The sequence below is a fragment of the Sphingomonas taxi genome (assembly GCF_000764535.1).
Taxonomy (GTDB): Bacteria; Pseudomonadota; Alphaproteobacteria; order Sphingomonadales; family Sphingomonadaceae; genus Sphingomonas; species Sphingomonas taxi.
On record NZ_CP009571.1, the window covers coordinates 3101198 to 3214751 of the forward strand.

At 65.9% G+C, this 113554-nt stretch carries 109 protein-coding genes, 1 tRNA gene and 1 pseudogene (2 of these 111 cut by a window edge); 62 read left to right on the plus strand and 49 right to left on the minus strand.

Translation table 11 applies throughout. The features are described 5' to 3' along the window. The 3 genes from MC45_RS14100 to tsaD all read right to left on the minus strand — a co-directional run. A protein-coding gene (locus tag MC45_RS14100) for a TonB-dependent receptor domain-containing protein (protein ID WP_052075681.1) crosses the window boundary here: on the minus strand, window positions 1-115 show its beginning. The gene continues 2936 nt to the left of window position 1, outside the view; the window shows 115 of its 3051 coding nt (coding positions 1-115); its start codon is at window positions 113-115; the stop codon falls past the left edge of the window. Window positions 116-273: 158 nt separating this feature from the next. Beyond that, complete coding sequence (locus MC45_RS14105; RefSeq protein WP_038667476.1) at window positions 274-1251, minus strand: NAD(P)H-dependent glycerol-3-phosphate dehydrogenase; 978 nt, start codon at window positions 1249-1251, stop codon at window positions 274-276. A gap of 29 nt (window positions 1252-1280) precedes the next feature. Continuing rightward, the gene (gene tsaD / locus MC45_RS14110) at window positions 1281-2309 is read right to left on the minus strand and encodes a tRNA (adenosine(37)-N6)-threonylcarbamoyltransferase complex transferase subunit TsaD (protein WP_038664424.1); all 1029 of its coding nucleotides are present in this window, start codon (window positions 2307-2309) and stop codon (window positions 1281-1283) included. A 142-nt stretch (window positions 2310-2451) separates the two neighbouring features. Here tsaD and hemC point away from each other — a divergent pair, with 142 nt between their 5' ends. From hemC to MC45_RS14125, 3 genes are read left to right on the plus strand one after another with little or no spacing between them, the layout of a single operon-like run. Further along, window positions 2452-3366: a hydroxymethylbilane synthase gene (gene hemC, locus MC45_RS14115; RefSeq protein WP_038664427.1), complete on the plus strand. Its 915-nt coding sequence runs from the start codon at window positions 2452-2454 to the stop codon at window positions 3364-3366. Next, window positions 3363-4052, plus strand: a complete 690-nt coding sequence (locus MC45_RS14120) for a uroporphyrinogen-III synthase (RefSeq protein WP_038664429.1) — start codon at window positions 3363-3365, stop codon at window positions 4050-4052. Before hemC ends, MC45_RS14120 begins: the two co-directional genes overlap by 4 nt. Continuing rightward, window positions 4049-5011, plus strand: a complete 963-nt coding sequence (locus MC45_RS14125; RefSeq protein WP_038664431.1) for a hypothetical protein — start codon at window positions 4049-4051, stop codon at window positions 5009-5011. The genes MC45_RS14120 and MC45_RS14125 overlap by 4 nt, the downstream gene beginning before the upstream one ends. A 69-nt stretch (window positions 5012-5080) precedes the next feature. Here MC45_RS14125 and MC45_RS14130 read toward each other — a convergent pair whose 3' ends face one another. Both MC45_RS14130 and MC45_RS14135 read right to left on the minus strand, forming a co-directional pair. Next, a complete protein-coding gene (locus tag MC45_RS14130; RefSeq protein ID WP_038664433.1) occupies window positions 5081-6088 on the minus strand; it encodes an alpha/beta hydrolase in 1008 nt (335 codons plus the stop codon). Window positions 6089-6241: 153 nt separating this feature from the next. Then, a complete protein-coding gene (locus MC45_RS14135) occupies window positions 6242-7033 on the minus strand; it encodes a DUF72 domain-containing protein (protein WP_038664435.1) in 792 nt (263 codons plus the stop codon). A gap of 34 nt (window positions 7034-7067) precedes the next feature. Here MC45_RS14135 and MC45_RS14140 point away from each other — a divergent pair, with 34 nt between their 5' ends. Further along, window positions 7068-8351: a glycosyltransferase gene (locus MC45_RS14140; RefSeq protein WP_038664437.1), complete on the plus strand. Its 1284-nt coding sequence runs from the start codon at window positions 7068-7070 to the stop codon at window positions 8349-8351. On the opposite strand, the gene MC45_RS14145 is transcribed toward MC45_RS14140, so the two are convergent. Both MC45_RS14145 and MC45_RS14150 read right to left on the minus strand, forming a co-directional pair. Beyond that, window positions 8314-9579 (minus strand): NAD(P)/FAD-dependent oxidoreductase, encoded by a 1266-nt coding sequence (locus MC45_RS14145; RefSeq protein WP_038664439.1) that lies wholly within the window; start codon window positions 9577-9579, stop codon window positions 8314-8316. The genes MC45_RS14140 and MC45_RS14145 overlap by 38 nt on opposite strands. A 153-nt stretch (window positions 9580-9732) precedes the next feature. Continuing rightward, complete coding sequence (locus MC45_RS14150; protein WP_038664442.1) at window positions 9733-11139, minus strand: helix-turn-helix domain-containing protein; 1407 nt, start codon at window positions 11137-11139, stop codon at window positions 9733-9735. Window positions 11140-11234: 95 nt separating this feature from the next. Between MC45_RS14150 and MC45_RS14155 the strand changes: the two genes are divergently transcribed. The 7 genes from MC45_RS14155 (at window position 11235) to MC45_RS14185 (ending at window position 19079) form a co-directional block, all read left to right on the plus strand. Then, window positions 11235-12761: an acyl-CoA carboxylase subunit beta gene (locus MC45_RS14155; RefSeq protein WP_038664446.1), complete on the plus strand. Its 1527-nt coding sequence runs from the start codon at window positions 11235-11237 to the stop codon at window positions 12759-12761. A gap of 44 nt (window positions 12762-12805) precedes the next feature. Then, the gene (locus MC45_RS14160) at window positions 12806-13096 is read left to right on the plus strand and encodes a hypothetical protein (protein ID WP_038664449.1); all 291 of its coding nucleotides are present in this window, start codon (window positions 12806-12808) and stop codon (window positions 13094-13096) included. Further along, complete coding sequence (locus MC45_RS14165; protein ID WP_038664452.1) at window positions 13093-13305, plus strand: hypothetical protein; 213 nt, start codon at window positions 13093-13095, stop codon at window positions 13303-13305. Before MC45_RS14160 ends, MC45_RS14165 begins: the two co-directional genes overlap by 4 nt. Continuing rightward, window positions 13302-13733, plus strand: coding sequence for a methylmalonyl-CoA epimerase (gene mce, locus MC45_RS14170; RefSeq protein ID WP_038664455.1), 432 nt, complete (start codon window positions 13302-13304; stop codon window positions 13731-13733). Before MC45_RS14165 ends, mce begins: the two co-directional genes overlap by 4 nt. Window positions 13734-13770: 37 nt before the next feature. Next, window positions 13771-16002 carry a methylmalonyl-CoA mutase gene (scpA, locus tag MC45_RS14175; protein ID WP_038667478.1) on the plus strand — a complete coding sequence of 744 codons (2232 nt, stop codon included), beginning with the start codon at window positions 13771-13773 and terminating at the stop codon, window positions 16000-16002. Further along, on the plus strand, window positions 15999-16988 hold the full coding sequence (gene bioB / locus MC45_RS14180) for a biotin synthase BioB (RefSeq protein ID WP_038664458.1): 990 nt from the start codon (window positions 15999-16001) through the stop codon (window positions 16986-16988). The genes scpA and bioB overlap by 4 nt, the downstream gene beginning before the upstream one ends. 93 nt (window positions 16989-17081) lie before the next feature. After that, entirely contained in the window at window positions 17082-19079 is a 1998-nt protein-coding gene (locus MC45_RS14185; protein WP_038664461.1) for an acetyl-CoA carboxylase biotin carboxylase subunit, read from the plus strand. Between the two features lie 106 nt (window positions 19080-19185). Here MC45_RS14185 and MC45_RS18975 read toward each other — a convergent pair whose 3' ends face one another. The 3 genes from MC45_RS18975 to MC45_RS14195 are packed head-to-tail and all read right to left on the minus strand — an operon-like array spanning window position 19186 to window position 20872. After that, a complete protein-coding gene (locus tag MC45_RS18975) occupies window positions 19186-19359 on the minus strand; it encodes a Trm112 family protein (RefSeq protein WP_081974448.1) in 174 nt (57 codons plus the stop codon). Then, window positions 19356-19982 (minus strand): LON peptidase substrate-binding domain-containing protein, encoded by a 627-nt coding sequence (locus MC45_RS14190; protein ID WP_038664463.1) that lies wholly within the window; start codon window positions 19980-19982, stop codon window positions 19356-19358. The genes MC45_RS18975 and MC45_RS14190 overlap by 4 nt, the downstream gene beginning before the upstream one ends. Next, window positions 19979-20872, minus strand: coding sequence for a tetratricopeptide repeat protein (locus MC45_RS14195; protein WP_038664466.1), 894 nt, complete (start codon window positions 20870-20872; stop codon window positions 19979-19981). Before MC45_RS14195 ends, MC45_RS14190 begins: the two co-directional genes overlap by 4 nt. Window positions 20873-21253: 381 nt before the next feature. Here MC45_RS14195 and MC45_RS14200 point away from each other — a divergent pair, with 381 nt between their 5' ends. Then, entirely contained in the window at window positions 21254-22540 is a 1287-nt protein-coding gene (locus tag MC45_RS14200; protein WP_081974449.1) for a pentapeptide repeat-containing protein, read from the plus strand. A 23-nt stretch (window positions 22541-22563) separates the two neighbouring features. After that, window positions 22564-23100 (plus strand): hypothetical protein, encoded by a 537-nt coding sequence (locus tag MC45_RS19350; protein WP_156143841.1) that lies wholly within the window; start codon window positions 22564-22566, stop codon window positions 23098-23100. Between the two features lie 34 nt (window positions 23101-23134). On the opposite strand, the gene MC45_RS14205 is transcribed toward MC45_RS19350, so the two are convergent. Continuing rightward, entirely contained in the window at window positions 23135-25237 is a 2103-nt protein-coding gene (locus MC45_RS14205) for a RelA/SpoT family protein (protein ID WP_038667481.1), read from the minus strand. A 153-nt stretch (window positions 25238-25390) separates the two neighbouring features. Here MC45_RS14205 and MC45_RS14210 point away from each other — a divergent pair, with 153 nt between their 5' ends. The 3 genes from MC45_RS14210 to MC45_RS14220 are packed head-to-tail and all read left to right on the plus strand — an operon-like array spanning window position 25391 to window position 27441. Then, complete coding sequence (locus MC45_RS14210) at window positions 25391-25876, plus strand: winged helix-turn-helix transcriptional regulator (protein ID WP_038664472.1); 486 nt, start codon at window positions 25391-25393, stop codon at window positions 25874-25876. Between the two features lie 43 nt (window positions 25877-25919). Next, window positions 25920-26501, plus strand: coding sequence for an LOG family protein (locus MC45_RS14215; RefSeq protein WP_038664475.1), 582 nt, complete (start codon window positions 25920-25922; stop codon window positions 26499-26501). After that, complete coding sequence (locus tag MC45_RS14220) at window positions 26491-27441, plus strand: phytoene/squalene synthase family protein (RefSeq protein WP_038664478.1); 951 nt, start codon at window positions 26491-26493, stop codon at window positions 27439-27441. Before MC45_RS14215 ends, MC45_RS14220 begins: the two co-directional genes overlap by 11 nt. Before the next feature lie 115 nt (window positions 27442-27556). On the opposite strand, the gene MC45_RS14225 is transcribed toward MC45_RS14220, so the two are convergent. Next, complete coding sequence (locus MC45_RS14225; protein WP_038664481.1) at window positions 27557-27787, minus strand: hypothetical protein; 231 nt, start codon at window positions 27785-27787, stop codon at window positions 27557-27559. A 96-nt stretch (window positions 27788-27883) separates the two neighbouring features. Between MC45_RS14225 and MC45_RS14230 the strand changes: the two genes are divergently transcribed. The 4 genes from MC45_RS14230 to MC45_RS14245 all read left to right on the plus strand — a co-directional run bounded on the left by MC45_RS14230 (window position 27884) and on the right by MC45_RS14245 (window position 32506). Continuing rightward, window positions 27884-29728, plus strand: a complete 1845-nt coding sequence (locus tag MC45_RS14230) for an ABCB family ABC transporter ATP-binding protein/permease (protein WP_038664484.1) — start codon at window positions 27884-27886, stop codon at window positions 29726-29728. Window positions 29729-29777: 49 nt separating this feature from the next. After that, a complete protein-coding gene (recQ, locus tag MC45_RS14235) occupies window positions 29778-31550 on the plus strand; it encodes a DNA helicase RecQ (RefSeq protein ID WP_038664487.1) in 1773 nt (590 codons plus the stop codon). 90 nt (window positions 31551-31640) lie between these two features. Continuing rightward, complete coding sequence (locus MC45_RS14240; RefSeq protein ID WP_038664491.1) at window positions 31641-32075, plus strand: protein tyrosine phosphatase family protein; 435 nt, start codon at window positions 31641-31643, stop codon at window positions 32073-32075. After that, a complete protein-coding gene (locus tag MC45_RS14245) occupies window positions 32072-32506 on the plus strand; it encodes a hypothetical protein (protein WP_245640733.1) in 435 nt (144 codons plus the stop codon). The genes MC45_RS14240 and MC45_RS14245 overlap by 4 nt, the downstream gene beginning before the upstream one ends. Window positions 32507-32739: 233 nt before the next feature. Here MC45_RS14245 and MC45_RS14250 read toward each other — a convergent pair whose 3' ends face one another. Then, window positions 32740-33813 carry an alkene reductase gene (locus tag MC45_RS14250; protein ID WP_038664494.1) on the minus strand — a complete coding sequence of 358 codons (1074 nt, stop codon included), beginning with the start codon at window positions 33811-33813 and terminating at the stop codon, window positions 32740-32742. 51 nt (window positions 33814-33864) lie between these two features. On the opposite strand from MC45_RS14250, the gene MC45_RS14255 reads away from it, so the two are divergent. The 6 genes from MC45_RS14255 (at window position 33865) to MC45_RS14280 (ending at window position 40007) form a co-directional block, all read left to right on the plus strand. Beyond that, window positions 33865-34815: a DMT family transporter gene (locus MC45_RS14255; RefSeq protein ID WP_052075683.1), complete on the plus strand. Its 951-nt coding sequence runs from the start codon at window positions 33865-33867 to the stop codon at window positions 34813-34815. Then, window positions 34812-35465 (plus strand): COQ9 family protein, encoded by a 654-nt coding sequence (locus MC45_RS14260; RefSeq protein ID WP_038664497.1) that lies wholly within the window; start codon window positions 34812-34814, stop codon window positions 35463-35465. Before MC45_RS14255 ends, MC45_RS14260 begins: the two co-directional genes overlap by 4 nt. Before the next feature lie 209 nt (window positions 35466-35674). Further along, on the plus strand, window positions 35675-35950 hold the full coding sequence (locus tag MC45_RS14265; protein ID WP_038664500.1) for a FeoA family protein: 276 nt from the start codon (window positions 35675-35677) through the stop codon (window positions 35948-35950). A 2-nt stretch (window positions 35951-35952) separates the two neighbouring features. Continuing rightward, entirely contained in the window at window positions 35953-37815 is a 1863-nt protein-coding gene (gene feoB, locus MC45_RS14270; RefSeq protein ID WP_038664504.1) for a ferrous iron transporter B, read from the plus strand. An 18-nt stretch (window positions 37816-37833) separates the two neighbouring features. Further along, window positions 37834-38418, plus strand: a complete 585-nt coding sequence (gene ssb, locus MC45_RS14275; RefSeq protein WP_038664507.1) for a single-stranded DNA-binding protein — start codon at window positions 37834-37836, stop codon at window positions 38416-38418. A 116-nt stretch (window positions 38419-38534) separates the two neighbouring features. Further along, on the plus strand, window positions 38535-40007 hold the full coding sequence (locus MC45_RS14280; RefSeq protein WP_052075826.1) for a PAS domain-containing protein: 1473 nt from the start codon (window positions 38535-38537) through the stop codon (window positions 40005-40007). Here MC45_RS14280 and MC45_RS14285 read toward each other — a convergent pair whose 3' ends face one another. The 3 genes from MC45_RS14285 to metX all read right to left on the minus strand — a co-directional run bounded on the left by MC45_RS14285 (window position 40008) and on the right by metX (window position 42196). After that, window positions 40008-40409 carry a response regulator gene (locus MC45_RS14285; protein WP_052075827.1) on the minus strand — a complete coding sequence of 134 codons (402 nt, stop codon included), beginning with the start codon at window positions 40407-40409 and terminating at the stop codon, window positions 40008-40010. 87 nt (window positions 40410-40496) lie between these two features. Next, on the minus strand, window positions 40497-41084 hold the full coding sequence (gene metW / locus MC45_RS14290) for a methionine biosynthesis protein MetW (protein ID WP_038664513.1): 588 nt from the start codon (window positions 41082-41084) through the stop codon (window positions 40497-40499). After that, window positions 41081-42196 (minus strand): homoserine O-acetyltransferase MetX, encoded by a 1116-nt coding sequence (metX, locus tag MC45_RS14295; protein WP_038664516.1) that lies wholly within the window; start codon window positions 42194-42196, stop codon window positions 41081-41083. The genes metW and metX overlap by 4 nt, the downstream gene beginning before the upstream one ends. Before the next feature lie 61 nt (window positions 42197-42257). Here metX and hisC point away from each other — a divergent pair, with 61 nt between their 5' ends. Together hisC and MC45_RS14305 are read left to right on the plus strand one after the other, a co-directional pair. After that, entirely contained in the window at window positions 42258-43352 is a 1095-nt protein-coding gene (hisC, locus tag MC45_RS14300; protein WP_038667493.1) for a histidinol-phosphate transaminase, read from the plus strand. Beyond that, window positions 43352-44257 (plus strand): prephenate/arogenate dehydrogenase family protein, encoded by a 906-nt coding sequence (locus MC45_RS14305; protein ID WP_038664519.1) that lies wholly within the window; start codon window positions 43352-43354, stop codon window positions 44255-44257. The genes hisC and MC45_RS14305 overlap by 1 nt, the downstream gene beginning before the upstream one ends. 111 nt (window positions 44258-44368) lie before the next feature. Here MC45_RS14305 and MC45_RS14310 read toward each other — a convergent pair whose 3' ends face one another. From MC45_RS14310 to MC45_RS14320, 3 genes are read right to left on the minus strand one after another with little or no spacing between them, the layout of a single operon-like run. Then, entirely contained in the window at window positions 44369-47698 is a 3330-nt protein-coding gene (locus MC45_RS14310; RefSeq protein WP_038664522.1) for an error-prone DNA polymerase, read from the minus strand. Window positions 47699-47720: 22 nt separating this feature from the next. Continuing rightward, window positions 47721-49274, minus strand: a complete 1554-nt coding sequence (locus tag MC45_RS14315) for a Y-family DNA polymerase (RefSeq protein ID WP_038664526.1) — start codon at window positions 49272-49274, stop codon at window positions 47721-47723. Beyond that, entirely contained in the window at window positions 49183-49956 is a 774-nt protein-coding gene (locus tag MC45_RS14320; RefSeq protein ID WP_038664528.1) for a hypothetical protein, read from the minus strand. The genes MC45_RS14315 and MC45_RS14320 overlap by 92 nt, the downstream gene beginning before the upstream one ends. A gap of 153 nt (window positions 49957-50109) precedes the next feature. Between MC45_RS14320 and MC45_RS14325 the strand changes: the two genes are divergently transcribed. Next, window positions 50110-50184, plus strand: a tRNA-Gly gene (locus MC45_RS14325). A gap of 138 nt (window positions 50185-50322) precedes the next feature. Here MC45_RS14325 and MC45_RS18980 read toward each other — a convergent pair. Together MC45_RS18980 and MC45_RS18985 are read right to left on the minus strand one after the other, a co-directional pair. Next, a complete protein-coding gene (locus MC45_RS18980) occupies window positions 50323-50685 on the minus strand; it encodes an ImmA/IrrE family metallo-endopeptidase (protein ID WP_342666986.1) in 363 nt (120 codons plus the stop codon). A gap of 202 nt (window positions 50686-50887) precedes the next feature. Continuing rightward, on the minus strand, window positions 50888-51241 hold the full coding sequence (locus MC45_RS18985) for a helix-turn-helix domain-containing protein (protein WP_081974451.1): 354 nt from the start codon (window positions 51239-51241) through the stop codon (window positions 50888-50890). 166 nt (window positions 51242-51407) lie between these two features. On the opposite strand from MC45_RS18985, the gene MC45_RS14335 reads away from it, so the two are divergent. The 6 genes from MC45_RS14335 (at window position 51408) to MC45_RS19000 (ending at window position 56477) form a co-directional block, all read left to right on the plus strand. Further along, window positions 51408-51632, plus strand: coding sequence for a DUF2188 domain-containing protein (locus MC45_RS14335; protein WP_038664534.1), 225 nt, complete (start codon window positions 51408-51410; stop codon window positions 51630-51632). Between the two features lie 431 nt (window positions 51633-52063). Continuing rightward, window positions 52064-52402, plus strand: coding sequence for a GrlR family regulatory protein (locus MC45_RS18630; protein WP_052075684.1), 339 nt, complete (start codon window positions 52064-52066; stop codon window positions 52400-52402). A 1143-nt stretch (window positions 52403-53545) separates the two neighbouring features. Further along, the gene (locus MC45_RS19355; RefSeq protein ID WP_156143842.1) at window positions 53546-54214 is read left to right on the plus strand and encodes a hypothetical protein; all 669 of its coding nucleotides are present in this window, start codon (window positions 53546-53548) and stop codon (window positions 54212-54214) included. Window positions 54215-54387: 173 nt separating this feature from the next. After that, the gene (locus MC45_RS14345; protein WP_156143843.1) at window positions 54388-55068 is read left to right on the plus strand and encodes a hypothetical protein; all 681 of its coding nucleotides are present in this window, start codon (window positions 54388-54390) and stop codon (window positions 55066-55068) included. Between the two features lie 5 nt (window positions 55069-55073). Then, the gene (locus MC45_RS18995) at window positions 55074-55775 is read left to right on the plus strand and encodes a recombinase family protein (RefSeq protein WP_081974453.1); all 702 of its coding nucleotides are present in this window, start codon (window positions 55074-55076) and stop codon (window positions 55773-55775) included. A 48-nt stretch (window positions 55776-55823) separates the two neighbouring features. Then, complete coding sequence (locus MC45_RS19000; protein ID WP_081974454.1) at window positions 55824-56477, plus strand: HNH endonuclease; 654 nt, start codon at window positions 55824-55826, stop codon at window positions 56475-56477. 604 nt (window positions 56478-57081) lie between these two features. On the opposite strand, the gene MC45_RS14355 is transcribed toward MC45_RS19000, so the two are convergent. Both MC45_RS14355 and MC45_RS19005 read right to left on the minus strand, forming a co-directional pair. Beyond that, window positions 57082-60036 (minus strand): restriction endonuclease, encoded by a 2955-nt coding sequence (locus tag MC45_RS14355; RefSeq protein WP_038664543.1) that lies wholly within the window; start codon window positions 60034-60036, stop codon window positions 57082-57084. Beyond that, window positions 60036-61979, minus strand: coding sequence for a site-specific DNA-methyltransferase (locus tag MC45_RS19005; RefSeq protein ID WP_081974455.1), 1944 nt, complete (start codon window positions 61977-61979; stop codon window positions 60036-60038). Before MC45_RS19005 ends, MC45_RS14355 begins: the two co-directional genes overlap by 1 nt. 1266 nt (window positions 61980-63245) lie before the next feature. Between MC45_RS19005 and MC45_RS14370 the strand changes: the two genes are divergently transcribed. Beyond that, a protein-coding gene (locus MC45_RS14370) for an IS3 family transposase (RefSeq protein ID WP_119083447.1) occupies window positions 63246-64375 on the plus strand; the annotation gives its coding sequence in 2 pieces (ribosomal slippage) (window positions 63246-63498 and window positions 63498-64375; 1131 coding nt in all). A gap of 81 nt (window positions 64376-64456) precedes the next feature. Here the strand turns inward: MC45_RS14370 and MC45_RS19360 are convergent. From MC45_RS19360 to MC45_RS14395, 8 genes and pseudogenes are all read right to left on the minus strand, one after another. Continuing rightward, window positions 64457-65473 carry an HNH endonuclease gene (locus MC45_RS19360; RefSeq protein ID WP_156143844.1) on the minus strand — a complete coding sequence of 339 codons (1017 nt, stop codon included), beginning with the start codon at window positions 65471-65473 and terminating at the stop codon, window positions 64457-64459. 218 nt (window positions 65474-65691) lie between these two features. Next, a complete protein-coding gene (locus MC45_RS19010) occupies window positions 65692-68229 on the minus strand; it encodes a DUF5906 domain-containing protein (RefSeq protein ID WP_081974456.1) in 2538 nt (845 codons plus the stop codon). 116 nt (window positions 68230-68345) lie between these two features. Beyond that, window positions 68346-68606 carry a hypothetical protein gene (locus tag MC45_RS19365; protein ID WP_156143845.1) on the minus strand — a complete coding sequence of 87 codons (261 nt, stop codon included), beginning with the start codon at window positions 68604-68606 and terminating at the stop codon, window positions 68346-68348. After that, the gene (locus tag MC45_RS19945; RefSeq protein ID WP_342666989.1) at window positions 68603-68851 is read right to left on the minus strand and encodes a helix-turn-helix transcriptional regulator; all 249 of its coding nucleotides are present in this window, start codon (window positions 68849-68851) and stop codon (window positions 68603-68605) included. The genes MC45_RS19365 and MC45_RS19945 overlap by 4 nt, the downstream gene beginning before the upstream one ends. A gap of 90 nt (window positions 68852-68941) precedes the next feature. Continuing rightward, a complete protein-coding gene (locus MC45_RS14385) occupies window positions 68942-69805 on the minus strand; it encodes a hypothetical protein (RefSeq protein WP_156143846.1) in 864 nt (287 codons plus the stop codon). Continuing rightward, window positions 69769-70680, minus strand: coding sequence for a tyrosine-type recombinase/integrase (locus tag MC45_RS19020; protein ID WP_245640735.1), 912 nt, complete (start codon window positions 70678-70680; stop codon window positions 69769-69771). The genes MC45_RS14385 and MC45_RS19020 overlap by 37 nt, the downstream gene beginning before the upstream one ends. Window positions 70681-70692: 12 nt before the next feature. After that, window positions 70693-71013, minus strand: a pseudogene (locus MC45_RS20065) (Arm DNA-binding domain-containing protein); the annotation flags it as partial. A gap of 518 nt (window positions 71014-71531) precedes the next feature. Further along, window positions 71532-72626, minus strand: coding sequence for an SGNH/GDSL hydrolase family protein (locus tag MC45_RS14395; protein ID WP_038664566.1), 1095 nt, complete (start codon window positions 72624-72626; stop codon window positions 71532-71534). Window positions 72627-72972: 346 nt separating this feature from the next. Here MC45_RS14395 and MC45_RS14400 point away from each other — a divergent pair, with 346 nt between their 5' ends. From MC45_RS14400 to MC45_RS14415, 4 genes are all read left to right on the plus strand, one after another. Next, the gene (locus MC45_RS14400) at window positions 72973-73791 is read left to right on the plus strand and encodes an alpha/beta hydrolase (protein WP_245640736.1); all 819 of its coding nucleotides are present in this window, start codon (window positions 72973-72975) and stop codon (window positions 73789-73791) included. A 421-nt stretch (window positions 73792-74212) separates the two neighbouring features. Then, window positions 74213-75799: a flavin monoamine oxidase family protein gene (locus tag MC45_RS14405; protein ID WP_218916671.1), complete on the plus strand. Its 1587-nt coding sequence runs from the start codon at window positions 74213-74215 to the stop codon at window positions 75797-75799. 408 nt (window positions 75800-76207) lie between these two features. Then, window positions 76208-78745: a TonB-dependent receptor plug domain-containing protein gene (locus MC45_RS14410; protein ID WP_081974560.1), complete on the plus strand. Its 2538-nt coding sequence runs from the start codon at window positions 76208-76210 to the stop codon at window positions 78743-78745. Between the two features lie 18 nt (window positions 78746-78763). Then, on the plus strand, window positions 78764-79273 hold the full coding sequence (locus MC45_RS14415) for a RidA family protein (RefSeq protein WP_038664573.1): 510 nt from the start codon (window positions 78764-78766) through the stop codon (window positions 79271-79273). Between the two features lie 71 nt (window positions 79274-79344). Here MC45_RS14415 and MC45_RS14420 read toward each other — a convergent pair whose 3' ends face one another. After that, entirely contained in the window at window positions 79345-80238 is an 894-nt protein-coding gene (locus MC45_RS14420) for a LysR family transcriptional regulator (protein ID WP_038667505.1), read from the minus strand. A 90-nt stretch (window positions 80239-80328) separates the two neighbouring features. Between MC45_RS14420 and MC45_RS14425 the strand changes: the two genes are divergently transcribed. Beyond that, a complete protein-coding gene (locus tag MC45_RS14425) occupies window positions 80329-81189 on the plus strand; it encodes an aldo/keto reductase family oxidoreductase (RefSeq protein ID WP_038664576.1) in 861 nt (286 codons plus the stop codon). Here the strand turns inward: MC45_RS14425 and MC45_RS14430 are convergent. Beyond that, window positions 81186-84440, minus strand: a complete 3255-nt coding sequence (locus MC45_RS14430) for a PAS domain S-box protein (protein ID WP_052075689.1) — start codon at window positions 84438-84440, stop codon at window positions 81186-81188. The genes MC45_RS14425 and MC45_RS14430 overlap by 4 nt on opposite strands. A 238-nt stretch (window positions 84441-84678) precedes the next feature. Between MC45_RS14430 and MC45_RS14435 the strand changes: the two genes are divergently transcribed. Together MC45_RS14435 and rpsU are read left to right on the plus strand one after the other, a co-directional pair. Then, entirely contained in the window at window positions 84679-85584 is a 906-nt protein-coding gene (locus MC45_RS14435) for an alpha/beta hydrolase (protein WP_245640737.1), read from the plus strand. 34 nt (window positions 85585-85618) lie between these two features. Continuing rightward, window positions 85619-85819: a 30S ribosomal protein S21 gene (rpsU, locus tag MC45_RS14440; protein ID WP_037535892.1), complete on the plus strand. Its 201-nt coding sequence runs from the start codon at window positions 85619-85621 to the stop codon at window positions 85817-85819. A gap of 54 nt (window positions 85820-85873) precedes the next feature. Here the strand turns inward: rpsU and MC45_RS14445 are convergent, their stop codons facing one another. Beyond that, window positions 85874-86242, minus strand: a complete 369-nt coding sequence (locus MC45_RS14445) for a nuclear transport factor 2 family protein (RefSeq protein ID WP_038664580.1) — start codon at window positions 86240-86242, stop codon at window positions 85874-85876. Between the two features lie 137 nt (window positions 86243-86379). On the opposite strand from MC45_RS14445, the gene MC45_RS14450 reads away from it, so the two are divergent. After that, entirely contained in the window at window positions 86380-86610 is a 231-nt protein-coding gene (locus MC45_RS14450) for a hypothetical protein (RefSeq protein ID WP_038664583.1), read from the plus strand. 10 nt (window positions 86611-86620) lie between these two features. On the opposite strand, the gene MC45_RS14455 is transcribed toward MC45_RS14450, so the two are convergent. Continuing rightward, window positions 86621-87079, minus strand: a complete 459-nt coding sequence (locus MC45_RS14455; RefSeq protein ID WP_038664586.1) for a MarR family winged helix-turn-helix transcriptional regulator — start codon at window positions 87077-87079, stop codon at window positions 86621-86623. Window positions 87080-87195: 116 nt separating this feature from the next. Between MC45_RS14455 and MC45_RS14460 the strand changes: the two genes are divergently transcribed. Next, window positions 87196-87621 (plus strand): organic hydroperoxide resistance protein, encoded by a 426-nt coding sequence (locus tag MC45_RS14460; RefSeq protein WP_038667513.1) that lies wholly within the window; start codon window positions 87196-87198, stop codon window positions 87619-87621. 122 nt (window positions 87622-87743) lie between these two features. Continuing rightward, the gene (locus MC45_RS14465) at window positions 87744-88208 is read left to right on the plus strand and encodes a hypothetical protein (RefSeq protein ID WP_038664589.1); all 465 of its coding nucleotides are present in this window, start codon (window positions 87744-87746) and stop codon (window positions 88206-88208) included. Between the two features lie 11 nt (window positions 88209-88219). Here MC45_RS14465 and MC45_RS14470 read toward each other — a convergent pair whose 3' ends face one another. Continuing rightward, window positions 88220-88744, minus strand: coding sequence for an MAPEG family protein (locus MC45_RS14470; protein ID WP_038664593.1), 525 nt, complete (start codon window positions 88742-88744; stop codon window positions 88220-88222). Then, window positions 88741-89955, minus strand: a complete 1215-nt coding sequence (locus MC45_RS14475; RefSeq protein WP_038664596.1) for a UbiH/UbiF/VisC/COQ6 family ubiquinone biosynthesis hydroxylase — start codon at window positions 89953-89955, stop codon at window positions 88741-88743. The genes MC45_RS14470 and MC45_RS14475 overlap by 4 nt, the downstream gene beginning before the upstream one ends. 132 nt (window positions 89956-90087) lie before the next feature. Here MC45_RS14475 and MC45_RS14480 point away from each other — a divergent pair, with 132 nt between their 5' ends. The 4 genes from MC45_RS14480 to ribA all read left to right on the plus strand — a co-directional run bounded on the left by MC45_RS14480 (window position 90088) and on the right by ribA (window position 95264). Continuing rightward, window positions 90088-92409, plus strand: a complete 2322-nt coding sequence (locus MC45_RS14480) for a DNA translocase FtsK (RefSeq protein ID WP_038664599.1) — start codon at window positions 90088-90090, stop codon at window positions 92407-92409. Window positions 92410-92522: 113 nt separating this feature from the next. Beyond that, entirely contained in the window at window positions 92523-93128 is a 606-nt protein-coding gene (locus tag MC45_RS14485; protein ID WP_038664602.1) for a LolA family protein, read from the plus strand. 286 nt (window positions 93129-93414) lie between these two features. Beyond that, window positions 93415-94206 (plus strand): exodeoxyribonuclease III, encoded by a 792-nt coding sequence (locus MC45_RS14490; RefSeq protein WP_038664605.1) that lies wholly within the window; start codon window positions 93415-93417, stop codon window positions 94204-94206. Further along, entirely contained in the window at window positions 94203-95264 is a 1062-nt protein-coding gene (gene ribA, locus MC45_RS14495; protein WP_038664609.1) for a GTP cyclohydrolase II, read from the plus strand. The genes MC45_RS14490 and ribA overlap by 4 nt, the downstream gene beginning before the upstream one ends. A 14-nt stretch (window positions 95265-95278) precedes the next feature. Here the strand turns inward: ribA and MC45_RS14500 are convergent, their stop codons facing one another. The 11 genes from MC45_RS14500 to MC45_RS14550 all read right to left on the minus strand — a co-directional run bounded on the left by MC45_RS14500 (window position 95279) and on the right by MC45_RS14550 (window position 102469). After that, entirely contained in the window at window positions 95279-95770 is a 492-nt protein-coding gene (locus MC45_RS14500) for an MmcB family DNA repair protein (RefSeq protein ID WP_038664611.1), read from the minus strand. A 50-nt stretch (window positions 95771-95820) separates the two neighbouring features. Continuing rightward, window positions 95821-96480 carry a cell wall hydrolase gene (locus MC45_RS14505; protein WP_038664614.1) on the minus strand — a complete coding sequence of 220 codons (660 nt, stop codon included), beginning with the start codon at window positions 96478-96480 and terminating at the stop codon, window positions 95821-95823. Between the two features lie 154 nt (window positions 96481-96634). Then, window positions 96635-96961 carry a DUF1491 family protein gene (locus tag MC45_RS14510; RefSeq protein WP_038664617.1) on the minus strand — a complete coding sequence of 109 codons (327 nt, stop codon included), beginning with the start codon at window positions 96959-96961 and terminating at the stop codon, window positions 96635-96637. After that, a complete protein-coding gene (locus MC45_RS14515; RefSeq protein WP_038664619.1) occupies window positions 96958-97413 on the minus strand; it encodes a PaaI family thioesterase in 456 nt (151 codons plus the stop codon). The genes MC45_RS14510 and MC45_RS14515 overlap by 4 nt, the downstream gene beginning before the upstream one ends. Continuing rightward, window positions 97403-97867 carry a PTS sugar transporter subunit IIA gene (locus MC45_RS14520; protein ID WP_038664622.1) on the minus strand — a complete coding sequence of 155 codons (465 nt, stop codon included), beginning with the start codon at window positions 97865-97867 and terminating at the stop codon, window positions 97403-97405. The genes MC45_RS14515 and MC45_RS14520 overlap by 11 nt, the downstream gene beginning before the upstream one ends. A 64-nt stretch (window positions 97868-97931) precedes the next feature. Continuing rightward, complete coding sequence (gene hpf, locus MC45_RS14525; protein ID WP_038664624.1) at window positions 97932-98540, minus strand: ribosome hibernation-promoting factor, HPF/YfiA family; 609 nt, start codon at window positions 98538-98540, stop codon at window positions 97932-97934. A gap of 50 nt (window positions 98541-98590) precedes the next feature. Next, window positions 98591-99283, minus strand: coding sequence for a DNA polymerase III subunit epsilon (gene dnaQ, locus MC45_RS14530; protein ID WP_038664627.1), 693 nt, complete (start codon window positions 99281-99283; stop codon window positions 98591-98593). 10 nt (window positions 99284-99293) lie between these two features. Continuing rightward, the gene (gene coaE / locus MC45_RS14535; RefSeq protein WP_081974460.1) at window positions 99294-99884 is read right to left on the minus strand and encodes a dephospho-CoA kinase; all 591 of its coding nucleotides are present in this window, start codon (window positions 99882-99884) and stop codon (window positions 99294-99296) included. After that, window positions 99881-100720, minus strand: coding sequence for a shikimate dehydrogenase (gene aroE, locus MC45_RS14540; RefSeq protein WP_052075690.1), 840 nt, complete (start codon window positions 100718-100720; stop codon window positions 99881-99883). The genes coaE and aroE overlap by 4 nt, the downstream gene beginning before the upstream one ends. Beyond that, window positions 100717-101304, minus strand: a complete 588-nt coding sequence (locus MC45_RS14545; protein WP_081974461.1) for a Maf family protein — start codon at window positions 101302-101304, stop codon at window positions 100717-100719. The genes aroE and MC45_RS14545 overlap by 4 nt, the downstream gene beginning before the upstream one ends. Before the next feature lie 346 nt (window positions 101305-101650). Next, window positions 101651-102469, minus strand: a complete 819-nt coding sequence (locus tag MC45_RS14550) for a pyruvate, water dikinase regulatory protein (protein ID WP_038664630.1) — start codon at window positions 102467-102469, stop codon at window positions 101651-101653. Between the two features lie 313 nt (window positions 102470-102782). Between MC45_RS14550 and hemE the strand changes: the two genes are divergently transcribed. The 6 genes from hemE (at window position 102783) to MC45_RS14580 (ending at window position 107083) form a co-directional block, all read left to right on the plus strand. Next, window positions 102783-103802 carry a uroporphyrinogen decarboxylase gene (hemE, locus tag MC45_RS14555; protein ID WP_038664633.1) on the plus strand — a complete coding sequence of 340 codons (1020 nt, stop codon included), beginning with the start codon at window positions 102783-102785 and terminating at the stop codon, window positions 103800-103802. Then, the gene (locus tag MC45_RS14560) at window positions 103802-104248 is read left to right on the plus strand and encodes a CopD family protein (protein WP_038664635.1); all 447 of its coding nucleotides are present in this window, start codon (window positions 103802-103804) and stop codon (window positions 104246-104248) included. Before hemE ends, MC45_RS14560 begins: the two co-directional genes overlap by 1 nt. A gap of 39 nt (window positions 104249-104287) precedes the next feature. Then, the gene (locus MC45_RS14565) at window positions 104288-104545 is read left to right on the plus strand and encodes a type II toxin-antitoxin system ParD family antitoxin (protein WP_038667525.1); all 258 of its coding nucleotides are present in this window, start codon (window positions 104288-104290) and stop codon (window positions 104543-104545) included. After that, the gene (locus MC45_RS14570) at window positions 104542-104829 is read left to right on the plus strand and encodes a type II toxin-antitoxin system RelE/ParE family toxin (RefSeq protein ID WP_038664637.1); all 288 of its coding nucleotides are present in this window, start codon (window positions 104542-104544) and stop codon (window positions 104827-104829) included. The genes MC45_RS14565 and MC45_RS14570 overlap by 4 nt, the downstream gene beginning before the upstream one ends. A gap of 148 nt (window positions 104830-104977) precedes the next feature. Continuing rightward, the gene (gene rho / locus MC45_RS14575; protein WP_038664639.1) at window positions 104978-106234 is read left to right on the plus strand and encodes a transcription termination factor Rho; all 1257 of its coding nucleotides are present in this window, start codon (window positions 104978-104980) and stop codon (window positions 106232-106234) included. 147 nt (window positions 106235-106381) lie between these two features. Continuing rightward, the gene (locus tag MC45_RS14580) at window positions 106382-107083 is read left to right on the plus strand and encodes a TerC family protein (protein ID WP_179944589.1); all 702 of its coding nucleotides are present in this window, start codon (window positions 106382-106384) and stop codon (window positions 107081-107083) included. A gap of 37 nt (window positions 107084-107120) precedes the next feature. On the opposite strand, the gene MC45_RS14585 is transcribed toward MC45_RS14580, so the two are convergent. Beyond that, window positions 107121-107843: a dienelactone hydrolase family protein gene (locus MC45_RS14585; protein WP_038664644.1), complete on the minus strand. Its 723-nt coding sequence runs from the start codon at window positions 107841-107843 to the stop codon at window positions 107121-107123. Window positions 107844-107915: 72 nt separating this feature from the next. Here MC45_RS14585 and MC45_RS14590 point away from each other — a divergent pair, with 72 nt between their 5' ends. From MC45_RS14590 to MC45_RS14615, 6 genes are all read left to right on the plus strand, one after another. Beyond that, the gene (locus tag MC45_RS14590) at window positions 107916-108158 is read left to right on the plus strand and encodes a DUF6489 family protein (RefSeq protein WP_038664647.1); all 243 of its coding nucleotides are present in this window, start codon (window positions 107916-107918) and stop codon (window positions 108156-108158) included. Beyond that, on the plus strand, window positions 108155-109426 hold the full coding sequence (gene mnmE / locus MC45_RS14595) for a tRNA uridine-5-carboxymethylaminomethyl(34) synthesis GTPase MnmE (protein WP_038664649.1): 1272 nt from the start codon (window positions 108155-108157) through the stop codon (window positions 109424-109426). The genes MC45_RS14590 and mnmE overlap by 4 nt, the downstream gene beginning before the upstream one ends. A 163-nt stretch (window positions 109427-109589) precedes the next feature. After that, a complete protein-coding gene (gene mnmG / locus MC45_RS14600; protein ID WP_038664652.1) occupies window positions 109590-111425 on the plus strand; it encodes a tRNA uridine-5-carboxymethylaminomethyl(34) synthesis enzyme MnmG in 1836 nt (611 codons plus the stop codon). Then, complete coding sequence (rsmG, locus tag MC45_RS14605) at window positions 111422-112039, plus strand: 16S rRNA (guanine(527)-N(7))-methyltransferase RsmG (RefSeq protein WP_038664655.1); 618 nt, start codon at window positions 111422-111424, stop codon at window positions 112037-112039. The genes mnmG and rsmG overlap by 4 nt, the downstream gene beginning before the upstream one ends. Continuing rightward, a complete protein-coding gene (locus MC45_RS14610) occupies window positions 112036-112824 on the plus strand; it encodes a ParA family protein (protein WP_038664658.1) in 789 nt (262 codons plus the stop codon). The genes rsmG and MC45_RS14610 overlap by 4 nt, the downstream gene beginning before the upstream one ends. Then, a protein-coding gene (locus MC45_RS14615) for a ParB/RepB/Spo0J family partition protein (protein ID WP_038664661.1) crosses the window boundary here: on the plus strand, window positions 112821-113554 show its 5' portion. 169 nt of this gene lie beyond the right edge of the window; the window shows 734 of its 903 coding nt (coding positions 1-734); the start codon lies at window positions 112821-112823; its stop codon lies off the right edge, out of view. The genes MC45_RS14610 and MC45_RS14615 overlap by 4 nt, the downstream gene beginning before the upstream one ends.

Genomic DNA, 113554 nt, shown 5'->3' on the forward strand with positions numbered 1-113554 from the left:
TGTCGGTCTGCGGTTGGATGCTATTGGTATCATTGGCGATCTGCGCCGTCGCCGGCGCGGCGAGCAGCAGCCCGCCCGCGAGGGCGAGCAGCGACACATGGGTATTCAGGTTCATGACAGCAGCCCCTTTGACGAGCCGCGATTATTCGCTGGCCCGATACGGCGAAGCTTCGTCAGACGCCCCGGTCAGTCAATACCGAAACATGACCTTTACAATACTTTGTTGCGGGAATGTGACCCGGTTGCATCACTTCTGTCGCTGCGAGGCAACGGTCAGCTCGCTTCTTGCCGCAACGGCCGCGCGAGCAGCGCGCCAATGACGTCGTCCACCGGCGCGCCCTCCAGCAGGCGGCAGACCGCGGCGGTGACCGGCATGTCGACGCCCGCCGCCGCCGCCGCCTCGCGCAGCACCGGGGCGGTGAAGGCGCCCTCGGCGACGGTGCGGCGGTCGGCGAGCAGGTCCGCGGCGGCCCTGCCCTGCCCCAGGCCGACGCCGAGCGAGAAATTGCGGCTGCTGGTCGAGGAACAGGTGAGGACGAGGTCGCCGAGCCCCGACAGGCCGGCGAGCGTCTCGGCGCGCGCGCCACGGGCGAGGCCGAAGCGCGTCATCTCGGCGAAGCCGCGTGCGATCAGCGCGGCGCGGGCGTTCTGGCCGAGGCCGGCGCCATCGACCACGCCGCAGGCGATGGCGAGCACGTTCTTGACCGCGCCGCCGATCTCCGCACCGACGACGTCGCGGCTGGCATAGGGGCGGAACTGCGGCGCGGCGAGGCGTTCGGACAGTGCGCGCCCGAGCGCCTCGTCCGCCGCCGCCAGCGTCACCGCGGTGGGCAGACCGGCGGCCACCTCGTGCGCGAAGGTCGGGCCGGACAGGACGGCGACGGGCGCCTGCGGATGGACCTGCCGCGCGACCTCGCCGACGAGTAGCCGGGTGCCCGCCTCGATCCCCTTCGCGCACAGCACCAGCGGGCGCGTGCCGACCGCGATCTGCGACAGCACGCCGCGGACGTGCTGCGCCGGCGCGACGACGAGCAAGGCGTCACAGGCGGCGAGATCGCCGACATCGGCGGTGGCGCGGATCGACGGCGACAGCGGCACGCCGGCAAGAAACAGGCGGTTCTCGTGACCGGCGTTGATCCCCTCGACCACCTCGGGCTCGCGCGCCCACAGCGTGACGGGCTCGCCGCGATGCGCGGCGACCTGCGCGAGCGCCGTCCCCCAGGCGCCGCCGCCGATGACGCCGATCTTCATGGCCTCGACCTCCCCCTGATGGATCCGGTTCATGCCTTCACACCGGCGCCGCGCACCGCCTCCGCATCCGGATCGAGCGGCCAGCGCGCGCGCGCCGGCGTGTCGAGCGGATCGGTGAGCCCGGCGGCGAACCGCTCTGCCCCCGCCCAGGCGATCATCGCGGCATTGTCGGTGCACAGCCACAACGGCGGCGCGACGAAGCGCAGGCCGTTGGCGGTGGCGAGCGCCTGCAGCGCGCCGCGCACCGCCGTGTTCGCGGCGACGCCGCCGGCGACGACCAGCGCGGTGGCGTCGATCCCGGCGATGCCGCGGCGGGTGCGATCGATCAGGCAATCGACCACCGCCGCCTGGAACGACGCGGCGATATCCTCCGGCGCATGCTGGCCGACCGCGCGCGCGACCGCGCTCTTGAGCCCGGCGAAGGAGAAATGCGGCTCGGCCGAGCCTTTCAGCGGGCGCGGCAGCGGCACGACCGGGCGGCCGAGCGCCGCCGCCTTCTCGACCATCGGCCCGCCGGGGAAGCCGAGGCCGAGCAATTTGGCGGTCTTGTCGAACGCCTCGCCCGCGGCATCGTCGATCGTCGTGGCGAGGCGGCTATAGCGCGCGACGCCCTTCACCAGCAGCAACTGGCAATGGCCGCCCGAGACGAGCAGCAACAGATAGGGGAAAGCGAGATCGGGATCGGACAGCCGCGGGCTGAGCGCATGGCCTTCGAGATGGTTGACCGCGATCAGCGGCTTGCCCGCGGCATGCGCGAGCGCCTTGCCGGTGACGAGCCCGACCATGACGCCGCCGATCAGCCCGGGACCCGCGGTGGCGGCGATCGCGTCGACCTGATCGAGCCGCAGTCCGGCGTCGGCGAGCGCGGCGCGGACGAGTGGTTCCAAGGCCTCGACATGCGCGCGCGCGGCGATTTCGGGGACGACGCCGCCGAACGGCGCATGCGCCGCTTCCTGGCCGAGCAGGCGGTGGCTGAGCACCTGCCGGTCGCTGGTAACGAGCGCGGCGGCGGTCTCATCGCAGGAGGATTCGAGGCCGAGGATGATCCGGGGAGACATGGCCAAGTCTTTACGCGCGTTGCCGGAGGTTGTCGAAGGGTGGGGATTTCGGCCATGGCGGCGGGAGATTGCCGTCCTCACCCTTCCCAACGGGAGACGCCCACGGCGGCGATGGGTGAGGCCGGATAACAGGAGCAGACGGGTGGCGATCAAATTCAGGCTGGGTACGCGGGGATCGCCGCTCGCGCTGACGCAGGCAGGGATGGTGCGCGACGCCTTGTGCGCCGCGCATGGCTGGACCGCGGACGAGGTCGCGCTGGTCGTCATCCGCACCACCGGCGACCGCGTGCAGGACCGACCCCTCGCCGAGATCGGCGGCAAGGCCCTGTGGACCAAGGAGCTCGACCGCGCCTTGCTCGACGACGAGATCGACGCGGCGGTCCATTCGATGAAGGACGTCGAGACGATCCGCCCGCCGGCGATCGCCATCGCCGCGATGCTGCCGCGCGCCGACGTGCGCGACCGGTTGATCGGTGCGGACAGCGTCGCCGATCTGGCCGCGGGCGCGGTGGTCGGCACCAGCTCGCCGCGGCGGCGCGCGCAATTGCTGCGGCTGCGCCCGGACCTGACGGTCGTGATGTTCCGCGGCAACGTCGACACGCGCCTCGCCAAGCTGGCGGCCGGCGAGGCGGACGCGACGCTGCTCGCCGCGGCGGGGCTCGACCGGCTCGGGCGCGACGGTGTCGGCCGCGCGATCCCGACCGACACGATGCTGCCCGCCCCGGCACAGGGCGCGGTCGGTATCGAGGTGCGCAGCGCCGACGCCGGTGCGGCGCGGATCGTCGCGGCGATCGACGATGCCGCGACCAGCGCCTGCGTGCTGGCGGAGCGGGCCCTGCTCGCCGGGCTCGGCGCCGACTGCCATTCGCCGGTTGCCGCGCTCGCCGCTTTGTCGGGCGAGATGCTGACGCTGCGCGCCGAGCTGATCGCCGAGGACGGCAGCGCCTTCGTCGAGGGCAGCGGCGAGGGCACCGACGGCAGCCTCGTCGCCGCGGAACTCGCCGCCGACCTGCTGGCGCGGGCGCCCGAGGTGGTGCGGCGGCTGTTCCAGCCGTGAGCCTCTCCGGCCTGCTCGTGGTGCGGCCCGAGCCCGGCAATGCGCGCACCACGGCGCGACTGCGCGCCGGCGGCGGCGCGGTGCTCGGCCGGCCGCTGTTCGCCGCCGCGCCGATCGCATGGACGCCGCCCGACCCCGCGGCGTTCGACGCCTTGCTGGTGACCAGCGCCAATGCGGTGCGCCTCGCGGGCGCCGGATTGGCGCGGCTCGCCGGGTTGCCGGTGATCGCGGTCGGAGCGGAAAGCGCGGCGGTGGCACGCGACGCCGGCTTGCGCGTCGCGGTCGTCGGCGACGGCGGCGTCGCCGACGCGCTGACGGCGTCGGCGGCGGCGGGACTGACGCGACCGCTGCATCTGGCGGGACGCGAGCATATCGACAGCGGCCACCCGACCGCGATCGTCTATGCCAGCGCCGAGCTGGACGTCGACGCGGCGGCGTTCGCCGCGGCGGCGGCGGGGCGGATCGTGCTGCTCCATTCGGTCCGCGCCGCGCACCGCGTCGCGGCGCTGATCGCCGGCCGGCACGCGACGGGCGTCGCAGCGCTGAGCCCCGCCGTCCTCGCCGCGGCGGGCGACGGCTGGGCGTTCGCCCGCGCCGCGGCGATGCCGACCGACGCCGCCTTGTGTGCGCTCGCGCTCGCACGGACGATTGACCGTGCGGCGGGGGGCGGGGATAAGAGGCCATGACCGACTATACGCCGATCGATCCCAGGCCCGCGGCAACGCCCGTGCGCGGGCCGCGGACGGGGGTGTTCCTGGCGATCATCGCCCTCGCCTTCGTCGCCGGGGCGCTGCTCACCGGCTATCTCATGAAACAGGTCGGCTGGCTGAGCACGACCTCCGCCGCCGAGCGTGCGCTTGCGGCGAAACGCACGCAGCCCGATCCGGCCAATTTCAACCCGGCGCAACCGCTCAACGCCAACGGCCAGACGACCAACGCGGCGCTCGAGCCGGCCGCGCTCGCCTCGCGCGAGGCGACGCTGGCGGGGCAATTGACCGCGCTGGAGGCGCGCACCGCAGCGGTGGCGAGCGATGCCGTGGTCGCGGGCGCGCAGGCGGGTCGCGCCGAGGGGCTGCTGGTCGCCTTCGCCGCCCGCCGCGCGCTCGATCGCGGCGTCGGCCTCGGCTATCTGGAGGAGCAGTTGCGCACCCGCTTCGGCACCGTCCAGCCGCGCGCGGTGGCGGCGGTTATCGAGGCGTCGCATCAACCGGTGACGCTGGAGGATCTGCGCCAGGGCCTCGACGCGATCGCGCCCGAGATCGCCACGGTGAGCAGCGACGGCTGGTGGGCGAGTCTGCGGCGCGAACTCGGCGGGCTGGTGGTGCTGCGCAAGGCGGGCACGCCGTCGCCGCGGCCCGCCGACCGGCTGGCGCGGGCCCGCCGGCTGCTCGAGGGCGGACAGGTCGAGGCGGCGCGCGCCGAGGTCGCGCGGCTGCCCGGCGCGCGCGATGCGGGCAATTGGATGCAGGCGGCCGACCGCTACGTCACCGCGCGCCACGCGCTCGACCAGATCGAAGGCGCGGCGATCATGGGCCAAGCGAGCAAGCCCACCGTCGCCGCCGCCGCCCCGGCCCCCGCGGCGGAACTGCCCGCGATGCCCGACACGCTGTCGAACGAGGAAGCGACGACCTCGGTCGGGATGTGAGCGGCGGCCTATGACGCCATGCTGGCAGGGCCTTGCCGCTGGTCGCTGGCGTTCGCCTGAGCAGGGGCATCAGAGCAATCCAAGGTTTTGAAGCCACTGCTTGAGCTGTGACGGCCATTCCCTGGTGATCGGATCGGCAGTGGGCCGCATTCCAAAGGCATGGCCACCGTTTGCGTAGAGACGCATGTCGACCGGCACGCCGACGTCGTTCAACGCCAACGCATAGGCCATCCCCTGACGGACATTATCCGTCGGATCGTTCATGGCGTGGATGATGAGCGTGGGTGGTGCGTTCGGGCTGATCTTCACCCACGGTTGCAGGTCGAGGCTGTTCTTCCCTTTGCTGTCATCGAGCATCCGCGCCGTATAGGCGACGACCGCAAAGTCCGGCCGCGGCGATTGCCGATCGGCCGCATCGGTCAGCGGGTAGGTGCGCTCTTCCGTATTGCTCATGTTCGCCACCAGATAGGCGCCCGCAGAGAAACCAATCACGCCGATCTTGTGGGGATCGATCCCATAAGTTGAGGCCCGCTGCCGCAACAATCCCATCGCGCGCTGAGCGTCTTCCAGCCCCAACAGCACCTTAAGTCGCTGCTGCTTTCCGTCCTCTTTCGGCCAAACCTGCGGTGTCCGATACTTCAGCATGACGCAGGTCATACCTTGCTGCACGACCCAGTCACAGATTTCTGTGCCTTCAAGGTCCGTCGCAACCGCGTAGAACCCTCCGCCGGGCAAGACCATCATCGTGGTGCCGGTGTTCCGCCCTTTCGGCCTGTAGATCGTCATGGTCGGCCGGGTGACATAGCTTGCCCAATGCCACATTTTCCCGCCGACCAGCGGTGAGCCGTTGCCGGTAGCTTCAGGATGATCGCCCGTATCCGGTTTCGTCAAAGCCACATTCGCAGGCCAGAGCGGCACTTGCGTTCCGCCCGGGGTTGGCTGCCATACGCCTGCCCGCTCGACTTTCGGCACCTCGATCTTCGCAGGCGATCTGTTCGGCCGGCTGGTTTGCCCACAGGCTGCCCCGGCAATGCAGATCACGAGTGCGAGACGCACGACGATCCGGAACCGCAACACAATTGTAACTCCTGTTTTGACGGTACAGCTGGTGCTTTAGGATCGGCGTGGTTGCAGGCACTCTTCTTCACAGAACTTTTGCCGAAGCGGTTGCACCGGAAGCGCAGGCCTCAGGTTAGGCGCCAAGGCTTCGTACAACGCCTAAAGCACGCGTTACGCCGAGACCCGCTCAATCAGCGCCATTGCACCCCGCGGCGCGCGAATCTTGGCGCCGTTGATGAAGAACACGAACGTGTCGCGCTGCGCCTTGGCCGGGGCGTCGGCGACCACATAGGGCAGCCCCTCCGGCCAGCCACCCGCCTGCCACGTCCGCGCCGCCCGTGCCCAATCGTCGAGTGCGGCATCGGTATAGCCCGCCGGGTTCTGCTCCTCGGCCGCTTCCAGCCGTGCATAGACGAAGTCGGCGGTGACGTCGGCGATCGCCGGATAGTCCGCCGAATCGGCATAGACGATCGCGACGTTCGCCGCCCGCGCCATCGCGACGAAGGCGGGGTCGGCGAAGCTCTCGTGCCGCACCTGTACCGCGTGGCGCAGCGGCACCCCGGCGTGGCTGCCGGGCAGTAGCTTGAGGAAGGCGCCCATGTCGTCGGCGTCGAACCTTTTGGTTGCCATGAACTGCCACAGGACCGGTCCGAGCTTGTCGCCGAGCTCGGTGATCCCCTGCCCAACGAAGCGCTCGACCGATTCGCCCGCCTCGGCGAGCACCTTGCGGTTGGTGGCGTAGCGCGACGCCTTCACCGCGAAGACGAAGCCGTCGGGCGCGGCGGCGGCCCAATTGGCGAAACTCGCCGGCTTGAAGCTCGAATAATAGGTGCCGTTGATCTCGATCGCGGTGACCTGCGAGGCGGCATAGTCCAGTTCGCGTTTCTGCGGCCATTTGGCAGGATAGAAGGTCCCGCGCCACGGCTCGTAGGTCCAGCCGCCGATACCGATTCGGATTGTCATGATGCCATCATATCACTGCGGCAGAGCCGTGACGATGAAGGCGATCTTGGTGACGATCGGGTCGCTCGGCGATCTCCATCCTTTTATCGCGATCGGGCGGGCGCTGGCGGCGCGCGGGGTCGACGTGGTGCTGGCGGTGCCAGCCGATCATATCGACAAGGTCCGCGCGGCGGGGCTCGCCGCCGAGCCGATCCTGCCGAGCTTCGCGGCGATCTGCGCACGGCTCGGCATCGATACGGCAACCGCGACGCGGCGTGCGATCACGCAGCGCCGCTTCGTGCTCGAAACCGTGATCCTGCCCTCGCTCGCCGACAGCACCGCCGCGCTCGACGCGCTGGCAGGCGGCGCCGATGTCATCGTCGGCTCGCTGTTCGCGCCGGCCGCCGGGATCGTCGCCGAAAAACGCGGGCTGCCGCTGGTCGCGATCAACCTTCAGCCGATGGCGCTGTTCTCCGCCTGGGACCCGCCGCTCACTCCGGACGGCGCGCTGATGATCGATCGGCCCCGCGGACGGCTGGGGCGAGGATGGAATCGCGCACTGCTCGGAACGGTCCGTGCCACGGTGCGCGCCCGTTATGGCGGCGCGGTCGCGTCCGTGCGGCAGGCGCATGGCCTCGCGGCAGCCAAATTGGCACCGGTGTTCGATCCGATGCCTACGCAATGCGCGACGTTATGCTGCTATTCGCCGCTGCTCGCACCGGTACAGCCGGATGCGCCGCCGGGCTGCGAAGCGATCGGCTTTCCAGTCTACGATCGTGGCGAACTCGCGCTCGATCCCGTCCTCGCGGCGTTTCTCGATGGCGGGCCGGCGCCGATCGTCTTCACGTTGGGATCGTTCGTCGTCCATGCGCCGGGGCGCTTCTACGACGTCGCCGCCGCGGCCGCCCGGGCGCTGGGGATGCGCGCGGTGCTGCTGACCGGCACCGCGGATACGCCCTCGGTGGACGGCGATCTGCTGCGGCTCGGCTATGCGCCGCATTCGCAGCTCTTCGGCCGTGCGGCGGCGGTCGTCCATCACGGCGGGATCGGCACGACCGGCCAGGCGATGCACGCCGGCGCGGCGCAACTGGTCCTGCCCTTCTTCGGCGATCAATTCGACAATGGCGCTCGGATCGCCCGGCTCGGTATCGGCCGGTCGCTACGCCCGGCGGCGTTCCATGGCGACGCAGCCAGCGGAACGCTACGCGCGTTGCTCGACGATCGCACAATCGCTGCCCGCGCCGCCGCCATCGCTACGCAGCTCCGTGCCGAACGGCCGACCGAAACGGCCGCCGATCGGATCATTGCGGCGGCGTTGCGATGGCGATCATCTCCTTGAGCGGTACGGCCGTATCCGCCAGCTGCGCGGGGTCGATGACCGCGCCGGCGAGTACCAGCGCGCGGCCTTGAACGTAATCGCGCGTCGCGTTGACGCAGTCGAGCGCGATCACCCGGCCCTCGCGCAGGTAGATTAGCGAGACGCTGCGGCTGGCCATGTCGCCACGCACGACGATACCGTCATAACCCGTCGACAGCCCCACCGTCTGCAGCCGCAGATCGTATTGGTTCGACCAGAACCATGGCACCGCACGATAGTCGACCGGCGTCCCGGCGATCGTTTTGGCGACCACCGTCGCCTGGTCGTTGGCATTCTGCACCGATTCGAGCCGGATGCGCGCGCCGTCGGCGAAGGCGTTGGCGTGCGTCGCGCAATCGCCGATCGCGAACACGTCCGCCAGACTGGTGCGGCACTGTGCATCGACGTCGACGCCGTTGCCGCCCGCCGCCCCCGCGTCGAGCAACGGCTCGACGGCGGGGACGATGCCGATGCCGACGATCACCATCTCTGCCGGCACCGTCTCGCCGTCGGCGAGCGTGACGCCGCACGTCCGGCCATCCGCCTCCTCGATACAGGCGACGGTGACGCCGAGCCGCACGTCGACGCCGTGCGCGCGATGCTCCGCCTCGTAGAAGCGCGACAAAGGTTCGCCGGCGACGCGCGCGAGGACGCGGGGCAGCGCTTCCAACACCGTGACCTGCTTGCCGAACTTGGCGAGCACCGCCGCCGCCTCAAGCCCGATATAGCCGCCGCCGATCACTGCGACGCGGGTGACGCCGGGCAGCTCGGCGATCATCCGGTCGACGTCGGCGCGGGTGCGCACGCCGTGGACGCCGGCGAGGTCGTGGCCCGGGCAGCTCAGCCGCCGCGGGCTGCCGCCGGTCGCCCAGATGAGCTGGCCGTAACCGATCGTCTCGCCGTCCCCGGTGGTGACGGTGTGCGCCTGCGGATCGACGCGCACGACGCGGCGGCCGAGCCGCATCACGACGTCGCGCTCGCCCCAGAAGGCGGGGGGGCGGATCAGGATGCGCTCGAACGGCTTATCGCCGGACAGATAGTCCTTCGACAGCGGCGGGCGCTCATAGGGCGGTTCGGGCTCGTCGCCGATCATCGCGATGCTGCCGGCGAATTTGGCGGTGCGCAGCGCGATCGCCGCCTGCGCGCCGCCATGGCCGGCACCGACGATGACGACGTCGTAATGGGACTGCACGCTCGTATTCTCCCGCATTGCCCTCTCCTGCCTTAGTCCCGGTGGCGGCGAAAGCCCGCTTGCCCTCCGTTCGGGTTGGGCCCGTCGAAGCCCGCCGCTCCTCAAACGCTACGTTTGCGGCAAGCAGCCCTTCGACAGGTTCGGGGCGAACGGTGTGAGTGGGTGCGCCGCTCAGTCGAAGCCATATGGCACGATCGAGCGCCGGTCGGGATCGACGAGCAACTCGCGTCCCGCGGGCGGGAAGGCGCGCTGGTCGCAATCGCGGCGCGGGCAGATGCGGCAGGACGGGCCGATCGGCGTCGCGCTGTCCGCGCCGGCGAGGTCGAGGCCGTCGCCATAGATGAACGCGCCGGCATGTTCGACCTCGCAGCCGAGCACCACCGCATAGCGACGGGCGACGCGGCGATAGCTCGACGTCGCCTTGACCAGCCCCTTGGCCATCGACACGTAGCGCGCGCCGTCGGGCATTTCGGCGACCTGGACGAGGATGCGGTCGGAGATCGCCACCGCCTCATGCGCCACCCACAGCGGGCAGGCGCCGCCATATTGCGCGAATTGCAGCCGCGTCGCCGAATGGCGCTTGGTGATGTTGCCCGCCATGTCGATGCGGCAGAAGAAGAACGGCACGCCGGGCAGCCCGGGCCGCTGCAACGTCGACAGGCGATGGCAGACCTGCTCGAAGCTCACCCCGAAGCGCTGGCGCAGCGCATCGACGTCGTGGCGTCGTGCCCGCGCCTCGGCGCGAAAGCGCGCATAGGGCATCAGCAGCGCGCCCGCACCGTAATTGGCGAGCCCAACGCGCAGCAGGTCGCGCGCCGCCTCCGAGCGCAGCGGCGCGTCGCCGACGATCCCCTCGATCAGCGCGTTCGCCTCGAGCCGGATGAGCTGGTGCGCGAGCTGGAAATGCCGCGTCTCGATCGGCTGCGCGCCGTCGATCGTCAGTGTCCCCGCCGCGGCGTCGTAGGCGCGCATCGGCGCGGCGATGCCGTCGTCGATCACCCGCACGTCGTGTGCCGCCTGCAACCGGTCGACCAGCGCCCGCCCCGGCGGCAGATCGTCCGCCAGCCCCTCGGCGAAGCGATCAAGCGGGTCGATGTAATTGCCCATGCCCTGAAACCAGTCGCGCACCTCCTCCCACGGCAGCAGATGCGGCTTGCTCCCCTGTGCGTCGACGCGGTCGTCGAGCACGCGCAACTGTTCCTGCGAACGGCGCAGCGCGGCGTGCAGCGCGATCATCCGCCGCGCCACCAGCGGCTGCTGCTTGAGGCCGCGCAGCACATCCGCCTCGTCGAGCAACGCCGCCGGCACCGACGGATCGGTCCCCGCCTCGAGCGCGCCAACCAGAGCGGCACTGTCGTCCTCGGGCGCGATCTCGACCCAGTCGAGCGGAAAGGCCCGCGCCAGTGCGCCGAGCACGCCGCCGGTGATCGGCCGGTCGCCGCTTTCGATCTGCGACAGATAGCTGGTCGAGATGCCGATCCGCCGGCTGAGCGCGATCTGGCTGAGCGACAGCCGCGCGCGCAACGCGCGCACCTGATCGCCGGCGAAGATGCGTGCACGGGGCGGTTGCTGGACCATGTGCCCCCATAGTTTGCAAACAGGTTCGTTGCAATTTTGCAAAACCACAGTTGCGGCGGCGGGCTAGGATCGGGGAAGAAGAGGCAGGAGAGAGTATGTCATCGACGCAGACCGAACTCGACCGCCGCCGATCCGCCGCCAGAGCGGGCGGCGGCGAAAAACGGGTCGCCGCGCAACATGCCAAGGGCAAGCTCACCGCCCGCGAACGGCTCGAGATCCTGCTCGACGAAGGATCGTTCGAAGAGATCGACATGTACGTCGAGCACAATTGCGTCGACTTCGGCATGGCGGACCAGGTGATCCCCGGCGACGGCGTCGTCACCGGATCGGGGACGATCAACGGCCGGCTCGTCTATGTCTTCAGCCAGGATTTCACGGTCTTCGGCGGCTCGCTGTCCGAACGCCACGCGCAGAAGATCTGCAAGGTGATGGACACCGCGCTCAAGGTCGGCGCGCCGGTGATCGGCCTCAACGATTCGGGCGGCGCGCGCATCCAGGAGGGCGTCGCCAGCCTCGGCGGCTATGCCGAGGTGTTCCAGCGCAACGTGCTCGCCAGCGGTGTGGTGCCGCAACTGAGCCTCATCATGGGTCCGTGCGCGGGCGGCGCGGTCTATTCGCCGGCGATGACCGACTTCATCTTCATGGTGAAGGATTCGAGCTATATGTTCGTCACCGGCCCCGACGTGGTCAAGACGGTGACCAACGAGGTGGTGACGCAGGAGGCTTTGGGCGGCGCGGTGACGCACACCACCAAGACCTCGGTCGCCGACAACGCCTTCGAGAACGATATCGAGGCGCTGCTCGCGGCGCGCGACTTCATCGACTTCCTGCCCGCGTCGAACCGCGAGAGCGTTCCCGAACGCCCGACCGCCGATGCCTGGGACCGGCTGGAGCCGAGCCTCGACACTTTGGTGCCGGCCTCGGCCAACCAGCCCTACGACATGCACGAGCTGATCCGCAAAGTCGTCGACGAGGGCGACTTCTTCGAGACGCAGCCGGCGCATGCCGCCAATATCATCACCGGCTTCGGCCGGATCGAGGGGCGCACGGTCGGCTTCGTCGCCAACCAGCCGATGGTGCTCGCCGGCGTGCTCGACATCAACAGCTCGAAGAAGGCGGCGCGCTTCGTCCGCTTCTGCGACGCGTTCGATATCCCGATCGTAACCTTCGTCGACGTGCCGGGCTTCCTGCCCGGCACGGCGCAGGAGCATAACGGCATCATCAAGCACGGCGCCAAATTGCTGTTCGCCTATGCCGAGGCGACCGTGCCGAAGATCACCGTCATCACGCGGAAAGCCTATGGCGGCGCCTATGACGTGATGGCGTCCAAGCATCTGCGCGGCGACCTCAATTACGCCTGGCCGACCGCCGAGATCGCGGTGATGGGCGCGAAGGGCGCAGTCGAGATCATCTTCCGCGGCCGCACTCCCGAGGAGATCGCCGAGCGCACCGCCGAGTACGAGGCGCGCTTCGCCAATCCCTTCGTCGCGGCGAGCAAGGGCTTCATCGACGAGGTGATCCAGCCGCATTCCACCCGCCGGCGCATCGCGCTGGGCCTGCGCAAGCTCAAGGGCAAGGCGCTGGAGAACCCGTGGAAGAAGCACGACAACATCCCGTTGTGAGCCCATCTCCTGAACATTATAAGCATATGTGAAGGAGACGACTCATGCAGACCGAACGCGTGACCTTTCTGACCACCCCCGATCACAAGGCGGCGCTCGATGCGTTCGCGGCCAGCAACGGCAAGTCCGTCGGCCATGTCGTGCGCGAGGCGTCGGCGATATATATCGCGCAAGCCGCGGTGGATGAAGACGAACAGCAGCTGGCGGCGCTGGTGCGTGAGGTAAACATGGCCGTTCCCCGGATGCGCGCCGACATCAAGGACGCGATCGCCAGCATCGACCATGCGAACGCCGTGGTCGATGCGGTTCTCGCCGGCGAAGGACCGAGGCCATGAGTTTCATCGGCGATACGATGAAGGCGCTTCGCAACGTCCTCCTGCTGCAAGAGGACGTACGCCAGCTCAAGGATATGGTCACCAGCCAGAGCGGGCGACTCGCGGCGCTGGCAGAAGCGCATGCCACGTTGCGCGAGCGCGTCAGCCGACTGGAAGGCGTGATCGAGGGCGCCGCGATGGCGACGCGGCAGCGGCGGATCGAGGAATGACCGACCACGCGCCGTTGGGCCGCCTCAACCATATCGGCGTCGCGACGCCATCGATCGCGCGGTCAGTCGAGACGTATCGCACCCTGCTCGGCGCGACCGCGATCGGCGAGCCGTTCGATCTGGCCGCGCAGGGGGTGAGGGTGTGCTTCATCGACACGCCCAATACGCAGATCGAGCTGATCGAGCCCTATGACGAGAGTTCGCCGATCGCCGGCTTCCTGCGCAGCAATCCTGCCGGCGGCCAGCATCACCTGTGTTTCGAGGTCGCCGACATCCATGCCGCGATCGCCGACCTCACCGCCAAGGGCGCGCGCGTGCTCGGCGAACCGCGGATTGGCGCGCACGGCACGCCGATCGTCTTCGTCCATCCGAAGGACATGGGCGGCGTGCTGGTCGAACTGATGGAGACGCCGCTTGCCGGACATTGAGGTCAACACCGGCGAGGACAGCGGCGCCGCGCCCGCCCTGCCGCCGGCCCCCGAACCGACGCCGCAGCCGGGCCTCGCCGACTGGCAGGCCGCCGCCGCGAAGGAGGTGAAGGGCAAGGACCTCATCTGGCAGACGCCCGAGGGCATCGCCGTCAAGCCGCTCTACACCGCCGCCGATGCGCCGGTCGATCCGGGCCTGCCCGGCTTTGCGCCCTTCACCCGCGGCGTGCGCGCGTCGATGTACGCCGGCCGGCCGTGGACCATCCGCCAATATGCCGGCTTCTCGACCGCCGAGGAGTCGAACGCTTTCTACCGTCGCAATCTCGCCGCCGGGCAGAAGGGGCTGTCGGTCGCCTTCGATCTCGCGACGCATCGCGGCTATGATAGCGACCATCCGCGCGTCACCGGCGACGTCGGCAAGGCGGGCGTCGCGATCGACACCGTCGAGGACATGAAGATCCTGTTCGACGGCATCCCGCTCGACCAGATGAGCGTCAGCATGACGATGAACGGCGCGGTGATCCCGATCCTCGCCTTCTTCATCGTCGCCGGCGAAGAACAGGGCGTCGACCGCAAATTGCTCGACGGGACCATCCAGAACGACATCCTCAAGGAGTTCATGGTCCGCAACACCTATATCTACCCGCCCGAACCGAGCATGCGGATCATCAGCGACATCTTCGGCTATACCAGCCGCGAGATGCCCAAGTTCAACAGCATCTCGATCAGCGGCTATCACATGCAGGAGGCGGGGGCGACGCAGCTGCACGAGCTCGCCTTCACCATCGCCGACGGCATGGAATATGTGAAATACGGCGTGGCATCGGGCCTCGACATCGACAAGTTCGCCGGGCGATTGAGCTTCTTCTTCGCGATCGGCATGAATTTCTTCATGGAGATCGCCAAGCTGCGCGCCGCGCGCGTGCTGTGGCATCGCGCGATGACGCAGCTCGGCGCGCAGGACGAGCGCAGCAAGATGCTGCGCACGCATTGCCAGACGAGCGGCGTGTCGCTGACCGAGCAGGACCCGTACAACAACGTCATGCGCACGACGATCGAGGCGATGGCGGCGATGCTCGGCGGCACCCAGTCGCTGCACACCAATGCGCTCGACGAGGCGATCGCGCTGCCCACCGATTTCTCCGCGCGGATCGCGCGCAACACGCAGATCGTCATCCAGGAAGAGACGGGGATGACCAAGGTCGTCGATCCGCTCGGCGGCAGCTATTATGTCGAAAGCCTGACGCAGAGCCTGGTCGACGGCGCGTGGGAGATCATCGAGCGGGTGCAGGCCGAGGGCGGCATGGCCAAGGCGGTCGCCGCCGGCTGGCCCAAGGCGATGATCGAGGAAGCCTCCGCCGCGCGCGCCGCACGCGTCGACCGCGGCGAGGACGTGATCGTCGGCGTCAACAAATACCGCAAGGATGGCGAGGACCCGATCGACATCCTCGACGTCGACAATGTCGCGGTCCGCGAAGCACAGATTCGCCGCATCGAACGCGTCAAGGCGAGCCGCGACGAGGCGGCATGCCGCGTGGCGCTCGATGCGCTGCGCGAGGCGGCACGTATGGCGCCGGCCGTTCGCCCTGAGCCTGTCGAAGGGCAGGCACAGGGGCTTCGACAGGCTCAGCCCGAACGGGACTGGGAACAGAGCAATCTGCTCGCGCGAGCGGTGGATTGCGCCCGCGCCCGGGCGACGCTGGGCGAGATCAGCAACGCGATGGAGGACGTGTTCGGCCGCTTCGGCACGCAGCCGACGCCGGTCAAGGGCATCTACGGCGGCGCCTATGCCGACGATGCACGCTGGCTGCGGCTCGAGGACGGCGTCGCCGCCACCGAACGGCGACTGGGGCGCAAACCGCGGATGCTCGTCGCCAAGATGGGGCAGGATGGCCACGACCGCGGCGCCAATCTGGTCAGCAGCATGTTCGGCGATCTCGGCTTCGAGGTCGTGCCCGGGCCGCTGTTCCAGACGCCCAGGGAAGCCGCGACGCTCGCGGTCGAGAAGGACGTCGACGTCGTCGGCGCCTCCAGCCTCGCCGCGGGCCACAAGACCCTGATCCCCGAGTTGATCGCCCATCTGCGCGATGCCGGACGCGCCGATATCAAGGTGATCGCCGGCGGCGTCATCCCGGCGCAGGATTATCAGGGCTTACGCGATGCCGGCGTGCAGGCGATCTTCGGCCCCGGCACCAATCTCATCACCGCCGCCGAGGATGTGCTACGGCTGCTCGGTCACAATATGCCGCCACAGGATTCCCCAGAATGACCCGTACCGACTGGACCCGCGCCGAGATCGCCGCGCTGTTCGACCTGCCGTTCGACGAACTGATGTATCAGGCGCAGACCGTCCACCGCACGCATCACGCGCCGTCGGAGGTGCAGCTTTGCACGCTCCTGTCGATCAAGACCGGCGGCTGCCCGGAGGATTGCGGCTATTGCTCGCAATCCGCCTCGTCGGACAGCGGGCTGAAGGCGGCGAAGCTGATGCAGGTCGACGCGGTGCTCGCCGATGCGGCGGCCGCCAAGGCGGCCGGGTCGCAGCGCTTCTGCATGGGCGCGGCGTGGCGCAATCCCAAGCCGCGTGACATGCCGGCGATCGTCGCGATGGTCGAAGGCGTGCGCGCTATGGGGATGGAGACGTGCATGACGCTCGGCATGCTCGAGCCGGAACAGGCGCAGCAGCTCGCCGCCGCCGGGCTCGACTATTACAACCACAATATCGATACCTCGCCCGAGAATTACGGCAACGTCATCACGACGCGCACCTTCCAGGACCGGCTCGATACGCTGGAGAACGTGCGGCAGGCGGGGATCAACGTCTGCTGCGGCGGGATCGTCGGCATGGGCGAGACGCGCGCCGATCGCGTCGGCTTCGTCCATGCGCTCGCCACCTTGCCGCGTCATCCCGAGAGCGTGCCGGTCAACGCGCTGGTGCCGGTGAAGGGCACGCCGCTCGGCGACATGCTGGCGGACACGCCGATGGCCCGGATCGACGAGATCGAGTTCGTCCGCACCGTCGCGGTCGCGCGGATCACCATGCCGATGTCGATGGTGCGCCTGTCCGCCGGTCGCGAGTCGATGTCGGAGGCGACGCAGGCGCTGTGCTTCATGGCGGGCGCCAATTCGATCTTCACCGGCGACAAATTGCTCACCACCGGCAACGCCGGCGACAGCGCCGACGCGGCATTGTTCGCCAAGCTCGGCCTGACGCCGATGGAGAGCGCCGAGCCGATGCGGGTGGCGGCCGAATAGCCTGCCGGGGAGGGTCTGCCCTTACCCCGAAAACCATCAAACCCGCAGGCGGACCGGCCCCCGGCCGGCTGCCAAGCGGGAGGAGAGTTGAGGATGTTCAATAAAATCCTGGTCGCCAATCGCGGCGAGATCGCCTGCCGCGTCATGCGCACCGCCAAGCGGATGGGGATCGCCACCGTCGCGGTCTATTCGGATGCCGATGCGCGCAGTCCCCATGTGCTGATGGCGGACGAGGCGGTGCGGTTGGGGCCGGCACCCGCCGCCGAAAGCTATCTCAAGGCCGAGCTGATCCTGCTCGCCGCGCGCGAGACCGGCGCCGATTGCATCCATCCCGGCTATGGCTTCCTCTCCGAACGCGAGAGTTTCGCGCGTGCCTGTGCCGAGGCGGGGATCGCCTTCGTCGGGCCGCCGCCCAATGCGATCGCGGCGATGGGCGACAAGATCGAATCGAAGAAGCTCGCCAAGGCGGCGGGGGTCAACGTCGTCCCCGGCTTCCTCGGCGAGATCGCCGATACCGACGAGGCGGTGCGGATCGCCTCCGACATCGGCTATCCGGTGATGATGAAGGCCTCGGCGGGCGGCGGCGGCAAGGGCATGCGGCTGGCGTATAGCGAGCAGGACGTCCGCGAAGGCTTCGAGGCGACCAAGCGCGAAGGGCTGGCGAGCTTCGGCGACGATCGCGTCTTCATCGAGAAGTTCATCGAATCGCCGCGCCACATCGAGATCCAGGTGCTCGGCGACCAGCACGGCAATATCCTCTACCTCAACGAGCGCGAATGCTCGATCCAGCGCCGCCACCAGAAGGTGGTCGAGGAGGCGCCCTCGCCCTTCGTCACGCCGGCGATGCGCAAGGCGATGGGCGAACAGGCGGTCGCGCTCGCCCGCGCGGTCGGCTATTACAGCGCCGGCACGGTCGAGCTGATCGTCTCGGGCGCGGACACCACCGGCCAGGGCTTCTACTTCCTGGAGATGAACACCCGGCTGCAGGTCGAGCATCCGGTGACCGAGGAGATCACCGGGCTCGACCTCGTCGAACAGATGATCCGCGTCGCCGCCGGCGAGCCGCTGACGATCACGCAGGATGAGGTCGGCATCACCGGCTGGTCGATCGAGAATCGCGTCTATGCCGAGGACCCCTATCGGGGCTTCCTGCCGAGCATCGGGCGGCTGGTACGCTACAATCCGCCCCAGCCCGGCGAGGAGCAGGACGCACGCATCCGCGTCGACGACGGCGTCGTCGAGGGCGGCGAGGTCAGCATGTTCTACGATCCGATGATCGCCAAGTTGATCACCTGGGCGCCGACGCGCGAGGCGGCGATCGATGCGCAGATCGCCGCGCTCGACGCATTCGAGATCGAGGGGCCGGGGACCAACATCGATTTCCTATCGGCGCTGATGCAGCATCCGCGCTTCCGCTCGGGCGCGATCACCACCGGCTTCATCGCCGAGGAATATCCCGACGGCTTCCACGGCGCCCCCGCCGACGGCGAGCTCACCCGCACGCTCGCCGCGGTCGCCGCCTTCGCCGCGACCGCGCAGGCGGATCGCGCGCGGCGGATCGACGGCCAGCTCGGCCGCCGCTTGCCGCCGCCCGCGGCCTGGACGGTGCGGATCGACGGTACGGACCATGACGTCACGGTGTCGACCGACGGCATCGGCGTCGACGGCGAACCGCTCGACATCGCGCTCGAATATACGCCGGGCGACCGGATGGTCGAGGCGGAGATCGGCGAGGACGTGCATCTCACTGTCCGCATCGCGCCGGTGCGCAGCGGCTTCCGCCTGACGACGCGCGGCGCCAGCCACGTCGCGCGGGTATTGCCCGCGCATGCCGCGCCCTTTGCCCGGCATCTGATCGAGAAGGTGCCGCCCGACCTGTCGCGCTTCCTGATCGCGCCGATGCCGGGGCTGCTCGTCCGGCTCGACGTCGGTGCCGGCGACGCGGTCGAGGCGGGGCAACCGCTGGCGGTGGTCGAGGCGATGAAGATGGAGAACATCCTGCGCGCCGAAAAATCGGGCCGGGTGAAGAGCGTGTCCGCCGCGACCGGCGACAGCCTCGCGGTCGATCAGGTGATCCTGGAGATGGAGTGAGCCCGGCATAGCGTTCGTGCCGAGCCTGTCGAAGCACGGGGTGCCGGTTCGCGCAGCCCTTCGACAGGCTCGGGACGAACGGGGAGGGATTTGGACCGTCTCCGGATCAGATCCGCCGCGCTTCCTCTTCCAGCATCACCGGCACGCCGTCGCGGATCGGATAGGCGAGCCCCGCCGCCTCCGACACCAGTTCCTGCGCGGCCGCGTCGTAGCGCAGCGGCTGGCGGGTCACCGGGCAGACCAAACGTTCGAGCAGCCAGGGATCGATCGACGCGGTCATTGCAGCGTCACCCGATCCTCGCCGTCGTGGCGGCCGAAGAATTGCATCAGCTGGATGATCAGCTCGGCGCGCGTCTCGATGTCGGGCGCTTCGAGCAGCGCCTGTTTGGCGGCGGTATCGAATGGCGCGATCTGCGCGATGCCGTTGACCAGGCTCTCGTCGTCGAGCCGGCCGACCGCCTCCCAATCGACGCTATAGCCCTGCGCGTCGGCGAAGCGGCGCGATTCGAGTTCGAGCGACGACCGCCGTCCCAGCGAAAGCGTGTCGTCCTCGACCGCGGGCAGCAGCTCCGCCTCGACCTGCCGGAACGGTGTCGTCACATCGAGCTCGCGCAGCACGCGGAACAACGCGACGCCCTCCAGCACCAGATTGTAGCGGCCGTCGTCGAGCGCCTCGACCTCGGCGATCTTGCCGACGCAGCCGATGTCGTACAGCGCGTCGTGGCCGCCGGTGCCGTGCATCGGCTGGATCATGCCGATCCGCTGGTCGCGCACCATCGCGTCGCCGATCATCGCGCGATAGCGCGGTTCAAAGATGTGCAGCGGCAGATGCATCCCGGGGAACAGCAACGCCCCCGGCAGCGGGAAGATCGACAGGCGCCCGAGGACGGTCGGCGAGGTCATCCGAACAGGATCGCGGACAGGCGGCGGCGCTGCGCCGAGACCCAGGGGTCCTCCAGCCCGACGACCTCGAACAGCTTGAGCAATTGCTGGCGGGCGGCACCCTCGTTCCAGCCACGGTCGGCGGCGACGATATGGAGCAGATTGTCCGCGGCGGCGTCGCGGTCGCCCGCCGCCATCTGGGCGTTGGCGAGCGCGAAGCGGCGTTCGTGATCGTCGGGATTGGCCGCGACCTCGGCGGCGAGGCCGGCGAAATCCTCGACCGGCGGCGCGCTCTGCGCCAGCGCGAGCGCCGCCTTGGCGCGGTCGATGCCGGCGTCCCTGACGTCGGCGGGCAGCGCGTCGATCGCCGCCTGCGCCTCGTCGGTCAGCCCCGCCGCGACGAGCGCGCGGATGCGGCCCGACAGCACGGCGGGATTGTCCGGCGCCATCTCGACCAATTGATCGAAGATCGACACGGCACGCTCGGCATCGCCGCTCGCCAGCACCTCCTCGCCCATCGCGATCAGCGGTTCGATCTCGGCGGCGGCCTCGTCGCCCGGCGCGGCAATCGGCAATTGCTTGAGCAACTGGTCGAGGATCACGCGCAATGCCGATTCGGTGCGCGCGCTGGTCAGATCGGCGACGAGCTGGCCCTGGAACATCGCATAGACGGTCGGGATCGACTTGATCTGGAATTGCGCGGCGATGAACTGGTTCTTGTCGGTATCGATCTTGGCGAGCACCACGCCCTTGTCGGCATAGGCGGCGGCGACCTTCTCCAGCGTCGGCCCCAGCGCCTTGCACGGCCCGCACCATTCCGCCCAGAAATCGATGATGACGAGGGAGGTCATCGACGGTTCGACGACGTCGCGGCGGAAATCCTCGATCGCCTGCTTTTCCGCGGGCGCCATTCCTAGCGTGGCCAAGTCATGCTCCTTCGTATTCGGTAGCCGCCCATGTGGGGCAGCGGCGCGCCCGCGCCAAGGTGTTAAGCGACCTCTACCCGAACGCGCCCGCGGTTACACCCGTGCGACCACCGGACTGCTCCACGCCATCGGCTGGACCGGTTTGCTTGCGGTCACACAGATGAAAGCCCGCTTCCATTTGTTACATTCACGAAAACCTGATTTCATCACAGAATCCGGTGGAGGCCGACACTATTGTCCGTGCCGGCAATAGCAAAAGAATCCCAGTCTTCGGGTCGTTTGCAATGGAGTCCTCCTCCGGTCGCGGTCGGCATCTTATCCGTCGTCTATAATGATACGTGATGCGATGCGTGAAGGGATCAGACGATGATCATCAGCAACAGTGCAACGACGACGGTGCAATCCGGCGAGGCTTCGAAACCGAACAGCACTTCCCCTGCCGATACGACCAGGACCCCGGTGGCCGATGTCAAACCCGGTACGCCGGGGATCAAGCGCCTCTCGGGCGACGCCGCAACCGTGGTGCTGACCGAACAGGGTAAGGACAAAACCAGTCCGGCTCCCGCAAAGGCGCCGCCGCCCCCGCCGAAGCTAGATCTGCACGGTCAGGATCTGCGCACGGCCGATCTGACCAAGCTCGATCTGCGCGGCGCCGATCTCACCGGGGCAGATTTCACCGGCAAGAACCTGTCGGGCATCGATCTCAGTGGCGCGACGCTGACCGGCGCGAAATTCGACGGCGCCACGTTCAGCCACACCAATCTCCACGGCGTTACCGCCACCGGCGCCAGCTTCACCAAGGCGAGCTTCGACGAGACCGATCTCGATAACGGCAATTTCACCGAAGCGAAGTTCACCGGCGCGACGTTCGGTGCGAACTTCCAGCTCCCGCCGACTGACGTTCAAACCTTCGAGAAATGCTACATTATCAAGGGCGTCAATCTGACGAAGGCGGACTTTTCCGGGACGAACTTCACCCATGAGATGTTCATCGATCAGTTCACCGCGGACGACGCGTCCTTTGCCCAAGCCAGCAGCAGTGCCAGGGTTGGATTGATCACATTTACGAAAGGTAGTCTTAAGCGCGCGAACTTCGAAGGGATAAAAGCCGGCTTGGACATCGGCGGTGTAGACGCATCAAACGCCGACTTCAGTCATATTAACGGCGGAGATGCTCGCTTTGGCGTTTGCAACGTGGATGGCGCAACATTCCACGATAGTGACACTAAGCTCTGGTTCGACCGTATGGACATCCGGAATGCGGATCTATCGACGAAAGATAAAAGCCTCAGGAAATCGTCGTTCGTAGATTGTAATATGAGCGGCATGGATTTCTCCGGATACGATTTTTCCGGTGCAAATTTCCTCAGTTATGGCCCCACTAGCGAAGGACTGTATGGAAAAGCATCGTCGATCGATACTGGAGAGTTGGTTACTGGTACCAACTTCCGCGGCGCAAAATTCACCGATGCCTATTTTTCCAACATGCAGATGACAAAATCTCTGATAGATTCCGGAGGCTTTCAGGGCGCGACCGTAACGAACAATATCGGTTATGTCATCCATATCGAAAACGAAAAGTACGACGTAGCGATGCTATTTCGCAATATCTGGCCACAATACAAGAGAAGACTTGCGGAAATGGGGAGGTAAATTCGTCAACGAGGAGAAATTATATGAAGCTGTCAAGAAAGATGACATTATGGGCTTCCGTTGCGCTGGCCGCGACATGCACGCCAACGATGGCCAGCAGCAAGGGTCGCGATGTGAACGGCATCTGGCAACTCTCCGATACGACAATCTCAGGGACGTTTTATAATCATACTCCTTTCGATGTAACTTTCTCTAACGTCCACTGGACCGGCCGTTATGGCACTGCGAACAGCAACGGGACAATTACCGATCGGATTGGAGGAACTGTAGCATCAGGTAATACGAAGCCTAGCTTCCATCGGATGGGTGATCTGGATATCGGAGAACGATATACAGAATTATCGTTTGATGCTACTTTCACAAGGCCAGACGGTTCAACCGGCACTTGCTATTTTTGGTATGCTTTCATGACGGATACCGAGCAACTTTCGGGCTCGGCTCAATCTCCAGGAGGAAGCGATAAAAATCGCCTTCCCCAATGCAAAATCAGCATCAACGACTTCGATAGTGCGGCTTTCAAGGTAACGTTCGATATGACCGAGGATGTCCGTTCGCATTAGCCTCATCCGGGTGGCACGCCGACCACGTGCCACCCTACACCCGCTCGACCGAATTCACCGCATCCGCCGCGCGTAGCGCTGCGATCAACCGCATTAGCTGGTGGATGTCGTGGACCTCGACGTCGATGACGTTGGTGTGGAACATGGAATCGCGCGTATCGAGCCGCAGCGCGATGATGTTCGCCCGATGCGCGCCGATGATCGTCGAGACGATGCCGAGCGCGCCGGGCTCGTTCTTCACCTGCACCGCGATCCGCGCCACCGCGCCGTCGCTCTTGTCGCCCCAGTCGACGTCGACCCAGTCGGTCTCGTCCGTCCCGCGTTCGGCGAGTTCGGCGAGCACCGGACAGTCGATCGCATGCACTTCGATCCCCGCATCGGGGCGGCGCAGCCCGACGATCCGGTCGCCCGGCACCGGATGGCAGCATTCGGCAAGGTCGAAGGCGACCCCCGGGGTCAGCCCCTTGATCGAGATGGCGGTCGATTGCGGCGCCAGCAATCCGACGTCGGCGCCCGCCGAGCCCGGCATCAGCGCCTCCATCACCGCATGGTCGGAGATCGTCCGCCGCGCGATCGCGGTCATCAGCGCCGCCTCGTCGCCGAGATTGAGCCGCGAAAGCGCATGATCGAGCGCATCGCCGCCGAGCTGCGCGGGCAGGCGGCGGACGATATCGTCGTACAGCTTGCGGCCCAGTGCGATCAGCTCGTCGCGCTCGCGGTTGCGCAGATGGCGGCGGATGCCGGCCAGCGCCTTGCCGGTGATCGCGAAATTGAGCCAGCCCGGCTGCGGCACCTGCCCCTTTGAGCGCAGCACCTGCACTTGGTCGCCATTCTCGATCACCGTCGACAGCGGCACGACACGGCCGTTGATCTTGGCGCCGACCGCCTGGTCGCCGAGATCAGTATGGACCGCATAAGCGAAATCGATCGGCGTCGCGCCCTTGGGCAACTGGATCAGCTCGCCCTTCGGGGTGAAGGCGAAGATGCGATCCTGATACATCGCCATGCGGGTATGTTCGAGCAGCTCTTCGGGGCTGCCCGCGGTGTCGAGGATCTCGACGAGGTCGGCGATCCAGCTGTGCTGGCTGTCGGCGCGGACCTTCTTTTCCTTATACGCCCAATGCGCGGCGAGGCCGAATTCGGCCTCGGCATGCATGTCCGCGGTGCGGATCTGGATCTCGATACGCGCATTGTCGGCATGGATCACGCTGGTGTGCAGCGAGCGATAGCCGTTGCGCTTGGGCGTCGAGATATAATCCTTGAACCGCCCCGGCACCATCGGCCAGCGGCGATGGATGATGCCGAGCGTGCGGTAGCAATCCTCGACCGTCGGCACGATCGCGCGGAACGCCATCACGTCGGAGAGCTGCTCGAAGCTGATGTGGCGCTCGCTCATCTTGCGCCAGATCGAATAGGGGTGTTTCTCGCGCCCGGTCACCTCGGCCTCGACGCCGGCGCGGCCGAGCAGCAGTTTCAGGCCCGAGGCGATCTTGGCGATCCGGTCGCCGCCGCCGGTCTTGAGCTGCTCGAGCCGCTTGCTGATCGACTCATAGGCTTCCGGCTCGAGCTGTTCGAAGGCGAGCGTCTGCATCTCCTTCATGAACTCGTACATCCCGATCCGCTCGGCGAGCGGCGCGTAGATGTCCATCGTCTCCTTCGCGATCCGCCGCCGCTTCTCGGGCTTGGCGATGTGATGGAGCGTGCGCATGTTGTGCAGCCGGTCGGCGAGCTTGACCAGCAGCACGCGGATGTCGTCCGACATGGCGAGCAGGAACTTGCGCAGATTCTCCGCGGCGCGCTCGTTCTCGGTCTGCGCCTCGATCTTGCTCAATTTGGTGACGCCGTCGACCAGCCGCGCGACGTTGCCGCCGAACAGCCGGGTGATCTCCTCGGGCGTCGCGACGGTATCCTCGATCGTGTCGTGGAGGATCGCGGTGGCGATCGTCTCGTCGTCGAGCCTCAGGTCGGTGAGGATGCCCGCCACCTCGATCGGATGGCTGAAATAGGGATCGCCGCTCGCCCGCTTCTGCGAGCCATGCGCCTGCATCGAAAAGACATAGGCGCGATTGAGCAGCGCCTCGTCCGCCTCCGGGTCATAGTCGAGCACGCGGTCGACCAGTTCATATTGCCGTAGCACGCGCACCACATGGGGTAGGGTCGTACCGCTTTGCAACATATTGTTGCGACCTTGCGGAGGAATTCGACAGGGTGACGGCATGCGCGGACGACGCACACGCCGGCGTCGCGATCCGCGCCGATATCGGCTAGATAGCCGGTCTGGGAGAGGATCATGATGGCGACACCGGCTCAGCCGCCCAAATTGCGCGAGACGCTGCGCGGATGCAGCCTGCCCGCGGCGCTGGAGGCGATGGGGGAACGCTGGTCGTTCCTGATCCTGCGCGCCGCGTTCAACGGCCTGCACCATTTCGAGGCGTTCCAGGCGGAGCTCGGCATCGCCCGCAACATCCTGTCGAACCGGCTCGCGCGGCTGGTCGATCACGGCATCCTGCAGCGCGAGCCGCTGCCCAAGGACCGCCGCAAGATCCGCTATACGCTCACCGAAAAGGGCCATGCGCTGCTGCCGACGATGGTCGCGCTGCGGCAATGGGGCGAGCGGTGGGAGCTCGGCGAGCCCGCCTTTCCGGTGCTCGTCGACACGCGCGACCGGCGGCCGATCGCGCCCGTGGCGGTCCATGCGGAGGACGGCCGGGTGCTCGGCCAGGGCGATCTGATCTGGGCGTTGCCCGAAGAGGTGCGGGCGGCGGCGGCGGAATGACGACGGCTTGTTCCCGCCCGCGCGCTGGCGTAGCGGCAGGCGTATGAAACGCCTCGCTATCTATTGCGGCTCGGCCACGCCGTCCGACCCCGTCTACATCGACTCCGCGCGCGCGATCGGCCGGACGCTCGCCGAGCGCGGCATCGGCGTCGTCTATGGCGGCGGCCGGCTCGGGCTGATGGGCGCGGTCGCCGATGGCGCGCTGGCGGCGGGCGGCGAGGTGATCGGCGTGATCCCGCAGGCGCTGGTCGATGCCGAGGTCGCGCATCGCGGCCTCACCGAGCTGCACGTCGTCGCCGGCATGCATGCGCGCAAGGCGGCGTTCACCGATCTCGCCGATGGATTCGTCACCATCCCCGGCGGCACCGGCACGATGGACGAATTGTGGGAGGCGCTGAGCTGGGCGCAGCTCGGCTATCACGCCGATCCGGTCGGATTGCTCAACGTCGCGGGCTATTACGATCACCTGATCGCCTTCTGGGAGAAATCGGCAGAGGTCGGGTTCCTGCGACCGCAGCATCGCAACCTGCTGATCGTCGACGACACGCTCGACGGCCTGCTGACCAAGATGGCCGCGCACGTGCCGACGCAGCCGATCGTGCGGATGAAGACGTCTGACCTCTAGCGCCGGCCCGACGCGCGACGCGATCGTCGCCACCGCGCACGAGTCCATCGCGCGCGGCTCGAAGAGCTTCGCTGCGGCAAGCCTGTTGTTCGATCGTGCGACGCGCGAGCGCGCGTGGCTGCTCTACGCCTGGTGCCGCGCCTGCGACGACATCGCCGACGGGCAGGATCACGGCCACACCATGTCGGTGGTCGAGGACGCACCCGAGCGCGTCGCGGCGATGGCGGCGCTGACCGACGCGGCGCTCGCCGGGCAGGTGATCGGCGTGCCGGCGTTCGACGCGCTGCGCATCGTTACCGCCGAGACGCGGCTGCCGGCGCGGTTCGCGCACGATCTGATCGAGGGATTCCGGCTCGACGGCGCGGGGTGGCGGCCGAAGACCGAGGATGACCTGCTGACCTATTGCTATCATGTCGCCGGTGTCGTCGGCTGCATGATGGCGATCATTATGGGGGTGGCACCCGACGACGAGGCGGTGCTCGACCGCGCCTGCGACCTCGGGCTGGCGTTCCAGCTCGCCAATATCGCGCGCGATCTCGACGAGGATGCGCAGGCGGGGCGCTGCTATCTGCCGACCGACTGGCTCGACGAGATGGGCATTCCGCCCGGTGCCGTGATGGCGGCCGAGCACCGGCCGGCGCTGGCGATCCTCGCGCGGCGGCTGACCGATCGCGCCGCGCAGTTCGAGGCGAGCGCGCGGATGGGGACGCGGGCGCTGTCGTTCCGTTCGGCCTGGGCGGTGCTGGCGGCGGCGCAGATCTATGGCGCGATCGGCCGCAAGGTCGCGGTGCGTGGCGAGCATGCGTGGGACGCGCGGGTGACGACGTCCAAGGGGGAGAAGCTGCGCTTCATCGCACGTGCGGCGGTCGAAGCGCGGGGGCGGATAAAGATGATCGAGGTGCCGCGCGATCCGGGATTGTGGCGGCGGCCGATCCGATAACGTCAGACCGAAATCAGCCATCCGTGCTGAGCTTGTCGAAGCACCGGGAGTCTCACGCCCTTTGACAGGCTCAGGGCAAACGGGGTTTCGAGTCCCGGCATTACCCAGACGAGCGTTACGACCGCTTCGCCTTGCTCTCGGCCTTAGCCACCTGCGCGCCTTCGGTCCGGCACGCCGCGCCGATCATTGGATAGGGCACGTCGGTGTTGCGCGCGAGCTGGTCGGGCAGCGCCGCACGGCATTGCGCCATCGAGCTATAATGCGTCGGCACGATCCGCGCCTCGGCGCACTGGACGTTGCCGTCCGCGCAGCCCATGATCGCCATGACGTAGAACAACGGTTCCATGATCGCCTCGCTTCCACGGGGTAAAATCCGTGGCGGGCGCATTATGTTCCGCCCGGTCGCTTTCGCGTGGAGGGCCGAGCACTTACATGAGGCGCAATGCCTCCCGTCGATCCGACCAGCCACACCCGCGCCGACCAGCCCCTGTTGCCGACGCTGCGCCGCTTCCTGCCCTATCTCTGGCCCGCGGGTCAGGCGGGGCTGAAGGCGCGGATCGTCGGGGCGATGACGCTCGTCGTGATGAGCAAGATCGTCCAGGTGTTCGGTGCCGCCTATACGCTCAAATATGCGGTCGACCGGATGGCGATCGGCGACCGCGGCGTCGCGACGATCGTGATCCTGCTGGTGGTCGGCTATGCCGCCTCGCGCTTCGCGACGACGCTGTTCGACAACCTCCGCAACGCGGTGTTCGAGCGCGTCGGGCAGGATGCGACGCGGCGGCTGGCGGCGAACGTCTTCCGCCACCTGCACGGCCTGTCGCTGCGCTTCCACCTCGAACGACGCACCGGCGCGGTCACCAAGGTGGTCGAGCGCGGCACCAAGAGCATCGACACGATGCTCTATTTCCTGCTGTTCAACATCGCGCCGACCGTGCTCGAACTGGCGATGGTGCTCGGCATCTTCTGGCACAGCTTCGGCTGGCCGCTGGTCGCCGCGACGGTGGCCATGGTCGCGATCTACATCCTGTTCACGCAGCGGGTGACTGACTGGCGCAACGCGTTGCGTGCGCAGATGAACGACCTCGACACCGGTGCGGTCGCGCATGCGGTCGATTCGCTGCTCAACTTCGAAACGGTCAAATATTTCGGCGCCGAGGAGCGCGAGGCACGGCGCTACGATTCGGCGATCTCGGCCTATGCCGCGGCGGCGACCAAGTCGGAGAACAGCCTCGCCTGGCTCAACGTCGGGCAGGCGCTGATCACCAATTTGATGCTCGGCGCCGGCATGGCCTATGTCGCCTGGGGCTGGAGCCGCGGCAGCTTCTCGGCGGGCGACGTTGTGTTCGTCTCGACCTTGCTGTCGCAGCTGTTCCGGCCGCTCGACCTGCTCGGCATGGTCTATCGCACGATCCGTCAGGGGGTGATCGACATGGCGAGCATGTTCGCGCTGATCGACACGCCCGCCGAGGTGGTCGACGCCCCCGGTGCGAAACCGCTGGCCATCGCCAAGGGCCATGTCCGCTTCGAGGGCGTGCGCTTCGGCTACGACCCCGGTCGCGAGATCCTGAAAGGGCTCGACCTCGACGTGCCGGCAGGCAGCACGCTGGCGGTGGTCGGGCCGTCGGGCGCGGGGAAGTCGACGCTGGCGCGGCTGATGTACCGTTTCTACGACGTCGCCGAGGGCCGGATCACGATCGACGGCCAGGATATCCGCGATGTCCAGCAGGCGAGTCTGCGCGCCGCGATCGGCATCGTCCCGCAGGACACCGTGCTGTTCAACGACACGATCGGCTATAATATCGCCTACGGCCGCGAGGGCGCGGGCCGCGCCGAGGTCGAGGCGGCGGCGGCGGGCGCGGCGATCGCCGGCTTCATCGAGCGCCAGCCCGAAGGCTATGACGCGCGTGTCGGCGAGCGCGGGCTCAAATTGTCGGGCGGCGAGAAGCAGCGCGTCGCGATCGCGCGCACCTTGCTCAAGAACCCGCCGATCCTGATCCTCGACGAGGCGACGAGCGCGCTCGACAGCCGCACCGAGGCGGAGATCCTCGACACGCTGGAAGCGATCGAGCGCGGCCGCACGACGATCGTCATCGCGCACCGCCTGTCGACGGTGATCCACGCCGACCAGATCGTCGTGCTCGACGGCGGCCATGTCGCCGAGCGCGGCACGCATGCCGAACTGCTGCGGCTGGGCGGCGTCTATGCCGAAATGTGGGCGCGTCAGGCGCAGGAGCAGGACGAGGACGTGCCGGGCGCCAGCGAGGGCGCGCTCGCGGCGGAATGAGGCGGGCGCGGGTCGACGCTGGCGGCCCCCGCGCCTACATGGCGCGGTGATGATCCCCGATCCCCTGCCCACCCTGTCGCGCGTCTTCGGCTTTCCTGCGTTCCGTGGCGTGCAGGAGGATGTCGTCACCCGCGTGCTGGCGGGGCAGCGGACGCTCGGCGTGATGCCGACGGGTGCGGGCAAGTCGCTCTGCTACCAATTGCCGTCGGTGATGATGGAGGGGACGTGCGTCGTCGTCTCGCCGCTGATCGCGCTGATGCACGATCAGCTCCGCGCCGCCGAGGCGGTGGGGATCCGCGCCGCGACGCTGACCAGCGCCGACCAGAATCGCGCCGAGTCGATCGCGCGCTTCCGCGCCGGCGAGCTCGACCTGCTCTATATCGCGCCCGAGCGCGCCTCGACCGGCCATTTCCGCGAGCTGCTGGCGAGCGCGAAGCTCAGCCTGTTCGCGATCGACGAGGCGCATTGCGTCAGCGAATGGGGCCACGATTTCCGCCCCGATTACCGGTTGCTCGCGCCGCTGATGGATGCGTTTCCGGAGGTGCCGCGGCTGGCGCTGACCGCGACCGCCGACGCGCATACCCGCAGCGACATCCTGCAGCAGCTCGGCATTCCGGCGGACGGGCTGATCGTCTCGGGGTTCGACCGGCCCAATATCCGCTATGCGATCACCCCCAAGGCGAACACCACCAAGCAGATCGCCGACGTCATCGCCGCCACCCCCGGCCCCGGCATCGTCTATGCGCAGACCCGCGCCGCGACCGAGAAGCTCGCCGAGGCCTTGGGCCGCACCGGGCGGCCGACGCGCGCCTATCATGCCGGGCTCGACGCGCATATCCGCCAGAAGAACCAGGCGGATTTCGTCGCGTCGGAGGATATGGTGATCTGCGCGACGGTGGCGTTCGGCATGGGGATCGACAAGCCCGACGTCCGCTTCGTCGCGCATGCCGGGCTGCCCAAGTCGATCGAGGCTTATTATCAGGAGACCGGTCGCGCCGGCCGCGACGGCGATCCGGCGGTGGCGCATCTGTTCTGGGGCGCCGAGGATTTCGCCCGCGCCCGCCAGCGGATCGGCGAGGTCGAGCCGGAGCGGCAGGCGGGCGAGCGCACGCGGCTGGCGGCGCTCGGCGCGCTGGTCGAGACGGCGGGTTGCCGCCGCCGCATCCTGCTCAAACATTTCGGCGAGGACCGGCAGGAGGATTGCGGCAATTGCGACAATTGCCTCGGGTCGCCCGATGCGGTCGACGCGACGCAGACCGCGATGAAATTCCTCTCCGCGGTGTTCCGTACCGGTCAGATGTTCGGCGTCGGCTATGTTGAACAGGTGCTGCTCGGCCAGTCGACCGAGCGCAGCGTCGATCGCGGGCATGAATCGCTGTCGGTCTGGGGCATCGTCGACGGCGAGGAAGCGGCGCTGATCAAGCCGGTGGCGCGCGCGCTGCTGCTGCGCGACGCGCTGCGCACCAATGCGCATGGCGGGCTGGAATTCGGCCCCGGCGCGCGGCCGATCCTCAAGGAGGGGCAGCAGGTGATGCTGGTGGTGCCGCCCAAGCGCGCGCGCGGTGGCCGCAAGCGCGATGCCGGCGTCGCGGCCAATCCGGCGGACAATCCGCTGTTCGAGGCGCTGCGGACCTGCCGCCGCGACCTCGCCAAGGAGGCGGGCGTGCCGCCCTATGTGATCTTCCACGATTCGGTGCTGCGCGAGATGGCGGCGCAGCGGCCGGGCAGCCGCGCCGAGCTGATGCATCTGTCGGGCATCGGCGCGCGCAAGCTGGAGGCCTATGGCGACGCCTTCCTCGACGTGATCCGGTCGCACGGCTGATCTGCCGTCGGTTAAGAAACCCCGTACAAAACCCGTGGAAACGCGACCAAAATAGCTGACGTATCTCGACCGATCGCGTAATGGGACCGGATGGCCGACATTCGCAGCATCAACGACCGGATCAGCGTCGCTCCGCAGATCGCTCCCGAGGATATCGCGGCGATCAAGGCGGCGGGTTTCGTCGCGATCGTCAACAACCGTCCGGATGACGAGGACAGCGGCCAGCCGAGCGGCGACACGATCCGCGCCGCGGCGGAGGCGGCGGGGCTCGCCTATAGCGCGATCCCCGTGACGCATGCCGGCTTCTCGCACCCGCAGATCGACGCGATGGCGGCGGCGCTGACCGCGGCGGACGGGCCGGTGCTCGCTTATTGCCGGTCGGGGACGCGGAGTTGCAACCTGTGGGCGCTCGCCGCGGCCAAGGCGGGGCGCGATCCCGAGTTGCTCGTCGCGCAGGCGCGCGGCGCGGGCTACGACCTTGCCGGTATGAAGCCGACGCTGGACGCGCTCGCCGGCGGCGCGTGACGGACGTGACCGATCGGGAGATCTGGATCGCGGTCGGCGCGGCCTTGGTCGCGATAGCGGTGACGCTCGGCGTCGTGCTGGCCTTACGCGGTCGCCGCAAGCCGCGGATCGCCAGCCCCGAGGAAGCGGCGGAGGCGGCCGAGCGCGCGCTGTCGGGTTTCGACACGCAAGGCGCGGTGGTCGGCGCCGATGGCGGCGGCGCGCTGGCGGTCGATCGCGGCGGGCGCGTCGCGGTGATGACGCGCGACGGCGCGCGGATCGCGGTACGCGAAGTGCCATGGGGGGCGCTGCGCTCGACCGCGGAGGGCATTTTGATCGACACCGGCGAGCGGAAACTGGGCGCGGTGCTGGTCGCGGGCGTGGATGCGCTCGACGTGCGGCGGCTGGCGCCGGCCGATCTCAAGCGGCTCGTGCCGCATCTGGGACGGTAGCGCGCTATCCCTCCCCCTTGCGGGCAGGGCTACGGACATGGCCGTCCGTGTGTTCGGACGACTTCCCAAGGCCACTTCGTCACCCCGGACTCGATCCGGGGCCCCGCTTCTTCGGACGGGGCGAAGAAGCGGGATGTCGGATCAAGTCCGGCATGACGGGGATATAAGTGCCGTCGCAACATACCAATCAATGATACGCGATAGCCCTCCCCCTTGCGGGGGAGGAATTGGGATCACGCCGCTTCGGTCTCGAGCGCCGGATAATCGATGTACCCTTCCGGCCCCTTCGAATACCAGGTCGCCTGATCGTCCTTGGCGAGCGGTGCGCCGCGGCGCAGGCGCTCGACCAGATCGGGGTTGGCGATGAACTTGCGGCCGAAAGCGATGCCGTCCGCCAGACCCGAGTCGAGATCGGCCTGCGCGCCCTCCGGCGTATAATCCTGGTTGAGGATCAGCGGCCGCTTGAACACCTCGCGGATCTGCGGGCTGAGCTTGGGCACGTCGGTGCTGCCGAAGGTGCCGTCGGGCGCCTGTTCGCGCAGTTCGAGGAAGCCGATGCCGAGCGCGTCGAGCGCCGCCGCGGCGGGGACGAAGACGCTGGCGGGATCGCTGTCGTCGGCGCCCTGCGTCTCGCCGTTCGGCGACAGGCGGATCGAGGTGCGGCCGGCGCCGATCGCGTCGATCACCCGCTCGACCACCTCGCGCATGAAGCGGATGCGGTTTTCCGGGCTGCCGCCGTATTCGTCGTCGCGCAAATTGGTGTTGTCGCGCAGGAACTGGTCGATCAGATAGCCATTCGCGCCATGGATCTGGACGCCGTCGAAGCCGGCGCGCAGCGCATTGGTCGCGGCATCGGCATATTCGTCCTGCGCGCGACGGATATCGTCGATCGTCGCCGCCTGCGCCTCGGCATAGGGGTTTTCGGGCTTGTGATAGGGCGCGCGCGTCGCCGAGGACGACAGCGGCGTCATGCCGATCACGTCCGGGCGGGCGAGCCGGCCCATATGCCAGATCTGCGCGACGATCTTGCCGCCGGCCTTGTGCACCGCGGCGGTCACCGGCTTCCACGCCTCGACCTGCGCGTCGGTCCACAGACCCGGCGCGTTCGGCCAGCCCAGCCCCTGACGGCTGACGCCGGTGCCTTCGGTGATGATCAGGCCGGCGCCGGCGCGCTGGCGGTAATAATCGACCATGATGTCGGTCGGCACGTGATCGTCGGTCGACCGGCCGCGGGTGAGCGGCGCCATGAGGACGCGGTTGGCGGCGTGAATATCGCCCAGCTGAATGGACTCGAAAAGGCTCGGCATAGATGCTCCCAAATGGCCTGACGGACGGGAGATAGGGCGCTACAGGGCGGCATGCATCAGGCTAGGCCCAGAAGAAAAACTGTCGCGGCGGCAACCTGGCAGGCGCCGGGCGCCGCATTCGTCGCGCTGGTCGTCGCCAATGTCGCGCTCGCCTTCGGGCCGTGGTTCGTCCGGCTCGCCGATGTCGGGCCGGTTGCCGCCGGCTTCTGGCGGATCGCGCTCGCCATCCCCTTCCTTGCCGGGCTCGCGCTGGCGAGCGGCGGCCGGCCGGCTCGGCTGGGCGCCGGCCTGTGGGTCATGCTGGCGATCGGCGGCGTCGCCTTCGCCGCCGATCTCGCCAGCTGGCATCTCGGCATCGTCCGCACGACGATGGCCAATGCGACGCTGTTCGGCAATTCGGCGATCCTGATCTACCCGCTCTACGGCTTCCTTGTCGCCAGGGCGTGGCCGACGCGGACGCAGGGGATCGCGCTGCTGCTCGCCGCGATCGGCGCGGGGCTGCTGATGGGGCGCTCCTACCAGCTCGATTCGCGCAACCTCGCCGGCGACCTGCTCTGCATCCTCGCCGGCATCCTCTATACGCTCTATATCGTGCTGATGGCGCGGGTCCGGCTGGCGATGCGGCCGCTGCCGGCGCTGGCGCTGGCGAGTGCGGCGACCGCGCTGCCGATGCTCGCTTTCGCGCTGCTGCTGCGCGAGACCGTGATGCCGCAGCATTGGTCGCCGCTCGTCGGCCTCGCCTTGGTCAGCCAGGTGATCGGCCAGGGCTGCATGATCTTCGCGCTCGGCCGCCTGTCGCCGCTGGTGATCGGCATCGGACTGCTGATCCAGCCGGTGGTGGCGGGCGCGATCGGCTGGGTCGAATATGGCGAGCGATTGCGGGGACCAGATTGGGTCGGGGTCGCGTTGGTCGCGCTGGCGTTGGTGCTGGTGCGCCGCGCCGAGGTTGCACCGTCGCGCCGGCGGGCGCAGGAGGCAGCCGTGCAGGAGATGGAAGCATGACGCAGGACCTGACGCTCGACGAGATCCGCGAGACGCTCGCGGAAGGCATCGCCGCCAATGCCGCGTTCGACGGCTGGGGCGACGCCGCGCGCGACATGGCGGCCGATGGCGCCGGGATCGACCGCGACGTCGCGCGGCTCGCCTTCTCGGGCGGCGCCATCGAAATGATCGACGCCTGGTTCGGGGCGATCGACCGGCGGATGGCGGCGACGCTGCCGCCCGAGACACTGGCGGCGATGAAGATCCGCGCGCGGATCACCGCACTTGTCGAGGCGCGACTGGCCATCGTCGCACCGGATCGCGAATCGCTGCGTCGCGCGCGCGCGATCCTCGCGCTGCCGCAAAACGTATCGCGCGCCGCCCGGCTCGGCTGGCGCAGCGTCGACCTGATGTGGCGGATGGCGGGCGACACCGCGACCGACTACAATCACTATACCAAGCGGACGATCCTGCTCGGCGTCTATGCCGCGACGATGACCGTCTTCCTCGACGACGACAGCGAGGGCCATGCCGACACACGCGCCTTCCTGGCGCGGCGGATCGACGGGATCATGCGCTTCGAGAAGACCAAGGCGGCGTTCACCAAACGCTACGAGCATCGGCCGAGCCTGTCGCGGTTCGTCGGCCGGCTGCGCTATCCGGCGGTGTGAATCCGGTCTCCCGCCCATTTTGCGGGTGATACTGTCTATAAAGCCGCCATGAGGTTCGATCGATTTCCGCGCGAGACGGAGCAAATGAGGAACGCGGCGCACTTGCCGAAAGGGCGAGTTGCGACCGGCAGGACTGGCCTCCGCCCCCATCGACATTTCCTTGCCCCGCCGCTTTACTCCCCCGTGGGTAAATGATAATCAGTCGCATCATGGATATGTCGCGTACCGTCGTTCCTGCCCTCGACCTCGTGTCGCTCCCGCGTCGCCAGCGCGCGACCGTGGCGGCGATCGACTGGACCCGCCTCGCGGTGCCCGAGGCGCGGCGGTTGCGCGAACTCGGCTTCGACGAGGGCGTCGCGGTTGAGGTGCTGCATCGCGCCTCGCTCGGTAGCGGTCCGATCGCCTGCCGGATCGGCCGGATGACCGTCGCGCTGCGTCGCGCCGTCGCCGGCGCGGTGCATGTGGCTCCCGCCACCGCCGAATAACCGTGCATGCAGCCCCGCTGGTCGCGCTGGTCGGCAATCCCAATGCCGGCAAAAGCGCGCTGTTCAACGCGCTGACCGGCGCGCGGCAGAAGGTCGGCAATTATCCCGGCGTCACGGTGGAGCGCCATTCGGGCCGGCTGGTGCTCGACGACGGCCGCCCGGTCGAGCTGATCGACCTGCCCGGCGCCTATAGTCTCGAACCCTCCAGCCCCGACGAACGCGTCACCCGCGACGTCGTCACCGGCGCGAGCAGCCTCGAACGGCTGCCCGACGCGCTGGTCGTAGTGGTCGACGCCGCCAATCTCGACAACCATCTGCGCTTCACGCTCCAGCTGATCGCGCTCGGCCTGCCCGTGGTGGTCGCGCTCAACATGGTCGATCTCGCCGAGCGCGACGGGCTGACGCTCGACGCCGCGGTGCTCGAGCGCGAACTCGGCGTGCCAGTGATCCCGACCGTCGCGGTGCGCCGGCGCGGCATCGACGCGTTGCGCGGTGCGATCGCCGATCTCGTCGGCGGCGGGGCCAAACCGCGTGCGCCCGACGTCTCGGCGGGAACGCAGGACGATATCGTCCAGCTGCAACGCCGCGCCCGCCGCATCGCCACCGCGGCCACCGTCTCGGAAACCGCGGGCCGGCGCTGGGCGCATATGCTCGACACGGTTGCGCTGCATCCGATCGTCGGGCCGCTGCTGCTCGTCACCATCCTGTTCGTGATGTTCCAGGCGGTGTTCACCTGGGCCGCGGTCCCCGCCGATGCGATCGACGCGGGCTTCGCCGCCTTGCAGGACGTGATCAAAAGCGCGATGCCGGACGGATTCGTCCGCTCGCTGCTCACCGACGGGCTGATCGCCGGCGTCGGCGCGGTGATCGTCTTCCTGCCGCAGATCCTGATCCTGTTCCTGTTCATCCTGATCCTCGAATCGTCGGGCTATATGGTGCGCGCGGCATTCCTGATGGACCGGCTGATGGCCACGGTCGGCCTGTCGGGGCGGGCGTTCATCCCGCTGCTGTCGAGCTTCGCCTGCGCCGTCCCCGGCATCATGGCGACGCGGGTGATCGAGGACGAGAAGGACCGGCTGACCACGATCCTGATCGCGCCGCTGATGACGTGCAGCGCGCGCTGGCCGGTCTACACGCTGATCATCGGCGCGATGATTCCCAATACGCAGCTCGCGCCGTTCATCCGGTTGCAGGGCGTCGTGATGTTCGGCCTGCTCGTGACCGGTATCGCCGGCGCCTATTTCGCCGCGCTGGCGCTGCGCCGGACGGTGACCAAGGGCGCCTCGTCGGGCTTCATGATGGAGATGCCGAAATACCAGGTGCCGTTGCTGCGCGACGTGGTCCTCGGGCTCTGGCAGCGCGCGGTAATCTTCCTCAAGCGCGCCGGCACGATCATCGCCGCGACCACCGTCATATTGTGGCTGCTGCTCAGCTTCCCCAAGCCACCCGAGGGCAGTGGCGTCAGCCCGGTCGACTATTCGATCGGCGGCCGGATCGGCCATGGCATCGAATATGTCGTCAAGCCGATCGGCTTCAACCGCGACATCGCGCTGGCGCTGCTGCCGGCGATGGCGGCGCGCGAGGTCGCGGTGTCGGCGATCGGCACCGTCTACGCGATCGACGACAAGGACGGCGGCGGCACCGACCGCATCACCGACCAGATCCGCGGCCGCTGGACGCTGCCGACCGCGCTCGCCTTTCTGATGTGGTTCGTCTTCGCGCCGCAATGCATCTCGACGATCGCGGTGACCCGGCGCGAGACCAACGGCTGGAAATGGCCGCTGTTCATGGTTGGCTATTTGTTCGCCGCCGCCTACATCATGGCCGGGATCACATACTGGCTGGCGGTGTTCGCCGGCCTCTAGGCATTTTCGGGGCATTTCATGGCGGGTAGCGTCAACAAGGTCATTCTCGTCGGCAACCTGGGGCGCGACCCCGAAAGCCGCAGCTTCCAGAACGGCGGCAAGGTGGTCAACCTGCGCATCGCCACCTCCGAATCCTGGAAGGACAAGAACAGCGGCGAGCGCAAGGAAAAGACCGAATGGCATTCGGTCGCGATCTTCAACGAAGGCCTCGCCAACGTCGCCGAGCGCTTCCTGCGCAAGGGCTCGAAAGTGTATATCGAGGGCGCGCTGCAGACCCGCAAATGGCAGGATCAGCAGGGTAACGACAAATATTCGACCGAGATCGTGCTGCAGGGCTTCAACAGCGTGCTGACGATGCTCGACGGTCCCGGCGGCGGCCAGGGTGGTGGCGGCGGCGGTGGTGGTCGCGGCGGCGCCGGCGGCGGTGACGACTGGGCCGGTGGCGGCGACGATTTCGGCGGCGGCTCGTCGAGCGGCGGCTATGGCGGCGGCAGCGGCGGTCGCGGCGGCAGTGCGCCTGCGGGCGGCGGCAATCGCGGTGGCGGCAGCTTCGGCCAGGGTGGAGGCTTCGCCGACGATCTCGACGACGACGTGCCGTTCTGAGCGATCCCGGCGCACCTGCGGGCCTGTCGTTACATTGCGGCGTGCCGCCGGTCGCACCGGCGCGCGCGCCCGTCGCCCCCGGCTGGCGCGTCGACGAGGCGACGCGCACGGCGGCGATGCAGGCCTATGATCTCGAATCGCTGCGCGACAGCGCATCGCTGAAGAAGATCACCGACTTCGCCGCAGCCTTGTGCGGCACGCCGATCGCACTGGTCAGCCTGGTCGAGGAGACGCAGCAGACCTTCCTGTCGCGAACCGGCCTCGACGTATCGGAAACGCCTCGCGAGATGTCGTTCTGCCAGCATGCGATGCTGGAGGACCGGATCATGGTGATCCCCGACGCGACGCAGGATCCGCGCTTCATCGACAATGCTTTGGTCACCGGCGATCTGCACCTGCGCTTCTACGCCGGTGCACCGCTGGTGTCCGACGACGGCATCGCGCTCGGCTCGCTGTGCGTCATCGACACCGTTCCCCGTCAGGGGCTGACCAAGCTGCAGATGCAGGGTCTGACGACGCTCGCCGACAATGTCATGGCGCGGTTGCGCGACAGCCGTGACGCGGCGGCGTGGCGCGCGACCGACCGGGCGACCCGCCGCCAATTGACCGACAGCGAGGACCGGTTCCGCACGCTCGCCGATACGATGCCACAGATGGTCTGGTCGACGCTCCCCGACGGCTATCACGATTATTACAACGCGCGCTGGTATGAATTCACCGGCACGCCGCTGGGATCGACCGACGGCGAGGGCTGGAACGACGTGTTCCACGCCGAGGATCAGGCGCGCGCCTGGGAGGTGTGGAGCCATTCGCTGGCGACCGGCGAGCCCTATCAGATCGAATATCGCCTGCGCCATTTCGACGGCACCTATCGCTGGGTGCTCGGTCGCGCGCTGCCGATCCGCGACGCCGACGGCCGGATTACGCGCTGGTTCGGCACCTGTACGGACATCCACGAACAGAAACTGGCGCTGCACGAGCGTGAGGTGATCAGCCAGGAACTGTCGCACCGGATCAAGAACATCTTCTCGGTCATCTCGGGGCTGATCTCGTTCGCGGCGCGCAGTCAGCCGGGCTTCGCCCCGATCGCCGCCGACCTGCGCCAGCGGATCACCGCGCTCGGCCGTGCGCACGATTTCGTCCGGCCGCACAGCCCGCAATCGCGCCCGGCGGTGCAGCAGGACAGTCTGCACGGCCTGCTCGGCGAATTGTTCGAACCCTATCAGCGCGGCGACCACCCGCCTATCATCGTCACCGGCGACGAGATCGCGATCGACGACCGGTCGGCGACGCCGCTGGCGTTGCTGTTCCACGAGCTTGCCACCAACGCGACCAAATATGGCGCGCTGTCGACCGACTCCGGCACGATCGCCGTCACCGTCGTGCGTGGCGACAATCAGGCGACGCTCTACTGGACCGAACGTGGTGGACCGCCGGTAATCGCGCCCGACGGACCGCAAGGCTTCGGCAGCCAGTTGATCGAATTGTCGGCGGTGCGTCAGCTCGGCGGCACGGTGACGCGCGACTGGCGTCCGGAGGGATTGGCGATGACGATCACCGTACCGCTGGCCGCATTCCGGCGGGGCTGATCAGGCGATATTCGAGCCGAGCATGACGATGTCGTCGTTGGCCGGCTTCTCGCCGTCGGTGGCGAACGCGGCGGCGGCGAGGATCGCGGCCTCGCTGAACGGCTTGCGGATGTAGCCGAGCGCGCAGTCCATGCCGCGGTCGATCTGCGCGGGATTGGCGGTGACGAACACGACCTTGACCCCGTAATCGCGCGCCATCCGCTCGGCGATGCCCGGGCCGGTCGGGCCATCGCGCAGGTTGACGTCGACGAAGGCGAAGCCGCAACCGGGTGCCGCCTCGATCGCGCTGGCGCTGTCCGCGGCGATCGCCGCGACGGTATAGCCGGCGTCCATCAGGATGCGCTCCAGATCGAGGGCCACGAAAATCTCGTCTTCGACAATCAGAGCGGTCTTGGTCATCATATGTCCCGGCTTGACGATGGCGAACCAGCGTTTGGGCAAATAGTTCCGCTCTTTACCACATTCATGTCGGAATCGAACATTATTCGCTCAGCGCCGCAGCAGGAAAACGGCGTGCTGGGCGAGCAGATTGGCCGCCGCCGAACTGCGCTGCCGGTCGCCGGACAGAAACCAGGCGCCCTCGACGACGACCTGTCGCGCCTTCAGGAACGCCCGGAAATCGTCGATCGTGACGTGATGGATATTGGGCGTGTCATACCATTGTTCGGGCAATTGGTGCGTCACGGGCATCCGCCCGCCCCAAAGCAGCGAGAGCCGCACCCGCCATTGCGCGAAATTGGGGAAACTGACGAACGCCCGCCGGCCGATGCGCAGCAGATGGTCAAGCACCACGTCGGGCGCGCGCGCGGTCTGCAACGTCTGGCTGAGGATCGCATAATCGAAGCTCTGGTCGGGATAGCCGGCGAGATCGACATCGGCATCGCCCTGGATCACCGACAGGCCGCGCGCCACCGCCGCGGCGACGTTGCCCGCGTCGATCTCCAGTCCGCGCGCGTCGCAGCCGCGGTCGTCGCGCAACGCCGCCATCAGCGCGCCGTCGCCGCAACCGATGTCGAGCACGCGGCTGCCGGGCGCGACATGATCGGCGATCACCGCGAGGTCGGGCCGGAGCGTCATCGTCCGCCCCGCAGAAAACCGTCGACGACGCGGTTCATTTCGGGCGCGTCGAGCAGGAAGGCGTCGTGGCCATAGGGGCTCGACAGTTCGACGAAGCTGACCGGCGCGCCGGCGGCGTTGAGCGCTTGCACGATGCTACGCGATTCGCTGGTCGGATAGAGCCAGTCGGTGTCGAAACTGACGAGGCAGAAGCGCGCGCGGCTGGCGCGGAAGGCATTGGCGAGCAGCCCGCCATGTTCCTCGGCGAGATCGAAATAGTCCATTGCGCGGGTGATGTAGAGATAGCTGTTGGCGTCGAACCGGTCGACGAAGCTCAGGCCCTGGTGGCGCAGATAGCTCTCCACCTGAAAATCGGCGTCGAAGCCGAAGCTCTTCGCCTCACGCGCCTGCAAGCGACGGCCGAACTTCTCGGTCAGCCCCGCCTCGGACAGATAGGTGATGTGCGCCGCCATCCGCGCCACCGCGAGTCCCGCCGCGGGCGGTTCGCCGCCGTAATAGTCGCCGCTTTGCCAATTGGGATCGGCCATGATCGCCTGCCGCCCGACCTCGTGGAAGGCGATGTTCTGCGCGGTGTGGCGCGCAGTCGAGGCGATGATCACCGCCGCGTCGATCCGCTCCGGGAAGGTCGCGGTCCAGCTCAGCGCCTGCATGCCGCCCATCGAGCCGCCGACGATCGCCTTCAGCCGGCCGACGCCGAGATGATCGAGCAGCATCGCCTGCGCACGGACCATGTCGCGGATCGTGATGACGGGGAAGGCCATCCCCCACGGCCGCCCGGTCGCCGGATTGACGCTCGCCGGGCCGGACGAGCCCATGCAACTGCCCAGGACATTGGCGCAGATGACGAAGTCGCGCGCCGGATCGATCGGCTTGCCCGGCCCGATCATCCGCGTCCACCAGCCCGGCTTGCCGGTACGCGGATGCGTCGAGGCGACGTGCTGGTCGCCGGTCAGCGCATGGCAGACGAGGATCGCATTGCCGCCGTCGGCCGCGAGGCTGCCATAGGTTTCATAGGCGATCTCGACCGGCGACAGCAGCACGCCGCCGTCGAGGCGCAGCGGCCCCGGCAGCGTGACATGGCGGTTGCATCCGAAACGGTCGTCCCCGGTCATCACCGGGTCGCTACGGCGCTCTTCTTGTCAACGCAAGCACGCGCCCGCTAAGGCCATGCGCATGACCGCACCCGCCCCCAAATCCTGGATCCTGGGCATCGCGCCCTATGTCCCCGGCCGCGCCACCAGCGAGGATGGCCGCAAAGTCGTCAAACTGTCGTCGAACGAGAATCCGTTCGGCACGCCCGAGCCGGCCCGCGCCGCCTATCGTGACGCCGCCGACCATCTCGAACGCTATCCGGACGCCGCCGCGATCGACCTGCGCGCGGCGCTCGCCGCGCATTACGGCGTCGAGGCGGAGCGGCTGATCTACGGCACCGGCTCGGACGAGGTGCTCCACCTCGCCGCCGGCACCTTCGCCGGGCCGGGCGACGAGATCATCCATGTCCGCTACGGCTTCGCGGTCTACGAGATCGCAACGCGGCGGGTCGGCGCGACCCCGGTCGTGGTGCCCGACCGCGACTATGCGACCGACGTCGACGCGATCCTCGCCGCGGTGACCGACAAGACCAAGATCGTGTTCGTCGCCAATCCCAACAACCCGACCGGCACCTACAGCACGAAGGACGAGATCGCGCGGCTGCACGCCGGCCTGCCGGAGTCGGTGCTGCTGGTGCTCGATCAGGCCTATACCGAATATCTCGACCCCGAGGACGACGACGGCGGGCTGGAGCTGGCACGCACCGCCTCCAACGTACTGGTGACGCGCACCTTCTCAAAGATCTTCGGCCTCGCCTCGGAACGGGTCGGCTGGGGCTATGCATCGCCCGAGATCATCAACGCGATGCACCGCATCCGCGCGCCCTTCGCGTTCAGCATCGGCGCGCAGGCGGCGGCGATCGCGGCGCTGGGCGATGCCGGCTTCGTCGAGCGCAGCCGCAGCCACAATCGCGAATGGCGCGGCTGGTTCAGCGAACAGGTCGATGCGTTGCCGGGCCTGCGCGCGGTGCCGAGCAAGGCCAATTTCGTACTTGTGCTGTTCGAGGGGCTGCTGACCGCCGAGGATGCGTACAAGGCGCTGATGGCGGCGGGCTATGCGACGCGCTGGCTGCCCGGTCAGGGCCTGCCGCAGGCGTTGCGGATCACGATCGGCACCGAGGCGGAGATGCGCGACGTCGTCGCGGTGCTGCGCGCCGAGACCGGGCGCGCCGGCTGATGCTGCCGTTCGCGCGCGTCACGATCGTCGGGCTCGGGCTGATCGGCTCGTCGGTCGCGCGCGCGGTGCGGCAGGCGATGCCGACGGTGCGGATCACCGGCTATGACGCCGATCCCGAGGTGCGCGCGATCGCGACGCGGATCGAGCTCGCCGACGATATCGCCGACAGCGCGGGTGCGGCAGTGATCGATGCCGATCTCGTCATGCTGTGCGTGCCGGTCGGCGCGATGGGCGCGGTGGCGGCGGAGTTCGCCGACGATCTGCCCGCCGAGGCGATCGTCAGCGACGTCGGCGGCTCGAAGGCGAGCGTCCTCGCGGCATTGCGCGCGGTGCTGCCCGAGGCGACGATCGTCCCCGGCCATCCCGTCGCCGGCACCGAACATAGCGGCCCCGAGGCGGGCTTCGCGACGCTGTTCCGCGGCCGCTGGTGCATCCTGACCCCCGAGGAAGGCACGGCCGAGGCGCCCGTCGCGCGGCTACGCGCCTTCTGGGAGGCGCTCGGCGCGCAGGTCGAGATCATGACGCCGCGCCACCACGATCTCGTGCTCGCGGTGACCAGCCATGTACCGCATCTCATCGCTTATTCGATCGTCGGCACAGCCAGCGATCTCGAAGAGGTGACGCAGAGCGAGGTGATCAAATTCTCGGCGGGCGGCTTCCGCGACTTCACCCGCATCGCCGCCTCCGATCCGGTGATGTGGCGCGACGTCTTCCTCAACAATCGCGAGGCGGTGCTGGAGATCCTCCAGCGGCTGACCGAGGACGTGACAATGCTCCAGCGGGCGATTCGCTGGGGCGACGGCGACCAGTTGTTCGACCTGTTCACGCGCACCCGCGCGATCCGCCGCTCGATCATCGAACAGGGCCAGGACGACGCCAAGCCGGACTTCGGCCGGAGTCATTAGGATCGTACACCAATCCCCCGACCGTTCGTGCTGAGCCTGTCGAAGGGCAGGTGAGACCCACTGCCCTTCGACAGGCTCAGGGCGAACGAGGGGACCGATGGCCCCGCCCCCTCAATGGAAATCGCGTGACGGGGGCATGATGCGCACATCGCGCGGATGCTGGCCACGCGGGTCGCGGCTGCTGATGGGCTTGGGACGGATCACCTCGTCGACCGGCAGCAGCGGCGTCTCGGCGTTGTAGTCCGAGGACAGCCGCCGCAGCTCCACGCTGCGATCATAGGCCTTGACCGTCATCAGGTGGATCACGCCTTCCTCGCTGCGCTGGATCACGCCTTCCAGCACCAGCAGCCGCGCCGCCATCACCGCGCGCCGGTTCGCCTCGAAATCGCGCGCCCACATCAGCGCGTTGGTGACGCCGGTCTCGTCCTCGATCGTCACGAAGATCGCATTGCCCTTGCCCGGCCGCTGGCGGACCAGCACGACGCCGGCGATCCGCGCGCGCCGCCCGTCCCGGAGCCGCCCCGCCTGCGCGCTGGAGACGATCCCCTCGGCGGCGAACAGCGGCCGCAGGAAGCGCATCGGATGGTCCTTCAGCGACAGCCGCGTCGTCTGGTAATCCGCCGCGACCTCCTCGCTCGCCGGCATCGCGGGAAGCTGCGCATCGACCTCGCGGCCGAGTTCGGGCGCGTCCGCCGCGGCGAACAATGCGAGCTGCTTGGGCGGGGTGCGCCGCACCTCCCACAAGGCATCGCGCCGGCCGAGCGCGATCGAACCGAAGGCATCGGCATCGGCGAGCAGGTCGAGGCCGCGCTTGGGCAGTCCGGCGCGCGCCGCCACCGCCTCGATATCGGCGAACGCCCCCGCCGCGCGCGCCGCGACCAGATCCGTCGCCCACGTCTCGCGAAAGCCGTCGATCTGCCGAAAGCCGAGCCGGATCGCGAGCCCGCCATCGTCGAGCGGTTCGAGCGCATTGTCCCAGCCGCTGGCGTTGACGTCGATCGGCCGCACGACGACGTCATGCGCGCGCGCATCCTGCACCAATTGCGCCGGCGCATAGAAACCCATCGGTTGCGAATTGAGGATCGCGCAGCCGAACACCGCCGGGTGGAAGCATTTGATCCACGACGACACGTAGACCAGCCGCGCAAACGACAGCGCATGGCTTTCGGGAAAGCCGTAGCTGCCGAAGCCCTCGATCTGCTTGTAGCAGCGCATCGCGAAGTCGCGTTCGTAGCCGCGGCGGACCATCCCCTCGACCAATTTGGCCTGGAAATCCTCCATGCCGCCGACGTTGCGGAACGTCGCCATCGCGCGACGCAGCTGGTTCGCCTCGCCCGGCGTGAATTCCGCCGCGACGATCGCGAGTTTCATCGCCTGTTCCTGGAACAGCGGCACGCCATAGGTCTCGCGGAGCAGATTGCGCAGCTCGTCGGGATCGTGCGGCGGATGCGGCGCGGGAAATTCGGGGATCTCCTTGCCCGCCCGGCGACGCAGATAGGGATGGACCATATCGCCCTCGATCGGCCCCGGCCGGACGATCGCCACCTGCACCACCAGATCGTACAATTTGCGCGGGCGCAGCCGCGGCAGCATGTTGATCTGCGCGCGGCTCTCGACCTGGAACACGCCGATGCTGTCGCCCTTGCACAGCATGTCGTAGACCGGCGGATCGTCCGGCGGGATGCTGTCGAGATCGTGGCTCTCCAGCCCGTTGTCGCGCATCAGGTCGAACGCCTTGCGGATGCAGGTCAGCATGCCGAGCGCGAGGATGTCGACCTTCATGATCTTCAGTTCGTCGATATCGTCCTTGTCCCATTCGATGAAGGTCCGGTCCGCCATCGCGCCGTGATGGATCGGCACCGTCTCGTCCAATCGCCCCTGCGTCAGCACGTAGCCGCCGACGTGCTGCGAGAGATGGCGGGGGAATTTGATCAGCCGATCGACCGTGTCGCGCAGCCGCGCGATCTCGGGATTGTCGACGGTAAATCCGGTCTCGCCGAGGTGTTTGGATTCGAACCGGTCGGCGAAGCTGCCCCAGACGGTGCTGGTCAGCCGCTGCGTCACGTCCTCGCTCAGGCCCAGCACTTTGCCCGCCTCGCGCACCGCGCTGCGCGGGCGGTAATGGATGACGGTCGCCGCGATCGCCGCGCGATGCCGGCCATAGCGGCGATAGATATATTGCATCACCTCCTCGCGCCGCTCGTGCTCGAAGTCGATGTCGATATCGGGCGGCTCGTCGCGCTCGGCGGAGACGAAGCGCGAGAAGAGCAGGTCGTAGCGCATCGGATCGACCGAGGTGACGCCGAGCAGCCAGCAGACCGCGGAATTCGCCGCCGATCCGCGACCCTGGCAGAGAATCGGCGGATCGCATTCCTCGCGCGCGAAGCGGACGATGTCGTGCACCGTGAGGAAGTAGAAAGCATATTGGCGCTCGGCGATCAGCGGCAGTTCCTCGTCGAGCAGCTTTTGCAGACGCGCCGGTATCCCCTCGGGAAAGCGCTTGCGGGCCGCAGCATACGTGATGTGCTCCAGCCACGCCTGTGGCGCCCAGCCCGCCGGCACCGGCTCGTGCGGATATTCATAGGCGAGATCGGTCAGCGTGAAGGCGATGCGGTCGAGGATGCGCCCGCTCTCCGCGACCGCCTGCGGCAGATCGGCGAACAGCCGCGCCATTTCCTCGCCCGATTTCAGATGGCGTTCGCCGTTGGCGGCGAGCCGGCGCCCGGCCGCGCGGATCGTCGTGCCGAGGCGGATGCAGGTGAGCACGTCGTGCAGCGGTCGATCGGCCGGTTCGGCGTACAGCGCGTCGCCGGTGGCGAGCAGCGGCACGCCCATCGCCTGCGCGAGCCGGGCATGCTGCGCCAACCGACGACGGTCGCGCCCGGCGCGTGGCATCGTCACGCCCAACCAGACCCGATCCGGCGCGGCGCCGGCGAGGCGTCGGATCGTCTCGCCGAGCCCCGCATCGCTGCGTGGCGGCGGCAGCATCGCCCCGTCGCGCGCCTCGTGCGGACGGGCGCTCGATGCGGGAAGCACGATCAGCAGCAGGTCGTCGAGATGCCGCAGCAGGTCGCCGAAGCCGAGGATGCAATCGCCCTTCACCGCACGCAAATTGCCCATCGTCAGCAGGCGCGTCAGCCGCCCCCAGCCGTGCCGCGTCGTCGGATAGGCGACGATATCGGGCGTACCGTCGGCGAACACCAGCCGCGCGCCGACCACCAGTTTGAAGTCGATATCGGCGAAGCCGCCCTCGATCGCCCGTGCACGGATCAGCCGCAGCGCCTTGTGCGCCCGTACCACCCCGGCGACGGTGTTGCGGTCGGCGATGCCGATGCCGGCATGGCCCAGCGCCACCGCCTGCGCGATCATGTCCTCGCCATGGCTCGCGCCCTCGAGGAACGAGAAATTGGTCGCCGCGACGAGTTCGGCGAATGCGGTCATCGGCGATCGCCGTCCGCCACGCTCACGCGAACAACCCGTGCAGATACCAGCGCGGATGCGCCTGTTCGTCGTGCAGGCCGTGGCGGAAGATCCAGAAGCGGCGGCCGCGGCGATCCTCGACGCGATAGTAATCGCGCGTCGGGATCGCGGCGTCGTGGCGGCGCCACCATTCGCCGGCGATCCGCTCCGGCCCTTCCGACCGCGCCACCTCATGCACCCGCCGCCGCCAGCGGAAGCGATGCGGCGGACCGTCCGGCACTTCGGCCATCACGCTCTCGATCAATTGCGGCGGGTCGAACAGATAGATCGGGCGCAGCGGCGGCTCGCCGTCCTCGGTCGCCGGCCACGCGCTCGCCGGCGTGTCCGCGGTGGCGGGCAGCATCAATTCGGCCTGTTCGGGGATATGACTGTCGCGCGATCCGAAGCGCCGCACCCGGCCGCGGCCGAGCCGGGTCGAGAGCTGGTCGACGAGCTGTGCGACCTGCCCCGCCCCGGCGCCGGTCTCGCGCGCGCTGGCACCGCCCTCCAGCCGCAATTGCGCCGCGTCGAGCCGCTCGGCGAGCGCGACGTCGAGCCGCACGAGGTCGTAACCGAACCCCGGATCGAGCGGATCGGCGAGACTGTCGATCCGCTCGGCGAACAGCCGCATCAGCAAGGCCACGTCGCGCGTCGGCTGACCGGTCTCGACGCGCAGCGACTGGATATGGCCATCGGCACGGAACAGCCGCGCCTCCCAGCGCCGGCCGCCCTGCTGCCGCTCCGCCAGCGTCCCGGCAGCGTCCGCGGCGAGATCCTCGAGCACCTCCAGAGCGTATTCGGTACGCGCGATCGGCTCGGCGAAGCGGCGCTCGACCGCGACCGGTGCGACGCGCACCCGCGGCTTGACCGGCGCCTTGTGATCGCCCGCCAGCCGACGCACCGCGGTCGCCGCCTCCTCGCCGAAGCGTGCGGCGATCCCCGCCAGCGGCCGCGCCATCACGTCGCCGACCGTCTTGAGCCCGGCCCGGGTCAGCGCCACCGTCGCATCCGCATCCAGCTCCAGCGCCGCCACCGGCAGCCGCTTGACCGCGCGGGTCTCGTCGGGCGCCGGCGCGCCGGCATAACGGGCGAGCGCCCGCGCGATCTCGGGCGTGTCGCCGAAGGCATGGCGGGCGAGGATGCCACGCCGCGCCATCCGCGCCTCGGCATCCGCCGCCAGCGCACGCTCGCCGTCAAAGGCATGCGCGCAGCCGGCGATGTCGATCACCAGCGCGTCGGGCGGCATCAGCGCCACCGTCGGACTGTAACGCGTGCAGCCGTCCGCCAGCCGTTCCAGCCAGTCCATATCGGCATGCGGATCGGCGGGGAACACCTCGAGCTCGGGCACCCGCGCCCGCGCATCCGCGAGGGTCAGCCCCGGCTCCAGCCCGATCCGCGCCGCGGCGAGATCGGTCGCGGTCAGCCGCACGGCATTGCCGACGGTCTCGACGAAGGCGACCGGCGTCTCACCCCGTCCGGCGAACAGGTGCGGCCGGGTGGCGCGCAGCCGCTCGACCGGGAGCCACGGAAAAACCAGCGCCAGATAGCGACGCTCCACGGAAACTCTTGGCATCACGATCCCACTCCACGCGCCAGCGCTGCCCCGCGGGGCCGCCGCGCCGGCGCAGACATTCCACATCGAAGGCGGCGAAGCCCGGCGCGCCCGCGCCCGTGCCCTGGTCGAGCGCGATCGACGGCACCGCCGCCACGCCCCAGCGCGTCGCCGCCGCACTTGCGGTCGGCGCGGCACCGATACGCAGCGACAGGACGGTGACGCCCGACGATTCGGCGGCGAGCATCAACCGCCGCGTCGCGGTGAGATCGAAGCCCGGCGCGCGGCCGACGCTTTCGACCAGCACCGTCCCTAGCCCCGGACAGCGCGCCGCATCCGCCGCAGCGCGCAGCAGCGCCGCCTCGTCCGCGACGATTCCCAGCACCAGCGACTCGGCGGACAGGCCGAGTTCGATCAGCCCGCTGGCATGCAGCCGCCCCTGCGTCCGCTCGCACGCCTCGGTACGCAGCCACAGCAGCGGCATGGCCCGCGCCGCCAGCGCGACGGCGATGCCGAAGCCCGCGCCGCTCGGCCCATCGCCCTCTTCGACCGCATAGATTTCATGCAGTTGCGCACCCGTCAGCCCGTGCGCCAGCCAAGCGTCGACCGGCGCCGCGGCACCTTGCGCAGCGCCGTCACCGGCGGCAAGGCGCCGCAAACGGGCGATCAGGGCGGACGAGTCGCTCATAAATGTTCTTGTAATGTTCTTATGACTGAGTCGCCAAGCCGAAATCGTGTTGCTGATTTTGTACGATTGCTGTTGCAGCCCCGGAAAAGCGCTGCTAGTGGCGCGCCTCACCCAAACGGTGGCTAGCATGAGCAGCCGTTTCAAGGCGCCAGAGCGGGCGTAGCTCAGGGGTAGAGCACAACCTTGCCAAGGTTGGGGTCGAGGGTTCGAATCCCTTCGCCCGCTCCAGTTTTCTACAGTGTTTGCAGCCACTTAGAGGCTGGCCGCCGAGGCCAAGGGTAGCAGCTTACGGCTATGGGGTAACGGTGGGGTACCTCGCAGGGGTTAGCTTGCATAAGCTGATCGGAAGATGCTGCCGAGCGCCGGCTACGCTCTTCGTTTGAACGCCATACGCTTTTCGACGCCCGTCATCCGACACCGCCACGTGCACAATGGCTCGCTAACGCCATACTCGGCGGCGATCCATTCAATGGACGCGCCGCGGCTGCGATGATGTAGCAGCGCCGACTCTGGCAGGAGTAAAGCGCCTCCTAACCAGTCCGCTTCATCTTCTTGATCCGCAGAATAGTCAGACAGCAGGACAAGACCGCTTGGGGAGACGCTCACCTCGGACGGAGCATGGTCCAGGTCGATATGCGCAATCTCATGCATAAGCGTGGCCGCTCTGCGAGCGCGGCTCTGCGCCGAATTGAGCACGACCAAATGAACACCGTCTTCGACGAGGCTCATGCCGGACCAGCTATCTGGATCATGCACGAGCAGCTGCCTCATGTGCACATCGGGCAACGCAAGATCCTTGGCTTCAAATACTAGAATGTCCCGATGGGCAGCATAAGCCCATGGGCAAAGCGGACCAAGCGCCGGTAAGCCAAGTTCCGTACGCGCGCTAAGCGCCCGACGCTCAGCGTCAGCTTTGAAGCCCCTGCGCACGCTAGTCTCCGCTCGTCAATTCTGATCGGGCACGCCGGGCGTTTTGCGCTGCCAGTATTAATGCGCCCAGCGAGGTTGCCGTCTCGGCGGAGACGGTGGGCTTCTTCCTGAAATGGGCGACGGCTCGTTTTGTCGCCGCTTGCCCCGCAGGACGTTCGACTCCTAGAAACTTCGCCGGGTCTACCTCCAGCCAGCGACAAATCTTCGCGAAGGTTCCAAGGTCAGGAAGGTTGCCGTTCTCCACGCGAGACAGGGTCGCAGGGCTAACGTCAGCCTCGGCGGCCGCAGCGCGTATCCCGCGCCCACCCCGCTTGCGCGCGATTAATCGCCCTAGCTCCTCGATAGGCAGCGTCATAATGTCTCCAACCGTCCTTGACGCACGTGCAACACAGCGATAGTGTCTCACACGTAAGACAAGTCGCCTCTCGGACGAAACTGCCTTACATCTGAAACGGACGAATCACTTCCGCCTCTTTGTGTCAAGCGAAAGTGTCGGCCACCAAGGTGAAGGAACTGCAAGAATGAGTGGTAAGAATCAGTATGTCGTTCGGAACGGCGGCGGTTGGGGCGTGCGCGGCGAGGGCAATAGCCGTCTCACCGGCTCATATGACACCCAGGCTGCCGCGATCGCCCGCGGCCGCGAAATTGCCCAGAATCAGGGTGCCGAGCTTCGCATCCAGGGCCGCGATGGCCAGTTCCGCGAGTCGTGGTCCTATGGGCACGACCCGTTCCCGCCCGAGGGCTAACAAGACTTGAGGGGTCGCGAGAGCGGCCCCTCTTTTACAATCGTCTGTTTACGACAGGAGTACTTCAATGGCTTGGTATGTTGCCGGCACAAACGTCTCGACCTGCGACGGTTCGGAAGCTGTCTGGAAGACTGAATACGGTCCGGCGCAGACCGTGCCGCTTTCAGGCATATACAAATGCCAGGGCTGCAAGAGAGAGGTCACCTCAAACGAAGGCGATCGATTCCCGCCCCAGAACCATCATCAGCACTCCGCTGCGCAAGGGTCGATCCGTTGGCGGCTGTTGGTCTGGACAAACACGAGTGGAAATTAGCGGATAGATCGAACTACCCGTCACTGGTCCACCCCCACCCGCAACATCAACCCAAGCACCAACTCAGCGGCTCGGAGCCGCCGCCGCTCCCCGCCGCCGCACGCGCCAGGGAACGAGAATGGCCGACCAGCTGCTCAACGGACTGTACAAGCTCGGCTTAGAGACGCGCTCCGGTGCCGAGCATGGCGTTGCCTACCTGCACGATGGCCGCCTGCGCGGCGGCGACAGCGGTATAGCCTACCTAGGCATCTACAGGCAGGACGAGCAAGAGTTCTCGGCCGACCTTTCGCTTATCCAGCACCGGCACGTACCGGGTGCAGTGCACGCCTTTAGGCTGAACGACGTCCGCGTAGAGCTGAACGGCGTAGTGGACGACGCCAATATGGTTAAGGTGCAGGGAGCAATTCTAAAGCAGCTGGTGCTGTTTACGATACGGCTTTCGCAAATGGCAGATTAGGGCTTTTAATCGCCGTGCCGGCAAGACATGCTCAAAGACTTAACGGCCTTGAGCGTTGAAGCGCTTTTGGAAGCGCAAAACGACTACAGCAATGTGAATTTATTGCTTGCCAAGCATTCCGATATCCTCTGCAATTCAACTGGCAACGTGCTTACTAAGCCGCGGCTGCGCTAGCTTTTTGATGCTGATGGCTCGTGACGCGACCACACAGATCTATGAATTGCGCGGGGGACATAAAGCTTTTTGCTGCGTTCGTCTCACGCGTGCACAGCTCGTACTTTGATCGCCCTACCCCTCTGACGTGATCGAACGACGGCATGCATCTGCGCAGCGTGAGGTGATGGCGATTCCCATTCAAGCTGGCCTGTGGATCAGTCCAACCAGCCCTTAGGTGATCAACGAAGAGCCTGTTGCCTGTATACGGATCGTGTCCATCACTCTTATGAGCAGCTTTATGCAGAGCCTGCTTCAGATCGGACGGTGTGGCGTGTGCACGCTTGCCACTACGTCGTTCGCGCTTCCAAATGGAACTGGTTTGACCGTTTAGCCAGCTCGCATACTCGGCATCAGTGACTTGCCGGACACGTAGCCAGTCGGGGGCAGGATATTCCTTCATTGCTATATGTTGGCGCTCGAGTGTTAAGACACAGCTAATAACCCGCCTACCGAATAACGTATTCACACCTATGCTCTCAGTAACCCATAAGGGTTGAAGGACAGGCTGCCCCTGATCTGGTCCAGGGCATGGCTGCACGCCGTCCCTGATTTAAAGCCGAAAGAAGCTGCGCAGCTGTTGTAGGCATCACTTGCCAATTCGCCGCCGCCGGCCGTACTATCACCCTTGCCCGTCGTGAAAGCCGGCGGGTGGGGCGTCAGAACCTCTCCGCAATGCAACCGGTCTGGAACCATACTTCTAGGCCGGGTGGCATGCGCGCATGTCCAGCCGGCAACGGTAAAGGCGCATGCGCCTTGTGCATTGCCAGGGTTCTGAACATCCGGCCGACAGGCCCGCCCCAAGAGGAACATAGGGGCGGTAGCATCAGCAGAGCTCAACGCCCCTACGGGAGAGCTTGAGATGACTGTTCGCTATACCCCATCTACAAAAGACGCCTTAAATATCTTCGATCGCACGGAATACGCCCAGTGAGCGCGCCCGTCTTAATCGCAGTTCTGCTGGCCTGCGTATTCGGATTGATTGTCATTCTCCGATTTAAAAGTCGCAGTGAATACAGAGACAATGCTCGACATCATGCAGCGGCACTGGCCCTAGAGATCGAGCGGGGGCAGCCCGCTGTTGCCGCATTTGAACGCGATATCCGGACCGAGTGGCCGATCTTTCATTGCACAGCACCCAATTGGCGTAACCGCCGATACTTGCTGATGAACAGCGATGAAGGCCGCATAGGACTCATGTGGGCGCGCTGGCGGGATGATCTTGAGGTCGAATGGGATGCCGTGATCGAACTAAAAGCCGTCGTGTCAGTTGAGCTGCAGCAGAACGAAACCACCATCATGAAGTTGGAAACAACAGGCACGACAAAGAAGGCCGGTGCATTAAGCAGAGCGGCGATCGGTGGTCTGTTGTTTGGGGGCGCTGGGGCGATCGTCGGCGCGGCATCCGCGGGTAGCAGGATCGAAGCTACGACAACAAGTACGAGCCAAACACTGAAAGGGACACCTTATCTTGTTATCGGTACCACTGACATGATGACCCCCATTCACAAGGTATCGATGAATTCTCGTAGCGATGGCGAGAAGTGGCTTCACAGAATACGTGGAGCGTTGTCGGCGCTAGCCTCACAGGGCGTTTGACGCGTCGAGAAATAAATTTTTCGAGAATGATTTTGCGGGCTCACCGAGCCCCAAACTGACCCCGCCCCCTATACCCTCCTTGGGACCCCTTCATCTTTTGATCGGCCGTCACTTTCAATCTCTGTTCGTCGTGGCATCGAAGAACGAACTGCGAACGATTGATGGAGACCATAGTGACCGAGAACAACGATAGCACTCAGGGGAAGCACATGACGGCCGCCCGTGCTGGCAGCAGCCGTAAGCTGCTGGCACGAAAGGCGATGGCGATTTCCGCAGAAGCCCTGCAAGGCTCCGAGGCGCTGGAAGACAGCTTCCCCGCCGCAGATGCCAAAGAGGTAGCAGCGCCGCCTCACGATCCGGGCAGCCTATCTGACGAACCCCACGTCGTCCAAACGCCGAACGTTGTGGTGGCGTCCGTCGGCGAGGTTCTAAACAAGCTGCGTGCGACTCCTGCAGACGGCTCACCAGCGCCCGTCGCGCCAAGTGCCACCGCCGTACCCACGCCAACTCCAGCGTGGTCTCCTGAGGACGAGAGCACGTTCCAGGCCCTTCTCACCAAACGGAAGGCTGCAGGCTTCCAGCGGCGCGGGCGTGACGTCGGCGGGCAGCTGATCACGGCGGGCAGCATCACGCCCAACCCGGGCACCGTGGTCGCGGTAATCGTCGGCATTGTCACTGAGCGTGGCGGCATCAACCGGGCTGACCTGATTGATGCGATGGCAGGCGCTATCTTCCCCCACCCCAAGGCACAGCCAGGCGACACAGGTTGGTGCCAAGGCTACATCGCCGGTGCGCTGCGTAACGGCTTCCTGACGTTAGCTGAGGTAAACTCAGCCGTTGCGGACGCAGCGTAACGCCCATGCAGATTGTTGCATACTTACGCGTGTCGACGGCCCGTCAGGGTGCCTCGGGTCTTGGCTTGGAGGCACAGCGCGCCGCCGTTCAGGGGTTCGCTGCCGCTGGCGGTCACACCATCGTGGCTGAACTTGTGGAGGTGGAGTCGGGCAGCAAGGCCGACCGACCGCAACTGGCGGCGGCGCTGGCCATGTGCCGCCTGCATCGTGCGACGTTGGTAATCGCGAAGCTTGATCGGCTGGCGCGCAATGTCGCCTTCATCGCGAACCTGATGGACGGCGGCGTGGAGTTCGTCGCCTGCGACATGCCGCATGCCAACCGGCTGACGCTGCACTTGCTGGCGGCGATTGCTGAGCACGAGCGAGAAATGATTAGTCAACGAACGAAGGCAGCGTTGGCAGCGGCGAAGGCTCGTGGGGTGAAGCTTGGGAATCCGATGGGCGCCGGGCATCTAAAAGCCGGTGCCAAGTACGCCGCTTCTCTGTCAGTGGCGCGGCGAGCGGACAAAGTGCGCAGCAACGATCTTGCCGTTGCAGGAATAATAGCTGAGCTGTCCGCGGCCGAGCACTCTAACGATGTCGCCATCGCTCGCGGGTTGAATGAACGCGGCGTGCCATCTCCCAGGGGTATGGTGTGGTCACGCGGACAGGTTGCGCGTACAATTACTCGGCTGGCTAGTTATGCCGAACCATGTACCGTGAGGTAACGAAACCACTCCTCCCACGTCGCGGAGGGCCAACAGTCTGGAGCGGCGATGGATTACCTGATCCGGTGGAAGAATGAGGATGCGCGCGGCTCGGCGGACCTGATTAGTGGCAGGTGGCTTACAGTTCGCCCAACCGGTCGTGACCTGACCCACGCGACCCTGATCGGCCGTAACGTTGCCACTTCCCATTTTCATATCGAGCGTGACGGAGATGCGCTGCTGTTTAGATATGGGGGCAGGCATGCAGCCGCGAACAAGGCCGAGGGAATTTACCGCGGCGATATGCTGATTGATCCCACGAAGCTTGCTGACACGACGACTATTTCTTGGCGCCAAGAGGGGAGTCACGAATTTGAACGTTTGCCTGTGGCGGTACGAGCTTTAGCAGTGAAGGAGGGATCACGCAGGGCGCGAACAGGAACCGCCCCATCGAGGAGTGGACTGCTTGCCCGGATGAAGAGAGCCGAGGCACAAGCCGGGGGAGCACTGAAATGTGACGCCTGCGGTTTCACCGGTCATGATGCGTATGGGGACGCGATCGGGAGCTGCTTCGACGTGCACCACCGCCATCACCTTGCTGACGGTGAGCGCACAAACGGATTAGACGATCTCGCCCTGCTATGTGCCTGTTGCCATCGTGCAGTGCACGCGCTGGGCGACATTCCGTTTTCCGAGTTTTCCTCATTGTTCAGCAAAACTTGACGCCGGAACCCAATCGCCCGTTTGGGCTGATGGGCTAGATTAGAGGCACTCGAAAAGAGCTACCCAAGCTACAATTCTGATAATCATCTCATTTCTCTTAGCATATGGGCGGATGAGTTTATGTGGTTCCGGAAATTCGTATCCCCCTCACTCAAACTGCATGGACATGGAGCTCAGCGCGGGTGCAGTCATTCCCGATCCGGCTATACATGACCGCTTGCGGACGCTAGAGTTGGTTTTTCTATCGCGAACCCGCATTTGTTCAGCGTCATAGAAATGGCAGCTATTGGCTTAGGCATCTCAAACCAAAGATATGGGCTTTGCGCCCAGCAACGACGAAGCTGGGGTTCGTCCTGTGGCGGCTCCTCTGCATCAAGCATTCCGAGCCGGTTTCGGCATCCTCTGGAATTCCAACAACAGGGGCACAGCGGGAGATCCCCGAACCAATTTGAAAGCCGGAGCCGTTTCAAAACAAGCAGCCTGGCCTCTTTAGAACGTAAACAGATCCAATTCGCCGACGGCAGGCAATCAAAACATGCTCTCCCTTCGCTTCGGTAATATACATTGCGATTCTTACTCTAACGAAGGTGCAGCACGCCAAAGCTTAGGATTTCTCCTGAGTGAATTTTGCAAGGATCTCCTCGGCGGAGACAGCCTTCACATATTCTACTCCAATCGCTTGAAAGTGGGCTACGCCGCACTGGATTTTAGCTTTCTCGTCGTCACGCAACGTGGTGAAATCGCTTTTCGACTCCGATACCAGGTGCATCGCTGGTCCTGCTGCCATACTCGTTACCGCCCAATCCGGATTATAAGTCCCCAAGGGCGTTTCGATCTTGAAGTCCGGCGGCAGCTTGGCGAATAGGCCAACCAGTTCAGCGTGATCCAGCGTGTCCGCGATCGGTCGTTCTATCGTATTAGAATCGACCCGGATGTACGTCATCGGAGAGTGCTCAACGGCGATCAGATCGTCGGCATCGGCTTCGAACTGCGCGAACAAAGACTGATCGTACTGATCGCCAGTTCGCTCGTAAGTGATGCCCTGCGTCAACACGTCGCGCCGAGCTAGCTTGATCGCCTTATGCGCCAATTCTACGAAGGCCGAAGGATTAGTCTTTGCCCAAAGGAGCCGATCGGACCTGACAAGGATTTGTGCCACAATCTTGCGGGGTAGGCCTACACGTGTCGATATTTCAGACAAAATATCAGGCAGCGGCCCAGCAAAATGCTCGATATGGCGGGGAGCTGCGACGGCCCCCTTTTTAGTGCCCACGCCGTCACGCGCAATTATCAATTCCGCACTTGCCCAGGTGACTCGCGCCGTTGCTGGATCGGGCATCTTCTGCAGATACTCGACCGCCTTCGCAGTTAAATCTTCATCAGTAAATTTGAGATGATACCGAGTCCGCGCCGACACCTTGGCCCATAGATTACGAAAAACCTCCGACGCGATTACGTCTTCACGTCGCTCGACCAGGATTTTGTTCTCAGTGTTGAAGATTAACTTGGCGCTGAGCCTATCAAGTAAAGCGGTAATTGCCAAACGTGCTTCGGGTCCAAGGCTCGCGGGCAAGGGCACCGTTTTCGCCGCCACTGCTTTGCGCATGGCGTCTGTAAGACGCCCTAGTGCATCAACCAGCCCCGCTTCCTCCCATCCAGTGAAGACTGCGCGCGCCTCTTTAACGCCGAGGACTTTGGGATCGTTTGATCCGGCAGTTGGGTAGTAGAGCCTCGCGAGCACTTCAATGCTGGCACGTCCAAACGGACGTTTTGTCTCCTTCTCCAGTTCAATCTGCAGCTCGTCGGCATAGGTGGCATAATCGGTGTCTGCAATCACCGTCAGGCGCGCGATACCTTCATCGCGACGACGCAGTCCATTGTTGTCGACCGGCAAGCGCAGGCCGCGACCGATAGACTGACGCCGCGAGCGTTCGCTGCCTATCTCGCGCAGCGCGCAGATTTGGAACACGTTTGGATTGTCCCAGCCCTCGCGTAGGGCAGAATGGCTAAAAATGAAGCGAAGGGGCACTGCTTCGTCGAGCAGCTTCTCTTTATCGCGCATGATGAGATCAAAAGTGCGCTCTTCGATCTTGTCGTCGCCCGTGCTCTTCGAAAATTCTCTGTCGTCGAACGGTGTCACCGAGTGCTTGTCTTGGCTAAAGTAGCCTCCATGCGCGGATTCCGGGTTGGCGGGAGTTGTTACGAACAGCGTCTTAAACTCTGGCCGGGCGGCCAACTTGCGGTATTCGCGCTCGAAAATCTTCACAAGTGGCCCCATCTTCGGCCCCTCGTCGGTGTATATGCGGTAATCCGCCACTGTCGGGACGAAGAAAAGCGAAAGCGTTTTAATACCGAGCGGACGATTACGCAACTCAGTCCTGAAGTGATGTTCGATCGTGCGCGCAACCATCGCTGCGGCCAGGCTGTCGCCGGTGCTATCGCCGTGGGCGTCACCGCATGACATAACGCGAATATCGCCCGGTAGCATCAGCTGCATCGTTTTTGTGCCCGCGTCGAGGTGACCGATCTCTAGCCCGTCATAAAGCGCGCGGCCTCCCGAAAGCTGTTTGAGCGCGTCGCCGTCATGCGCCCAAACCAGCTCTGACTTTGGACCGTTGGCGAACTGCTTGTGAATCTCGATGCGAGCCCGCGGCGCGTGACCTTTGCGCGCCTCAACGTCGACTAACCGAACGAAGGGGCTGTTCGTCGCATCCCTTATGCTTGCGCCATCGACCCAGATGCGTTTAACGAGGCCGAGTTGCAACGCATCGAACGCATCGAGTCGGTAAAGTGTATGGACGACATTCACTGGGGTTGCGGTATATTTGAACATCGCGAGGGGGTTCATTGCCGCTAGCGCTTTGCGACCAGCACCCTTTAAACCGCCCTCAACCGACTGCGGTTCGTCAACAATCAAAATAGGGCGAGTTTTCGCTACCCAGTCAGCCGCAGCCTGGTCGCCTAGCGCTTCTTGGTTTGGGTCGTAGAAGACGTTGTTGGCGCTATTAATCGACTGGATGGTGACGATCATCACTTGGATATCAGCGGCCGTTGCGAATGCGCGGACCCGTCCTAACTTCGTCCGATCATAGACAAAATCCTTCAACCGGATACCGTCAAATTGACTAGCAAAGTGTTCGCGAGTCTGCTGAATTGATTTTCTAACGCCTTCTCGGATTGCAACGGACGGCACGACGATGACGAATTTAGTAAAGCCGTGTCGACGGTTTAATTCAATAATCGTGCGTAAATAGACGTAGGTTTTGCCGGTGCCGGTCTCCATTTCTATCGTGAAGTCCGGGCTATCGAATGCGTCGTCCGGCTCCAACGCATTCGCCTGCTGCACTGCCTGTATGTGCGGCAGCCAGTCTTCACCCTCTAGAGAGCAAACGTTGCTAATGCCGACGCCTGTCTCGGCTAGCTCCATCTTCCCAACGATTTCGAGAGGCGCGACGGAGAAAGTTGCTTGTGACCCGGCGATCGTATCGCCAAATACCCCAATCGCCGCGTCGATCGCAGCGCGCTGGTGTGGCAAGTCGTTCTCGAAGATAAATTTCATTAGATCGCGCCCAGCTTCTCGATCGCATCATTACCGCGCCGATGCCGCAGAGTGGCAGCTAAGTTAGCGCGTGCTTCGGCAGCACGTTCGCCACCAGCGTCAAAGCCGCTGTCCTTGAAGAAGAAGGTGGTGGGTGCGGTTGGGGCCAGCTCGTCAAGCCAGTCGGCAATCCCGTCGCCGAGCGCCCGTGCCTGCGCCGCGGGCACGTCGGCCAAGCATACCAGCAGCGCGCCGCCTCCTAAGGAATGAACGGCGCAATCCGCGATTGTTCGTGTCTCGGCTGGCAGGGCAAGGTCGATCCCGGTCTTGAGCAACAGCTCTACCAAAAGGTCATCCTCACTCCGTCCAGGCAAGATGTTATTGGTCGCATCGAGCAGATCAGCGGCGAGGTCATCGCCAGGCTGCCATGGCTTAAGGTTCGAGGTAGCAAGTCGATAAACACGGAAACCAGAGTCGATATCGGTATCAGGATTTTTGATTTTGATCTTCTCACCGGCGCGTCGAAGTCGTTCCTCTGTCACCTCTGCAATCGTCGAGAATCGCGGATGACTTTTTATGGGTTCCGGAATCTGAACTAAAATGTATCGGTGATCGGTTCTTTGCTGAGAGTTTAACTCCATAACCGCATGCCCAGTTGTTCCTGAACCTCCGAAGAAGTCCAGAACGATCTCAGACGTCGAATCCCGCAAGACACTTTCAACAATGTCATAAACAGCCCAAAGGCTTTTAGGAAAATCAAAAGGCGAATCCGGAACAAGCTCTTTAAGTATAGCTGTCCCATAGCCATTCGAGTCATATCGAGTGTCTCGCCATACTGACTTCTGGAGACCAGATGTTTTCCCTAGTTCTATATCATATCCCGTTTTGGTGCGCTTCGCACGTAACATATGCTTGATTGAATCAACGGATTGACGAGCATACCGCCATTTTCGTTCTACACCATTGCGATCTATTGGATAAACATAAAAAACCGATCCGTCATTTTCCGTTTGGCTAGGATGAAAGTTATCCCTTGACACGTCACCGAAACCAACAACCTGACCATTTTGAACGATCACCGGATAGAAGCAGTTTTTTGCGTCCTTTCGTTCAGATTCTCCGCCCCAGTTTCTTAAGGGAGCCCAGTCCACCTCGTTTGGATCGATCTGTCGATCGGCAATTACCTTTGTGTCTTTACGGTATACTATCACGGCATATTCGTGAGTATAAGAAAAGTTTCTACCCTGGACTCCGCGAGGGTTATGTACAATGGCTATGACGTCAATGTCAAAAACGCCTTTTGGGTAAACATCTTCACAAATAGTTATTACGTTATGCAGCTCGTTCTCATCAATAGTAACAACGAGGACTCCATCTTCTTTCAGCAGGTCGCGCGTTAGCAAAATCTGAGGATAGAAAGCGTTGAGCCAATCAGTGTGGTAGCGGCCAGAGTCTCTTTTAATGGTACTGAATCGCTTACCCACTCCGTCTATTGCGCCGATGGCTTCCTCGTATGCACGAAGCGGTGCGACAAAATCGTTACGATAAATTAAATTGTTTCCAGTATTGTACGGGGGATCAATATATATAAGCTTTATTTTGTCTGCATAACTTTTGCGCAAGAGTTTAAGCACCTCGAGGTTGTCACCTTCGATCATGATGTTCTTGGTAGCGTCCCAATCCTTGCTGCGCGCCCTCGTCGGACGCAGAGTACCGAAGCTGGGTGTCAAAGCGAATGCGCGGGCGCGGGCCTTACCCTTCCAATTTAACCCATAGCGTTCAGGGCTTTCCTCGACTGCGTCGCCGAGTAACTGGCGCAACACGTCGAAATCGACCTTACCGTCAGTGACGATCGCAGGGAACAAAGCCTTAAGCGCGTCTACGTTCTCCGCAACCACGTCGCCGCTATGCGCTGCCGGATTGTCGCGCGTGATGCGGGGGACAGGATTCGTCTTGTCAGCCATTTTTCTTAATCGTCTTTCGATTGGTCTTGAGGCAAGCCGCTACCGGGGGAGGCCGATATTAATGACGCCGGCGGCCAACAAGACCCTTTTTGCAACTAGTCGTTTCCGCACCGCGCCCTACGACAAGTTTCTCGGCAGCTCCATGCTCAAGCCTATGGGACGAGGTCGCGATAGGCATTCTGCGCCTGAGCCAGCTCGTGCTCGTGCGAAACCAGCTGCCCGCCGAAATTTACCGTTATGGCCATCGAAGGCAACGCGCCAACGAGTCTTAGGCTTGACCGCAGCTCGAGGCTCAGCCGCTGGTTATCACAAACTGAAAAAGCATGGTTAAAGAGATTAATGTCGACTTAGACGGAGAGACGCCGAGGGGCGTTCATTATCGCCTCGTTCGACTATGCACCTACAGCCTTGTAATAGCCCAGCTGCAACGCAAGACCCTGGTTCGGCTTAGGCGGGATGCGCCGGCTCTTTAGCGGGATGCTAATGTCAAGAATGACCTAATCACAAAAACAATTTTGGGCGACTTGTTTGGGATTGCGGATTGGCGATTGAACTGGCAGCAACGATCCATGAGCTCGGTACCAGCAATTGGTACCTCGTCGTTCGCATTCCAAATAGGGGTTGACCTTTGGCAACCAAACCGATGGCTGGCATTGATGACAAGGCGAATTTTGTTTCTTGGCTGGGAGGCGTCGGGACGGTGGACTCATCGTACGTGCTAACTCGTCATTCGAACGGTTTGCTTACGTCTGGTAAACCTTCGAACATGTCTGGCCACTTCCACTCCGGGTTCTTTGGTATTCGGGATTTTCTACGGTCATCCCCTCAATACCAAGGAGCATTCCGGAACCTAGTGTGGTCGACTGGATTTTGGAAAAGTAACCAGCAGCTGGAGCACGATTTTGCGCTGTTTGTGCAAACGCACTGGGCTAAATTTCCTGGTCAAAAGGGGGGTGATTGGCGCAAAAAGCTGCCGTTAAGTCTCGGCGGATTGCCCGCGAAAGCAGGCGGCCGGGGAAGCGGCCTTATCTCAAGAATGTTCATTTTACTCGATCAGTATGGGCATCATGTTGGTTACTAAGCCGGCTAGACGAGCTCGAGCATGCTCGTAATTTGGTTTCAGTAACAGTCTCCAAATTCCAGATGAATTGGCGGACAACTGGCTCGTCGCTAGCTTGACGAAACATGGTACCGCGTGTGCCAACTGACGTGCTCCCCTGAAACTCTGCCAATTTGAGCTAGAGTCCGCTTCGTGAGGAGACGGACGTGAAGAAGACCAGGTTCAGCGAGGAGCAGATCATCGCGGTGTTGCGCGAGCAGGAGGCCGGGATGAAGACGGCCGATGTGTGTCGCAAGCACGGGATCAGCAGCGCGACGCTGTATGCGTGGAAGGCCAAGTACGGCGGTATGGACGTGTCGCAGGCGCGCAAGCTGAAGGTGCTCGAGGAGGAGAATGGCCGGCTCAAACGGCTGCTGGCGGACGCCATGCTCGACAATGCCGTGCTGAAGGAAGTCGCGGCAAAAAACTGGTGAAGCCCGCCGCTCAGCGGAAGGCTGTTGAGCATGCTCGGCAGCTGTTTGGCATCAGCGAGCGTCGGGCATGTACCATCTTCGGCGTGGACAGGACGTCGGTGCGCTACGCGCCCCGGCGTAGTGATGATGGCGACCTGCGGTCGCGGCTGCGTGAGATCGCGGCCGAACGTCGGCGCTTCGGCTACCGGCGGCTTGGCATCATGCTGGCCCGTGAAGGGCTGGTCATGAACCACAAGAAGCTGCTGCGGCTCTATCGCGAGGAGAACCTGCGGGTCAGGCGCCGGCGTGGCCGCAAGCGAGCGATGGGCACCCGAGCGCCGATGACGCTGCCGCAGGGTCCGAACCAGCGCTGGAGCCTCGACTTCGTCAGCGACACGCTGATCAGCGGCCGGCGCATCCGCATCCTGGCGGTGGTCGACGACTTCACGCGGGAGTGCCTAGCGCTGGTGGTCGATACCTCGCTGTCAGGCGCGCGTGTTGCTCGTGAGCTTGATGCCATTATCGCGGCTAGAGGCGTACCGCCGCTGATGATCGTGAGCGACAACGGCACCGAACTGACCAGCCTGGCGATCCTGAGATGGACGCAGGAGCGACCAATCGAGTGGCACTACATCGCGCCAGGCAAGCCGCAGCAGAACGGCTACGTCGAGAGCTTCAACGGCCGCCTACGTGACGAATGCCTCAACGAGACGCTGTTCGTGTCGCTCGGCCATGCCCGCTCGGTGCTGCGGCTCTGGCGCGACGACTACAACCATGTGCGCCCGCACAGCGGTGTTGGCGGGCTGACGCCCGCCGATGCTGCCAGGCGGGTTGTGCAACACCGCCCCGAGGGGCACCATACCAACCCCGGACTCCAGTTATGACTGGTAGAGCTTTGGGGAGCACGTCACAACCAGAAGTAGGCGGATTGGCTTCCATCAGCGCTGCTCACGACAGCAGCTTAATCATCCTGCTAGCTCACGATGCACAATGCGATGACAGTTGGCGCATAGGCACATCAGGTCTGACAGCCGCGTCACATGTCCTGACGCCATCTCTGCCAGCTGGATAGTCGCGTGATGCACCTCAATCACGGCATCACCGTTCGGGCCCAGGGCAGCGCTGGGCACTATCCCGCAGCGCTCGCAACGAAGGTACCCTAGCTGCTCTACCATCGCGCGGCGCTTCGCGGATGCCAGCGCCGGTTTCCGCTCACGCCGCAGGTGCGCCACTAGCCGGGGCCGCCCCTCCGCGATCGCGAGATCAGGGTCTACAGCCTCAACGCCGCGGCCAGGCACTACCTCATCCTTACGGACTATCGGGTATCCAGCGGCTTCCAGTATTTGGAAGCAGGGGGTGCCGATGCCGGCGGTAAAGTGTGTTGGTCGCGCTTCGATCCCAGTAGCCGCTTGCAAGGCGAGACCAAATACCTTCTTCGGGGCCAAGCGCGAGCCATTCGGGGCGACCAGATCGAAATCACGGGAAGGGGCAAAGTTGGGGACGTCGTGGCCATCGAGAAGATACTGGACAGCTTTGTCGACGTGCTCAGGCGTAACGAGTTTCAGCTGAACGATGGAGAGCCTTCCATCCTGGTCTTCAGGTCGACCTTCCACGACCGCGGCGAACGTACGAGGGCTGACGTTCGGCGCAGTAATCAACACCCGCCGCGACGCGCCATTGCTAGAGCTGCCGGCATTCATTGCTCTCACCAATTCGTTGAAGCGGTCGGCTACGAGCCCGGTCTCGGAGACGCTTAGCCGCCGGCGGGCAAGTGGCTGTTGCTGAGCGGGCCGGCTGTCTAGAAACACCTCGTAGGGGATCGCTGCTGCATCCAAGCGAGTTAGGATGATCTCCAACGCTTGCCGATAGTCCCGATTTCGACCTTTGCCGCTGCGACTGTGAAGGACAATGCCGCGATCATCCTGTTCAACGCGGGCATTCAAAACGGTGCCACTGACTGTCGCGAGAACCAGGTCAGGCATTTTCCCTAACTCCTTCGAACGCCTGTGGCGCATGGCTAACGCAAAAAATCTCGTGGCAGTCAGCGCGTCGGCGTAAATTCGCTTTTTGCTCAGCGTTACGCTGTTACACAACGGGGTGAGTAAATTACCCAACCAGCAAAGTGGCAAAATATTTTTCGTGCTATATAAGCTGGGGGTGCCATTGCGTAACAGCGTAACACATAGCGCCAAGTACGATTCTACCGATCTCGTGCAATGGTAAGGCCGGTGACCTCCTCAAACCTTGCACGCGCCACCTCTAGCTGAGGGAACGGGTACACCCGCACCGTTGAACTCGACGCGTCCCCGTTTGGCTCACGCCTCGTGACCGACTTAAATCCAGCCGGCATATAGCGAGGCAGCTGTATCGCCAATTGCCGTTCGCTGAATGCCATTCCCTGATGTGTGGCGAACAGCCGAAAATCCTCATTCAAGTCGCGAACGGGTACGATAACAGCGTCGGTTTCACTCCAACGGTGAACAGGTGCTCCAAGCGAGCCACCACCGGTCGTGATCGACACCCCATCAGTTAGCCGCTCATAAAGATAGGCTCGCACCGGATCGTTGACGAGGTTGAGCACCTTCTGCCGCTTAAGCGCTTCTGTCTCGGGGATCACCTCGGGGTTCCAACCGCGGATGTCACGGGCGAGCAGCTCGCCGAGCATGGCGGCATAGCCGCCCGCCTCCATCTGCTCGACCATTCGCCCAAAGTACGCCCGCCTGGCACTTGGTTCGGCTTGGTGCGGGTTGGTCACCTCAAACACGGCGTAACGTCGCTCCGATCCATCGGCGCGCACCACATGCTCGTTGTTCGACGTCACGATGATGCGCAGATGGTTCGGTGCAGTCCAAACCCCGAAGAACTTACCCTCCAGCCGCAACGTTGTGCGGGTTACTAAATCTTTTAACGTACCGTCGGCGGCCCGGTTCTGCGGAGCAATCGCCTCCTCCAACCCAAGTAGCACCGTCGTTTCCAATCGGTCGTTAAAGCGGCCAATAGCATCGTCCATCCTTGAAGTGACAAACGTGTGCTGCCCAAACAAGAAGCCGAACAACTCGATGATGATGCTCTTGCCGGCACCTTTCTTTCCAAGCAGGACCAACGCGGTTCCAATCGGCTTGTCGAGGTGCTGAACGGCAAACGCTAACCAGTTGAGTATATACTGGTAACCTGCCTCATCGCCGCCAGCGACGTGAACACGTAGGTGCTCGTTCAGGAGCGACCAGCCGCCAGGATTATCAACCGGCTCGACCGCAAAGCCTCGCCACAGATTCAGAAATTCCGGTGACAGGGGCTGCCCCGGCGCGAAAATGACGTTGTCGTATGATCGACGCTGGGGCGAACTGAACCATAGATCACCTTGGCTCATACGCTTGTCTTTCTTCTTAGTCTGTCGTTCGTCTTCATGTGGCAGCTCAATCGACCGCACAAAACGATCGACAAAATCGCGTTTTGATAGGTAGGTTTCGGTGTACCGACTGAAGCGCGGATCGAAGTTTTCCCAAAGAACACCAACCTTTCCCCCTCGTACAACGATCGCGTGGTCTTCGTTCAATTCCTCAACAGATGCGGTAGCGGTCGCAGCTTGATCGATTTCGACGTTCGGGATTGAGCCAACGCCATTTTTTGAACGCTCACGCATCACCGCCGCAGCTTTACGGAACAGCCACGCTAGCGCGTCAGCGCGAAATGCCTTTTCACGCCCGTATGCTGCCCAGAGTTTTGCCGGCTCACCCGCGCGATATTTGTCTTCACTTTCTTGCGACCAATCGTCGAAGATGGGCAGCCCTGCTTCCCCAAAGGCATAAAACAGGCATCTCGCAATACGCCGCCATTCGGTCGCATACATGTCAGCGTCGAGCACAGAGAGCGCGACCGCAGCGTGGGCTACCTCAACTTTCGTGTATCCCGGCTTGTAGCCGAGTAACCGGTGCTGCTCAGCCTCTTCCCGCGCGTCGTTGGTGATATGGGCGACACTTGAGGGGTCAATCCGTCGAGCTGATGCCAATAGGGTCTGTATAGTCTCGCTATCAGAGAAACCCTCAGGAACTGGATCAGCCAAATCCCATTTTTGGCCAAACTCCGGTGGAACGTCGACGATCTTCACCGAGGCTGCCCCTGCGGCGTAGGCATACGCCGCAAAGGTACGCATTGCGTTCCGCCCGGGCGGGTCGTTGTCCGGCCACAAAACCAGATCACGGCCAGCTATGTCCAGCATCTCGGTTTTTCGTACCCCTGAGGCGCCGTTCATCCATGTCACGGCGACATGATCAGGAAATAGGAGGCCAGCGGCATCAGCCGTCTTCTCACCTTCGACGACCAGGACAGGATTGTTTGGCCGCTTTGCTAGCAGGTCTAGCCCATACAGTGGCCGTGGTGCTTCGACGGCGGTCATCCAAAAGACGTGACCCTTACCGTCAAATCTACCACAATATCGAAGCTGTCGTATTTCCTTGCGCTCGCTTGAGTGGTCGAAACGAAGCACAGCTTGGATCAACTCGCCAGCGCTCGAGCGATACGAGAAGGCTGTGACCTGGTATCCAGCAGCTAGCCACCGTTCAACCCTCTTTCGCTCGCCGTCTTTTAAGGCGTTCATCGCTCCCCGGGCGCTCATTTCTGGCGGGAACGGTACTATCGCCCCGTCATAATGATGCCCACTTTCACGCCCCTTCTCGATCCGCTCAGCAATGGTAAGTGGCGCCGTATCAGCATTGTGCGATTCTTGTGTTTTAGACATGACTTTCCCCGCGCTGATGCTAAAGCAACAGCGGCTATACGATTGATGATTGTGGTGATGGGACGATCCCGGCGCGCTACATTCGCGTGGGATCGTCCCGTTACGACGCTGCTGCCCTACAGCAGGGCGGCGATCAGTTGGTCATCGCGCCATTGCTTCCATGCATCCAGCTCATGCGCTTTCCACCCGATCAACAGCGCACTCATTTCTACAGGAAGCGGAAAGCCATGGAGCTTGACCAGGAGGGGCAGTTGAGCCGCTGAGTATGCCACCCGCCGAATCGCTTGAGCCGTCGTGAGGATATCAAAATCGGCTGCAGCCCGGTCAACCGAATGGATGGCGTCGAGGCCTTGGAGGCGACGATATACGTCATTCATGCGGACCTCCCCTGCATATCACTTACCAACACCGTCGAAGCCAGCGGACGGGAATCTATCCACTCGGCGATGGCACTCGATCGCCAGCCAACTCGGGCCGGTCCAAGACGTACCCGATCAGGGAACGTACCGGCCGCGACCATGCGGTATATATGGCTTGCGCTATACCCGACGACCTCCTGCACCTTAGCCAAAGACAGGACTGGGTCGATGGATGGTGAGGGTGAGATTGCGTTCATGTGCATATCCTTTCTTGCTTGAACGCAATCCAGGTATGCCGAGCCGCCGCGGCAGTCCAAACAATGCGCGGCTAGAGAAAAGCCGCAGTAAGGCTTTTACTTTGGCGAAATGCGGCCGACTTGGCTGGCTCGTTGGGCGCTGTCGATCGTCTCCCACGCGCTGTGGAGTTCCGACAAGTTGAACTTGATGCCGGTTATGGTGAGCGCGTCGGCGACAAATTTCTCGCACTTGCCAGTCAGGTTGGCGACGACGTTCTCTTGCCGAACCGCCGCGGTCTTCAGCCCGGCCATCGACCATCGTTGATGAGCATCAACCCAATATGGCCGACATGCCGATACGGCGGCGCGCACAACCATGTTTGGCACCGGCCCTCGCGGAAGCCCTGCCCGAACGGGAAGGTTCGCCATCGCCGCGAGCCTTCGATCCACGGCTTCCCAAAATCCTGATGGACAGGGGGCGTCAGCCGAGAGCACTTCAAGATCTAGTGGCTTAATCGGCTCATCTCGGTACCCACCTGCGTCGTCGTCATGAGGGGTGCTGAATAGCACCTGGAGGATGTTGATGTCGGGCGGCAGGAGCATCTTTGCTGGGCCGCCGGTGTCCACGTAGAAAATTGCCTCCAGCAGGGCCGGCTCGAACTGCACCTGTTCGCCAAAAGCGTTCCAGGCACGATTTAGCCGTTCCAGGCCCGCCAGCATTGCAGCGGCCTCCTTTTGCATCGACTTAGCCAAGGCGTATCCTCGTCGACGCCGCTCCGCCATTCGCTCAGGGTCAAACGATTTTTCGCCTTGGTCACGACAGGACATACCAAACAATTCGTCTACGAGCTCTTCCAGCTCGGCGCTGGGTTCCAAGCCGTGACGCTTTGCCAGCGCCTCTGCCGTTTCGGCAATGTACGGCATGCCGACAACAATGTTGTCGCTCAGCGGCTCACGAGGAACAGCAGCCTCTTCTCCCATAGGGTCAACGCCTCTCGCTTCTCGTCCAGGTACTCATGGCGGTTATAGATGCGATCGACCTTGCCGTCCTCATGGTTCATGACCTTGCGGGCCACCTCACGAGCAACTCGGAGCTCGGCAAATTTGCTACGAACTGTGCGGCGGATGTCGTGAATGGTCCAACCGGAGGTGCCGGATAGCCGATCGATCTCCTGCTTCACCTTCGCGAAATTGCTGCTCGACGACACTCCGCCCGTGGTCGTGAATACGAAAGTGTCTGTTCCATAATTCGTCAAGCTGGCCAGCGTGTCGTGAGCGGTTTGCGTCAGCGGTACGGCGTGGGCACGATCTTTTTTTACTTTCTCGCGAGGAATGATCCACGTGTTGCCGGTTATTTCATTCCATCGCATCGTGGATACTTCGCTACGGCGTTGCCCAGTTAGCAAGAAAGTGCGGTACATTTGGCCATACGGGGTCATAAGCTGAAACGAAGCGTGCCATACGGCCGCAATCTCTAAGTCGCTAAGTATCCGATCACGTTCGCGAGTGCGTGCCGGTGGTCTGATTCGTTCGAACGGATTCGCGGACACAAGGTCCCGGTCGGCAGCCCAGTTGAACAGCATTTTGATGTAGCGGAGAAGGTTCACAGCCGATTGCGCTTTACCTTCCGCCATCACGGTGTCGATGACCTCCACAACATCGGCCTTACTGATTTCAGAAACCCGGCGCGGCAGCAGATGAGCAATGCGAGAAGCGCGGTTGCGCGAGCCTACGAAGTAGGCGTTTATGTTCTTCCAGCTGCGAGCGTTTGGCTTAAGATGACGGTCAACGTAAGCGCTGACGAGCTTCTGAAGCGTGAGATCATCCCGCAGAAGGCTTCGTGCGCCTTGCCCCACTATCCCCCGGTCTGCGTCCCTAAGGGTCTCTAGTGCCCGATCGCGAGCCTCTGCTAGCGTCACACGAGGGTAAGTGCCGATTGTCTGACGCTTCGCCCGCCCGCCCGGTCGCACAAGCACCGAGAACGTTCTGGTGCCCTTGATCGTAACCCGCAGCTGGAGACCTGGACATAGGGCATCGACAAACTGGTTCCGTCCTTCGGTCGGTATGATGTTAGGCGACTGGAGCCATTTGTCGGTGAACCGGTGAACTGCCATAATCAAAACCCTCCTGAGAAGGCGCCTAATACGGGCAGTGTTTTGTCGCAGGCAACAGCACCCATACTGTGACATGCAAGGGTATCACCGCGCATTGTTTCGCATGCTGATCCAAGTTTGGAGCATAATTTTTCTGAATACAACCTCATGGGGTCGAGGGGTGCGCATGGGGTACTAGAAGCGTGTTTAGTAGTGAGTTACTATGATATGACATGTTACGGAATTCGTATGTTTACGGTGGTCGTAATGCTTGTATGTCACTGTATGAGACGGTTTTTTACTTGGTTGCCAAGGTTGGGGTCGAGGGTTCGAATCCCTTCGCCCGCTCCAGTTTCTTCGCTGCACCGTCGTGCAGTCACCTGCTGCGCGGTGATTTGGCCATCCGGACGCGTGCTAGCTCCTCTTTAGCTACAGTTTTGTACGGCGTGTGCTGGCCATTCTGCGGGCACCTTCCGGCATGATCGCCGCCGTGTGCGACAACCCGCTGGCGTCCATACGGACGCGGTCCGCGTGATATCTCGCGGACTGTGTCGGAAGCCGGGATTCAAGCTTCGATCATCGTCGTGACCGGCATCGCAGCGCTACGCGCCACGTCAGCCGCCCCACGCGCCTATCTGCGTATCGATCGCTCCGGCGATCCGTTCAGCGATGACCTTCTGGTCCGCCAACGACGGGTGCGCGTTGCAACCGGTGAAGGACAGGCCATTCACAGGGACGTAGGCGAGCCGCTGCTCGCCGGATGAGCGCAATAGATGGACGACCTTCGCAACTTCCGTCTCGATCTCGCCGTCGGCGAGGTCCGTCGCCCACAGCACGATCAGCGCCTTTGGATTTCGCGCGCGAAGCGACTGCACAAAACTCACATATTTCGCCTCGTAATCCGCATGAAGCGTCGCGCGCGTGGCCCATGTCTCGCCGGTATGAAGCGGCGTGGTGAAGTCGTTGGTGCCCAGCGCAACGACGATCACTTGCGGGTGCCATTCGGGCTCGGCAGCGCGCGATCGGCGATCGAACACCGTATAGGGATAGGCGTCGGGCAGCGTATCCGCCGCAAAGCCGTTGTAATTGCGGACGACGCCCCGCCCGGAGATCGCGTTGATCTCGTAATCTGCTCCGTAGCGGCGTGCCAGGAGCGCGCCGAAGCCGCGCGACGTGTCGGTGGTTCTCCAGACGTCATCCTGCGTGCACTCGCGCGTGGCTGACGTCACCCCGTAGCCGACCGTATGGGAGTCGCCGATGAATTCGATCTGGCGGGCGCGGCGCCGCGGCGATGTCGCCACCGAGCGCTGGGCAGCGTAAAACGGTCCCAATGCCGTCGGCCCGGCCTGGCTTTCCGAAGCGACCTCGACACGCAGTTCATGCCGGCCGCGAGGAAGTCCGTCGATACGGTACAAACCCGGTGCGGGCCTCACAAGCGTATCGATCATCCGCCCGTCGACGAGGACGTGCAGCCCGACTTCGCCCGGACCGATCTTGAAGAAGGCTGCCGCCCCTTCGAAGACAGTCTCGAAATAGCTGCCCGGCCACTGCCGGACGAATTCGTCGCCCTTCCGCTCGACGCGTCCATGAACCTGTACCGGCAAGATCGACAGATGCGCCGGGAGCACCTCGACACGCTCGACCTGACGCGCCGCAGCAAATCCGACGGGCGCGATCGCCATCGTCAGCGCCGTCGCGATCCCGGTCACCAGCCTGTGCTTCCTCACCTTACTCTCCCGACGTGTCGCCGCTGCCTATCACGGCTTCCGGCCTGCGCCAGAACGCCCCCATGCGATAGGCGGTTCGATCGCCAGACATCGTTCGCGCGCTGCCGAACCGGAAACCGTCTGTCGAACATGCGGTGATCCCGTCACCGTTTCAGTCGAGACCAAGGTCGCAATGGCTACTTCGGGTCAGCGGCATCAGTGTCGGCCCGATGTGCCCGCCCAGAGCGGCTTCCCGTCTTTCGGGCGCGTGAGACGTTCACCAAGAGGACCCTGCCCAGTGCCATGCCCGCGCCACCTCCTTGTGCTCTTCCTCGCGCTGGCGTGTCCGGTGAGCGCCGCGCCGGATGCAGACACCGCCGCCATTCCGATATGGCCCAAGGCCGCGCCGGGTTCGGAGCGACGTGCCGCCGAACCCGAGCAACTGGAAGCCGGAGCCTATGTCCATAACGTCCACCTCCCGTCGCTGACGGTCTCCCGCCCCGATGCCCGGCGCGCCAACGGCGCCGCCATCATCGTCGTGCCCGGTGGCGGTCATCGGATGCTGGTCTTCCAGAACGAGGGCATGGTTCCAGCCCGGGCGCTGAACCGCTACGGTATCACGACCTTCGTCCTCAAATACCGGCTCGCGCGCGAAGCCGGCTCCACCTATACGATCGAGGGCGATGCCGTTGCGGATGCCAGGCGCGCGATCCGATGGGTCCGCGCCCACGCCAAAGATTATGGTGTCGACCCGCACAGGATTGGCATCATGGGCTTTTCCGCCGGCGGGGAACTGGTGTCACTGCTCGCCGACAATCCTCAGCCAGGCGCGCCGGCACCGGCCGATGCGGTCGACCGCCAGAGCGGCCGGCCCGATTTCCAGATCCTGATCTATCCCGGACCGCTCGGTATACCGGCACGATCCGCAGCAGGTGCGCCACCCGCCTTCATCGCTGCCGGTACCCTTGATCGCTGCTGCGCCCCGCCGGCGCTCACGCTCTACACCCAGCTTCGCGAGGCCGGCGTCTCCGCCGAACTCCACATGTTCGCCAGTACGGACCATGGTTTCAACGTCGCCGTGCACAACGATCGTATCTCGATACAGCATTGGCCCGATCGGCTCGCCGACTGGCTGGGCGACGAGGGGTGGTTGAGCGCAAGCCACTGATCGTTCGTGAGGCATCCCTGTCGGCGATCCGTGCCGGAGGGCAATGACGTATTCCCTCGGCGTTTCCGGACGGATCGGCGACCGCTCTCTGCGTGCGCGAAATTCCGCCCGAAAGGCCCGCATCATTCCGCGTAAGAGCCGCGGCCCGCGCCGAGCCGCCCTCCCCCGAGCGAGCACGATCCCACCGACGACGGTTTCGTGACACACGAGTGACAAACTTGTTGCAGCACAAGAAAATCTTTGGTTTACTCCGAATCGTACACAGCACCGGTAGCTAATAGCCTGATTGTTTCGCGTATCGCCGTGAACGCGCACAAGCGTTGCGAGCATTGGAGCGGGATGTCTGGGGTGTCTGCCGCCGACGGGGCGGGGTTCGCAGCATGCTGCGACCAGGGGGACGCTCTTCATGGTAACACGCAGAATGATTCTGACCCGGCTGGGTATGGCCGGGGGATTGGGCGCGACGTTCGGCGCGATGCAGGCATTGGGGCTCGCCGGCACCGCGCAGGCACAGGACATGAGCGACCTCGTACCGACGCTGGGACGCGGGCGGCACGTCGTGGTGCTGGGCGCCGGCATCGCCGGCCTGACCTCCGCCTACGAACTCGAACAGGCCGGTTTCCTCGTCACGTTGCTCGAAGCACGCAAACGGGTCGGCGGACGGGCGTGGACGGTGCGCGACGGCGACAAAATCGAGATGAACGGCGAGGAGACGCAAACCGCCAAATTCTCGGACGGCGTCTATTTCAACGCCGGACCGGCGCGTATCCCCAGTTTTCACCAGGGACTGCTCGGCTACGCCAAGAAGTTCGACGTGCCGCTCGAAGTCGAGGTCAATTCCAGCCGCTCCGCCTATGTCATGGCGGATGACGGATCCAAGATCCGCATGCGGACCGCGATCAACGATATGCGCGGCCGGATCGCCGAACTGCTCGCGAAGGCGATCCGCAAGGGGTCGCTCGACACCGAACTGACCGCGGTCGACCGCGAGAAGCTGCTGCCGTTCATCAAGGCCTATGGCGACCTCGGCGAGGATGGGTCGTTCGCGGGAACCGAACGCTCCGGCTTCGGTTCGGCGCCCGGCGCGGGCGTTACCTTCGCCTCGCCGTCGACGGCGATGCCGCTCGACCAGCTGCTGGCCAATCAGCGGCTGCCGATGACCCTGTTCGAAGACAATCTCTACATGCAGGCGACGATGTTCGAGCCGGTCGGCGGCATGGACCGGATCCATGCGGCGATGGACAATGCGCTGCGGCGTCCGGCGTTGCGCGGCGCCGAGGTCACGCGCATCCGCCAGCGCAGCGGCGATGTCGAGGTGGTCTATCGCGACACCGCGAGCGGCGCGGTCGAAACGGTCGTGGCGGACTATCTGATCTGCACCATCCCCTTCCCTGTGCTCGCCAAGATCGACACCAACTTCTCGACCAAGCTCAAGACGACGATCGCCAACGTCCAATATGATTATTCGAACAAGGTCGCGTTCGAAAGTCCGCGCTTCTGGGAGCGCGAGCAGATCTACGGCGGCATATCGTTCGTCGGCGGGCCGACGACGCTGATCTGGTATCCGTCCGCCGGGTTGCACAGCGAACGCGGCATGCTGCTCGGTTGCTATTCCTCCGGGCCGACCGCAGCGGAGTTCCAGAAGCGGCCGATCGCCGAACAGATCGCCTTCTCCCGCGGCGTCATCGACAAGCTCCATCCCGGGCATGGCGCCGATCTGGTCAACGGCCTCGCGGTCAATTGGCACAAGATTCCCTATAGTCTCGGGCCGTGGCCGGACTGGAATGCGGGCAGCGCCAACGGCCGACAGGAAGGCCATATCGACACCGCCGCATTCCGCCTGCTGCAGGCACCGGAGGGGCGGGTCTATTTCGCCAGCGCTGCGCTCAGCCAGACGCCGGGCTGGCAGGAGGGCGGCATCCAGTCGGCGCGGGCGCAGGTGCTTGCACTTGCCCGCCGCGTGACCGCGGAGGCGCTCGTCACCCCAGCCGGTCGGCGCGCGGCATGACGGTCGTCGCGCCGGCGCCGGCTTTTGCGGCGCTCCACTGTGCGGGCGAGCCCTTCGAGGGTGGACACGATTACCGCGCGACCGCCAGGTAGATGCCGATCCGCGGCATGACCGCGGCGTTTCCTGACCTCACGACCAAAGCTTTGTTGTGAAAATGCATCACATTCATCCTGTTGAACTATAGAATTAATCGAACATGACGAATCTGTTGCAAACAACAGATAAATGTAAAAACTGAACGAGTTAGCAAATCTATCGCTAAACATCCCGGAACAACGGTTCCGGGAGCGGGGTAACGCGTGCCTAGATCAAAGATTATCGGGATGAGGATGGCGAGGCTGACCTGAAAAAATTTGGGGGCTGACCATGAGTTTCTATATCGGAACGTCACGTGCCGCGATCGCGGCCATGCTCTTCATCGCTCACGCGACCGCGGCGAACGGTCAAACGCTGACCCCGATCGCGACGCCGGTCGAACCGACGCCGTCGCCGCTCGCCGACGGCGAACCGCAGCAGGACAATAGCGACATCATCGTCACCGGCACGCGCGCCGGCGGCATCACCGCCGCGGAAAGCGCCGCGCCGATCAAGGTGCTCGATGCCGACGCGCTGAGCCATGTCGGCCAGCCCAACCTCAACCAGGTGCTCACTCAGCTGGTGCCGTCGTTCACCGCGCAGGCGTTCGGCGGCGACACCGCCAATCTCACGCTGTCGGCACGGCTGCGCGGGCTCAGCCCCAACCACACGTTGGTGCTGGTCAACGGCAAGCGCCGACACGGCACGTCGAACCTCGCCGTGCTCGGCGGCCCGTATCAGGGCGCCGCGACCGCCGACCTCGACCTGATCAGCCCGTCATCGATCAAGCGGATCGAGGTGCTGGAGGACGGTGCCGCCGCGCAATATGGCTCGGACGCGATCGCCGGCGTCATCAACATCATCCTCAAGGACGACAAGGAAGGGGGCGACGGTTATGTCACCGCCGGCAAGAACTACGACGTCGGCGGCGAGACCTATGCCGGCACCTTGCACGTCGCCACCAAGATCGGCGACTCCGGCTACCTCAACATCACCGCCTTCCATCGCTTCCACGACTTCACCCAGATCGGCGGTCTCGATCGCCGCGTCACCGATCGCAACGGCAACCTGCTCACCAGCACCTCCAGCCCGTCGCTGAGCGCGATCCAGCAGCAGCTCTACCCGGGGATGGACCGCTTCCCTTATGTCAACCGCATCAACGGCGACGCCCAATCGCGGCTGACCAACCTGCAATACAACACCGCCTATGATTTCGGCGGCGGCGAGATCTACAGCTTCGGCACCTATTCGAAGCGGATCGCCAGCGCCTATGAGAACGTGCGCGTGCCGACCCGCGTGTCGCGCACCGTCGCCGGAGTGACGACCTATTTCGACCCCGAAGGCGACACGCCGGTCAACGGCTTCAGCCCGCGCGAGAAGATCCGCGAGGACGATATGGCGTTCACCGGCGGCATCCGCGGCATGGTGGACGGCTTCCATTATGATCTGTCGACGACCTTCGGCCAGGACAAGAACGCGATCTACACCGTCGATTCCGCCAATGCCTCGCTCTATGCCGACACCGGCTTCACGCCGACCAGCTTCTACGACGGCTTCTTCAAATCGACCGAATTCACCGTCAACGCCGACATCACGCACGAGATCGACGCCGGCCTCGCCACCCCGATCAACCTCGCCTTCGGCGGGGAATATCGCAAGAACGTCTACCAGATCGGCTCGGGCGATCCGGCGTCGATCTACAAGGAGGGCGGTCAATCCTATCCGGGCTTCCGCCCGTCGGACGCGGGCGTCAACGGACGGGAATCCGCTGCGGGCTATGTCGATATCGCCGCCAATCCGATCGACGGCCTCAAGCTCGACGTCGCCGGCCGCTACGAACATTATTCCGATTTCGGCAGCAAGTTCATCTACAAGGGCACCGGCCGCTACGACTTCTCGCCGGCCTTCGCGCTCCGCGGCACCTTCTCGACGGGGTTCCGCGCACCCACGCTCGCCGAATCCTATTATTCAGCGACCAACGTCTCGCCGACCGCCGCCTTCGTGCAACTGCCCGCCAATTCGGCGGCGGCCAAGCTGATCGGCTTCCAGAACCTCAAGCCGGAGAAATCGACCAATTATTCGCTCGGCACGGTCATCCGTCCCGTCGACCGGCTGACCATCACGCTCGACGCCTATCAGGTGAAGATCCGCGACCGCATCCTGGGTACCGGCTCGATCTACGGCAGCGGCGGTGCGGTCAACTTCCCGATCGTGACCCAGGCGATCATCGCCAACGGCAACGTGCTCGATCCGACCGTCAGCCAGACCGGCATCAACATCTTCACCAACGGCGCCAACACCCGCACCCGCGGCGTCGATCTGGTGGTGAGCTACGCCACCGATTTCGGGGATTACGGCAAGGCGAACTGGACGATCTCGGGCAATTACAACGAGACGAAGCTCACCAAGTTGATCGCCGCCCCCGCCGCGCTGACCAATCCCGCCACCGGCACGGCCATTCCGCTGTTCGACGCCGGCGCGCAGAGCAACATCGAAACCGCGTCGCCCAAGGTGAAGGTGATCACCTCGGTCCTCTACTCGATCGACAAATTCTCGGCGACGCTGCGCGGCACGGTCTACGGCAAGAGTTCGGCCAAACTGACCCCCGATGGCGGCACCTATTACGAACAGACGATCGGCACCGCGTTCATCGGCGATATCGAATTGAACTACGACATCACGCCCGATCTGGGCCTGGCGCTGGGTGCCAACAACGTCTTCAACAAGCGGCCGCCGACCGTGCCGCTGGTCCCCGGCACCACCAATGCGACGCTGGTGAACGGCGGCAACGTCCTCGACGCACCGCTGACCTTCAGCCCCTACGGCATCAACGGCGGCTATTATTACGCGCGCCTCAACGTATCGTTCTGACACGAGGATAATGGGAGAATGGCTTTGAAGACGCGCATCATGGGGGCCGCGCTCGCCGCGGCCGCCCTCCTGACCACGCCGGCGGCGGCGCAGACCGTCGTCAAACACGCCAGCACGCCGGCGGGGCTGATCCTGCAATCGGTGACGGTGAAGCCCGGCGCGACCACGCTGTACCTCAGCGGCCAGTTGGCCGCACCGCTCGACCCCACGAAGAAGGTGCCGCCCGCCCAACTCAGCATCGCCGACTTCGGCGACACCAGGACGCAGACGCTGAGCGTACTCGGCAAGATCAAGGCGATCCTGGCCGAACATGGCTTTGCGATGCGCGACATCGTCAAACTCACCGTCTTCGTCGCCGGCGATCCCAAATTGAGTGGCAAAATGGATTTCGCCGGCATGAACGATGGCTTCAAACAATATTTCGGGACCGCGGAGAACCCGACCACCGTTGCGCGCTCGACGATCCAGGTCGCGGCCTTGGCAGGGCCGGCCTATCTCGTCGAAATCGAAGCAACGGCGGCGAAGTGAACACTGCCGCACATGCCGATGCGTGACACGACAAAGCCGTCCCTCGGGCCGCTTTTTGCGGGTTCGTTCGCCTAGCGGATGAAGTCGAGGAACGCGCGCAGCGGCGGCGGGACGAGGCGGCGGCCGGAATAATAAAGGAAGGGGCCGGAGAAGGGCTGCCACCATTCCTCCAGCACGGGGACGAGCGTGCCCCGGTCGAGGTGCGGGCGCAGCCAGTCCTCGAAGAGATGGACGACACCGCTCCCCGCCGCCGCCATATCGACGATGAGGTCGATCGCGCCGCCGACGCTGGCGATCAGCGGTCCCTGCGGCTCGATCCGGACGATGTCGCCGGCGCGCTCGAACTCCCACGGGCTGGTCGTCGCACCGCTGCTGAAGCGGCCGCGCAGACAGGCATGGCCGAGCAGGTCACGCGGATGCGTCGGCCGACCGCGGGCGTCGAGATAGGCGGGGGCGGCGGCGGTCGCGAACCGCTGGATGCGCGGGCCGATCGGCACCGCGATCATATCCTGTTCGAGCCGCTCGTCGTAGCGGATGCCGGCGTCGCAGCCCGAGGCGACCATGTCGACGAAGCCGTCCTCGGCGACGATCTCGACGTGGATGTCGGGATAGGCGGCGAGGAAGGCGGGCAGGATCGCGGGCAGCACCAGCCGCGCCGCGCTGACCGGCACGTTGAGCCGCAGCGTACCGGCCGGACGGTCGCGGAGCAGATGGACCATGTCGAGCGCCGCCGCGACCTCGCCAAGCGCCGGCGTCAGCCGTTCGATCAGCCGCGACCCGGCCTCGGTCGGCGTGACGCTGCGCGTCGTACGGTGGAACAGGCGAACGCCGAGCCGCGCCTCGAGCCGCCGCACCGCCTCGCTCAGCGTCGATGCGCTGGATCCCGTCGCGCGCGCCGCATCGCGAAACCCGCGTGCGCGCGCGACGGCGAGGAACGCGTTGAGGTCGGCGAGATCTGCCATCATCGTTCGGTTTTCCGCACAGCCCGTCCCGATCATGCCGGCTTATCGCCGTGATCCGCAACGCTTAACTCGCGGCAGAGCAAGGAGACGGACATGACCAACCAGACCTATCCCCTCGGCCAGCGCAACGTGAAGCGGCTCGGCTATGGCGCAATGCAGCTCGCCGGCCCCGGCGTCTTCGGGCCGCCGCGCGATCGCGACGAGGCGCTCGCGGTGCTGCGCGCCGCGGTGGCGGCGGGCGTCGACCATATCGATACCAGCGACTTCTACGGCCCGCACGTCACCAACCAGCTCATCCGCGAGGCGCTGTCGCCCTATCCGCAGGATCTGGTGATCGTCACCAAGATCGGCGCGCGGCGCGGCGCGGACGGATCGTGGCTGCCGGCCTTCGCCCGCGACGAACTGGTCGCGGCGGTCGAGGACAATCTGCGCAACCTCGGACGCGAGACGCTCGACGTCGTCAACCTGCGGCTGATGTTCGATGCGCATGGCCCGGCGGAAGGCTCGCTCGCCGCGCCGCTCGCCGTCGTCGCCGATCTCCAGCGGCAGGGGCTGGTGCGACAGATCGGGATCAGCAACGTCACGCCGGCACAGATCGAGGAGGCGCGCGGCATCGCCGAGATCGTCTGCGTGCAGAATCAGTATAATCTCGCCCACCGCGACGACGATGCGGTGATCGATATGCTGGCGGCGGCGGGCATCGCTTACGTGCCGTTCTTCCCGCTCGGCGGCTTCAGCCCGCTCCAGTCCGCGGCCTTGTCGGCAGTGGCGACCGAGCTGTCGGCGACACCGATGCAGGTCGCGCTCGCCTGGCTGTTGCAGCGCTCGCCCAACATCCTGCTGATCCCCGGCACGTCGTCGCGCGCGCATCTGCACGAAAATCTGGCGGCGGCGGTGCTCGTCCTGCCCGAGGCGGCGATCGCCACGCTCGATGCGATTGGCCGACCCGCCTAATCGCCGGCGATCGGCGTGCCCTCGATCATCCCGCGGATGCGGGCGGTGAGCGCGTCGATCGCGAAGGGCTTGGTAATCATCTGCATGCCGGGTTCGAGGAAGCCGTTGGCGATCGTCGCATTTTCGGCATAGCCGGTCATGAACAGCACCTTCAGCTCGGGGCGCTGCTGGCGCGCGGCATCGGCGACCTGGCGGCCGTTGAGGCCGGGCAGGCCGATGTCGGTGACGAGCAGGTCGACGCGCATGCCGGACTGGAGCAGCTTCAGCCCGGCAGGGCCGTCCGCGGCCTCGACCGCGCGATAGCCGAGGTCGCGCAGAACCTCGACGACGAGGTCGCGCACCGCCGTCTCGTCCTCGACGACCAGCACCGTTTCGCCCGCGCCGCGATGCGCGTCATCCGGCACAGCGAGGATCGCGTCGGGGGCGTCCGCCTCACCATGGTGGCGCGGCAGATATACTTTGATCGCGGTGCCGCGGCCGAGCTCGGAATAGATGCGGACATGGCCCTCCGATTGACGGGCGAAACCGTAGATCATCGACAGCCCCAGGCCGGTGCCTTGGCCGATCGGCTTGGTGGTGAAGAAGGGTTCGAAGGCGCGTGCGATCGTCTCGGGCGCCATGCCGGCGCCGGTGTCGGTGACGCAGACGCAGACATAGTCGCCTGCGCCGACCTCGCGCTGCTGCGCGACATAGGCCGCGTCCAGCTGCGCGTTGCACGTCTCGATGGTCAGCGTGCCGCCGTCGGGCATCGCGTCGCGCGCGTTGATCGCGAGGTTGAGGATCGCGCTTTCGAGCTGGTGCGGATCGCAGCGCGTCCGCCACAGCCCGACCGCGCCGACCATCTCGAGCGCGATGCTCTCGCCGATCGTGCGGCGGAGCAGTTCCTCCATGCCGGCGACCAGCCGGTTGGCGTCGACCGCCTTGGGGTCGAGCGGCTGGCGGCGGGAGAAAGCGAGCAGCCGATGGGTCAGCGCCGCGGCGCGATTGGCGGAGGTGATCGCGGCGGTGGCATAGCGTTCGACCTTGTCGGTCTCGCCGCGCGCGAGGCGCCGCTGCAGCAGGTCGAGCGAGCCGATGACTCCGGTCAGCAGATTGTTGAAATCATGCGCGATCCCGCCGGTGAGCTGCCCGACCGCCTCCATCTTCTGCGCCTGACGCAACTGCTCCTCAGCCTGTGCCAACGCCGCCGCCTGTGCCTTTTCGGCGGTGACGTTGCGGCCGGAGGCATAGGTCATGTCGCCGGCCGGCGCCGCCACCCAGGCGATCCAGCGGATCGAGCCGTCCTTGTGGCGATAGCGGTTCTCGACATCCGCCTTGCCGCCCGCGGCGGCACGGCGATAGGCGCCGATCGTCTCGTCATGATCCTCGGCGACGATGAAGTCGCTGACGTGGTGGCCGACCAGCTCGTCGGCGGCATAGCCGAGCATCCGCGTCCACGCCGGATTGGCGCGGCGGATCACCCCGGCGGCATCCATCACCAGCATCAGGTCGGGCGACGTCTCCCACATCCGGTCACGCTCGGCGGTGCGTTCGGTGACCTCGTCGCCCAGCCGTTCGTTGAGCCGCTGCAACGCCTCCTCGGCGGCGCGACGGGCGGAGATGTCGTTGAACAGCACGGCGACGCGGCGATCGGCGGGGGCGCCGACGCGGAAGGCCGCGATGTCGAACCAGCGGCCGAGCGCCGCCGACCCCTGTTCGAACCGGATCGGTTCACCACTGACGGCGACGCGGCCGTAGATCTCATACCAATGCTCCTCGAGCTCGGGCATCGATTCGCGCAGCCAGCGGCCGTGGATCGCCGCGGTGAAACCGGTCTGGCGGTAGAAGGCGGGATTGGCTTCGACGACGCGATAGTCGGTCGGGGTGTCGGCGGTGCCCGGTGCGACCTCGACGACGCAGAAGCCCGATTCGATCGATTCGAACAGCGTGCGATAGCGCGCCTCGCTATCGGCGAGCCGCCGCTCCGCCTCGCGCCGATCGTGGATGTCGATCACCGAGCCGATATAGCCGAGAAAGACGCCATCCGGCCCGAAGCGCGGCGAGGCGGCGTCGATCGCCCAATGATAGCTGCCGTCGGCATGGCGCAGCCGATAGTCGAGGCGGAACGGCACGCGTGCCGCATGCGCCGCACGGAAGATACGCGCCGCCTCCGCCCGATCGTCGGGATGGGTGACGTCGAGCCAGCCGGCGCCCTGCGCCTCGGCGGGGGTCTGGCCGGTGAAATCGTACCAGCGGCGGTTGAGATAGGTGCAATGGCCGTCGTGATCGGTGACCCACATCATCACCGGCGCATGATCGGCCATGTTGCGGAAGCGCGCCTCGCTGTCGACCAGCTCGCTGCGGGTGCGCGCCAGTTCCTCCGCCTGGGTGCGGGCGCGCGTCTCGTCGCGCGCGATCTTGAGGAAGCCGCTGTGGCCGCCGTCGCGCTCGATGATCGGATGCGTCGAACCGGTCATGAACACGCGCGCGCCGTCGGCGCGCAGGTGCCAGCGCACGTCGGGCGCGCAGCCTTCGGCGGCGGCGGTGGCGCATTCGCGCGCGGGGACACCGGCGCGGCGATCCTCGGGCAGGAACAGATCGTCGATCGGCCGGCCGATCGCCTGCTGCTCGGTCCATTCGAACGATGCCTCCGCGCCGGCGGACCAGCCGGTGATGCGGCGATCGGTGTCGGTGGTGACGATCGCATAATCGCGGGCGCTGTCGAGGATCAGCCGCAGCCGCTCCTCGCTGGCGCGCAACTGGTCGTAGCGGCGATCGCGCGCCTCGACCGCACGGCGGAGATCGAGCTGCGCCATCACCTGCCGCGAGAGGACGCGCAGCGTTTCCTGATGGAGATCGGTGAACGGGCGGACGCGATGGTCGAGCACGCACAGGGTGCCGATCGCCAGCCCGTCCTCGGTCTTGAGCAGCGCACCGGCATAGGCACGGATATTCGGTTCGCCGACTACCAGCGGGTTGCAGTCGAAGCGGGCGTCGCGGGTGAGATCCGGCACGACGAGCAGATCGTCCTCCAGCAGCGCCCTGGCGCAGAACGAACTTTCCAGCGGCGTCGCGCGCACACCGAGACCCACCTCGGCCTTGAAGAACTGGCGGTCGGCGGCGATCAGGTTGATCACCGCGATCGGCGCATCGCACAACCGGGCGGTCAGCGCGGCGAGTTCGTCGAACGACGCCTCGCGCGGCGTATCCATCACCGCATAGCGCGCCAGCGCTGCCAGCCTCCGCGTCTCCCGCTCGTTGATGGCGTCCATATCGGTCGATGATCCAGCCATATGCGGGGGTGTGCGGTCGACGACCGCCCTCGATCATGTACCGAAATGGCCCGAAACCGGCAATGGCCGCGGCGCGGCGTTGGTCCCGCCGTCGGCAGTGGATAAAGCGCCAATGGTCTCAGCATCTTACCCTCGTCGCCAGGCGCATTTCCGCTGGTCAAGGTCGAGCGGGCGGGGCACCCTGCCCTCGCCTCCGCTCCAACCTTCGGTGTCGATCATGCGCTTTCCTCTCGCCGTCGCGCTGCTGGCAAGCGGTACCGTCGCCGCCCAGCCACCCGAACGGGGTACCGGCCGCTATCCCGCCTTATTCGAGGAGCGGGCCGACCTGCCCGACCATGTCGTCTATCGCCCGGCCGATCTGACACAGCTGAAGGGCGAGCGGCTCGGCATCTACGTCTGGGGAAACGGCGGGTGCAGCGCCGACGGGACGAGTTCGCGCAATCACCTGCTGGAGATCGCCTCGCACGGCTATCTGGTCATCGCCGCTGGCCGCATCCCCGGTGCGACGCCGGCGCCGCCACCCGCCACCGCATCCGCCGCCCCATCGACCACCACGCCCGCAGCCCGGCTGGCGGTGGCGACGCCGACGCGGCTGCTGGCCGACGCAATCGACTGGGCGCAGCGGGAGAACGGCCGCACCGGCAGTCCGCTGCGCGGCCATATCGCGGTCGATCAGGTGGCGGCGTCGGGCTGGAGCTGCGGCGGACTGCAGGCGCTGGCGACCGCGCAGGATCCGCGCGTCAGGACCGCGATCATCATGAACAGCGGCTTCTTCCCCGATGGCGCCAATCCGATCGCCGGGATCGTCTCGGATAAGGCGTTGCTCGCCGGGCTGCACGGCCCCGTCCTTTACGTGCTCGGCGGCCCGACCGACATCGCCGCCGCGAACGGCACCGACGATTTCCGGCGAATCGATCGCGTCCCCGCGGCGCTGGTCAACATCCCCGTCGGCCATGGCGGAACCTATATGCAACCGCATGGCGGAGTCGGCGCGATCGTCGCAACCAACTGGCTCGACTGGCAGTTGAAGGGCAAAACCGCCGCAAAAGCCGCTTTCGTGGGTCGGAATTGCCGATTCTGCCACGATCCGCGGTTGACGCTGGCGCGCAAGAACTTCAATTAGGCGCATTGGTGCCCACCGAAAGCAAAGACCTTCCATGCAGATCATCGTTCGCGACAATAATGTCGATCAAGCCCTCCGCGCCCTGAAGAAGAAGCTCCAGCGGGAGGGTGTCTACCGCGAGATGAAGCTCCGCCGGCATTACGAGAAGCCGTCGGAAAAGCGCGCCCGCGAGCATGCCGCCGCGGTGAGCCGTGCGCGCAAGGCCGATCGCAAGCGCGCCGAACGCGACCGCTGATCCCCGTCGGATGATGCCACCGCCGTCCGGCCCCGGCCGGACGGCGGTGGTGCGTCAGCCGTTCGCGACCGCCTTGGCGAGGACCGGACTCTGCTGATGCTGGACGACCCGCCACACCTCGTGCTCGAGTCGGCGGATCGTCGAGGTGCAATGCGCCTCATAGGCTTCGCCGTCGCGCTGCGCGTGGACGTGATAGCCGATGACGATCAGGCCCTCCTGCGGCCGTGAGACCTGACGCTCGCTGAGTTCCGCCTCGTTCCATACCGGTGTATCGGCGACCGCATCGATCGCCTCGCTGCCGCGCAGCACGAATGGCGGCCGCGGCAGCACCATGACGACCTCGGGGTCGACCTTCTCGCGGTAATTGTCGGGACCCTCGGTCCACAGGCTCTGCTCGAAGCTCCACAAACGGCTGTCGTCCATCGCATTCTCTCCCATGAGGTCAGGGAGGAAGCGGGGCGCGACCCCGAATGTTCCCGCCGCGCCCGACGCAAATGCCTGCCCCAACCGCGTCACCAACCGCGCCATGGTGCGTTGGCGCCTCTCTCACAGGAGGCATCATGACCGACGACATCGCCATTCGTACCCGCCAGCGCGAGATCGCCACCGAGCATCTGCTGTTCAAGCTGATGGAATATGTCGAGGCGCGCCATCCCGGGCTGCTCGACTATATGGAGCACAGCCTCGATCATCTCGGCGATCCCGCCGGTGACGGCAGCAAGGACGACGATGCGGTGCGCACGATCGCCCAGCGCATGATCGTCGGTGCCCGCGCCGAGCGCAAAGGCTGACGCTCGCCGGTCAGGCGGCGGCCGGTTCCGCCGCCGGATCGCGCGCCAGCGCCCGGCGCAGTTCGGTCACCTCCGCGTTGAGCGCCGCGAGCCGCTCGCGACTGATCCCGGTACGTTCGACGATCATCGGCGCGAGACAGCCGGTCTCTCGCCAGCGCTCGCGGCCCTCGGCGGTCAGGCGCACGCGGACCTGACGCTCGTCGGCGGGATTGCGCAGCCGCGTGACCAACCCCGCCGCCTCCATCCGCTTCGCCAGCGGCGTGATCGTGCTCGGCTCGAGCGCGAGCCGTTCGGCGATCGTGCCGACCGGCACGCCGTCCTCGGCGCCGCTCACCACCTGGAGCACCAGAAATTGCGGATAGGTGATGCCGAGGCGATCGAGCACCGGCTTGTAGGCGCGGTTGATCGCGATCGTCGCGGCGTACAGCGAGAAGCACAATTGTTCATCGAGCGGCAGCGGGCCGGGCATCGTCACTCTCCTTGCCAGCGGCTTAGCACGAAAATGGTTATCGCGACAAATAGTTCTGGACGATAGCGCGCACCCGTCCTAGATAGTTATCGCGATAACCAAACAGGAGATTGATCATGTCGGTCGACGTCAAATACAGCACCACGGCCACCGCAACCGGCGGTCGCGACGGTCATGCCCGCTCGGACGACGGCAGGATCGACGTCCAGCTCGCGACGCCCAAGGAACTCGGCGGCGCCGGCGGCGACGGCAGCAATCCCGAACAATTGTTCGCCGCGGGCTATTCGGCCTGTTTCATCGGCGCGCTGAAGGCGGCGGGCCGCGAGCTCAAGGTCAAGGTCCCCGACGACGTCACGGTCACCGCCAAGGTTGGCATCGGACCGCGCTCCGAGGGCGGCTTCGGCATCACCGCCGATCTGCAGGTGTCGCTGCCCGGCGTCGAGCGCGAGCAGGCACGGACGCTGGTCGACACCGCGCACCAGATCTGCCCCTATTCCAACGCCACCCGCGGCAACCTCGACGTCGGCCTGACGCTGGTCTGATCGTCGCCCATGTCCTCCCCGTCGGGGTGGGGAGGACATAATCGAGCTGCGCATCGGCCCGCCCGGGATACGGATGCGATCGTACGGATTGTAGCCTGCGAACCCGTTTCGGAGAGCATTGCATGATCCGCTCGTTTCTCATCGGCTTGGTCGCCGGCCAGCGCGGCATCACCCCGCTGGCGGTGATCGCCACCGCCACCCGCCGGGAGGAGATTCCGGCGACGCTGCCGTTGCAGACCTTGTTGCGCAATCCGGTGATCGCCGCCGGCACCGCGGCCTTCGCCGCGGCGGAGATGGCGGGTGACAAGATGAAGACCGCGCCCGACCGGATCGTGCCGATCGGCCTCGCCGTGCGCGGCGTCACCGCAGCCTACGCCGGTGCCGCGCTGGCACCGCGCGACAAGAAGGTGCTCGGCGCCGCGGTCGCGGTCGGCAGCGCGCTCGCCGCATCCTATTTCGGCTGGCGGCTGCGCTGTGCGGCGATGGCGCGCTACGGCCAGACCGCGACCGGCTTCGTCGAGGATGCGATCGTCTTCGGTGCCGGTCTGGCGATCGCCAATCCTAAATTGGTGTCCGGCAAGGCCTGACCCGGCGGCGTTTACTGCACCGTAGCGAGGGCTGCCATCAGCAGCGCAGCGACGCTGGGATAGAAGGTGAGCGCGAAGCCCAGCGCGCGCGCCTCGGCGCCGTCGCGATAGCCGGTCCAGAACAACAGCCGCCCGGCGGTGAAGCAGGCGGCGAACAGCGCCACCGGTACTCGCGCATGATCGCTCAGCAAGGTCAGCGCGCCATAAGCGACGAGGGCGAGCAGCACCTGTTCGGCGGTGTTGCGCAGGATCGCGTTGGCGGCATCGACCTGTGGATCCGCGCCGTTGCGGCCATCGATCGCCCCGTCGGAAACGAAGCGCCGCCGCGCCACGTCACCGATCGCCGCCGCCAGCCACAGGCCGAGCACCAGGGCGGCGATGCCGAGCGTGGTCAGCCGGCTTTCGAGGATCGCCGCCGCGCTGCGGCTATAGCCGAGGATCGCCGCGGCGATCGTCAGCCCCAGGCCGATGCCGATCCCGCGCGCGACGCCGGTCTGCGCCTTGCGTGCGCGCGAAGGGGGCACCGGCTCGGTCACACCAGCAATCCCTGCAGCAATTTGGGCAAAGTGCCGGTTTCACCCCGCGCCTCGGCCATGAAGCGGTTCTTGAGCGGCGGCACCTTGTCGACCGCACCGATGCCGAAGCGGCGGACCGCGCTGGCGGTCTTGCCGGGGATGCCGAACAAACGGGTCAGCGTGTCGGTGGCGGCGGCGACCATGAACGTATCGAGCCCGCGCCAGCGCTGATAGCGGTCGAGCAAGGCGGGGTCGCCGAGATCGAGGCCGAGCCGCTTGCCCTCGACGAGCACCTCGGCGAGCGTCGCGACGTCGCGCAGGCCGAGATTGAGCCCCTGCCCCGCGATCGGATGGATGCCGTGCGCCGCGTCGCCGACCAGCACCAGCCGTTCGGCGGTGACCCGCGCGGCATGGTGGAAGCCGAGCGGATAGCTCGCACGCGGACTCGGCGCGGTCAGTTCGCCGAGGAAGCCGCCCATCCGCTTGGTCGCCTCGGCGAGGAAGGCGCGGTCGCCGAGCTTCATCATCGCCGGGCCGTCCTCGCCCTTCACCGACCAGACGATCGCCGAGCGATGGCCGATCTCGTCGTCGGGCAGCGGCAGCAGCGCGAACGGCCCCGAGGGGTAGAAGATCTCGTAGGCGATATCCTCGTGTGGATATTCGTGGTGGAAGGCGCCGACGATTGCGGCGTGATCGTACTGCCAGCGCGCGACGGTGATCCCGGCCGCCTCGCGCGTCGGCGAGTTGCGCCCCTCCGCTGCGATCAGCAGCGGCGCGGTGACCGTCGCCCCCGAATCGAGCGTCGCGGTGACGCCCGCGGGTCCGCGCACGACGTCGACCGCGCGCGTTTGCATGCGGAGATCGACATGCTTCGCCGCGCTCGCGGCCTCGAACAAGGCGGTCCGCAACCGCTTGTTTTCGTACATCGTACCGAGCGCGCCGTCGCCCGCGTCGGGACGGAAATCGAGCTTGCCCGGCTCCAGCCCGTCGCTGACCCGGATGTGGCGGATCGCGCAGCCATGGCCGGCGAGCACCGCGCCGATGCCGATCGCATCGAGCATCCGCCCGCTCGCGCTGGCGATCGCCGAGGCGCGCCCGTCGAAGCCCGGCGCGAGCATCACCGCCGGATCGGCGGGATCGATGACGATGCTGGTCAGCCCATGCGCGTCGAGCGCGAGCGCGAGCGTCGCGCCGACCAGGCCACCGCCCAGGATGATGACGTCCGTGTCCATATCGTCTCCCTACGCCTGCCGCGCGCAGGTGCCAACGGTGGCATGCGTCGATCCATCGCAGCCAACCGCCTTGACGTAACGCGCGCGCAGCCCGATGATTCCCGTGCATTTCGCACATTGAAGGGATCGGGGATGGCGAGCCGTGCGCAGCCAGGGCTGTTGCGTGAGACGGTGAAGGCAGGGGCGGTACGCGGCGGTGCCTTGATCACCGCGATCGTGCTGTTCCTCGTCACCGCGCTGATGGTGCTGGCGCTGATCAGCTATCATGCCAGCGACGCGTCGCTCAACACCGCCTCGGGCGGGCCGATCCTCAACCTTGCGGGACCGCCGGGGGCGTGGTTCGCCGATCTCGCGCTGACGCTGTTCGGGCCGGCGGTGGCGCTGCTGCTGCCGATCGCGCCGATCGTCGCGATGCGGCTGTGGCGCGACCAGCCGCCGGGTCGCTGGCTGGCGATGCTGCGCAACGCCGCGATCGGCGTCGCGCTGATGGCCGCCGCGCTCGCTTTCGTGTCCGATTCGTCGGTGCTGGCGCTGCCCGCCGGCTGGGGCGGCGTGATCGGCCTGTCGGTCGCGCATCTCGTGCAATGGGGGCTGGGCTTCCTCGGCCAGCCCGGCGCCGAACGCTGGATCGCGCGCGGCGTCGGCCTGATCGCCGGCGTCGCCGGCATCGTCATCTGGGCGAAGAGCCTCGAGATCGACCTCGGCGAGCGCCGCTTCCGCCTGCGCCGGACGCGCGCTGCCGCCGATGGCGAGGATCTGCTCGACGCCTATGACGATAGCGACGACGAGGAAGACGAAGAGCCGCTGCAGCTCGCGCGCAAGGTGATCGAGCCACGCGCCGTCGCCGAACCCGATACCCGCCCCGCGCCGGTCATCGCCGACCGCGCGGTGGCGCCGTCGGCCGCCAAGCCCAAGCCGCGCCAGCAGAGCCTCGACCTCGGTCACACCTATACGCTGCCACAGCTCGACCTGCTCACCCCCGCGCCGCCGGCGCCCAAGGGGCAGATCGACAAGGCGGCGCTGGAACGCAACGCGCGGCTGCTCGAGAACGTGCTCGACGATTTCAAGGTGCACGGCGTCATCAACGAGGTGCGCCCCGGCCCGGTCGTGACGATGTACGAGCTGGAGCCCGCCCCCGGCATCAAGGCGAGCCGCGTCATCGCGCTCGCCGACGATATCGCGCGCAACATGTCGGCGGTATCGGCGCGCGTCGCGGTGATCCCGGGGCGCAACGTCATCGGCATCGAGCTGCCCAACCAGAAGCGCGAATCGGTGTCGCTGCACGAACTGGTCGGCAGCCAGACGTTCGAGGATCAGGCGGCGCAACTGCCGATCATCCTCGGCAAGAACATCGCCGGCGATCCGGTGATCGCCGATCTCGCACCGATGCCGCATTTGCTGGTTGCGGGTACCACCGGCTCGGGCAAGTCGGTCGGGCTCAACTGCATGATCCTGTCGCTGCTCTACCGGCTGACGCCGGAACAGTGCCGGATGATCATGATCGATCCCAAGATGCTCGAATTGAGCATGTACGACGACATTCCGCATCTGTTGTCGCCGGTCGTCACCGATCCGGCCAAGGCGGTGCGCGCGCTCAAATGGGCGGTCGAGACGATGGAGGACCGCTATCGCCAGATGTCGTCGGTCGGCGTGCGCAGCCTCGCCGGCTTCAACGACAAGGTCCGCGCCGCCAAGGCCAAGGGCCAGCGGCTCGGCCGCCGCGTGCAGACCGGCTATCATCCCGAGACCGGCCAGCCGGTCTATGAGGAAGAGCAGCTCGATTACGAACCGCTGCCGCAGATCGTCGTCATCGTCGACGAGCTCGCCGATCTGATGATGACCGCGGGCAAGGAGGTGGAATTCCTGATTCAGCGGCTCGCGCAGAAGGCACGCGCGGCGGGCATCCATCTCATCATGGCGACGCAGCGGCCGTCGGTCGACGTCATCACCGGCGTCATCAAGGCGAACCTGCCGACGCGGATCAGCTTCCACGTCACCAGCAAGATCGATTCGCGCACCATCCTCGGCGAACAGGGCGCCGAACAGCTGCTCGGCAAGGGCGACATGCTCTATATGCCCGGCGGCAAGGGCATCGTCCGCGTCCACGGCCCGTTCGTCAGCGACGACGAGGTGCGCGCCATCGCCGATCACTGGCGCAGCCAAGGCCAGCCCGACTATATCACCTCGGTCACGGAGGAGCCCGAGGACGGCTTCACGCTGGAAGGATCGCCGGAAGGCGAGGATTCGGCCGAGGACCAGCAATATCGCGCAGCGATCCAGCTGGTGTGCGAATCGCAGAAGGCGTCGACGAGCTGGCTGCAACGCCAGTTGCGCATCGGCTACAATTCGGCGGCACGACTGATCGAGAAGATGGAGAAGGACGGCATCGTCAGCCGCCCCGACCACGTCGGCCGTCGCGAGGTGCTGCGCGATACCGAAGGGCACGCGATCTGAGCGAAGCGTTCCCCGACCCTTCGTCCTGAGCCGGTCGAAGGCTGGGGTACGGACCCTCCCCGCCCCTTGCGCGGTTAAGCGGTCGTTCAATGCCACAGGACCACAGGACCCGCATGATCCGATACGCTCTAGCAATCGCCGCGATCGTGGCCCCCTCCGCGCTGCCGGCCCAGGCGACCGGCGACCTCGCCGCGGTACAGCGCCACCTCCAGTCGATCACGACGATGACGGCGGACTTCACCCAGACCGACCGCAACGGCAAGGTGCTGACCGGCACCTTCACGCTCAAAAAGCCCGGCAAGCTGCGCTTCCAATATGAGAAGGGCGTGCCGATCCTGATCGTCGCGGAGGGCGGCGCACTGACCTTCATCGACTATTCCGTCCGCCAGGTGCAGCGCTGGCCGATCAAGAACTCGCCGCTGGGGATCCTGCTCGATCCCGGCCGCGACATCACCCGCTATGCCCGGGTGGTGCAGACCGGCAACGATCGCGTTGTCTCGGTCGAGGCGAACGATCCCAAACATCCCGAGATCGGCCGGATCACGATGATCTTCGCGCGCGACGCCGCGGCGCCGGCAGGGCTGGCGTTACAGGGCTGGGTGCAGCTTGACAGCCAGAACAATCGAACGACGATTCGCCTCGCCAACCAGCGCTTCGGCGGGGCGGTTAGCGACGGAACGTTCAAATGGGTCGACCCGCGGAGGGCAAATACCCGATAATGAACGGGAAGTCCCGGTGCCATTCATCGCCGCGACAGGTTCGCGCGGGTAAAAGCCTCCTCGCGGATGTGGGGCGTCCGGGATTTTTCCCCCTGTTGCCCGGATGACTAGACCCACTTCCCGCCTGCGTGACGAACGCCAGGTCGGCCCTCGCTCCATGCCCCCGGAGCGGGGGCCTTTCCGTTTTCGGCCCCTATCGGCGGTCCTTGCCGGCTTGATGCGATGGTGCGGCACGCCGATCCGTTAGGATGTCGTCGCTCTGGCGATACCCGCTGGCGCTCGCTACATGGCGGCGGTGAAGATCGTCTCCTGGAATATCAATTCCGTCCGCTTCCGGATCGCCATCGTCGAGCAGTTCCTGCGCGAGGCGGAGCCCGATATCCTGTGCCTGCAGGAAACCAAGGTGGTCGACGAGGACTTCCCGTTCGAGATGTTCCGCAGCCTCGGCTACGACCATATCGTCATCCATGGCCAGCGCATGCACCATGGCGTCGCGATCCTCAGCCGGGTGCCGATTGCCGAGGACGACCGCTTCGACTGGCAGGCCAATCGCGAGGCGCGCCACGTCGGCGTCCGCCTGCCTAACGGCGTGCGGCTGGAGAACGTCTACGTTCCCGCCGGCGGCGACGTGCCCGATCGCGATGTGAACCCCAAGTTCGGGCAGAAGCTCGACTTTCTCGAGCGGATGACCGATTGGTCGGCACGCCTGGATGGCCCGACGATCCTCACCGGCGACTTCAACATCGCGCCGTTGCCGAGCGACGTGTGGAGCCACAAGGCGCTGCTCAAGACGGTCAGCCACACGCCGATCGAGGTCGCGGCGCTCGACCGGTTGCAGGCGTCGAACGACTGGGTCGATCTCGGCCGCCACTTCCACCCTGCCCCGGCGCGCCTGCATACCTGGTGGAGCTATCGCTCGCCCGACTTCACCAGGAACGATCGCGGCCGGCGGCTGGATCATATGTGGGCTAGCGGCGAAGCGGCCAAAGCGGCGCGCGCCCATATGGTGTTCGAGGATTGCCGCAGCTGGCTGACGCCGTCGGACCATGTGCCGATCATGACCGAGTTCGCCTTTTGAGCGGCGCACGCGACGTCGCGCGGGCGATCGACGCGCTGCGCCGCGGCTGGCCGATCGCGATCCATGCCCCCGGCGAGCCCCCCCTGCCCCTGCTCGCGGTCGAGACCGCCGATCCGTGCGGACGGGAGACCTTCATGACGGGCGGGGTCGGTCCGCTGCTGATCTCGGACGGTCGCGCCGCGACGCTGAAGCTGACCAATCAGCTCGCCGCCGCCGATCCCGATACGCCGGTAGTAATCGAGGCGGCGCCGTGGCTCGACTTCAGCACCGCGGTGGCGCTCGCCGATCCGCAATTTGATCTGGCGACGCCGCTCAAGGGGCCGTTCCGCACCACGGCGGTGACGCGGCCCGCCGCGAGCCTCGCCGCGATCCGGCTGGCGCGGATCGCCGGGCTGCTCCCCGCCTTCTTCATCGACGGCAGCGGTCCCGAAGTCACGATCGCCCCCGCGGCGATCGACGCGCATCAGGACGCGCGCGCGCTGCACCTCGCCACACGCGCGCGCCTGCCGGTCGACGGTGCCGAGGATGCGGAGATCGTCGCCTTCCGCGCGCCCGACTCGAGCGACGAGCATGTCGCGCTGCTGATCGGCCAGCCCGATGGCAATCCGCCGCTGGTGCGGTTGCACAGCGAATGTCTGACCGGCGACGTGCTCGGCAGCCTCAAATGCGATTGCGGCCCGCAATTGCGCGCCGCGATCGCGGCGATCGCGGCGAACGGCTGGGGCATCCTGCTCTATCTGCGACAGGAGGGGCGCGGGATTGGGCTGGTCAACAAGCTGCGCGCCTATGCCCTGCAGGATCAGGGATTCGATACCGTCGACGCCAACGTGCGGCTGGGCTTTGCGATCGACTCGCGCGATTTCGGCGTGGCGGCACGGATGCTGGACCTGCTCGGGCAGCGGGCGGTGCGGTTGATGACCAACAATCCGGCGAAAGTGGCGGGACTGGAAGCGGCCGGGGTAAGCGTGGTGGAGCGGGTGCCGCACCAGCTTCCGCCCAATCCGCATAACGCGCGCTATCTCGCGACCAAGCGCGATCGGACCGGGCACCAATTGTAAGCCTGGCCCCTGCGCTATGCGCTGAACGCTTCGGGATCGACGAGTCCGGTCAGGCGGCGCGCCGCGCGGCGCGCGAAGGCCAGGGTGCCGCGTTTGCGCACGTGCGCCGGCAGCGGCACGGTATGCGCCTCGCGGATGATCGCGGCGTCATAGCGGTCGGCGACGATCACCCCGGTCCGTTCGGGCAGGAACGCTGCGCCGTCGAGCGGCGCGGTGTCGAACCCCGCCGGCACCGCCCAATAATAACGGTCGCAATGCGCGAGATAGTCCGGCCACTTGCCGTCGCCGAGCAGGTCGGCGCGCGACACCTTGATCTCGACGACGATCAGCTGGCCGCGCGCGTCGATCGCCATCAGGTCGGCCCGACGGCCGCCCTCGAGCGGGACCTCGGCGATGGTGGTGATATCGTGGCGCAGCAGCATCCGCGTCACGCCGCGGGCGACATCCGCAGCACAGATCGCGGGATCGCCGCCGTCCAAACACGAAGCGGGGGCCATGTCCAACATGACCCCCGCTTAAGAACATTATGCGAACAGGACAAGCCTGCCCGGATCGATCAGCGATAGAAGACGTGGTTGCCGATCATCGCGATCTTGGTGACGTTGCCGGCGGGGCGGCGGTTGGGCGTATTGAAGAACAGCGCCTTAGGGGCGGGGCTTTCCCACGCCGCGGCGAGTGCGATCTTGGCGACGGCGAGCGCGGTGCGATAGGCGGCGCGGCCTTCGTCGATCGACGGGATCTCACCGCCACGCACGAAGCTGAACTGGCCGCGCTGCTTGACCACCGAGCAGACGTCGGTGGGGAAACGGCCCGACTTCGAGCGGTTGATGATCACGCTGGCGACGGCGAGCTGGCCGGCGAGCGGCTCGCCCTTCGATTCGAAATAGATCGCGCCGGCGAGGCAGCGCTGCGTCGCGTCGACCCGGTCGTCGTCCTGCGCGGCGACAGCTTCGGCGAGGGTGTTGAAACGGTCGTCTTCGGCCTGCTGCTCCGTGGAGATCGGCTCGACCGTCGCGGTGGCCTGCGGCGTGGCGCTGGCGGCGGGAACGGGAACCGACACGGGGCTGACCGTGTTGATGATCTGAATGGTCGAGGCCGGCGCGGGAATCGACGTCCGGTCGATGTCCGAGGCCTTGACGGGCGAGCTGTGGCTGATGAGGCCCGCCAGAGAGAAAGTCATCGCCGCGATGGCCGCGGCGCGCTGCATAATCGTCATCTACGTATTCGATATGCGGTTGGACCACGGACCCGATCGGCCAAGCCGATCGTCCGGGCATCCCCCCGACTGCGTCACCGACCCGGATCGCACCCAGGCACAGCACAACGCGCATTCACTGTGCGCGTGGCCTTCGTCACACCGCTGTCATGAGTCAATTCGACGCGATCGTTTCAGCGGCGAACCGTTCGGCTTCCGGGATGTCCAGTTCGATTACCCACAAATCCGGATCGGATTGGCGCCGCCGCCGCCAATAGGCCTCGGCATCGTCGGTCCGGTCCGAATCGGTCAGAGTGGCTTGCCCATCGAAGTCGATCCGGCGTTCGAGCACGCGCGTCGGGCCGTGCCGATACTCGATCAGCAGCAGGATCGCGCCGCCCTGAGCCTCGCCCTTGGCACGCACCATCGCGATGCCGCCGGCGTCGTTGACCCGCCTCAGCAGCGCGCCGACGATCAGATGCGTCGGCAGCCGGCCGGTCATGCGCTGCGATAGCCGGGCAGGCCGGACAGCGCGATCTGCGAGCGCATGAAGGTGCCGGTGCCGCGCGCGACCTCCTCGCCCTCGGCGTCGATCAGCCGCGCGTCGGCGACGTAGACGCGGCGCTTGCCGCTGATCCAGCGGCCCTCGGCGACGACCGGCCCGGCCTTCAGCGGCCGGGTCAGCAGCAGGTTGAACGCGGTGGTGAGCAGGAAGCGGTCGGTGACGAGGCTGTTCGCCGCGTAGAAAGCGGCGTCGTCGAGCATCTTGAAATAGCTGGTGCCATGGACCGCGCCGGCGGCGTGATAATGATCCTCGGTCAGCCGGAAGTGAATGCGCGCGACGCCCGCCTCGACGATCTCCAGGCGGGATTCGAACAAGCGGTTGATTGGCGCCGCGGCATAGAGCGATTCGAGCGCGCGATAATGCGCCAGCGCGCCGGCGTCAGGCGGCATCGCGCGCGGCGTCGGCGGTGAACAGGGCATAAAGCGCATCGCGCGATCCCGCGCCGCGCAATTTGGCGAGGAAGGTGCGGTCGCGCAGCCGCCGCGAGACGCGGGCGAGCGCCTTGAGATGCTCCGCCCCCGCGTCAACCGGCGAGACCAGCATGAAGACGAGATCGACCGGCAGGTCGTCGACCGCGTCGAACTCGATCGGCTGGGCGAGCCGCATGAAGACGCCGGTGACGCCGGACAGATCGGGCAGGCGGGCGTGGGGAATGGCGACGCCGCCACCGAAGCCGGTCGAGCCGAGCTTCTCGCGCGCCGCCAGCCGCTCGGCGGCCAGTCGGCCGTCGAGGCCGAGCGCGTCCGCGGCGGTGCAGAGCTGGGTGAACAGCGCCTTCTTGTGCGCGACGGCCACGCCCTCATAGACCGCCTCGGGGCGCAGCAGATCGCTGAAGTCGTGCATGCGTTACTCGAATAAACGAAAGGCCCCGCCGGGCCTCTATCGGAACCGGCGGGGCGGGGGAAGGTCAGCGTGCGGCGGACTGGACCGCCTGCTCGCGCTGCGGCTCGACCCAGCCGATCGTGCCGTCGCCGCGGCGATAGACCATGTTGTACGAACCGGTACCCGCATTGCGGAACAGCAGCGCCGCGGTGTTGCGCAGATCGAGCATCATCACCGCATCGGACACGCTGGCATCGGGCACGTCGACGCGCGTCTCGGCGATGATCAGCGGTGCGTCGCCGACATCCTCCTCGCTCGGGGCCGATTCCTGGAACAGGGTGTAGCCGGCATTGTCATAGCCCATGTCCTCCTGGATCGCGGCGGCCTCGCCGGCGTGACGATCCTTGAGGCGGCGCATGTAGCGGCGCAGCTGCGTCTCGATCTTGGCGGCCGCCCCGTCGAACGCGGGATGCGCCTCCTGCGCCTGGTGGCTGCCCTTGAGCACCAGGCCCTTCATGACGTGGACGACGATATCGCATTTGAAGCCGACGTCGTGCGGCCCCTTGCCGAACGTCACCTCGGCGGAGATGGCGCGTTCGAAATGCTTGGTGGCGATACCCTGGAGTCGGTCGCTCACATGATCCTTGAGCGCGTCGCCGGTCGCGACCTGATGACCAGAAATCCGGATATCCATTATATTCTCCATCATTGTGGGCTGGCCTGTTGGCCTTCACCCGGTTGACGTCATTCCAACGCCCCGACCCCCCAAAGCGGATCCTGTAACTTCGAAACAAATGCTGCGTGCGCTGCAAGTTCCGCGTCCGACGGGCGGAAGACGCGCGGCGGACGGACGGTGACGGGGCGGCGTACCGCGACCTGCGTCGTGGTGGCGATGGGCGCGTCGCTGACCAGGCCGAGCCCGATCTGGCGACCGCCGAGCAGTTCGACATAGACCTGCGCAAGGAGCTGCGCGTCGAGCAGCGCGCCGTGGAGGACGCGGTGCGACCGGTCTACGCCGAAGCGCGAACACAAAGCGTCGAGCGTATGCTTGGCGCCGGGATGGCGGCTGCGCGCGATCTGCAGCGTGTCGACCATCCGTTTGACGTGGACGATCGGCCGGCCGCAGCGCTGGAGCTCGCCGTTGAGGAAGGAGAAGTCGAAGCCGGCGTTATGCGCGACCAGCGGCGCGTCGCCGAGGAATTCGATCAGCTCGTCCACACCCTGCGCGAACTTCGGCTTGTCGCTGAGGAAGGCTTCGGAGATGCCGTGCACCGCCTGCGCTTCGGCGGGCATGTTGCGTTCGGGGTGGTAATAAGCGTGGAAGGTGCGGCCGGTCTCGACGCGGTTGACCATCTCGACGCAGCCGATCTCCACCAGCCGGTCACCACCGGCGAAGCTCAGGCCGGTGGTTTCGGTGTCGAAGACGATCTCGCGCATCCCACCTTTATCAGCCTGCCGGCGGCGCCATGCAAGCGATGACGTGGCGAACCGCCGCACGCGTCCGCTCAAGCGGGACGTCGGTGGCGATGACATAGGTGGCGCGGGCGCGCTTGTCGGCGTCGGGGAGCTGGCGGGCGAGGATCGCGTCGAACTTGGCCGCGGTCATGCCGGGGCGGGCGAGCGTCCGCGCGCGCTGGACCTCGGGCGCGGCGGAGACGACCGCGACGGCGTCGACGTGGCGGTCGCCGCCCGTCTCGAAGAGCAGCGGCACGTCGAAGACGACGAGCGGCGCGTCGGCATGTGCCGCGAGGAAGGCGGCGCGCTCCCCGGCGACGGCGGGATGGACGATCGCCTCGAGCCGCTTCATCGCGGCATCGTCGCCGAGGACCGCGGCGGCGAGGGCGGGGCGGTCGACCCCGTCCGCGCCGATGGTGCCGGGAAAGGCCGCCGCGATCGCCGCGACGAGCCGACCGCCGGGGCCTTGCAGGCGATGGACCGCGGCATCGGCGTCGAAGACGGGGACGCCCTCGGCCGCGAACATCGCCGCCACCGTCGACTTGCCCATGCCGATCGAGCCGGTGAGGCCCAATATCGTCACGCCAGCAGTGCCTCGCGCAGGTCGTCGTCGCGATCGCGCGGCGGTTCGGCGCCGAAGAACAGTTCGAAGGCGAGCGCGGCCTGGCCGATCAGCATCTCGAGTCCGTCGACCGTCTCCAGTCCGCGGGCGCGGGCGGCGGCGAGGAGGGGCGTTTCGAGCGGCGAATAGACGATGTCGTAGACGACGCTATCTTCACCAAGTTCACGCAGATCGAGGTCGAGCGGGGGCTGGCCGGTCATGCCGAGCGTGCTGGCGTTGACCAGCAGGCCGGTGTCCGGGGGCAAAGGGGCCGACAGCGGCAGCGCTTGGCCCTTGAGCCCGAAGGCCGACAACAAAACGCCTGCTTTCAATACGTTACGATTGAGCAGCGTGACCGGGCCGACCGCCATCCGGGCGAGCGCGAAGAGGATCGCACGCGCCGCGCCACCGGCGCCGATCACCGTCACCGCGCGGCCGGTGAAATCGAAGCCCGCGAGCGGTGCGTAGAAGCCGCCGGCGTCGGTGTTGGTACCGACCGCGACGCCATCCTCGGCGCGGAAGACGGTGTTGATCGCGCCGATGCCGCCGCGCACGTCGCCGCGATCGTCGACATGGTCGAGCGCGGCGAGCTTGTGCGGCATGGTGACGTTGCAGCCGCGCCAGGCCGGGTCGTCGCGGCGTGCGGCGAAGAAGGCGGGCAGGTCCTCCGCCGTCACCAGCGTCTTGCGATAGTCCGCGTCGAGGCCGAGCTGATCGAGCCAGAAGCGATGGATGATCGGCGATTTGGACTGGGCGATGGGGTCGCCGATCACTTCGGCGTAAGGCCGGCCGCCGGCGGGGGAATAGGGAAGGGTCATGCGGGGATCACTTCGCGGGTCCGGAGATAGTCGAGGACGTTGAGCAGCGGCAGGCCGAGCACGGTGAACTGGCTGCCCTCGATCCGGCTGAACAGCTGCGCGCCGGGGCCTTCGATCCGGTAGCAGCCGACGCAGCCGGCGATCGCCGGCCATTCCATGTCGAGATACGATCGGATGAAGCCGGGGGAGAGCGGGCGGACGTGCATCCTCGCCGCCTCGACGTGGCGCCAGACCGGGCGGCCGTTCTCGGCGATCACCGCGGCGCTCCACAGATCGTGACGCGCGCCCGACATGCGGGTCAGGTGATCGGCGGCCTGGTCGCGGCTCTCGGGCTTGTCGAGCAGGCTGCCGTCGGCGAGCGCGACGACGCTGTCGCTGCCGAGCACGAGCCGGCCGGGATGGCGGAGGCTGACCTTGACCGCCTTCAGTTCGGCGAGCGCGTCGGCGAGGTCGCGCGGCTTGCTGCCGGCGAGGGCGGCCTTGGCGGCATCCTCGTCGACGCCGGCGGCGGTCGCCTCGAACGGCACGCCGGCGGCGGTGAGCATCGCGCGGCGGGAGGCGCTTTGCGAGGCGAGGAGGATCATGCGGAGGCTTTCGTCATTGCGGTGTTTGTCCCCGCTTCGTCATCCCGGCGCAGGCCGGGAGCCATGGGGGCGATGCGGCTGGTGGTAGCGCGCCACGTCGGCCGCCCGTGTCCATGGGTCCCGGCTTTCGCCGGGATGACGGAGAGGGGGGCCTTTGCAGACCGGACGTCATCCCTGCGGAGGCGGGTGCTTTCGCAGATGACCATTTGGCGTTTTGCGACAGAATTTATATTTCCGTCATGCCGGACTTGATCCGGCATCCCGCTTCTTCCCGCTGTCCGAAGAAGCGGGACCCCGGCGCAAGGCCGGGGTGACGAAGAAAGGGCGGGGGCCGTGCGCGTCGCTGTCACGTCCGCGTCGCCTTGCGGTCGTTGGCCAGCGCGATGATCGCGGCGGCGGTTTCCTCGATCGAGCGGCGGGTGACGTCGATCACCGGCCAGCCGTTGTCGGCGAACATGCGGCGCGCATAAGCGATCTCGCGCGTCACCGCTTCTTCCTCGACATAGGGGGTGTCGGGCATCTGGTTGAGCGAGAGCAGGCGGTTGCGGCGGATCTGGATCAGCCGGTCGGCGCTGGTGGTGAGGCCGACGACCAGCGGATTCTTCAGCGTGAACAGGATGCGCGGCGGCGGGCTCTCGACCACCACCGGGATGTTCGCGGTCTTCCAGCCGCGGTTGGCGAGATAGATCGAGGTCGGCGTCTTCGACGAGCGCGAGACGCCGGCGAGGACGATCTCCGCTTCCTCCCAATCCTCCGAGGCGATGCCGTCGTCGTGCGCGATTGTCCATTGGATCGCGTCGACGCGCGCGAAATAGGCGGCGTCGAGCACGTGCTGGCGTCCGGGGCGCGCCTTGGCCTGCTGGCCGAGCAGACCGGACAAGGCGTCGTTGACCGGATCGAGCGGCGCCACCGCGGGCAGGCCGAGCGCGAGGCAGCGCTGTTCGAGGATGCGGCGCGTCGCGACGTTGACCAGCGTGAAGACCACCAGCCCCGGATTTTGCGCGATCTCCTGCAGGATGCGTTCGAGGTGCGCCTCGGTCCGCACCATCGGCCAGAAATGGCGGACCGTCTCGACGTCGTCATATTGGGCGAGCGCCGCCTTGGCGATGTTCTCCAGCGTCTCGCCGGTCGAGTCCGAGAGGAGGTGGAGGTGGAGGCGCATCATCGCGCGCTCCGGGGCAGACCTGTGGACAACATGGGCATAAGGGATAGGGCAAGTCGGCACCCCCGCCAAGCGACCCGGCGGCGGTGGACAACCCGCATTCCATCCACAATTGCGCACACAGGGCATGGTTTTATCCACAGGCTGTGGATCGTGTTGACGGCCTGCCCCGAATCCCCGGTGAATCCCCGATCCTTGCCGGTCAACCTGTGGGTGATTACGGGACGAAACGCTTTATCCCGCGTTCCACGTGCCAACCACTGCAACAATCTTTTCTAGATTCTTCTTAGATAGGAAGAAGGCCCTGTCCGATCCTGTGAACAAGCCGCTCCTTGCCGTCCTCAAGGGTGCGAAACCGTCGGTGCCGCCGATGTGGCTCATGCGTCAGGCGGGGCGCTACCTTCCCGAGTATCGCGCGCTGCGGGCGGAGAAGGGCGGCTTCCTGGCGCTCGCCACCGATCCCGAGGCGGCGGCGGAAGTGACGGTGCAACCGATCCGGCGCTTCGGCTTTGACGGCGCCATCCTGTTCTCCGACATCCTGATGGTGCCCTGGGCGCTGGGCCAGGAGCTGACCTTCGGGCCGGGCGAGGGACCGCGGCTGACGCCACCACTCGTCGATCACGCGCTGGCGGCGCTGCAACGGGTGCCTGAGCGGCTCGAGCCGGTTTACGGGACCTGCGAGCGGGTGGCCGCCGCCTTGCCGCCCGAGACGACGTTTCTGGGCTTTGCGGGGTCACCGTGGACGGTGGCGACCTATATGGTCGCGGGCGCCGGGTCGAAGGACCAGGGTGAGACGCGCGGCTTCGCTTATGCCGACCCGGCGGCGTTCGATGCGATCATCGCTGCGATCGTGACGATGACGATCGACTATCTGGCGCGGCAGATCGCGGCGGGCGTCGAGGCGGTGCAGCTGTTCGACAGCTGGGCGGGGTCGCTGTCGCCGGCGCAGTTCGAACGCTGGGTGATCGCGCCCAATGCGGCGATCGTCGCCGGCCTGCGCGCGCGCTGTCCGGAGGCGTGCATCATCGGCTTTCCCAAGGGCGCGGGCGGCAAGCTGCCGGCCTATGCCCGCGAGACCGGCGTCGATGCGATCGGGCTCGACGAGACGGTCGATCCGCTGTGGGCGGATGCAATGCTGCCCGCGGGGCTGCCGGTGCAGGGCAATCTCGATCCACTGGCGCTGCTCGCCGGCGGCGCGGCGCTCGACGACGGGATCGACCGGGTGCTCGCGGCGTTCCGCGACCGGCCGCACGTCTTCAACCTGGGGCACGGCATCGGCCAGTTCACGCCGATCGCCCATGTCGAGCATCTGGTCGCGCGGGTGAGGGGATCGTGATGGAATTTTTGTCAGGCGCCTATCTGTGGATCGTGGCGGCGCATGTGATCTTCGTCATCTTCTGGATGGCGGGGCTGTTCATGCTGCCGCGTTATCTGGTCTATCATCAGGAGGCGCTGGTCGCCGGACGGGCCGAGGAGGCGGCCTTGTGGGTCGAGCGCGAGGGCAAGCTGCGCGCGATCATCCTGACCCCGGCGATGATCGTGGTGTGGGTGCTCGGGCTGACGCTGGCGACGATCGGCCATCATTGGGGCGAGGGGTGGCTGCACGCCAAATTGCTCTTCGTGCTGGTGCTGTCGGGCTATCACGGCTGGGCGGTGGGCTATGCCAAGACGCTGGCGCGGGGCGTGATGCGGCTCGATGGCCGGCGGTTGCGGATGATCAACGAAGTGCCGGCGCTGGCCGGTGCGGTGATCGTCGTACTGGTGTTCGTAAAGCCATTTTGATAATAGTTGATAGTGACCGAGGGGTCGCGGGAGGCGGTGATGATCAGTGCGGATTTGGGGCAGCAGCTCGAGACGTTCGTCGCCGACCTAGTGCAGACCGGGCGGTATAATTCAAAGAGCGAGGTGCTGCGGGAAGGCGTGCGTCTTGTTCAGGAACGCGAAGCATGGCTTGCCGCCGTGCATGCGGGGATCAAGCGCGGCTTGCAGGATGCGGATGCGGGGCGGACCAAGCCTGCGGAAGAAGTCTTCGATCGGCTCGAGGCGAAATACCGCGCGATGCTGCCGATCGGGGAATGATTGTCCGGCTGAGTAGCTCGGCCGAGGACGACTTGGAGGATATCGGCGACTATATCGCGCGCGAAGATCCCAGGTCGGCGGTCGAACATGTCCGTGTGCTGAGAGCGAAGTGCATGGACTTGGCCTATTTTCCTCGTCGGTTTGCGCTGGTCGCTGGCCAGGAACCAGAAGGCGTCCGCCGTCGCGTCCATGGCAATTACGTGATCCTCTACCGTATCGATGACGCCGCAGTCGTTATCCTCCACATCGTTCACGGCGCTCGTGATTATGGCAGGCTGCTCTAAGCCCGCTTGACGAACCCCCTCCACGCTCTTACCTCCTGAACACGCGTAGAGCTGCCGTCCGGTGGTTCCGCGTTCCTCCCTGGCTATCGTCGCTGCGAGTCCTTCGCCGATTTGAGCCACTCCCCCGCTTACGCATTCGGATTATTCCATGCATCTTAGAGACTTGAAGAAAAAGACCCCCGCCGAGCTGGTCAGCATGGCCGAAGAGCTGGGGGTCGAGGGCGCCTCGACGCTGCGCAAGCAGGATCTGCTGTTCGCGATCCTGAAGGTGCAGGCCGAGAATGGCGACCAGATCATGGGCCTCGGCACGATCGAGGTCCTGCAGGACGGCTTCGGCTTCCTGCGCAGCCCAGAGGCCAATTACCTCGCCGGGCCGGACGACATCTACGTCTCGCCCAACCAGGTTCGCAAGCACGGCCTGCGCACCGGCGACACCGTCGAGGGCGAGATCCGCGCCCCCAAGGACGGCGAGCGCTATTTCGCGCTGACCAAGCTGACCAGCGTCAATTTCGACGATCCCGAGGCGGTCCGCCATCGCGTCAATTTCGACAACCTCACGCCGCTCTATCCGGAATCGAAGCTGACGCTCGACCCGGCCGATCCGACGCAGAAGGACAAGTCGGCGCGCGTCATCGACATCGTCTCGCCGCAGGGCAAGGGCCAGCGCACGCTGATCGTCGCGCCGCCGCGCGTCGGCAAGACGGTGATGCTCCAGAACATCGCGCGCGCGATTTCGGACAATCACCCCGAGGTGTTCCTGATCGTGCTGCTGATCGACGAGCGGCCCGAAGAGGTCACCGACATGCAGCGCAGCGTGAAGGGCGAAGTGGTGTCGTCGACCTTCGACGAGCCGGCGCAGCGCCACGTTCAGGTCGCCGAGATGGTGATCGAAAAGGCCAAGCGCCTCGTCGAGCACAAGAAGGACGTCGTGATCCTGCTCGACAGCATCACCCGCCTCGGCCGCGCCTACAACACCGTCGTGCCGTCGTCGGGCAAGGTGCTGACCGGCGGCGTCGACGCCAACGCCTTGCAACGCCCCAAGCGCTTCTTCGGCGCGGCGCGCAACATCGAGGAGGGCGGCTCGCTGTCGATCATCGCCACTGCGCTGATCGACACCGGCAGCCGCATGGACGAGGTGATCTTCGAGGAGTTCAAGGGCACCGGCAATTCCGAGATCGTGCTCGACCGCAAGGTCGCGGACAAGCGCGTCTTCCCGGCGCTCGACGTCGGCAAGTCGGGCACCCGCAAGGAAGAACTGCTGGTTGACAAGGACAAGCTGTCGAAACAGTGGGTGCTGCGCCGCATCCTCATGCAGATGGGGACGATCGACGCGATGGAGTTCCTGCTCGACAAGATGAAGAACTCGAAGACCAACGAGGATTTCTTCGACAGCATGAACCAGTAACCCGTGCGTTCGCCCCGTGCCGGTCGATCCTTCGACCGGCGCGCGGGGGCCATCACGATAGCGCGACGCGCGGAAGCATGGCTTTCGCGCGTCGCTGCGTTATGGACCTATGATCAACCGGGAGTTTGAAACGTGTCCATCATCGCCATGCTGAGCGCCGCCGCCGCCAGCGGGCCGGGGTCTCCGGCCGAGATCTGGCAGCATATCCTCAACGATTTTTCCAATATCGGCTCCCCCGCCGCGCTCGCCGCCTTCATCCAGGTGCTGATGATCGACGTGGTGCTCGCCGGCGACAATGCGATCGTCGTCGGTGCGCTTGCCGCGGGCCTGCCGGTCGATCAGCGCAAGAAGGTGATCCTGATCGGGATCATGGCGGCGCTGGTGCTGCGTATCGTCTTCGCGCTGGCGGTTAGCTGGCTGCTCGGCGTGATCGGGCTGATCTTCGCGGGCGGCATCCTGCTGCTCTGGGTGGCGTGGAAGATGTGGCGCGAGCTGCGCGAGCATGGCAATGCCGGCTCGCCCGAGGTCGACGGCGACGAGACGTCGGGGCTGAAGCCCGCCAAGAGCTTCGCCGCGGCGGCCTGGGCGGTGGCGGTCGCCGATGTCTCGATGAGCCTCGACAACGTGCTGGCGGTCGCCGGTGCGGCGCGCGAACATCCCGGCATCCTGATCATCGGCCTGCTGCTGTCGGTGGCGATGATGGGGATCGCGGCGAACCTGATCGCCAAGTACATCGAGCGCTATCGCTGGATCGCCTATGTCGGGCTGTTGGTGATCCTCTACGTCGCGGGCAAGATGATTTACGAAGGGGTCGTCGACCCGCAGGTCGGGGTGCTGACCTTGTTCTGATGCAGAAAGGGGGGCCGTCGAGCCCCCCTTTTTCGTTTCAGCCGAGATGCTCCGCGAAGAAGGTGGCGGTGCGTTCGTCGGCGAGGCGGGCGGCGTCCTCGGAGCGGCGCTTGCCGAATTGCGCGGCGAAGCCGTGGTCCTCGCCGGGGTAATCGTGGAGCGTCACCTTGGGGTGGTCGTCGAGGCCGGCGTGCATCCGCGCCTGCGCGTCCTTGTCGACGAAATGATCCTCCTGCGGCACGTGGAGGAGGACGGGATTGGCGATGGCATGTTTCTCGCCGAGCAGCCCGTCGATGCCGACGCCGTAATAGCCGACCGCGGCGTCGACGTCGGTGCGGGCGGCGGTCATGAAGGCGAGGCGGCCGCCGAGGCAATAGCCGACCGCGCCGACCTTGGCGGCGAGCCCGGTGCCCGTCTGGGCGTCGTTGAGCATCGTCCGCGCGGTGCGGATCGTCGCCTCGATGTCGCGGACGCCGGCGTCCTGATCGAACTGGCCCATCAGCTCGAGCGCCTGCTGCATTTCGGCGGGAACGTCGGGGTCGAGCTGGATGCCCGGCGCGATCTGCCAGAACAGGTCGGGGGCGAGGGCGAGATAGCCGTCGGCGGCGAAGGCGTCCGCCTTGGCGCGAATGCCGGCGTTGACGCCGAAAATCTCCTGGATGACGACGATCGCCGCGCGCGGCGTACCGACGGGTTCGGCGACGTAGACGTCGAAGCGGCCGCGGTCGTCGCGTGTCTCGATCTGGATGGTCTTGGTCATGGGGGTCCTCTCGCGCGTAAGAGCGCGCTGAGCTATGCAGCGGGGCTGAAGGCTGCTCAAGGGGCGACGCGTATGAAGCTGACGGTGAACGTGGATCTGACCCCGGAGGAGGCGCGGCGGGCGATGGGACTGCCCGATCTGACGCCGCTGCACGACCGCTATGTCGCGTCACTGCTCGAAGCGATGAACGGACAGGTGCGACCCGAGCTGCTCGAGACGATGATGAAGAACTGGGCGCCGATGGGCGATGCCGGTCTGGCGATGTGGCGGCAGATGTTCGACCAGGCGACCGGCGGGGGGAAGACGGGCAATTGAGCGACACGATCTTCGCGCTGTCGAGCGGTGCGGCGCCCGCGGGGATCGGCGTGATCCGGGTCAGCGGGGCGCAGGCGTTCGCCGCAGTGGCGCGGATCGCGGGCAGCGTGCCACCGGCGCGGACCGCGCGGGTGCGCGCGTTGCGCGATGCGCAGGGCGCGCTGCTCGACCGCGCGTTGGTGCTGGCGTTTCCCGGGCCGGCGAGCGCGACCGGCGAGGACCTAGCCGAACTGCATTGTCACGGCGGGCGGGCGGTGATCGCGGCGGTGTTGCGCGCGCTCGGGATGCAGCCCGGATTGCGTCCGGCGCTGGCCGGCGAGTTTACCCGGCGGGCGCTGACCAACGGGCGGATCGATCTGGCGGAGGCGGCGGGCCTCGCCGACCTGCTGTCGGCGGATACCGAGCGGCAGCGGGTCGCGGCGCTCGCCGCGGCGGAAGGGATGGTCAGCCAGCGCGTGCGCGGCTGGCTCGACCGGTTGGCGATGCTCGCCGCAGTGACCGAGGCGCAGCTCGACTTCGCCGATGAGGACGATGTCGGCACCGATCAGATGGGTGCGGTGCGCGAAGGGCTGGCGAACCTTGCGGCGGACCTGCGCGGCGTGCTCGCGATGCCGCCGGTCGAGCGCTTGCGCGATGGCGTACAGGTCGTGCTCGCCGGACCGCCGAACAGCGGCAAGTCGACGCTGATCAATCTGCTCAGTCAGCGCGAGGTCGCGATCGTCTCGGCGATCGCTGGCACGACGCGCGACCGGATCGAGGCGACGGTGACGCGGGCCGGCCTCGTCTATGTGCTGACCGATACCGCGGGGCTGACCGAGAGCGACGATCCCATCGAGCGGATCGGGGTGGAACGCGCGGCAGGAGCGATCGTGCGCGCCGACCTGTTGCTGTGGCTCGGCGATGATACGCCGCCGCGCGCGGACGCGATCTGGGTGCAGGCGCGGAGCGATGCGCCGGGGCGGGGGGCGATCGTCGTAGCGGACGTTGCCGTGGCGCAGTCCGATCCGGCAAGCGTCGAGCGGCTCTGGGAGATGATCGCGGCGCGGGCAGAGGCGTTGATGCCGCGGGGGGATGCGGTCGCGTTCCGGAGCAGCGAGCGGGCGGCCTGTGCGGCGGCGCTGGCGGCGATCGAGCGGGACGAGGCGGATGCCTTGATCGTCGCGGAGCAGCTCCGGCTCGCGATACGGGCGCTCGGCGGGATACTCGGAATCGACGCGACGGAGGTGATGCTCGACACGTTATTCGGGCGCTTCTGCATCGGTAAGTGATGTTCCACGTGGAACGTCGCGCTCGATAGCGGGGCAACAGCGAGCACCACAGAGGGGGCTTCGTCGGCTAATGTTCCACGTGAAACATAGCGTCGCCACTCAAATCTTCTGTTTCACGTGGAACACTTTTGACCTCCGCTCTCTCCTCGCATAGGCGAACGGCATGTATGACGTGATCGTCGTTGGCGGTGGCCACGCCGGAACCGAAGCCGCCGCGGCTGCCGCGCGGCGCGGCGCCCAAACCCTTCTTCTCAGTCACGACCGCGATCAGATCGGTGCGATGTCGTGCAATCCCGCGATTGGCGGGCTCGGCAAGGGGCATATCGTCCGCGAGGTCGATGCCTTCGACGGGCTGATCGGACGGGCGGCCGATGCCGCGGCGATCCATTATCGGATGCTCAATCGCAGCAAGGGCGCGGCGGTGCAGGGGCCGCGGGTGCAGGCCGACCGCCGGCGCTATGCTGCGGCGATCCGGCGGATGCTTGCCGGGCTGCCGATGCTGACGATCGCCGAGGGGGATGTCGAGGCGCTGAGTCTCAACGGCGCGCGCATCGATGGTGTCGTGCTGGGTGACGGCAGCCGCATCGGTGGCAGGACGGTGGTGCTGGCCACGGGCACGTTCCTCGGCGGGCGCATGTTCCGCGGTGACGAGCGGCACGAGGGCGGTCGGATCGGCGAGCGGCCAGCGCGCAAGCTCGCCGAGCAATTGCGCGCGCTGGCGCTGCCGCTCAGCAGGTTGAAGACCGGGACGCCACCGCGGCTCGACGGACGGACGATCGATTGGGCGCAGCTCGAGGAACAGCGGTCGGACGTCCAGCCCTGGACGATGTCGCCGATGACCGAGCGCCGGCTGCTGCCGCAGATCGCCTGCGCGGTGACGCGGACGAGCGCGGCGACGCATGACCTGATCCGTGGCGGGCTCGACCGGTCGCCGCTGTTCGGCGGTGCGATCGAAGGGCAGGGGCCGCGCTACTGCCCCTCGATCGAGGACAAGGTGCATCGCTTCGGCGATCGTGACGGGCATCAGGTGTTCCTCGAACCCGAGGGGCTGGACGATGCCACCGTCTATCCCAACGGCCTGTCGACCTCGCTGCCAACCGACGTGCAGGCGGCGATGATCCGCAGCATCGCCGGACTGGAGCGGGCACGGATCACCATGCCGGGCTATGCGGTGGAATATGACTATCTCGACCCGCGGGCGCTCGATGCGACGCTGGCGCTGGCGGCGATCCCCGGCGTCTATTGCGCGGGCCAGCTCAATGGCACGACGGGTTATGAGGAGGCGGCGGGGCAGGGGCTCGTCGCGGGCCTCAATGCCGCGGCCAAGGCCTGCGACCTCGCGCCATGCGTGCTCGACCGCGCGTCGAGCTATACCGGCGTCATGATCGACGATCTCGTCCTGCAAGGCGTCACCGAGCCGTATCGAATGCTGACCGCGCGTGCCGAATATCGGCTGTCGTTGCGCGCCGACAATGCCGAGACGCGGCTGGGTCCGATTGCCGAGATGCTCGGGTGCCTTGGTGATGAGCGGCTGGCGCAGCAGAGTCGCCGGGGGGAGGCAAGGGCGGCGGTGCGCGACGCGCTGACGCAGACGGTCACCGCAGCGGGGATCGCCGCGGCGGGCGTCCATGTCGCGCAGGATGGCAGCCGTCGCAGCCTGTATGAATGGCTGCGGATGGGCGAGCTCGATCTCGACCGCGTCGCGCCGGGGGTGCGACAGATGGCGCCGGCGGCGATCGTCGACGAGGTCGTCGAGGATGCGCGTTATGCGCCCTATATCGAGCGTCAGGCCGAAGAGGTCGAGCGCATGCGCCGGGACGAAGCGGTGCCATTGGCGGCGGAGCTGAATTATGCGGCGATCCCCGGACTGTCGAACGAGATGATCGATCGGCTCGGCAAGGCGCGGCCGGCATCGCTCGGAGCGGCGGCGCGGGTGCGTGGGGTCACGCCCGCGGCTTTGTCGGCGATCTATCTCTATGCACAGCGGCGGGCGGCATGACCGAGGATGACGCACGGACGTGGTTCGTCGATCGGTTCGGAGACACGAAGACCGCACAGGTGGCGGCCTTCCTCGACCTTGTTCGCGAGGAAAATGAACGCCAGAATCTAGTCTCGCCGGCAAGCGTCGCGGCGATCTGGTCGCGGCATGGCGTCGATTCAGCACAGTTATTGTTCCACGTGAAACAGTCCGTTGGGGCATGGCTTGATATCGGAACAGGGGGCGGCTTTCCCGGGATGATCGTCGCGATCCTGCGTGAGGGTCGGGTAACGATGGTCGAGCCACGCAAAAAGCGGGCGTCATTCCTGGAGGCGTGTGTCGAGCAGCTTGGGCTGCATCATGCCACCGTTTCGGCGGCCAAGGTGGAGGCGATCGAAGGGCGGTTCGCCACTATCTCGGCGCGAGCGGTCGCGTCGGTCGAAAAGCTTTTGCAAGCGGCCGAGCATTGCGCCACACCAGCAACACGCTGGATCCTCCCCCGCGGACGGATCGAGGCCGAAGAATTGGCCCGCCTACAGCGTGACCGGACCAGAGTGTTTCACGTGGAACATAGTTTGACCGATCCTCAATCCTCGATCCTGATCGTGGATCGCAACCAAGGACGCGCGCGATGACCTGTATTGCGGTGGCCAATCAGAAGGGCGGTGTGGGCAAGACCACCAGTGCGATCAACCTCGCCACCGCTCTGTCGGCGACGGGCAAGACCGTGCTGCTGATCGACCTCGACCCGCAGGGCAATGCCTCGACCGGGCTAGGGATCAGCCAGGCGCAACGTGGCCGCTCGAGCTATCACGTGTTGATCGGCGAAGCCGAGATCGGCGACACGGTGATCACCACCAAAGTGCCGCGGCTCGATCTGGTGCCGGCGACGCAGGATCTGTCGGGAGCGGAGATCGAGCTGGTCGAGTTCGAACACCGGACGCATCGTCTCGATCGCGCGCTCGCACAGACCAAGGACCGCTGGGACATCGTGCTCATCGATTGTCCGCCGTCGCTGGGGCTGCTGACGATCAACGCGATGGTCGCCGCGGACAAATTGCTGGTGCCGCTGCAATGCGAATTCTTCGCGCTGGAGGGGTTGTCGCAATTGCTGACCACCGTCGAGCGCATCCGCGAGCGGTTCAATCCCGGTCTGGCGATCCTCGGCGTCGCGCTGACGATGTACGATCGCCGCAACCGGCTGACCGAGCAGGTGTCGGCCGACGTGCGTGCGGTGCTCGGGCAGGTGGTGTTCGATACGGTGATTCCGCGCAACGTCCGCCTGTCGGAGGCGCCGAGCCACGGGCTTCCGGCGCTGATCTACGATTATCGCTGTTCGGGGTCGCAGGCCTATATCGATCTCGCGCGCGAGCTGATCGCGCGTCTGCCGCAGCCTCCCGCAACCGCGGCGGCGGCATGAGCGATGCGGCGAAGCGCAGCCGGCCCGCGGGGCTCGGCCGTGGCCTGAGCGCGTTGCTCGGCGAGATGGCGAGCGAGGCCCCGGTCAGCCCCGGTGCCGAGGGCAAGGTCCCGTCCGGCGTGCGGATGTTGCCGGTCAGCGCGCTGACCCCGCATCCCGGTCAGCCGCGGCGCCATTTCGACGATGCGCTGCTCGACGAGCTGGCGGCATCGATCGCGTCGCGCGGGCTGATCCAGCCGATCGTCGTGCGGCCGCATGGCCACGATTATCAGATCGTCGCGGGCGAGCGGCGCTGGCGGGCGGCGCAGCGTGCGCGGCTGCACGAGGTGCCCGTCGTCGTTCGCGACTTCGACGATGCGCAGACGCTCGAGATCGCGCTGATCGAGAACATCCAGCGCCAGGATCTCAATGCGATCGAAGAGGCGCAGGCCTATCAGCGGCTCGCCGGCGAATATGGCCATACGCAGGAGGCGCTCGCCAAGATCGTCCACAAGTCGCGCAGCCACGTCGCTAACTTATTGAGATTGTTGGAATTACCCGAGGCGGTGCAGGATCGGGTGACCGATGGCTCGCTGTCGATGGGGCATGCGCGCGCGTTGCTCGGGTCACGCGACGTCGAGATGCTCGCCGAACAGGTGGTGGCGCGCGGCCTGTCGGTGCGCGAGACCGAAAAGCTCGCCAAGGGCGCCAAGCCGGAGCGGGCCGGGGGCAATCGCGACCGTTCGCCGGC

Bases quoted from the DNA above. Each gene is read 5' to 3' on its own strand.
- MC45_RS14105 (WP_038667476.1), bottom strand. From the start codon at position 1,251: ATGAAGATCGGCGTCATCGGCGGCGGCGCCTGGGGGACGGCGCTCGCG.
- tsaD (WP_038664424.1), bottom strand. From the start codon at position 2,309: ATGTCTCCCCGGATCATCCTCGGCCTCGAATCCTCCTGCGATGAGACC.
- MC45_RS14125 (WP_038664431.1), top strand. From the start codon at position 4,049: ATGACCGACTATACGCCGATCGATCCCAGGCCCGCGGCAACGCCCGTG.
- MC45_RS14135 (WP_038664435.1), bottom strand. From the start codon at position 7,033: ATGACAATCCGAATCGGTATCGGCGGCTGGACCTACGAGCCGTGGCGC.
- MC45_RS14140 (WP_038664437.1), top strand. From the start codon at position 7,068: ATGAAGGCGATCTTGGTGACGATCGGGTCGCTCGGCGATCTCCATCCT.
- MC45_RS14145 (WP_038664439.1), bottom strand. From the start codon at position 9,579: ATGCGGGAGAATACGAGCGTGCAGTCCCATTACGACGTCGTCATCGTC.
- MC45_RS14150 (WP_038664442.1), bottom strand. From the start codon at position 11,139: ATGGTCCAGCAACCGCCCCGTGCACGCATCTTCGCCGGCGATCAGGTG.
- MC45_RS14155 (WP_038664446.1), top strand. From the start codon at position 11,235: ATGTCATCGACGCAGACCGAACTCGACCGCCGCCGATCCGCCGCCAGA.
- MC45_RS14160 (WP_038664449.1), top strand. From the start codon at position 12,806: ATGCAGACCGAACGCGTGACCTTTCTGACCACCCCCGATCACAAGGCG.
- MC45_RS14165 (WP_038664452.1), top strand. From the start codon at position 13,093: ATGAGTTTCATCGGCGATACGATGAAGGCGCTTCGCAACGTCCTCCTG.
- mce (WP_038664455.1), top strand. From the start codon at position 13,302: ATGACCGACCACGCGCCGTTGGGCCGCCTCAACCATATCGGCGTCGCG.
- bioB (WP_038664458.1), top strand. From the start codon at position 15,999: ATGACCCGTACCGACTGGACCCGCGCCGAGATCGCCGCGCTGTTCGAC.
- MC45_RS14185 (WP_038664461.1), top strand. From the start codon at position 17,082: ATGTTCAATAAAATCCTGGTCGCCAATCGCGGCGAGATCGCCTGCCGC.
- MC45_RS18975 (WP_081974448.1), bottom strand. From the start codon at position 19,359: ATGACCGCGTCGATCGATCCCTGGCTGCTCGAACGTTTGGTCTGCCCG.
- MC45_RS14190 (WP_038664463.1), bottom strand. From the start codon at position 19,982: ATGACCTCGCCGACCGTCCTCGGGCGCCTGTCGATCTTCCCGCTGCCG.
- MC45_RS14195 (WP_038664466.1), bottom strand. From the start codon at position 20,872: ATGGCGCCCGCGGAAAAGCAGGCGATCGAGGATTTCCGCCGCGACGTC.
- MC45_RS14200 (WP_081974449.1), top strand. From the start codon at position 21,254: ATGATCATCAGCAACAGTGCAACGACGACGGTGCAATCCGGCGAGGCT.
- MC45_RS19350 (WP_156143841.1), top strand. From the start codon at position 22,564: ATGAAGCTGTCAAGAAAGATGACATTATGGGCTTCCGTTGCGCTGGCC.
- MC45_RS14210 (WP_038664472.1), top strand. From the start codon at position 25,391: ATGATGGCGACACCGGCTCAGCCGCCCAAATTGCGCGAGACGCTGCGC.
- MC45_RS14215 (WP_038664475.1), top strand. From the start codon at position 25,920: ATGAAACGCCTCGCTATCTATTGCGGCTCGGCCACGCCGTCCGACCCC.
- MC45_RS14225 (WP_038664481.1), bottom strand. From the start codon at position 27,787: ATGGAACCGTTGTTCTACGTCATGGCGATCATGGGCTGCGCGGACGGC.
- MC45_RS14230 (WP_038664484.1), top strand. From the start codon at position 27,884: ATGCCTCCCGTCGATCCGACCAGCCACACCCGCGCCGACCAGCCCCTG.
- recQ (WP_038664487.1), top strand. From the start codon at position 29,778: ATGATCCCCGATCCCCTGCCCACCCTGTCGCGCGTCTTCGGCTTTCCT.
- MC45_RS14240 (WP_038664491.1), top strand. From the start codon at position 31,641: ATGGCCGACATTCGCAGCATCAACGACCGGATCAGCGTCGCTCCGCAG.
- MC45_RS14250 (WP_038664494.1), bottom strand. From the start codon at position 33,813: ATGCCGAGCCTTTTCGAGTCCATTCAGCTGGGCGATATTCACGCCGCC.
- MC45_RS14255 (WP_052075683.1), top strand. From the start codon at position 33,865: ATGCATCAGGCTAGGCCCAGAAGAAAAACTGTCGCGGCGGCAACCTGG.
- MC45_RS14260 (WP_038664497.1), top strand. From the start codon at position 34,812: ATGACGCAGGACCTGACGCTCGACGAGATCCGCGAGACGCTCGCGGAA.
- MC45_RS14265 (WP_038664500.1), top strand. From the start codon at position 35,675: ATGGATATGTCGCGTACCGTCGTTCCTGCCCTCGACCTCGTGTCGCTC.
- ssb (WP_038664507.1), top strand. From the start codon at position 37,834: ATGGCGGGTAGCGTCAACAAGGTCATTCTCGTCGGCAACCTGGGGCGC.
- MC45_RS14280 (WP_052075826.1), top strand. From the start codon at position 38,535: ATGCAGGCCTATGATCTCGAATCGCTGCGCGACAGCGCATCGCTGAAG.
- MC45_RS14285 (WP_052075827.1), bottom strand. From the start codon at position 40,409: ATGATGACCAAGACCGCTCTGATTGTCGAAGACGAGATTTTCGTGGCC.
- metW (WP_038664513.1), bottom strand. From the start codon at position 41,084: ATGACGCTCCGGCCCGACCTCGCGGTGATCGCCGATCATGTCGCGCCC.
- metX (WP_038664516.1), bottom strand. From the start codon at position 42,196: ATGACCGGGGACGACCGTTTCGGATGCAACCGCCATGTCACGCTGCCG.
- hisC (WP_038667493.1), top strand. From the start codon at position 42,258: ATGACCGCACCCGCCCCCAAATCCTGGATCCTGGGCATCGCGCCCTAT.
- MC45_RS14305 (WP_038664519.1), top strand. From the start codon at position 43,352: ATGCTGCCGTTCGCGCGCGTCACGATCGTCGGGCTCGGGCTGATCGGC.
- MC45_RS14310 (WP_038664522.1), bottom strand. From the start codon at position 47,698: ATGACCGCATTCGCCGAACTCGTCGCGGCGACCAATTTCTCGTTCCTC.
- MC45_RS14320 (WP_038664528.1), bottom strand. From the start codon at position 49,956: ATGAGCGACTCGTCCGCCCTGATCGCCCGTTTGCGGCGCCTTGCCGCC.
- MC45_RS18980 (WP_342666986.1), bottom strand. From the start codon at position 50,685: ATGAGCCTCGTCGAAGACGGTGTTCATTTGGTCGTGCTCAATTCGGCG.
- MC45_RS18985 (WP_081974451.1), bottom strand. From the start codon at position 51,241: ATGACGCTGCCTATCGAGGAGCTAGGGCGATTAATCGCGCGCAAGCGG.
- MC45_RS14335 (WP_038664534.1), top strand. From the start codon at position 51,408: ATGAGTGGTAAGAATCAGTATGTCGTTCGGAACGGCGGCGGTTGGGGC.
- MC45_RS18630 (WP_052075684.1), top strand. From the start codon at position 52,064: ATGGCCGACCAGCTGCTCAACGGACTGTACAAGCTCGGCTTAGAGACG.
- MC45_RS18995 (WP_081974453.1), top strand. From the start codon at position 55,074: ATGCAGATTGTTGCATACTTACGCGTGTCGACGGCCCGTCAGGGTGCC.
- MC45_RS19000 (WP_081974454.1), top strand. From the start codon at position 55,824: ATGGATTACCTGATCCGGTGGAAGAATGAGGATGCGCGCGGCTCGGCG.
- MC45_RS14355 (WP_038664543.1), bottom strand. From the start codon at position 60,036: ATGAAATTTATCTTCGAGAACGACTTGCCACACCAGCGCGCTGCGATC.
- MC45_RS19005 (WP_081974455.1), bottom strand. From the start codon at position 61,979: ATGGCTGACAAGACGAATCCTGTCCCCCGCATCACGCGCGACAATCCG.
- MC45_RS19360 (WP_156143844.1), bottom strand. From the start codon at position 65,473: ATGCCTGACCTGGTTCTCGCGACAGTCAGTGGCACCGTTTTGAATGCC.
- MC45_RS19010 (WP_081974456.1), bottom strand. From the start codon at position 68,229: ATGTCTAAAACACAAGAATCGCACAATGCTGATACGGCGCCACTTACC.
- MC45_RS19365 (WP_156143845.1), bottom strand. From the start codon at position 68,606: ATGAATGACGTATATCGTCGCCTCCAAGGCCTCGACGCCATCCATTCG.
- MC45_RS19945 (WP_342666989.1), bottom strand. From the start codon at position 68,851: ATGCACATGAACGCAATCTCACCCTCACCATCCATCGACCCAGTCCTG.
- MC45_RS14385 (WP_156143846.1), bottom strand. From the start codon at position 69,805: ATGGGAGAAGAGGCTGCTGTTCCTCGTGAGCCGCTGAGCGACAACATT.
- MC45_RS14405 (WP_218916671.1), top strand. From the start codon at position 74,213: ATGATTCTGACCCGGCTGGGTATGGCCGGGGGATTGGGCGCGACGTTC.
- MC45_RS14410 (WP_081974560.1), top strand. From the start codon at position 76,208: ATGCTCTTCATCGCTCACGCGACCGCGGCGAACGGTCAAACGCTGACC.
- MC45_RS14415 (WP_038664573.1), top strand. From the start codon at position 78,764: ATGGCTTTGAAGACGCGCATCATGGGGGCCGCGCTCGCCGCGGCCGCC.
- MC45_RS14420 (WP_038667505.1), bottom strand. From the start codon at position 80,238: ATGATGGCAGATCTCGCCGACCTCAACGCGTTCCTCGCCGTCGCGCGC.
- MC45_RS14425 (WP_038664576.1), top strand. From the start codon at position 80,329: ATGACCAACCAGACCTATCCCCTCGGCCAGCGCAACGTGAAGCGGCTC.
- MC45_RS14430 (WP_052075689.1), bottom strand. From the start codon at position 84,440: ATGGACGCCATCAACGAGCGGGAGACGCGGAGGCTGGCAGCGCTGGCG.
- MC45_RS14435 (WP_245640737.1), top strand. From the start codon at position 84,679: ATGCGCTTTCCTCTCGCCGTCGCGCTGCTGGCAAGCGGTACCGTCGCC.
- rpsU (WP_037535892.1), top strand. From the start codon at position 85,619: ATGCAGATCATCGTTCGCGACAATAATGTCGATCAAGCCCTCCGCGCC.
- MC45_RS14445 (WP_038664580.1), bottom strand. From the start codon at position 86,242: ATGGACGACAGCCGTTTGTGGAGCTTCGAGCAGAGCCTGTGGACCGAG.
- MC45_RS14450 (WP_038664583.1), top strand. From the start codon at position 86,380: ATGACCGACGACATCGCCATTCGTACCCGCCAGCGCGAGATCGCCACC.
- MC45_RS14455 (WP_038664586.1), bottom strand. From the start codon at position 87,079: ATGCCCGGCCCGCTGCCGCTCGATGAACAATTGTGCTTCTCGCTGTAC.
- MC45_RS14460 (WP_038667513.1), top strand. From the start codon at position 87,196: ATGTCGGTCGACGTCAAATACAGCACCACGGCCACCGCAACCGGCGGT.
- MC45_RS14465 (WP_038664589.1), top strand. From the start codon at position 87,744: ATGATCCGCTCGTTTCTCATCGGCTTGGTCGCCGGCCAGCGCGGCATC.
- MC45_RS14475 (WP_038664596.1), bottom strand. From the start codon at position 89,955: ATGGACACGGACGTCATCATCCTGGGCGGTGGCCTGGTCGGCGCGACG.
- MC45_RS14480 (WP_038664599.1), top strand. From the start codon at position 90,088: ATGGCGAGCCGTGCGCAGCCAGGGCTGTTGCGTGAGACGGTGAAGGCA.
- MC45_RS14485 (WP_038664602.1), top strand. From the start codon at position 92,523: ATGATCCGATACGCTCTAGCAATCGCCGCGATCGTGGCCCCCTCCGCG.
- MC45_RS14490 (WP_038664605.1), top strand. From the start codon at position 93,415: ATGGCGGCGGTGAAGATCGTCTCCTGGAATATCAATTCCGTCCGCTTC.
- MC45_RS14500 (WP_038664611.1), bottom strand. From the start codon at position 95,770: ATGTTGGACATGGCCCCCGCTTCGTGTTTGGACGGCGGCGATCCCGCG.
- MC45_RS14505 (WP_038664614.1), bottom strand. From the start codon at position 96,480: ATGACGATTATGCAGCGCGCCGCGGCCATCGCGGCGATGACTTTCTCT.
- MC45_RS14510 (WP_038664617.1), bottom strand. From the start codon at position 96,961: ATGACCGGCCGGCTGCCGACGCATCTGATCGTCGGCGCGCTGCTGAGG.
- MC45_RS14515 (WP_038664619.1), bottom strand. From the start codon at position 97,413: ATGCCGCCTGACGCCGGCGCGCTGGCGCATTATCGCGCGCTCGAATCG.
- MC45_RS14520 (WP_038664622.1), bottom strand. From the start codon at position 97,867: ATGCACGACTTCAGCGATCTGCTGCGCCCCGAGGCGGTCTATGAGGGC.
- hpf (WP_038664624.1), bottom strand. From the start codon at position 98,540: ATGGATATCCGGATTTCTGGTCATCAGGTCGCGACCGGCGACGCGCTC.
- dnaQ (WP_038664627.1), bottom strand. From the start codon at position 99,283: ATGCGCGAGATCGTCTTCGACACCGAAACCACCGGCCTGAGCTTCGCC.
- aroE (WP_052075690.1), bottom strand. From the start codon at position 100,720: ATGACCCTTCCCTATTCCCCCGCCGGCGGCCGGCCTTACGCCGAAGTG.
- MC45_RS14545 (WP_081974461.1), bottom strand. From the start codon at position 101,304: ATGATCCTCCTCGCCTCGCAAAGCGCCTCCCGCCGCGCGATGCTCACC.
- MC45_RS14550 (WP_038664630.1), bottom strand. From the start codon at position 102,469: ATGATGCGCCTCCACCTCCACCTCCTCTCGGACTCGACCGGCGAGACG.
- MC45_RS14560 (WP_038664635.1), top strand. From the start codon at position 103,802: ATGGAATTTTTGTCAGGCGCCTATCTGTGGATCGTGGCGGCGCATGTG.
- MC45_RS14565 (WP_038667525.1), top strand. From the start codon at position 104,288: ATGATCAGTGCGGATTTGGGGCAGCAGCTCGAGACGTTCGTCGCCGAC.
- MC45_RS14570 (WP_038664637.1), top strand. From the start codon at position 104,542: ATGATTGTCCGGCTGAGTAGCTCGGCCGAGGACGACTTGGAGGATATC.
- rho (WP_038664639.1), top strand. From the start codon at position 104,978: ATGCATCTTAGAGACTTGAAGAAAAAGACCCCCGCCGAGCTGGTCAGC.
- MC45_RS14580 (WP_179944589.1), top strand. From the start codon at position 106,382: ATGCTGAGCGCCGCCGCCGCCAGCGGGCCGGGGTCTCCGGCCGAGATC.
- MC45_RS14585 (WP_038664644.1), bottom strand. From the start codon at position 107,843: ATGACCAAGACCATCCAGATCGAGACACGCGACGACCGCGGCCGCTTC.
- MC45_RS14590 (WP_038664647.1), top strand. From the start codon at position 107,916: ATGAAGCTGACGGTGAACGTGGATCTGACCCCGGAGGAGGCGCGGCGG.
- mnmG (WP_038664652.1), top strand. From the start codon at position 109,590: ATGTATGACGTGATCGTCGTTGGCGGTGGCCACGCCGGAACCGAAGCC.
- rsmG (WP_038664655.1), top strand. From the start codon at position 111,422: ATGACCGAGGATGACGCACGGACGTGGTTCGTCGATCGGTTCGGAGAC.
- MC45_RS14610 (WP_038664658.1), top strand. From the start codon at position 112,036: ATGACCTGTATTGCGGTGGCCAATCAGAAGGGCGGTGTGGGCAAGACC.